Genomic DNA, 113,680 nt, shown 5'->3' on the forward strand with positions numbered 1-113,680 from the left:
GGGGGGCCGGCGGGGCCCCCCCCCCCCCCCCCGCGCGGGCCCCCCCCCCCCCCCCCCCCCCCCCCCCCCCCGCGCCCCCCCCGGGGGGGGGGGGGGGGGGCCCCCCCCCCCCCCCCCCGCCGCAGGTGGTCAGCTGCGCAGGCGCCACTGCTGGTTCGCGCCGCCGTGGCAGTCCCAGAGGATGATCTTCGTACCGTTCGCGGTGCCCCAGTTGGACGCGTCCAGGCAGCGTCCGGACTGCGCGCCGCTGATGGTGCCGCCCGCGTTGAGGTTCCACTGCTGACTGACGCCGCCCGTGCAGTCCCCGATGACCACGCGGGTGCCGTTCCCGCCCGCGCCGCCCTCGGCGTCCAGGCACTTGGTGCCGTACACCCGCAGCTGCCTGCCCGAGGTGTAGGCCCAGCGCTGCATGGTGCCGCCCCAGCAGTCGTACAGCTGCACCTGGGTGCCGTTCGTGGTGCTGCCGTTCGGCACGTCCAGGCAGCGCCCGGACTGGACGCCCACGATCTCGGTGGTCGAGCTGCCCGTGCCGCCCGGCGTACCGATGCTGCCGGGCGCGGCCTGCAGGGCTCCGTACCAGGCGGCGGCCATCTTGTCGTAGCCGGTGGCGGTGGGATGAATGCCGTCGATCAGGTCGGCGGTCGTCACGGCGCTGTGCATGTCGACGAGGTGGACGTGCCTGCCGGCGTTCACCTTGCTCTGCACGATGCCCGGAACGGCGGCGTTGAAGCTGCGCACGGCCGACTCCTGGCCACTGTTGGCCAACGGGATGAGCTGCGCCACGAACACCTCCGCGGCGGGGGCGGCGTTCGTGATGTGGTCGATCAGGGCGGACAGCCGGCTCGGTGCGGTGGAGACCTGGTAGTTCTGCAGGATGTCGTTGGTGCCGATGTGCAGCAGCACGGTACGCGGCTGGTAGGTGTTCAGCCAGCCGACGATGCTGGCGTCGACCTGGTCGATGCGCCAGCCCGGGTGGCCCTCGTGGTCGTGGTCGCCGAGGTTGCCGGGCCCGTTGTACTGGGACCCGACGAAGTCGGTGGTGTACCGGCCGTTGGCGAGGCGTTGCCACAGGCCGATGCGGTAGCCGCCCGGCACCTGGGTGCCCTCGGTGATGGAGTCGCCGAGCGGCATCACCCGTACCCCACCGTTGGATTCCGCGCCGGCCGGGCAGGCCTGGGCCACCAGGCCGGCGACCGCGACGGCCGTCGCGGCGCCCGCGGCGAGCCACCTTGTCGTTGTTCGCATGGCTGTTCCTCTCGGGAGGCCGCGCGCCAGGTGACGGGCACCGTGCGACTCCGCCACCTGACGAGCGGGATGGTTCGGACAGGTCACCCCTGCCCGATCGCTAACGCGAGCCGCTGCCGCAGGTGAGAGCCGGCGCCGATGGCGAGCCGCTCGCCAGGAAGCCGAAGACGGTCGACCCGCCGGCGGGCAGGGACCCGTTGAACTCCGCGTTGCGGACGGTCGCCGTGGAGCCGTTGGTGCTCAGGGTGCCGTTCCAGACCTGGCTGATGCTCTGGCCGTTGCCCAGGGCCCACTGCACGGTCCAGCCGTCGACAGCCGCGGCCCCGGCCGTCACGCTCACCTCGCCCTGGAAGCCACCGGACCACGCGGTGGTGGTGCGATAGCTCGCGGCGCAGGCACCGCCGCTCGGCGGCGGGCTGCTCGGCGGCGGGCTGCCGGCACCGGGAGTGAACTGCCAGTGGTTGACATTGAGCAGGTAGCCGCTGCCGCCGTTGAACCTGACGTACAGGTCGTGGGTGCCGGCGGCGGCCCCGCTGACCGGACACGTCGTGTCGGTCCAGACCTGCCAGCCACCGGTGCCGGTGACCCGGCAAGTGCCCACCAGGGGGCCGCCCACGCCGTCCAGGTGCAACTCGATGGTGCCGCTGCTACCGCCCGATGCCACCCGGGCCCGGTACGAGGCGGCGCCGGCGCCAAAGTTCACCCCACTGACCTTGAGGTAGTCCCCGTTCTCGATCCAGCCGATGTTCATCCCACCGTCGGTGCTCGGCTCGGTCTCCACCCCCGACTCCCAGGCGATCGTCTCCGCCTCCTGCCGGACGTACGGATCCACCGTCCCGACCTGCGGGGCGCCCCTGGTCGTCATGGTGATCGTCGGGATGGTGCCGTCCGCCCCGTAGGTGAACTTCTCCACCGCCACCGACCGGGTGAAACCACCGCCGCCCGGCAACGCTCCGTTGTGGTAGAAGAAGTACGACCCGCCCTTGAAGTCGATCACCCCGGGGTGGTTGGTGAAGCTGCTTCCCTGGGTCGGCATGATCGTCCCGCGGTACGTCCACGGTCCCAGCGGGCCCGGGGCGGTCGAGTAGGCGATGAACTCCGAACAGCACCTGGCCGCGAAGACCAGGTAGTACAGGCCGTTGCGCTTGTACACCCACGGCGCCTCCTCGAACAGCGTCGGCCGGTTCGCGTCGCCGGTCCGGGTGCCGAAACCGCTCATGGTCAACGGGATCTGGGTGGGGCTTCCCGAGTACGAGACCATGTCCTGGTTCAGCTTCACGTACCACAGGTGGGGGTTGCCCCAGTACAGATACGCCTGGCCGTCGTCGTCGATGAACACCGTCGGGTCGATCTCCCCGTTGCTCACCAGCGGACGCCCGATGGCGTCCCGGAACGGCCCGGTCGGGCTGTCGGCCACCGCCACCCCGATCCCCATCTGGCCGGTCGCGCGCACCGTCATCGGCACGTACCAGTAGAACCTGCCGTTGCGCTGGACCACCTGCCCCGCCCAGGCGTTGGCGCTGGCCCAGCTGAAGCTCGCGAGGCTGAGCGGTGCGCCGTGGTCGGTCCAGTTCACCATGTCGTCCGAGGACCAGACCCGCCACTCCTTCATCGTGAAGTAGGTCGAGTTGTCCTCGTCGTGCCCGGTGTAGAGGTACACGCGGCCGTTGTGGACCAGCGGTGCCGGGTCAGCCGTGTAGATCGTCTGGACGATCGGGTTGTCCGCGCGGGCGGTCGCCGGGACCATCCCCAGCAGCGCGAGGAGGCTCACGACCAGGGCCATCCCGCGCCTGGTCCGGCGGCTGCCCCGCGCCGGCGGGGTGGGCCCTGAGCGGTCACCGCTCACCGCGGCGGTTCCCGCCGCGACACGCGGGTCGCGCCGGCCGGTCATCGGAATCGACACTGACATGGTGGCGAACCTTTCGGACGGGTCGGACAGCTGACATCGGGCACTCGGATGCCGCGGGCGAGACACCTGCGGCCGCTTCGGGCCTGACCCGGCCGGCGGGAGGCCGGGCGCGTGGTCAGGGCGTCAGCCCCGGCTCCACTTCTGGTCGTTGCCGCCGGTGCAGGTGGCGAGGACGACCGGGGTGCTGTTGGCGGTCCCGCCACCGTTGGGAGCGAGGCAGATGCCGGACTGGACGCCGGTGACGGTGCCGTCGGTGTTGACGTTCCACTGCTGGTTGGCACCGCCGTTGCAGTCCCAGATGATCACCTTGGTGCCGGCTGTGGTCCCCTGGCCGTTCGCGTCCAGGCACTTGCCGCCGTACACCTGGAACTGCTTGCCGGAGGTGTAGGTCCACTGCTGGTTGGCGCCGCCGTTGCAGTCCCACAGCGTCACCTGCGTGCCGTTGGACTGCGACTGGTTGGGTACGTCCAGGCACCGGCCGGAGTTGGTGTTGCGGACCGGACTCGTGGTGTCGCCGGGGCCGGCCAGCACGGACAGGTTGTCGAATTGGGCGGTCTCTCCCTGGCTGGTGCCGAACCCGACCTGACCGGCACCGAAGGTGGGGTCGACGGCGGTGCCCACCGTCGTGCCGTCGATGCTGGCGGTGATGGTGCTGCCGGAGAACCCGAGGGCGAGGCTGTGCCAGCGGTTGGTGCCCGGCGCCGGGACGGTGCCGCTGCGCAGGGTGGCCAGTTGCCCGGCGGTGTTGTTGCGCAGGATCGACCAGGAACCGGTGTCGGTGATCCGCAGGAAGTAGGCGTTGTAGCGGCCGATGGGGTCCAGGTTCGTGGTGCCGACCCGGCCTTCGATCTGGACGTAACCGGACTTCTCGAGCATGGCGTCGGCGGAGACGGTGTAGTTGCCCCAGTTCAGGTTGCCACCGTAGGTCGCCGGGTCGGCGAGGGTCTTCCAGGTGATGGGGGCCTGCGGCGACATCTGGCGCAGGCACGTGCCGGAGCGGCCCGCGCCGCACGTGACGGTCTCGAAGGCGCCCTGCATGTCCTGCAGGTATCTCGGCATCCGGCCGGTGGCGTAGCTCTCGAAGTCGTCGCGGTACGGGAGGTCCAGCGAGCCTTGGCCGGGGCTGACGGCGCTGCCCTTGCCCTGTCCGGTGGTGGTGGTGACGGTGTAGAGGTAGCCGGGCTGGACGGTCAGCGAGAAGGCACCGCCCGACGGGGTGATGTCACCGGTGTGCACGAAGAAGTCGTTGGTGCTGTTCGAGTTCAGGTTGGTGGCCCACACGTGCACCTGGCCGGTGGAGAGGCCACCGGTGACGCTGACGTTGACCTGCTGGGCGCTGGTGGCGTCCATGGTCTCGATGACGGTGCTGTAGTCGGTGTTGTTCGTCGACTTCAGCGACACGTAGCTGCCGTTGGTGCGGTTGCCGCCGAGGTAGCCGGTGGACGAGTCCAGGTACTTCCAGCCCGGCGCGGTGAACTGGGTCGTGTGTGCCAGAGCCCAGGTGTTCTTGCCGACCGCGTACCAGCCCGACCACGGCTGGTTGGCGAGGACGAGCCCGACGGTGGCCCACGGGAGGTTCGGGGTGATCGCCGCGATCAGGTCCCAGTTGAGGTAGGCGACCATCCTCCCGTCGATGTAGCCGCGGTTGATGCCCCGGGCGAGCGGCTTGGCGCCGTCGTTGTAGTCCTGCGAGCCGCCCTCGCTGTTCCAGAGTGTCTTTCCCGTGCTGGTGGCGATCGGGGCCACCGAGCACGAGGTCTGCGCGCTGAGGTAGCCGCACGGGTAGTGGCCGCTGAGCACGTCGATGCTGTTGCGCAGGGTGGCGTTGCTCGCCACCGCGTTGGCCGGTCCCCAACTGCCGGGGTAGTCGTCACCGAAAATGATCTTCACGCCGCTGTACCCGTTGCTGTTCAACGCGGTGCGCAGGCTGATGGTCCAGTTCGCGTCGGTCTGCTTCTCGTTCTGCGCGGCGGTGAGGTAGTCGATGGTCAGGTTGTGCTGCCTGGCGCAGCCCAGCCAGTCCAGGTAGTAATTGATCATGTCCGATGACATGAAGGTGCCGTTGCCGATCCACCCCGGGGCGCCCCAGGGCAGGGCCGCCAAGGTGATGCGGGGGTTGCGAAGCCTGGCCTGCTCCATGATCCACCACTCGTAGCCGCGGTTGCAGTTGAGGTCGCCACGGACATGCTCGTGGCTCGGCTCGGAGCCGCTTGTCGAGTTGGTGTCCCCGCCCATCTCCACCTTGAGAATCTGCAGGGCGGCCCCGTAGCCGGGCTTGAACAGGTAGTCGAGGATCTGGCCGCGCTGCGGCTCCGGGTAGTCGATGAGCAGTCGACTGTTGCCGCCACCCCCGCTGACCGCTCCCACACCGTCGAACGTCTGCCCGCCGGAGGCACCGTTCAGGGTGATCGATGTCGCGGCCAGGGCCGGGCCGGCGGTCGCCGCCACCAGGCCGGCGGCGGCGAGAACCGCGGCGGCGAGCGCCGCCGTCAGCCGTGCACGACGGGACCGGACGGGCCCGCGATGAGAGACCAGCATGACGGCTCCTCGGATACGTAGCGCTCCGCGCGGGCGGAGCCTCACGAACGGATGACCGTCGATAGGAACGCTAACATCTCGGCCCGAAAGTCAGCCGACGGGCGCGCGTCGGAGCTCGTGACTCCTGGCGGCTCCAGCTGCCGATGAGGTGGCGGCGGTGGCGAACCCGCGCGGCAGATGTTATCGATAACATCGACGTATCTGATTAAAGCACAGTCACTGCGGCACCGGGAGCCCTTCGCCGCACCTGGCCGACGACCACACGGCCGGGGGGGGGGGGGGCGGCGGCCCCCCCCCCCCCCCCCGCCCCCCCCCCCCCGGGGGGGGGGGGGGCCCCCGCCCCCCCCCCCCCCCCCCGCTCCGGTTCCACCCGCTCCTGCGCCGGCTGAGCCCACTCGCGCGCGCCGTCGCCGCGAGCGTCAGGAACACCCGGACCTGCGCCACGCCACTAGCGCTGCAGCGTCAGCACACCCGGCCGGTACGGCAGGAGGCCGTAGTCGCCGCCGGAGCTCGGGGCACGCCCCTGGTAGAGCAGTTGGAGGTTGCAGGGGTCGATGGTCATGGTCTGGTCGGGGTTGCTGCGCACCAGGTCGCCGTGGCTGATGTCGTTCGTCCAGGTGGCGCCGCTGTTGGCCCTGCCGGCGAAGGGGTTGCTCTCGCTCGCGGCCTGCGGCGTCCAGGTGCCGCCCAGGCTGCTGGCCGTGAAGGAGCGGAAGTAGCGGCCCTGCGAGCCGATCGCCTCGACCAGCATCAGGTACTGGTTCTGGCCCTGGACCTTGTAGACCTGAACCCCTTCGAAGAGGTTGTTCGTCGAGTCGCTCATGATCACCGTGGACGACGCGCCGAAGTTGCCCGGGAAGTTCCCAATCGGCATGCTGGCGCGGTAGATCTTGCCGTTGTCCCCGGCGAAGAACAGGTACATGTTCGTGCTGTCACCGATGAGCGTCTGGTCGATGGGCCCCGTCCCGGAGCCCGAGATGCTTCCGGTGAAGAGCGTCTGCTGGGACGACCAGCCGTTCACGTTGGTGGGGTCGCTGGACGTGCGGTAGGAGAACGCGGTCCCGCCCCACTGGTAGGCGAGCACCCAGATGTTCTTCGGGGCGAAGTAGAACAGGGTCGGCGCGACAGCGGCGAAGGGCATCGCGTTCTGGCTGGCCGAACCCATGTCGGACCAGTTGGTGAACGGGCTGAAGTTCATCGAACCCCACGAGGTACCGGTGTCGTGCGTCGTGGCGTAGACGAGGTGCCGGCCGTTGTGCACGACGGTGGTGAAGTCCTTGAGCGAGACCCACCCCGATCGCGGGTTCGCCAGCGCGCCCGTCGACGACCAGCGGTACGTCGACGGCAGCGTGCACGAGCCGCCCGGCGGCGGCGTGGTGGGGTTGCCCCCGCCGTCGACCCGGACGAGCTGCCACTGCTGGTTGGCGCCGTTCCAGTCGTCGTACTGCACGATGCTGCCACCGTCTGCGGTCGAGGCGCCCTGCACCTCCACCACCCTGTTGCTGTTCCGGTTGATCAGTCGGACGTAGCCGCTGTCGGAGTCGGCCAGCCGGAACTGCTGGTTGGCCTGGTTGCCGTCGGTCCACTGCACGACGTTGGCGCCGTTGGCGGTCGACCAGTTGTAGACGTCCAGCACCTTGCCGGACAGCCGCGACCGCAACCGGTAGTAGCCGCCGCCCGAGTCCACGAACTGCCACTGCTGCTGGTTGCCGTTGTTCCGCGACCACTGCACGATCCGCGCACCGTCGTTCGTGGCCAGGTTGTAGACATCCAGAGCCTTGCCACTGTTGCGGTTGACCAACACGTACCACGCGCTCGTGTCGACCGTCGCGGCGGCGGCGGGCGTCGACACCGCCACCGCGGCGGCACCACCGACCACCACCGCCGTCACGGCGGCGGCGACCACCCGGGGCAGCCACCTGCGCCGCAGCGGCGGCGCGATCGACTGAGACCTGTCGAGGGCAGACATGATCCTCCTTCATTGACCAAGAGCCGAACGGTCCGCCTGGAATTGGGCGCACCGCGACGCATGGCCGGACCCCTGCGCCGGAAAGTGTTAGCGCTAACAGCCTGGACGCATGCCCCGACCAACGCCTGATCCAGGAAGTCGACGAACTGGGCTTGCCCGGTGAGCCACACGTGTCGCCGTCCTGTCCATCGACTGTGAGCGATAACATGCCGTTCGTCAAGTGGGGACGGTGGCCGGCCGGCACTCCGCTACGGTTCGGAGCCGCTGATTCTCGCGCCGTGCCCGAAATTTTCGGGCCAGCCCCCCGCAGCCACGGCCGCCGAACCATGGCGCACCGGAGATTTGGATCTTGATATGGATCATATACGCAGGTAGATGAGGCGGCGTCTCGCATGGACGCCTCACCTCGCCGCCGATGCCCTCCGGAACAGTTCCGGAAGATGTTGTTCCAACGGTGCCGTCGTGCCAGCATGGCCTGGATTGAAGCCCGTCTTTACCTGTCCGGGTTGTGCGATCGACCGACGGCCCTCGCCCGCATGCCGGGCGGCGACCACCACCCACGTGGGCCCGACGGCCGGGACGCGCGACCGAAGAGGAGGCAATCGTGGCAACCAGATCTCCCGTCCCCTCCGCCGGCTCATCGAGGAGTCGACTGCTGCGGATCCGGCTGCTGGCCAGCGGCGCCGTTGCCGCGGTCGCGGCAATGGGTGTGATGGTGGTGATGCCGGATGCGAACGCCGCGGCGAGCACCCTGGGTGCGGCCGCCGCGCAGTCCGGCCGGTACTTCGGCACGGCGATCGCGGCGGGCCGGCTCGGTGACTCGACCTACACCACCGTCGCCGGGCGCGAGTTCACCATGGTGACGGCCGAGAACGAGATGAAGCCGGACGCCACGGAACCCCAGCGAGGCCAGTTCACCTTCGGTTCCGGCGACCAGATCTACAACTGGGCGACCCAGCGCGGCATGAAGGTCCGCGGCCACACCCTGGCGTGGCACGCCCAGCAGCCGGGCTGGATGCAGAGCCTCGGCGGCAGCAGCCTGCGCCAGGCGATGATCGATCACATCAACGGCGTGATGGCCCACTACAAGGGCAAGCTCGCCTACTGGGACGTCGTCAACGAGGCCTTCAACGAGGACGGCAGCCGGCGGCAGTCCAATCTGCAGTCCACCGGAAACGACTGGATCGAGGTGGCGTTCCGCACCGCGCGCACCGCCGACCCCTCGACCAAGCTGTGCTACAACGACTACAACATCGAGAACTGGTCCTACGGCAAGACGCAGGGCGTCTACAACATGATCCGCGACTTCAAGTCCCGGGGCGTGCCGATCGACTGCGTGGGCCTGCAGACCCACTTCACCGGTGGCAGCTCGCTGCCAAGCAACTTCCAGACCACGCTGTCGAGCTTCGCCGCCCTCGGCGTGGACGTGGCCCTGACCGAGGTCGACGTCACCAACGCGTCGACCTCGCAGTACGCCGGGCTGACCCAGGCCTGCATGAACGTGCCGCGCTGCGTCGGCATCACCGTGTGGGGCGTCCGGGACAGCGACTCCTGGCGCTCCAGTGAGAACCCGCTGCTGTTCGACGGTGGCGGCAACAAGAAGGCCGCGTACACCTCGGTGCTCAACGCCCTCAACGCCGCCGGCCCCACCTCCTCGGCGACCCCGACCGGCGGCACCGGATCCCCGTCGCCGTCGGTCCCGCCGGGCGGGGCGAACCGGATCGTCGGCGCCCAGTCCGGCAGGTGCATCGACGTGCCGAACGCGTCGCAGAACAACGGCACCCGGGTGCAGCTCTACGACTGCAACGGCCAGGCCAACCAGGCATGGACGCTCACGTCCAGCAAGCAGCTGACCGTGTACGGCAGCAAGTGCCTGGACGCCGCGGGATCCGGCAACGGCTCGGCCGTGCAGATCTACAGCTGCAACGGGCAGGCCAACCAGCAGTGGAACGTCAACTCCAACGGCACCATCACCGGCGTGCAGTCCGGACGCTGCCTGGACGTGTGGGGCACCGGCAACGGCCAGCAGGTCCAGATCTACGACTGCAACGGGCAGGCCAACCAGCGGTTCAGCCTGAACTGACCCCGGGCGCCGATCGCGGTGTGGCGGCGGCACCCGCCGCCACACCGCACCGCCGCGGCGCGGTCGGGTCGAGAGCTGGTAGGCCCCTCCGTACGGGAGGGCGGGCGGGCGCCACGCCCGTCCCGACGGTGGTCAGCTACTCGAAGGTGAGCTGGTCGCTGCGCCGCGGCATCAGCGACAACGCGCCCAGGCCGAGGACCGCCAGCACGGCCAGCGCGATGAAGACGTGGTGTGTCGCCTGGTACAGCGACGCGCGGACGTAGTCGGCCACGGCCGGGTCGGCGGACCGGCTGTGCCCGCCCAGCACGAGGCTTGTGGCGTCCACGTGCTCGGGCAGCCGGGCGGCGATCGCCGCCGGCGGATGTGCGAAACGGTCGGCAAGGGTGGCGTTGGCGATCGCCCCGAAGACGGCGGCGCCGACCGCGCTGCCGAGGGATCGGCTGAACATGTTGGCGCCGGTGACCACGCCGCGGCGGTCCCAGCCGACCACGGACTGCACGGCGACCAGGGTCGGGCTGGCGGTCAGCCCGAGCCCGACACCGAGCACGAAGGCCGCCGCGGCGGCCGCCGGCACCGTCGAGTCCGGCCCGAGCAGCGTGGTCAGCGCCGCGCCGCCGACCACGAAGACGCCGCCGATGAGGGCCGTGTCACGGAAGCCGATCCGCAGGTAGACCCGTCCGGCGAGGCTGGCCGCCAGCGGCCAGCCGACCGACAACGCCGCGAGCGCGAACCCGGCCACCAGCGCGCTGGTGCCGAGCACGCCCTGGGCGTAGGTGGGCAGGTACGAACTCAGGCCGATGGTGAGCGCCCCGACGCACAGCGCGGTGAGACTGCCTCCGGCGAGCACCCGGCGGCCGAACACCCACAGCGGCAGCACCGGCTCGGCGGCGCGACGCTCCACGCCGACGAACGCGGCGAGCGCGACGACACCGGTCACGAGGATCGCCACGCTCTGGACGGACGCCCAGGGCCAGGCCACGCCACCCTGGAGGAGCCCGAGGATGAGGAGCCCGAATCCGACGGTGAGCAGGGCCGCGCCCGCGTAGTCCACCCGGTGCCTCGTGCGGGTGATCCGTTCGGTGAAGTGACGGGCGAGCGTCCACGCCGCCACCGCGCCGAGCGGCAGGTTGATGTAGAAGATCCACCGCCACGACAGGTACTCGGAGAAGACGCCACCGAGGGTCGGGCCCAGCACCGCGGAGATGCCCCAGACGCTGGCCAGGTAGCCCTGCACCCGCGCCCGCTCCGCCACGGTGTAGAGGTCGCCGACGATCGTCATGCTCATGGGCTGCACCGCGCCCGCCCCGATGCCCTGGACGGCGCGCGCGACGATCAGCGCGGGCATGCTCCACGCGACGCCGCACAGGATCGAGCCGAGCAGGAAGAGGGCGATGCCGACGAACATCACGGGCCGGCGTCCCAGCGAGTCGGCGAACTTGCCGTAGATCGGCACCGTGACCGCCTGGGTGAGCAGGTAGATCGAGAACAGCCACGGGAACTGCGAGAAGCCACCGAGGTCGCGCACGATCGACGGCACCGCGGTGGCGATGATCGTGGAGTCCAGCGCGACCAGGCCCGTGCTGAGCATGATCGCGGCGAGCACCGGGCCTCGATCGGAACGAAAGCCGACGCTCGTCACGGTCGGGTCACTGTCCGCCGGGCCGGAACCGCTGCCGGCCGCAGGTGTCGCCACCACGTACGCACTCCTCCGCTGGGCAGGTGGACCGCCGATGGTCAACGTATCGGGGCTCCTACGCCGTCCGGGCCGGGAGGCGCAGCTCTTCGAGATCCAGCTCACGTTCCAGGACGCGCAGCCCCTCGTCCGGCAGCCGGCCGGCGTCCCGCCAGCGCAACAGCTCCTCGCGCTGCGCATCGATCGCGGCCCGGCGGATGCGCAACGCCGCCTCGTACTGCGGTGAGACCGGCACCTCGGACACGGCGGCCGCCTGGAGCAGGTCGAGGCGGTCGCGGTAGCGGATCAGCCGGCTGTGCAGCTGCGCGCGCATCGACTCGACGGCGTCGGCGTACTCCGGTTCCTCGGCGGCGACCTCGGCGAGCCGGGCCAGGGCGGCCTCGACGGACGCCGACCGTGCTTCGTTCCGGACCCGGATCCGGTCCGCCTCGTCGGCGCGCAGGCCCAACGCGCGCACCAGCGGCGCGAACGTGAGCCCCTGACCGACCAGCGTCACGAGCACGACGACGAAGGCACAGAACAACAGCAGGTCCCGGTCCGGGAAGGGTGCTCCGCTGTCGGTCACCACCGGCAGGGTGAAGATCGCGGCGAGGCTGATGACGCCGCGCGTACCGGACCAGCTGAGCGCGACGACCTCACGGCCGGTCAGCCGCCGGGCGTGGCGTGCCTCCCGGACGGCGCGGCGGGCCGACCCGGCGCTGTCGTCGTCGTACTCGGCGGCGGCGCCGAGGCGGGTGTGCATCCAGCGGGGCAGCAACTCGTTCAGGACCAGCCACAACGGGCGCAGGAGCAGCACCACGCCGACCGAGACCGCCACCGCGATGACGATCGTGGCGGTGGTGTACTGCTGCAGCCCCTGCACGACCTTGGGCAACTGCTGGCCGATCAGGAGGAAGACGAACCCCTCGAGCAGGAAGTCGACAAGCCGCCACACCGCGCTCGTCTGGAGCCGGCTGGCGCCGGAGGCGAGCCGGGGCGTGTGGTGCCCGACGATCAGCCCGGCGACCACCACCGCGAGGACCCCCGAGACGTGCAGTTCCTCGCCGAGCAGGAAGGCCACGAACGGGGTGGCGAGCGAGACCGCGTTGGACAGCAGCGGATCCCTGGTCAACGGCCGCGCCAGGCGAACGCCCCACGCGACCGCGGCGCCGACCACGATCCCGCCGGCCGCCGCGACGACGAACTGTCCGGCGGCCGCGGCGAAGGAGAAGGTGCCGCTGACGGCCGCGGTCACCGCCACGGTGAGGATCGTCAACGCGGTGGCGTCGTTGAGCAGCCCCTCGCCCTGGATGATGGTGACCAGCTTCGGCGGCAGATTCACCCGCCGGCCCACCGCGAGCGCGGCCACCGGGTCGGGCGGCGCGACGGCCGCGCCGACCGCGACACCGGCGGCCAGGGTCGCTCCGGCGACGAACAGCTGGAACCCCACCCCGATGGCCAACGCGGTCACGAGCACCAGGACCACCGAGAGGCTGACCACGATGCGCAGGTTCCTGCGGATGGCCAGCAGCGACGAGTCGAGCGCCGCGCTGTAGAGCAGCGGTGGCAGGACGACGGTCAGCACGACGTGCGGGTCCAGCGTGATGTTGGGTCCCGGCAGCAGCGCGTAGAGGATGCCGATCAGCGTCAGGAGCGCCGCCGCGGGCAGGCCGGTGCGCGAGGCCAGCCACCGCACGACGACGATGACCGCGACGGCCGCCAGGACGAACAACAACAGGCTTTCGGGACTCACCCCCACATTCTCCCCCCGGCGACCTTCTTGCCCCGGCACCGGCGGACCGCGGGGTCAGACGGCGCGGCGGGAGCGGGTCAGGGCGAGGCAGCCGAGGACCGCCGCGATCAGGCCGACCGCCAGGGCCGCGAAGCCACCGACGATTCCGTAGCCGGTGCCGGGACCGCCCTCGGCGGCGGCCACCACCAGGCCGCCGGTGAGCATTCCGCTCAGCCCGGCCACCAGGGCGACGAGGGCTCCCCGCCGGCCGTCGCCCGTGCCGATCCGGCCGGCGGCGCGGGCCAGTGCCAGCCCGCCGACGATCACGCCGGCCAGCGCCACCAGCACGGCCGCGGTGCCCACGAGCCGCCCGGTGGTCAGGGTGTAGGGATCGACGGCCGACTGGGCCGAGACGTACGCGGCCGCCGGTGTGGCGGGCCCGAGCCCGCCGGGCACGGCAGCGACCAGGTGACGGGTGTCCATGGGGTGCTCCTTCTCCTCCGACGACCGGACAGGTCCGATCCTGTCCGCCGGGCCACCACCTGTCGTCCTGCCGACGCGGGCACTTCACGCTGCCGCGGGCGGCGCAGCCGGCTGCCACGGATGTCGCAGAACGCGGCACGGTACCGCGTCCGCGGTAGCCGGCCGATCGTCCGCGCGCACGAGTCGCCGGGGCGGACAGCCGGTTAGGGTGCGCGCATGGGCAGGGGACGGATCGGTGTCGGCGACTCGGTGGTCGCGGTGGGCGTGGCGGCGATCCTGCTGGTGACCGGCCTGTCCGGGCAGCGGTCCGCCACGAGCCTCGACCTGCCGGGGTACGCGCTGCTGGCGGCCGGCGGCCTGGCGCTGGTCGCGCGCCGCCGCGCTCCGGTTGCCGTGCTGGCCGTCACCGGGCTGTGCGCGGTAGGTCACCAGGCGGCCGGTTTCGACGTGCCGGCCGTCGCGTACCTGTTCGCCGTGTACGGCGCCGTGCGGGCGGGACACCGTGCCGTCACGGTGGCGGCGAGCGTGATCATGCTGGCCGCCCTCCCCCTCGCCGCGATGGCCTCCGGCCTGCACGACACGGGCGAGGCGTTCGCGCAGGCCCGAGGCGCACTGGAGCTGGCCTGGCTGATCGCCGCCGGAGCGGCCGGTGAGGCGCTGCGACAGGCCGAGCGGCGGGCGGACGAGGCCGAGCGCACGCGCGAGGAGACCGCGCGGCGCCGGGCCGACGAGGAGCGGCTGCACATCGCGCGGGAGCTGCACGATTCGCTCACCCACCAGATCTCCGTCATCAAGGTGCAGGCCGAGGTCGCCGTGCACCTCGCCCAGAAGCGGGGCGAGCAGGCGCCGGAGGCCCTCCTGGCGATCCGGGACGCCGGTCGCGAGGCGGCCCGGGAACTGCGCGCGACCCTGGAGGTGCTGCGCGACGACGACCGGAACCCGCCCCGTGGGCTCGACCAGGTTCCGGAACTCGTGCACCGGGCACGGATGACCGGCCTGGACGCGAAGCTGACGATCGAGGGACGCCGGAGCGACCTGCCGGCCGCGGTGGACCGGACCGCTTACCGGATCGTCCAGGAGTCGCTGACCAACGTCGCCCGTCACGCCGCCGCCGCCAGCGCCTCCGTCTGGATCGACTACCGGCCCGACGCCCTGCTCATCCGGGTCGAGGACGACGGCGCGACCATGGCGGACACCCCGCCGGCGCCCGGCGTCGGGCTGCTCGGGATGCGCGAACGGGTCACCGCCCTCGGCGGTCACCTGACGGCGGCGCCGCGCCGCGAGGGCGGCTTCACCGTCCAGGCCGAACTCCCCGTGGACCAGCTCTCGTGATCCGTGTCCTGCTGGTCGACGACCAGCCGCTCATCCGCAGTGGATTCCGCGCGCTCCTCGACATCGAGGACGACATCGAGGTGGTGGCGGAGGCCGCCGACGGCGGCGAGGCCGTGGCACTGGCCAGGGAGCACCTGCCCGACATCGCACTCATCGACATTCAGATGCCGGTCGTCGACGGCGTCGAGGCGACCCGGCGCATCGCCGCGGATCCGGCCCTGGCCGGGGTCCACGTCGTCATCCTCACCAACTACGGACTGGACGAGTACGTCTTCCACGCGCTGCGTGCCGGCGCGGCCGGATTCCTCGTCAAGGACATCCAGCCGGAGGACCTCCTGCACGCCGTGCGCGTCGCCGCCCGCGGTGACGCGCTGCTGGCACCGTCGATCACCCGCAAGCTGATCGACCGGTACGTCAGCCAACCACCGCGTAGCGGCTCCGACGCGGGACTGGACGAGCTGACCAACCGCGAGCGCGAGGCCGTCGCCCTGCTCGCGCGGGGCCTGTCCAACGACCAGATCGCCGACAGCATGGTGATCAGCCCGATGACCGCGAAGACCCACATCAACCGCGCCATGACCAAGCTCCATGCCCGCGACCGCGCCCAACTCGTGGTCCTCGCCTACGAGTCAGGCCTGGTGACCCCGCGCACCTCCTGACCGCCGGCCGGCGGCCGGGACGATCGCCGCCACGCCGTGTCGGGCCCGAGGACGGCCGTCATCGGCCGAGCCGTGCGGCCATCCGGCGACGCAACGGCGGCACCGCGCCGGTGATGCGCATCGCCGTGCGCACGGCGGCCCGGCCGAGGCGGCTGCTCGACCCGGCCTGGCGGGCGTTCCGCAGTGACTGCCGCACGGCGGCGAAGCCGTAGTCGAGCATCTGCCGCTCGTAGTCGTGCAATGCCGGCAGCAGGGCGGACGTGCCGGCGGCGACCTCGGTGAGCCGGCGACACAGCAGTTCGGCGTCGCGCAGTGCGGTGTTGGCGCCGATTCCGGCCATCGGCGTCATGTTGTGGATGGCATCGCCGAGGAGGGTCACCGACGTGGTCCGCCACGCGTCGACCGGCGTGGCGCTGCGAATCCGGATGGCGTTGACGGCCCCCGGGTCGGAGCCGGCGATCAGGTCCCGCAGGGCGGGGGCCCAGCCACCGGTCCGGGCCAGCACCAGTCGCCGGAGGTCCGCTCCGGGAAGTGACTCGACGCCGTCCGGGAAGGCGGTCGCCGCGTCGGAGTAGCCCCAGAGGACGAACGGCACGGCGTTGTCCAGCAGGAACTCCCGGGGCGTGTCCCGGTCGGGCACGATGACCCGCCGGTCGGGATGCCAGACGGCGGTGAACAGGGATCCCCGGTCCTTCGGGATCACCAGGTTCGCGTCGTGGGTCAGGACGCGGGGCAGGGTCGCGCCGTCGAGGCGGTGCTTGCCGGCGACCGCCACGATGCCCGTGTCGATCCGGCGCGCGTGCGGCAGCAGTTGACCGCGTACGCGCGAGTTCGCCCCGTCGGCGCCGACCAGCACGTCGGCGGTGGCGCTGCCGCCGTCCGCGAAGTGGGCGGTGACCCGGCCGTCAGCCGCTGTCTCGTAGTGCGTGAACTCCTTGCCCGGGCGGATCACGTCCTCCATGCCGGTGAGCAGCACCTCGCGGAGGCTGATCCGGCTCACGCCGTAGTGGCGTTCGTCGGGGCCGCCGCTGGGGGTGATCTCGTCGGCGGTGAGGCGCACGAGGTCGGTGAGCTGCTCCGTGGTGAACGCGAAGCCGCCGCCGTCGACCGAGACCGTGTCGAGGAACGCCTGCCAGTTCGCCGCCGGGAGGCAGGCACGCAACGCGTGGCTGCCGTGGGGGTTGATGTGGATGCGGTAGCCCTGCAGCCAGTCGGTGCGGGTCCGGTTGCGCTCGTAGACGGTCACCGCGACGCCGGCCCGGCGGAGGCCCTGAGCCAGGCACAGGCCGCCGATGCCACCGCCGATGATCATGACGTTGAGGTCGCTCATGACCTGATGGTCATTCGCGCGTGTCGGTTTGTCAAGCAGATGGTTGATTAAAGCATTCGTTCGAGTAACGCTGATACGATCACCGCATGCCACGGCGGTCCCCCAGCGGCGATCAACGACAGCGCGACGCCGAGCGCACGCGCGAGCGCATCCTCGAGGCGGCGCTCGTCGAGTTCGGCGAGCACGGCTTCGCGGGCGCCCGCACCAGCGCGATCGCCGCTCGCGCCGGGGTCAACCAGCAGCTGATCTCCTACTACTTCGCCGGCAAGGAAGGCCTCTACCAGGCCCTGCAGCAGCGCTGGCGGACCACCAGCGGCGCCCCGCAGCCTGATCGGCCGATGGCCGACGTGGTCGCGGGCTTCCTCCGGCTCGGCGCGACCCAGCGGTCCTGGGCGCGGCTGCTCGTCTGGGAGGGACTCGCCGACCCGGGGGCGACCACCGAGACCGAGGACGAGGCACAGGCCCACCGGTACTTCACGGCGATGGTCGACGACGTGCGCCGCCGGCAGCGGACCGGTGAGCTGTCCGCCGACCTCGACCCCGCGTACGTGGTGCTGACGTTCTTCGCGGCGGCCATGGCGCCGACCGTGCTGCCGCAGGTCGTCCGCCGGCTGACCGGCCTGGCGGCCGACTCGCCCGAGTTCCTCGACGCCTACGCGGCGCAGCTCGGCCGCATGCTCGGCCACCTGGCCGCGCCCACTCCCCCGCCCGACTGACCGGGCGCTCCGGGTCCCTGTCCCCTGGACGAGCGGCAGGCGGACCGCCCGGCCTGGGAGGTGACCGACCGGTCCGCGGCCCTTTCCTCTTCGTGCCGCTCTTCCTACTGTGATGGTCCACCGCCCCCCGGAGATCGTGGGAGTCACATGAGCATCCGCGTATACCGCAACGCCGCCATCCACACGGGCGACGACGGCAACCCGCTGGCCGAGGCCATGGCCGTGGACGGCGACCGCCTGCTGGCCGTCGGCTCGGAGGCGCGGGTGCGCGAGGAGGCGGGGCGTGGCGCGGAGCTGATCGACCTGGACGGCGCCGCGGTGCTCCCGGGGCTCTACGACGCCCACATCCACACCGCCCAGTACGCGCAGAGCCTCGGCGCCGTCGACCTGCGTGCGGTGCGTGGCCTGGACGAGGCGCTGGCGGCGGTGGCCGCGCACGCCGCCCGGCTGCAACCGGGCGCCTGGCTGTTCGGCGGCCGGTGGAACAGCAACGCCTGGGATCCGCCGGCGCAGCCGGACCGGTACGCGCTGGACTCGGTCTGCCCCGAGCTGCCGGTCGCGCTGCCCAGCGTGGACGGGCACACCGTCTGGGCCAACTCGGCAGCCCTGCGGCTGGCCGGTATCGACGCGAGCACTCCCGACCCGGTGGGCGGCGAGATCGTCCGGGACGCACGCGGGGAGCCGACCGGCATCCTCCGCGAGACGGCCTCCCACCCGCTGCGCGACCTCATGGTCTCCCCCGACCTGCGCGACCTGCTGAAGGCCGGGCAGGAGGAACTGCTCGCGGTCGGCCTGACCAGCGTGCACGACATCGACGGCGAGGACTGCCGGGCCGCCTATCTCGCGCTGCGCGACGCCGGCGAACTCAAGCTGCGCGTGCACAAGGCGATCCCGATGACCCACCTGGAGGCGGCGATCGCCGAGGGCCGCCGGACCGGGCAGGGCGACGACTGGATCCGTACCGGGCCCGTGAAGATCTTCAGCGACGGGGCGCTGGGGTCGCACACCTGCCACATGAGCAGGCCCTTCGCGGGCGAGCAGGGCAACGTGGGCATCGCGGTCACCCCGTACGAGGATCTGGTCGAGCTGGTCGGCAGGGCCGCGGGCGCCGGCATCGCGGTGGCCACGCACGCCATCGGCGACCGCGCCAACCGCCTGGTCATCGACGCCTACGAGGCCATCGGCCGCACACCGGGACTGCGGCACCGCATCGAGCACGCGCAGCACCTCCGGCCCGCCGACCTGGCCAGGATGGCCGCCCTGGGCATCGTCGCCTCGATGCAGCCGGTGCACTGCACCAGCGACATCGACCTGGTCGACGCCCTGCTGGCCGGTCACGATCTGGCCTCCTACGCCTGGCGCGGGATGCTCGACGCCGGCGTCGTGCTGGCGTTCGGCTCCGACGCCCCCGTCGAGAGTCCCGACCCCATCGCCGCGCTGTACGCCGCGGTCACCCGGGCCCGTCCCGACGGCACCCCCGGGGGCGGCTGGCAGCCCGAGCAGCGGCTGAGCATGTCCGAGGCCGTCCGCGCGCACACCCTGGGCGCTGCCCGCGCCGCCGGCGAGGACGACCGCAAGGGTGTCCTCGCCCCGGGTAGACTCGCCGACTTCATCGCGGTCGACACGGACCCCTACCGGGATACGCCGGCCGCGGTGCTGCGTACCAGGGTCATGTCGACCGTCGTGGGCGGCGAGATCCGCTGGCAGCGGACCGGAAGCCGCTGAGGCGGAAGCCCGGCCGGCGCTCCCGCCGGTCCGGCCGACGAGCGCGCCGACTGCCGAGCCCGTCGGCGTCATGCCTGCGACCATGGGCTGAATGACCCGGGTCGGCGTGCGCGCCGCCGACCCCGCCTGGGAGACCGTGATGACCGAGAGCGCCCGCCGACCGGCTCCGGCCGGGGCCAGCGGCGATGACGCGTGGCTGACCGAGGTGGCCCGCGCGGCCAGCGCCGACGCCGGCGGCGTACCGGTGGAGTTGCTCGGCGACTACCTCCGGCTGTTGACGGACGCGGCGGTGACCGGCCGCCGGCCACGCCGCGGCGAACTCGACGCGGTGGGGGCGCTCGGCCGACGCGCCGCCGAGCAGGGCGTGTCAGCGGGCCGGGCGGTCCGCCTCTACCTGTCCGCGGCACGGCGGCTCTGGCGACAGCTGCCGCACCTGGCCAGCGCCACCGACAGCGGGACGGTGCGCGCGGCGGCGGACGCCGTGCTCCACGTGGTCGACACGGCCGTGGCCACCCTCGCCGAGGGCTACGCGGCGGCCCGCCGGGACCTGGTCCGCCGGGAGGAGGCGCTACGCCGCGAACTCGTCGACGACCTGCTGCGTGGCGACTCCGACCTCGGCGGGTTGGTGGAGCGGGCCGAGCCGTTCGGGCTGGACCTGGCCCGGGTGCACCAGGTCGCGCTCGCCGCGCCGGGTCAGCGGCTGCCGGACACCGAGGCGGCGATCAGCGCGCTGGAGCGGGTCATCTTCGACCGGCTGGGTGACCGGGACGTGCTGGTGGCCACGAAGGAGGGACTGCTGGTCGTGATCGCCCCGGCGGACACGGTGACGCCCGACCGGGGTGGGGGCGACGGCGGGTCGGTGGCGGGTCTGGGGCGGCTCATGCACGGCGAGTTGGACCGCCTCGTGCGGGGCCGGCCGTGGCAGGTGGCGGTGGGCCGCCCGCACCCGGGCCTGTACGGCATCGCCCGCTCCTACGAGGAGGCCCGCGAGGCGCTGACCACGGCACGTCGACTGCACGCCGACACCTCGGTGATCGACGCCCACGACCTGCTCATCTACCGGGTCCTGCTGCGGGACCAGGCCGCGATGGTGGATCTCGTGCGGGCGGTGCTGACACCGCTGGGCGAGGCCCGGGGCGGCGCCGAGCCGCTGCTGGACACCCTCAACGAGTACTTCGCGTGCCGCGAGGTCGCCACGGAGGCGGCCCGCCGCCTGCACGTGTCCGTGCGCACCGTCACCTACCGGCTGAACCGGATCCGGGCGCTGAGCGGCTACGACCCCGCCGATCCCCGGGACCGGTTCACCCTGCACGCCGCCGTGCTCGGCGCGCGGGCGCTGGACTGGCCGCGCCGGCCGCTGCCCACGTAGCGGGTCAGGCCGGAACGGCGACCAGTTCCGGGAAGCCGAGCAGGGCGGCCAGCGCGCTGGCCTCACTGCGGGTCAGGGCGAGGCTGACCATGCCGTCGGGATCGTCCGGGTCGTCGTGGACGACGTCCCGGCGGTCGCCCACCTGATACTCCACGATGCCGATCCGGCGGCCTTCTCTGGTCGTGAAGGTGTGTCGTACTCCGATGCCGGGCAGCGTCGTGCGTTCGATGTTCACGAGGTGTGCTCCTTGCGGGACGGCTGCCCAGGGCCGGCCGGGAGCGGACCGGCGCTACGGCAACGCGGTGGACGGTCGAGCGGCTCGCCTGACGACCGGCGGCGCCCGGTCGGCCGACCAGGCCGGAACGCAGCCCGCGACGGCCCGGCTCAGCCGGACCACGATGCACATCCCGAACGCGCAGCCGGCGCGAACCGCCGCGACGACCACCGCCAGCACGGCCAGCATCGACAGCGCGAGCGGCCGCGCGACGCCGATGGGGTGCTGGTGGGTACGCATGTGGCCAACCATAGCCTTCGCGGGCCCTCGCTCCGGGGCGCTGTTCGGGAAGGCCTCCCGCAACTCCGGCCCGTCACCGGAGGTGGCGGCCGCCGGACGGTAAGCGACGGTGTTGTCCGGCGGCCGGCAATCAACCGGGCCTTTGTTGGCCGGTCACGCGCAATGCCAACCCCCTGCTTTCGGGCGACGCTGGAGGTCCGACGCGGTACCCGAGAAGCGAGGAGGCGGTGATGACGATGACGCGCACGCAGGTGGCTACGCCGCCGGCGTTCGCCGGTTGTCCGCCGCCGGCCCGGCGTGGACCGGCTCGGGTTCCCGGTTCGGCCGGCGGCGGCCCCGCCTCCGGGACCGGTCACGTCCCCCCCGCCGCCGGCGCACCGACGCCGCCCGTGAACCCCGCCGAGCCAGCCCCGTCGAGCGCACCAGCCTGACGGCCGGCGGCCCCGCCATCCACCCGTCGCCCCGTCCATCGGACGGCTGCGCATCTCCACGTAGAAGAGGTCGGTCATGTCCGGCAACGGCACCGCACTTCCCCTGTCCACGCACACCGGGCTGCTGGTCGGGCGCTCCCACACCCGCCCGGCGGTCCCCGTCCGCCCCGAGCCGGTCGCCGTGGACCTCGGCAGCGCCCAGCTGCGGATCTGGCTCGGATCCGGCGGGGTGTTGCGCACCCCCGCCGGCCAGGTCCTGCGGGCACCGGTCGTGCGGCGCGGACGGGTCGTCGACGGTCCGGCCTGCGCCACCGAACTGCGGCGGCTCCTGCGCGACCACCGCACCGCGGTGCCGGTGGGGGCGCTCGTCGTGGCCTGCCGCCCGGTACTCGGCACACCGGGCGACGAGGAAGCGACACGCCGGGTGCTCAATGCGGTGCTCGCGCCGTCCCGGGTGCTCTTCCTCGACAGCGTGCGCGCGGGCGCCATCGGCGCCGGCGCCGCCGCCGGCACCCTGCTGCTCGCCGACATCGGCGCCCAACTCACCGAGGTGGCCGTGCTGGAGCACGGCCGGGTGGTCGCCGCCCGGCGCGCCGAGGTCGGCACCCGCGACCTGAACCACGCGATCACCGCCGCCATGCTCGCCGACACCACGACCAGGCTGGTCCGCGAGCTGCGACAGGAGCCGGCCGTGCGGCCGCTCTTCCGCGCCTGTCTGGCCCGGGGCGTGGTCGTGGTCGGCGACGGAGCGACCCGACCCGACCTGACCGCCCGGCTGGTCGCCACGCTGGGCGCGACCGTGCACCGCGCCGCGTCACCCCGCACCGCCGCGCTGACCGGCGCCGGGATGGCCGCCGTCGCGGCCACCCGGCATCCCGCGAGCGCCTGAACGCCACCTGCTTCCGGAAAGGACCACGACCATGACGCACACCCTCGACGACCGCACCGAGATGCTGCGCGAGCTGCTGGAACGCCAGTTCGGCGAGCACACCGACCAGCTCACCGAACTCACCCTGCAGTCCCGGCAGCGTGACCACGGCGGCCACGATCCGGACACCCTGCGCCGGCTGATCGAGGTGGCCCAGCAGGGCATCGCCGACACCGCCCGCGCGCTGAAGCGGATGTCCGAAGGCGACTACGGCGTCTGCGAGCGCTGCGGCGAGGACATCCCGACGGCCCGGCTGGAGATCCTGCCCTCGGCCCGCTACTGCGTGCCGTGCCAGCAGCGGGGCTGACCCGTCGCGTCCGCCGGCGCCGGCGCACGACGTCGGTGCGGGTTCCGCCTGTCGCACAGGGATGAATGACATACGCTCGGCAGCGGTCGCCACGGCCGCGGGCCGCCTCCCGGCGGCCCGTCGTCCCGCCTGTGTGCGCCCGTCCGCGCCGCACGACCGTCGAAGGATGCGCTCATGACCAGCACCGGGGTCCCCGCCGCGATCCAGACGTTCATCGACGCCACCAACCGCGCCGACCCGGACGCCTTCGTCGCGGCGTTCACCGACGACGCGTATCTCAACGACTGGGGCCGCGAGTTCCACGGCCGCGACGGCGTGCGCTCCTGGGACCGCACCGACAACATCGGGGTGCAGTCGCACTTCGCGCTCGTCGGGATCGAGCCCGGCACCGATCCCGACAGCTACGTCGTCACCCTCACGGTCTCGGGCAACGGCTTCAACGGCACCGGCCCGATGGCCTTCCACCTCCGCGACGGCCTGATCGCGAGCCTCCGCATCAGCTGAGGCTCCTGCTGGTCGCCAGGCCGGCATGCTCGCTGACGACCGTGGTGCACGCCGCCGGCTCCGCTCGGCCGTGGACCTGCCAGGTACGAGCCGGGCGGAACTCAGTTCACCGGCGGCGCCCAGGTGGGGCGCCTGATCAGGCAGAACGGGTGGCCGGCGGGATCGGCGTACACATGGTCGCCGGGCAACCGCCGCGCGCCCAGCGCGAGCACCGCCTCGCCCGCCGCGTCCTGGTCGTCGACCATGACGTCGAGGTGCATCTGCTGCGGCACCGCCGGCTCGGGCCACGTCGGCGGCGTCAGGTAGGTGGCGCGCTGAAACGCCAGCCCGGACGCCGCCGTGCCGGCCGACACGACGACGAAGCCGTCGTCCGCGTAGGTGATCGGGTCGCCGAGGACCGCGCTCCAGAACCGCGCCTCGGTCATCGGATCCGGACAGTCGACGATCAGATGGTGGAGTCTGCCGACAGGCACAGCGCACCTCCCCTTCGTGGTCACGCCCCTACGGCCATCCGCCGCCGCGTCGAACCGGGTTGCTCAGACGTCGACGAGCAGGAGCCCGTCGTTGTTGAGGTTCACCTCGGGCGTGGTGGCGTCCGGAGCGTACGTCGTCACTGCCAGGGTCCGACGGCCGTCGAAACGAAGCTGCTGACCGGGCTCGAGGACGTGGCCCTCGGCGAGCATCCGGGCGAGGTGGTTGAGGATCCGTCCGGTGTCCTCGATCCGGTCGGCGGGAACACCCGCGATCAGATCCGGCCGGCCGGCTCTGTGGCACGAGCGGTCGCCGAGCAGGCGGCGCGCTCGGCAGGGCCGGCCCGATCGTCGCGGACGCCGGCCCGGGTTCACGCCGTGATGATCACATGTAGGTTGCGGGGTCCGTGGACGCCCTCGACCCGGTTGAGTTCGATGTCGCTCGTGGCGGACGGCCCGCTGATCCAGGTCAGCGGGCGGTGCGGGGTGATCCGGGCGAGGGCGTCCGGCACGGTGGCGACGACCTGGTGACTGCGCACCACGCACACGTGTACGTCGGGCAGCAGCGTGATGATCCGGCGGCCCTGGTCCGGGGCGCCGTCGAGCACGATGGTGCCGGTCTCGGCCACGGCCACGGCCGCCGCGGTGACCACCCCGGCGGCGGCGGCGACGCGTCCCGGCGGGAGGTCGTCGTCGGGCACCGCGCGCACGCCGGCGGGCAACCAGTGCGGGGGCAGGCCGGGTGGCACCACGACCTGCCGGCCGCCGAGCACCTCGTCGACGATCCGGGCCACGTCGGTGTCGGCGCACCGGTGCACGGTGGCCCGGTAGTCGGTGAGCCGGTCCACGAGCAGGTCGAGGTCGGTGGTGACGGCGCCGGCGGGCCGGTACGTCCGGGGCTCCTGCGCCGGCACCGGTCGGGGCTCGCCGAGGGCGGCACGCAGCCGGCCGAGGATGAGGTCCCGGGCGGTCACCGCTGCGCCCACCACTGGCGGAAGGTCTGCGGTGGCGGCTGCGGCAGGTCGCGGCTGGCGGTCCAGCCGGACAGCGGCGGCGGCAGGCCGCGCCCGCGCGGGCCGGCGAGCCGGCTCAGCCGCGCGGCGCGCTGCGCGGCCGCGTACAGCGCCGGGTGGTCCATGGTGTACGCGGCGGCGGCCATGGTCGCGGCCTCGCCCTTCGGGTGGGGGGCCTCGGCCCGCAGGTGCACCAGGATCGACGGAATGTCGATCATGACCGGGCAGGCGTCGTAGCAGGCGCCGCAGAGCGACGAGGCGTACGGCAGCGAGGCGTTGTCCGCCACCCCGGTGAGCTGCGGGGACAGCACCGCCCCGATCGGCCCCGGATACACCGACCCGTACGCGTGCCCGCCGGTGCGTTCGTACACCGGGCAGACGTTCAGGCAGGCCGAGCAGCGGATGCAGTGCAACGCCTGCCGGCCCACCTCGTCGGCGAGCACCGCGCTGCGCCCGTTGTCGAGCAGCACCAGGTGGAACGCCTGCGGGCCGTCGCCCGGCGTGACCCCGGTCCACATCGAGGTGTAGGGGTTCATCCGCTCCCCCGTCGACGCCCGGGGCAGCAACTGGAGGAACACCTCCAGGTCCCGCCAGGTGGGGATGACCTTCTCGATGCCCATCACGGTGATCAGGGTCTGCGGCAGGGTCAGGCACATCCGCCCGTTGCCCTCGGACTCGACGACCGCGAGGGTGCCGGTTTCGGCGACGGCGAAGTTCGCCCCGGACACGGCCACCCGCGTGCTCAGGAACGTCTCCCGCAGGTGCCGACGCGCGGCGGCGGCCAGTACCGCCGGCTCGTCGGTGAGCGCCGGATCGACCCCCGGCATCGCCCGCAGGAAGATCTCCCGGATCTCCGCCCGGTTGCGATGGATGGCCGGCACCAGGATGTGACTCGGCCGGTCGTCGCCGAGCTGCACGATCAGCTCGGCCAGGTCGGTCTCGACCGGTTCGATCCCGGCCGCCTCCAGCGCCTCGTTGAGGCCGATCTCCTGCGTCGCCATCGACTTGACCTTCATCACCCGGTCCGCGCCGGCCGCCCGGACCAGCTCGGTGACGATCCGGTTCGCCTCGACGGCGTCGGCCGCCCAGTGCACCGTGCCGCCGGCCGCGATGACCGCCGCCTCCAACTGCACCAGCAGCTCCGGCAGCCGGGCCATGGTGTCGGCCTTGATCGCCCGGCCGGCGGCGCGCAGCTCCGGCCAGTCCGGCACCTCACCGATCACCGCCCCCGACTTGCCGCGGATCGTCGTGGTGGCATGCCGCAGGTTCCGGCGGAGCTGGGCGTCACCCAGCGCCCGCCGGGCCGCCGCCGGGAACGGCTCGTCGCCGCGTAGGTGGCCCACCCCCGGCGGCGCGGTCGCCGGCATGCCGAGGAACGTGGTCCCCCGGCCGGTGGCGTCGGCGGGCCCGGGCGCGGCGGTCACCGGGCCACCCCCGCGACGTCCCGGCCGGCGCCGCGGGCGTCCGCCTCGGTGCTGGCCAGGATCTCCGCAAGGTGCACCGTCCGCACCCCGGCCCGCAGCCGGGACAGCCCGCCGCCGATGTGCATGAGGCAGGACGCGTCCCCGGCGGTGCACACGTCAGCCCTCGTGGCCAGCACGTGGCGCATCTTGTCCGCCAACATCGCCGTCGAGGTGTCCGCGTTCTTCACCGCGAACGTGCCGCCGAAGCCGCAGCACTGCTCCGCCTGCGGCAGCTCCACGAGCTCCAGACCGCGCACCGCGCGCAGCAGCCGCAGCGGCCGGTCCCCGACCCGGATCATCCGCAGCGAGTGACACGTCGGGTGGTACGTCACCCGGTGCGGGAAGTACGCCCCGACGTCGGTCACCCCGAGCACGTCCACCAGCAGTTCCGACAGCTCGTGCGTCCGCGCGGCCACCTCCTCCGCCCGGCTCGCCAGCCGCTCGTCACCGGCCCGGCGCGCCACCATCGCGTGCTGGTGCCGCACCGACCCCACACACGAGCCGGACGGCGCCACCACCACGTCGTACGGGGCGAACACCCGCACGTGCCGGCGGACCAGCCGCAACGCCTCGTCCGGGTAGCCGGTGTTGACGTGCATCTGCCCGCAGCACGTCTGGTCCTCGGGGAAGACCACCTCGTGGCCCAGCCGCTCCAGCAGCCGTACCGTCGCCTTGGCCGCCTCCGGGAAGAGGGTGTCGGCGAGGCAGGTCACGAACAGGGCGATCCGCATCCTCAGCCATCCGTCCGGTCGTCGGCGGGCCGCCGGGCCGCCTGGTCGCGTCGCGGCTCGGGTCGGGCGAGGTGCCGGGTCCCGCGCGGGGAGGGCCGTCGTGCCGGCCGGCCTCCGCCGGCCCGGCCGCGGTGCTCACCTCTCCACGGTCCGCCGCTTCGGGTGGCCCGTCCCGGGTCGCCGGTCCCGGTCACGGCACCATCCAGCTGAGGACCGGGGAGCCCTGGAGCGCGACCAGCACGCACATGAACAGCAGCAGCACGAGACTCCAGCCGAACACCTTCCGGAAGATCTCCCCCTCCCGGCCGGCCATGCCGACCGCGGCGGCGGCGATCGCCAGGTTCTGCGGGCTGATCATCTTGCCCAGCACCCCGCCGGACGAGTTGGCCGCGGCCAGCAGCAGCGGGTCCAGCCCGGCCCGGGCCGCCGTCTGCACCTGCAGCGCGCCGAACAGCGCGTTGGCGGAGGTGTCCGAGCCGGTCACCGCGACACCGATCCAGCCGAGGATCGCCGACAGGAAGACGAACGCCCCGCCGGCCGCGGCGAGGAACGCGCCGAGGGTGTTGGTCTGGCCGGACTGGTTCATCACGTATGCCAGGGCGAGCACCGCCATCACCGTGACGATCGCGTAGCGCAGCTCCACGTAGGTGCGGCCGTACGCGCGCAGCGCCCGGCCCGGCGAGACCCGCAGCACCAGCGCCGTCAGGATGCCGGCGAGGATCATGAGGGTGCCCGCCGCGGGCAGCCAGTTCAGGGTGAACGTCATCGAGGACAGCGGCTTGCCGTCGCCGCCCAGGATGTCCAGCCCCGGCCAGGGGAACTTCACCGTCCACGGCTCCTTCGCCAGGGCCGTCTTCACGGCGCCGAGGTTGGCGATGGAGAAGATCGCGATGATGATCAGGTAGGGCGCGTACGCCCGGGCGACCTCGGCCGGGGTGTCCGCGACCCGCCGGCCGCCCGCCGTGGCGGCGCGCGCCTGGTCGGTGGGTCGCGGCTCCAGGTCGTCGTCGCCGCGGTGCCGGTCGGCGGTAGCGGTCTCGTCGATGCGCGGAACACCCGGCGGGGTCTCCCCACCGGAACCGCCCAGTCCGGGGGCGGCGGTGCTGGTCGTGTCGGCGCGGGTGCCGGCGGCGGCGTGGACCGTGCCGGGGCCGGCCAGCTCCGCCTCGACCGCCCCGCGGGCTGCCGGCACGGTGGCGGCCGCCGGCTCGCGGCCGAGGTCGGCGGGGGTGACCGGGCGCCAGACGCGGACCAGCAGCACCACGGCGGCGGCCGAGACCAGCGCGGCGACGATGTCGGTCAGCGGCACCGAGATGTAGTTCGCCGCGACGAACTGTGCCAGGCCGAAGCTCACCCCGGCGACCAGCGCGGCCGGCCAGGTCTGGCGGATGCCGCGCCGCCCGTCGACGAGGGCCACCAGCATCAGCGGTACGACCACCGCGAGGATCGGGGTCTGCCGGCCGACCATCGCGCCGAGGGTGTCGACGGTGAGCCGGGGGTCGGGGTTCGCGCCGCTGCTGACGCTGGCCAGCGTGACGATCGGGGTGGCGAGCGCGCCGAAGGCCACCGGCGCGGTGTTGGCGAGCAGCGACACCGAGGCGGCGTGGATCGGGCGGAACCCGAGCGCCATCAGCATCACCACGGTGATCGCCACCGGCGTGCCGAAGCCCGCGAGGGCCTCCAGCAGCGCACCGAAGCAGAACGCGATGATGATGGCCTGGACTCGCATGTCCGGGCTGACCCGTTCGAAGGAGCGGCGCAGCACGTCGAAGTGCCCGCTCTCGACGGTGAGGTTGTAGACCCAGATCGCGTTGATGACGATCCAGAGGATCGGGAAGAAGCCGAAGGCGGCGCCCTCGGTGGCCGAGAGCACGGCCTGCCCGACCGGCATGGCGTAGACGGCGACGGCCACGATCAGGGCGACCACGAGGGAGATGACGCCGGCCAGCCAGGCCTTGACCTTCATGACGCCGAGCAGGACGAAGAGGGTGAGCAGGGGTAGGACCGCGAAGATGGCCGAGAGCGCGACGGAGTCACCGACGGGATCGGTGAGGACCTTGAACTGGTCGAACATGGGTCACCTCGACGCTATGGGGGACGGGGGTCAGCGGTGAGGGTGGATCCCGCCGTCAGGACGGGGCTCGCTGGTGCAGCAGGTCCTCGACCCCTCGTCCGCGGATCGAGGCGTCGAGGACCTGGGCGGTGTGTGCCAGCGCGATGTCGCCGCCGGCGCGGGTCACCGAGGCGGCGACCTGCATCAGGCAGCCGGGGTTGGCGGTGACGAGCAGCCGCGCCCCGGTGGCCAGTACGGTGCGGGCCTTGCGGTCGCCGAGTTCGGCGGCCGGCCCGGGCTGGAGGATGTTCCAGATGCCCGCCGAGCCGCAGCAGATCTCCGGATCGGCGATCTCCCGCAGCTCCAGCCCGGGGATGTCGCGCAGCAGCCGGCGGGGCTGCGCGCGGACCCCCTGGGCGTGGGCCAGGTGGCAGGCGTCGTGGTAGGCGACCGTCACCGGCAGCGGGTGCCGGGTGGCGACCGGACCGAGCTCGACGAGCACCTCGGAGAGGTCGCGGACCCTGCCGGCGAAGTCGGCGGCGAGCGCCGCGTACCGGGGGTCGTCCCGCAGCAGGTCGCCGTACTCCTTGAGGGTGGAGCCGCAGCCGGCCGCGTTGACCACGAAGTAGTCGATGCCGGCGGCGGCGAACGTGTCCACCATCCGGCGGGCGAAGCGGCGCGCCTCCTCCTCCCGTCCGTTGTGCACGCTCAGCGCCCCGCAGCAGCCCTGCCGGTCGGGCAGGATCACCACCTCGCAGCCCTCGGCGGCGAGCACCCGTGCGGTGGCGGCGTTCACCTCGGGGAAGAAGGCGCCCTGCACGCAGCCGGTGAGCATGCCGACCACGGCCCGCCGGGTGCCGACGGCGGCCACCCGCTGCGGCGGGCGGGTGGCCCGGCCCAGCCGGGGGGCCAGCGACTCCACCGCCGCCAGGGTGGGTGCCAGCCGGCGCAGCAGCCCGCTGCGGCGGACCAGCCTGGGCAGGCCGGTGGCCTGGTACGCGCGCAGCGGCCCGCGCAGCAGCCGCAGCCGCCTCCGGTACGGGAAGAGCGCGAAGATGGCCGCCCGCAGCGCCCGCTCCCGGGGTCCGCGGCGGTGCCGGCGTTCGACCTGCTGCCGGGTGGCCTCGATGAGCCGGTCGTACTGCACACCCGACGGGCAGGCGGTCACGCAGGACATGCAGCCGAGGCAGCGGTCGAAGTGGGTGACCATGGAGTCGGCGAGCGGCTCGCCCTCCAACCCCTGCTTCATCAGGTAGATCCGGCCGCGCGGCGAGTCCATCTCCTCGCCCCACAGCACATAGGTCGGGCAGGTGGGCAGGCAGAAGCCGCAGTGCACGCAGTCCGCGACGAGCTCGGCGGACGGCGGGTGGTGCTCGTCGAAGGCGCCGACGCCGGACGGCTGGGCGGCCGCGCCGAGCACGTCCCGGGGACCGCTGGCCGGCTGGCTTCCGCCGGGTGAGGTGACCGGGGTCGGGCCGGGCTGCTGGGGGATGCTCATCAGATCCCTCCCACGAATCGGCCGGGCGCCAGCCGGGCGTCCGGGTCGAAGCGCTGCTTGACCCGGCGCATCAGCTCCAGGCCGTGTACCGGTCCCCACAGGTCGACCCGGTCCCGCACGGGCGCGGGTGCGGTGAGCACCACCGTGTGCCCGCCGCCGGCGGCGGTCGCCGCCCGCAGCGCGTCCACCAGGGCGGCGACCCGCTCCGGGTCGGACGCGCCGGGCAGGCCGGCGTAGAGGACACCGACGCCGGCCGAACCGCGCAGCGCCAGCGGCAGGTCGTGCCGGTCGGCCGCGGCGCGGGCCTCGGTCAGCAGCCGGGGTACGCCGGAGAGCGCGGCGGTCAGCTTCAGGCCGACGTCCCCGTCCCGCCACGGGTAGCGCGCCCAGCCGTCGGGCGGCTGGTCGGCGTCGGTGGCGTCGGCGCCGAGCAGCCGGCGTGCCGCGGCGGCCCGGGCGGTCACCCCGGCCGGGGTGCCCTCCAGCAGCAGGGTGACCGTCGCCGGCCCGCCGGCCGGCGCGTCCACCTCCAGCGCGGTGGGTACGAGCTGGGCCGCCCGTACCGTGCCGGCCAGGCGTCCGGCCTCGGCCGGGTCGTCCACGGCGCGGGAGACGTAGGCGACGGCGGCGGGCAGCGGGTGCAGCCGGAACGCGCACTCGGTGATCAGCCCGAGCGTGCCGTACGCGCCGGTGACCAGCTTGCCCAGGTCGTAGCCGGCGACGTTCTTGACCACCTTGCCGCCGGCGTGCGCCACCACCCCGTCGGCGCGCACCAGGGTGACCCCGATGAGCAGGTCGCGGACCGTTCCGTAGAGCATCCGCCGCGGGCCGCTCGTGTTGGTGGCGACGGCGCCCCCGACGGTGCCGCCGGGCAGCGGCGCGTCGAGGGCGAGCTGCTGCCCGGCGCCGGCCAGGGTGGCCGGCAGCTCGTCGAGGCGGGTGCCGGCCCGGACCACGGTGATCAGGTCGCCGGCGGCGTGCTCGACCACCCCGGTCAGGGCGGTGGTGTCGAGGATCAGGTCGAGTCGACGGGGTGGACTCCCCCAGTCCTGCTTGGTGCCCCCGCCGCGGAACGCGACGGCCAGGTCGAGCGCGGCTGCCGCGCGCAGCAGGGCGGCGGCCTGGCCGGTGTCCCGGGGCGCGGCGACGTGGCGGGCCGCCACCCCGGCGACGGTGTCGTGCTCGCCGGCGGTGCGGACGACCGGGCCGTCGTCGGGGCGGGCCCCGGCGGCGGCGCGGAGCTGATCGAGGGTCCGGTCGGCGGGCATCAGAACACCTCCGCCAGGCCGGCCTCCTGCGCCGGGTGGACCCCCTTGCGTCGGCCCGGCACCTCGCCGCAGAGGCGGGGCGTCGGGAAGACCTTGCCGGGGTTGGCCAGCCCGTCCGGGTCGAACGCGCAGCGCAGCAGCTGCATCGTGTCCAGGTCGTCGTCGGTGAACATGCGGGGCATGTACTTCGCCTTGTCCATGCCCACGCCGTGCTCGCCGGTGATCGAGCCGCCGTGGGTGACGCAGAGGTCGAGGATCGCGCCGGAGACCTCCTCGGCGCGGACGGTCTCGCCGTCGACGGCGGCGTCGAAGAGGACCAGCGGGTGCAGGTTGCCGTCGCCGGCGTGGAAGACGTTCGCCACCCGGATGCCGCGCTCGGCGGAGAGCTCGCCGATGCGGCGCAGCACCTCCGACAGGGCGGTCCGCGGGATCACCCCGTCCTGGACGATGTAGTCCGGACTGATCCGGCCCACTGCGGCGAACGCGGACTTGCGCCCCTTCCAGAACAGCGCCCGCTCGGCGTCGTCGGCGGCGATCCGGATCTCGAACGCCCGGTTCTCCCGGCACAGGCGCTCCACCTGCGCGAACTGGGCGGCGACCTCCGGTTCCGGCCCGTCCAGCTCGACGATGAGCACCGCCCCGGCGCCGGCCGGGTAGCCGCAGTGCACCGCTGCCTCGGCCGCCTCGATGGCCAGGGCGTCCATCATCTCCACGGCCGCCGGCACCACCCCGGCCGCGATGATCGCCGAGGTCGCCGCGCCGGCCTGGTCGGTCGTCTCGAACGCGGCGAGCAGGGTGCGCACCGACTCGGGCAGCCGGGTCAGCCGGACGGTCACCTCGGTGGCGATGCCGAGCGTGCCCTCGGAACCGACGAACGCGCCGAGCAGGTCGTAGCCGGGGGCGTCGGGGGCGCGGCCGCCGAGGCGTACCCGGTCGCCGTCCGGGGTGACCAGCTCGACGCCGAGGACGTGGTTGGTGGTGAAGCCGTACTTCAGGCAGTGGGCGCCGCCCGAGTTCTCCGCCACGTTCCCGCCGATGGAGCAGATCTGCTGGCTGGACGGGTCCGGCGCGTAGTAGTAGCCGTGCGGGGTCGCGGCCCGGGTGACCGCCAGGTTGATCACGCCGGGCTGCACCACCGCGCGCTCGTCGTCCGGGGCGATCTCCAGGATGTCCCGCATCTGCGAGGCGACCACGAGGACGCCGTCGGCGCGGGGCAGGGCGCCGCCGGAGAGCCCGGTGCCGGAGCCGCGGGCCACGAACGGCGTACCCGCGGCCACGCAGGCCCGCACGACGGCGGCGCACTGCTCCGCGTCCGCCGGGAGCGCCACCAGCGCGGGGATCACCTTGTACTGGGCCAGCCCGTCGCACTCGTAGGTGCGCAGCTCCTGCCGGTCGCTGATCACCCGGTCGGCGCCGATGGCGGCCCGCAGGGCGGCGGCGAGAGCGTCGAGGTCCGTCGTGGTCGTGCTCATCGCCACCTCCGCGTCGTCGGCCGTCGGTCAGGGCATCCGTTCGTACGCGGGCACGGTCAGGAAATCGGCGAACTCGTCGACGACGGCGACCTCCAGGAACAGCGCCCGGGCGTCGGCGTAGTCACCCGGAGCACCGGGTAGTTTCCCGATCTCCTCGTCGGCGATCCGTTCGACCAGCTCCCGGGTGACCCGCTCACCGGTGTCGTCGAGGGTGACGTCGTTGTGCAGCCACTGCCACACCTGGCTGCGCGAGATCTCGGCGGTGGCCGCGTCCTCCATGAGGTTGTAGATGGCCACCGCGCCGGAGCCCCGCAGCCAGGTGGCCAGGTACTGCACGCCGACGCTCACCGCGTTGCGCAGCCCGCCCTCGGTGTGCTGCCCCGGGGTGGACCGGACGTCGAGCAGGTCGGCGGCGGTCACCCGGACCTCGTCGCGGGTGCGGTCGAGCTGGTTCGGCCGCTCGCCGAGGACCTGGTCGAAGACCTCCCGGCAGATCGGCACCAGGTCGGGGTGGGCGACCCAGGAGCCGTCGAACCCGTCGGTGGCCTCCCGCGTCTTGTCGTCCCGGACCTTCGCCAGCGCCGTCTCGTTGACCTGCGGGTCGCGGCGGCTGGGGATGAACGCGGCCATCCCGCCGATGGCGTGCGCCCCCCGCCGGTGGCAGGTCCGCACGAGCAGTTCGGTGTACGCGCGCATGAACGGCACGGTCATGGTCACCGAGTTCCGGTCGGGCAGCAGGAAGTCGGCGCCCCGGGTGCGGAACTTCTTGATCACGCTGAACATGTAGTCCCACCGGCCGGCGTTCAGCCCGGCGGAGTGCTCGCGTAGCTCGTAGAGGATCTCGTCCATCTCGAACGCGGCCGGGAACGTCTCGATCAGCACGGTGGCCCGGATGGTGCCGCGGGGGACGCCGAGGCGCTCCTGGGCGAGCAGGAAGACGTCGTTCCACAGTCGCGCCTCGAGGTGGCTCTCCATCTTGGGCAGGTAGAAGTAGGGGCCGGCGCCGCGGTCGAGCTGCCGGCGGGCGCAGTGGAAGAAGTAGAGGCCGAAGTCGACGAGGCTGCCGGAGGTGCGCTCGCCGTCGACCAGGATGTGCTTCTCGGTGAGGTGCCAGCCGCGCGGCCGGACCACGATGGTGGCCAGCTCACCGTCGTGCAGGGCGTACTGCTTGCCGTCGGGCGAGGTGAAGTCGAGCTTGCGGTCGATCGCGTCGCGCAGGTTGAGCTGGCCGGAGATGACGTTCTCCCAGAGCGGGGTGTTGGCGTCCTCGTGGTCGGCCAGCCACACCTTCGCCCCGGAGTTCAGCGCGTTGATGGTCATTTTGGCGTCCGTCGGGCCGGTGATCTCCACCCGGCGGTCGACCAGGCCCGGCGCGGGGTCGGCGACCCGCCAGTCGGACTCGCGGACCTCCCGGGTCTCGGGGAGGAAGTCGAACAGCGCGCCGCCGGCCAACTCGGCCTCGCGCCGCTTGCGCCGGTCGAGCAGCTCGCGGCGGCGGGCGTCGAAGGCGCGGTGCAGGTCGGCGAGGAAGCGCAACGCCTCGGGGGTGAGAATCTCGTCGTACCGGGGGTGCATCGGCCCGGTGACCTCGATGCCGTCAGGGTTGGCCATCGACTCGCTCCTCACCGTGATATGTGTCGCGATCTATCCGGTGGTGCTCCAGCCGACTGTAGTTCTCGCTGGTCATGGCCGCGAGTTGAGTGACGGCACAGTCGCCGGGAACGGTCGATCCACTGCGGCGAGCGGTGCCGGACCTGCGGTGAACGGCGAACGGTCGGGTCGGGGGCCGCCGCCATCCGCGTCGCGGGGCGCTCGCCGCGTCTGCGAAGCTGGCGATGATCGCACGTTCGGGGGGAGAGCCGACCATGACGACTGACCGACAGGACATCACTCATCTGCGGCGTTGCGTGGCGCTGGCCGCGGAAGCCCTGACGGAGGGCGACGACCCGTTCGGGTCGGTCCTGGTCGGCGCGAGCGGAGACGTGTTGGCGGAGGCCCGGAACCGGGAGACGTCCTCGGCGGACCCCACGGCGCATCCCGAGCTCGCCCTGGCGCAGTGGGCGGCCGGACACCTGCCGCCGCCGGCGCGGGCCGCCGCGACCGTCTACACCTCGGGCGAGCACTGCCCGATGTGCGCGGCCGCCCACGCGTGGGTCGGGCTCGGCCGTATCGTCTACGCCGCGTCGAGCTCGCAGCTCGCCGCCTGGCGGGCGGAGTGGGGCCTGCCGGCCGGGCCGGTGGCCGTGCTTCCCGTCACCACCGTCGCGCCGGGTGTCCCGGTTGCCGGCCCGGTCGCTCCACTCGACGAGGAGATGCGGCTCCTGCACGAACGCGCGGCGAACCGGCGCGTGGCGCAGTAGGGACCGTCACCAGCGGGTACGGATGTGCCAGCGGGTGCGGTACACCGGTTGGCCCCGATGTGGGATGAAGGCGATCGCCATCATCCCGGCGGTCATGACGGCGGCGACCGCGAGCAGCGGCAGTCCTCGCATCAGCGGCGCCGCCAGCGACAGGACGGCCACGCCGATGGGCAGCCGCCACGGCAGAGACCGGAACACCACCAGCGCGTACACGGAGCGGCCGGCGAGGAACACCAGCGGTCCGGCGGCCACGATGGCCAACTCGGTGGAGTTGACCTCGCCGACGGGGTCCCTGGCGACCAGGTCGCCACCGGCGGCGACCAGCACCACCCCGGCCACCATGACCAGATGCGCGTACGCCGCGACCAGCGCGATCCGGCCGGGGTCGGTGGCCTTGTCGATCCCGGTGGCGAGATGGTCGGCGACGTAGACGATGTAGATCCGCCACATCGTCACGGTCATGACGAAGAGCAGGACCACCCCGGCCGTCCGCAGGGACGCGAACGGAGCGTCACCATATTGCCTCGCCCCGACCAGGATGATCTCGCCCAGCGTCACGATGAACATCTGCCGGTAGCGTTCCGCAAGGTGCTCGCCGCCCACCCGCAGCTCCTCGGCGTTCGAACGGCCGAGCCGGGGCAGCGGATAACCGAAGAGGCCGACCGCGAAGTCCGCCGTGATCGCCACCGCCCAGACCACCAGCCGGGCCGAGCTTGGCAGGAACGCACCGACCAGCCAGAGCACGCCGGTCAGGCAGAACCAGATCAACACCCGCATCGGCCGCCTCTGCAGGGCGTGACCGCGCAGGGCGGTGACGAGGATGAGCCCGCGCCAGAGGTGCAGGCCCACGTACGCCCCGGCGAAGGCGATCCCGTCGGCCCCCTCGAACGCGCTGCTGATGGCGAGTGACATCAGCAGTCCGCCGAGCAGCACGCCGAGGACGATCCACTGGACTATCGGCAGCTTGGGGTCGTACCAGTCGGTGGTGTACGCGGTGACCGTCCAGACCCACCAGATCGCGGCGAGCAGGACCACCGTTTCCAGCGCGTGATTCCAGCCGAGGCTGCCGGTCAGCCGGTCGGTCAGCCGCATGAGCGCGACGATGAGGCCCAGGTCGAAGAGGAGCTCCAGGTAGGAGATCCGGCGGGGGCTCTCCTGATCGCGCAGGATCCACCCCGACCGCGCCCGTGCCACCGCCCCGTCTCTCCGGACAATCCCGACCAATTCGTACCATGTCCGGAGGGGTGGGTAAGGCGTTGCCGCACTATCCGGCCCGGGCCGCCGCGGTGGACGCACAGCCCGATCCGGAACATGGTCGATGCTCCGGCCCGAGCCCAGCGTGTCGGCCCATCGGACGACCGGTGGGATTCACAGGTGCAGGGCGGGCCGGTAGATGAGCTCCTGGGTGCGACCGTCGAGTGTCCGGCTCTCCAGCAGCTCCAGGTCGAAGTCGGCCGCCCCCTGGAAAACGGGTTCCGTCCCGGTCTGACCGCTGATCACCGGGAAGATGGTCACCTGGACGCGGTCGACCAGACCGGCGGCCATCAGCGCCCGATTCAACGACAGGCTGCCGTGCGAGCGCAAGGGCACCGCGGACTCCTCCTTGAGCCGGGCGACGACGTCGACGACGTCACCGCCCACGACGGTCGCGTCCGGCCAGTCGAGCGGTCCTTGCAGCGTGCTCGACACCACCGGCCTGCTCACCCCAGTAGCCGCCCCAGCTGCCGCTGTTGGTGCCGAAGCCATCGAGGCTGGAGAAGACGTCGAAGGTGTAGGTGGCGGTCATGATGTTCCCCTTGCGCGAGTGAGTTCCGTACGACGGGTCTGCAGGAAGGCGCGCTCGGTCTCGTTGGTGGCCAGCGCCACGGCCTGGTCGTAGGCGGCTCGGGCCTCCGCCTCGCGTCCGAGCCGGGCCAGCAGTTCGGCCCGGGTGGCGGGCAGCCGGTGGTAGGCCGGGAGGTCGATGTCCTCCAGCGCGGCGAGGGCCACCGCCGGCCCGTGCACCTCGGCGACGGCGACCGCACGGTTGAGCGCGACGACCGGGGTCGGCACGAGCGCGAGGAGCTGGTCGTACAGTGCCAGGACCTGCGGCCAGTCCGTGGCGGCGCCGTCGGTGTGCACCGCGCTGATCGCGGCCTGGATCTGGTACGGACCCGGCCGACCACGCCGCAGGCAACGGCGGACCAGGTCGTGGCCCTCGGCGATGAGCGCCCGGTCCCACAGTGACCGGTCCTGGTCGGTCAGCGGGACCAGTTCGCCGGTCGGGCCGAGCCGGGCCGGGCGGCGCGCCTCGGTCAGCAGCAGCAGGGCGAGCAGGCCGAGGACCTCGGGCTCGTCCGGCATCAACGCGGCCAGCTCCCGGGCGAGCCGGATCGCCTCGGTGCACAAGTCCGTTCTGATCAGCGGCCCGGCGGTGGACGCGTAGCCCTCGTTGAACATCAGGTAGAGCACGGTGAGCACGGGCGGCAGCCGGTCCGGCAGCTCGTGTTCGGCGGGAACCCGGTAGGGGATGCCGGCGTCGCGGATCTTCTTCTTGGCGCGCACGATCCGCTGGGCGACGGTCGCCTCCTGGATCAGGTAGGCCCGGGCGATCTCCGGTACGTCGAGACCGCCGAGCAGGCGGAGCGTGAGGGCGGTCCGCGCCTCCGGAGCGAGGGCCGGGTGGCAGCAGGTGAAGATGAGTCGCAGCTGGTCGTCTTTCACCGGTCCCACCTCCTGGGGCTCGTCCGGTTGGCGCAGCAGCAGGGCCTGGGCGTGCCGGGCCTCGCGGGTCGACTCCCGGCGAAGCCGGTCGACGGCCCGGTTGCGTGCGGCGGTCACGATCCAGGCGCCCGGGTTCGCCGGCGGGGACTGCCACTTCTGCAGCGCCGTGGCGAAGGCGTCCTGGACCGCCTCCTCGGCGAGGTCGAGGTCACCGAGGACGCGGGCCAGGGTGGCGACGCAGCGGCCGTACTCCGCCCGGTAGATGCTCGCCAGGTCCATGACCGTGACCGGCTCCCGTTCAGGCCTGGGACAGGTCGTCGAACGGGCGCACCTCGACCGGCCCGCACGCCGCCGCGCACTTCTCGGCCCAGGCCAGCGCCTCGTCCAGATCCGCACACTTGATGACCCAGAATCCGGCGATGTGCTCCTTCGTCTCGGCGAACGGCCCATCGCTCATGGTGGTGCTGCCGTTCTCGACCCGGACGACAGTGGCGCTGTCCGGCGACAGGAGCCCTCCCCCGAAGACCCAGGCACCCGCGGCCCGCAGTTCGTCGTTGATCCGATCGGTCTCCCTGAACACCGTCTGCATCTCCTCGTCGGACGGCGCCGGCGCGCCCTCGACGAAGTGCACGGACAGCAGATACTGCTTCATGACGCGATCCTCCGGTAGCTCGACGGTGGGACAGTGACAGGTCAGGCGGCCAGCCGGCGCGCGACGGCGGGGATCATGATCGCGGCCGCGACCAGGTGGGTGAGCATCAGCAGCACCTTGGTGGCCACCCCGGCGTCGGCGATCACGTCCGGCACCAGCGACAGGACCGTCAGCACCAGCGTCGTGCGGACGAACGTCCGCCGCGGGCGCCGGGCGAAACGGGACAGCAGCGCGGCGATGACCACGCCGATCAGCGAGAAGACAACGGTCAGCACGCCGAACCCCGCCACCGGGATCGGGGCGCCGGCCAGGTCGAGGCTGACCCCCGCCCCGTGGCCGGCGGCGGCGACGGCCATGGTGGCGGCGCTCGCGGCGACCGCGGCCACGACACCGGTCCGGATCAGCGCACCGAAGGTCGAGGCGGTGGCGTGGGTCGTGTTCACAGTGGTGGTCATCGTGCCCTCCAGTGGGTGTGTGGACCGGCTCGGTGCCGGGCTCTCACCAGGACGACGAAGAGAACCCACCCCAATCGACAGCACGCCCACATTTTCTTCGAAGAATTTCGCCTCCGGTGTTCACCGAGGTGGTTCCCGCGCACGACGGACGAGCCGACGACAAGCCGGTGACCCGCGGCACCGATGAGCCGCGCGGACCGTCCGAACCCAGCATGCGCGCGCAGCCGCCCGCCGCGCTGTTACGGCGCGCCCGGAGCCCGATCCGGGTCGGCGGCGTCAGCCGAGGGTGAACCGGAAGAACCGGGGACGGTAGTAGACGCCGGTCTTCCGGGTGAACGGGCCGTACGGCGAGCAGGACGTCCAGGCGTTGATCTGGCCGCTGAACGCCTGGGTGCTGTCCTGGCTGAGGAGCAGGGGGTGCCGCAGGCGCGGCCTGCGGCACTCCTGCGGTCAGCACGGCGGCGGCCTGCCGGCGGCGGCGCCGGCCCGAGCCGACGCGGGCCGCTACTTGCCGGACCAGGACCAGAGGTAGCTGAGGTCCATGATGTAGTACTGCTCCAGGTAGCCACCGGACGCCGAATGCGAGCCTGCCTCGGCCCAGTCGAAGTTGCACCTGACCCAGGTGCCGTAGCCGTGGTTGTTCCGGCAGAGGCGGTCGCTGACGCCGTTGGCAGAGCCGACGTAGCCGATCGCGGCGTAGCCGTCGGCCCTGCCATCCCTGACGTAGACGTAGTCGCCGTCGTAGTCCACGCAGACCGACGTGGATCCGTAACTCAGGCCCGCCGTCATGCACTGGCCTTCCACCAGCCCGGCCGCCACGCCGGTCTGGCAACTCGCATAGTCGTACTCGCACGTCTTGTAGTAGTTGTCTTCGGCCATGGCCGCGGCCGGCAGGGCGAACACAGCGACCAGGGCGGCCACCATCAGGACCGCGCCGCGCCGGAAAGCCCGGTTCAGCTTCTGGCGCAGCCGAACAATGGAAAGTCTCAAGAGGACGGTCCAATCTAGAGGGTCGGTGCCGCGTTATGCGATCACCGCACTCTATATACAGCGGATGGACGCGCCGTTCCACCGAATGATCACGAAGACTGCCCGCTGGAAAGCCTCAGCCGCCGGCCGGGGCGTCGGCGGCGGCGCGGAGGAAGGCGCGGACCAGAGGTGTCTCGCCGGCGCTGCGCCACACCGGCGCGTACCGCAGGACCGGTCCGTCGGTGATGGGCAGGAAGGTGATGTCCCGACGCAGCCGCGTGACGGCCGAGTACGACCCGATGGGGGAGACGACCTCGCCCCCGCTGATCGCCGCGAAGGCCTCCGCGAGGGTGGCCACGGGGGCTCCGGACCGGATCGGCCTCCCGGCCGGTGTCACGGACGGGGTGTGCCCCTCCCACACGTAGTCCGGGATGGGGCCGTCCGGATACACCACCGGATGGTCGCCGAGATCCTCCATCTCGACCCGGTCGCGGCCGGCCAGTGGATGACCGGGTGCGACGGCGAGCACCAGCGGCTCGGTGAACAACTCTGGCCCCACGACGAGGTCGGGCTCGCGGACCGGTAGCCAGAGCACCCCCACGTCCACGCGGCCGGACCGCAGCCCGCCGAACGGGTCGCTCGGGAGGATCTCGCGCAGGCGCAGCTCACACTGCGGATGCCGCTGCCGGAACAGGTCGAGAACGGCCCCGATCTCCTGGGCGTGCGCGTCGAACGTGCCGACGGTCAGCGTGCCGACCTGCCCGCGTGCGGCGGCGACAGCCTCGTCGATGCCGGCCATGATCTCGCGGTAGCCCGCGTCGAGCCGGGCACGAAGCTGCGCGCCGAGCGGGGTGAGCCGCACGCTGCGGCTGGTCCGCTCGAACAGGGCGCCGCCGATCCGGCGCTCCTGCTGCTTGATCGACTGGCTGACCCGCGCCTGCGACACCCGTAGGCGTTCGGCCGTACGGCCGAAGTGCAGCTCCGTGGCCAACGTCAGAAAGATCTCGATGTCGCGCAGCTCCACCCGGCCCCCTCCCCCGCACGCGACGCGTCCGCATCCCGCACGGCGTATGCGGCCCAGAAGTCTACGGTCGTGGCGGGGACGCGACCGCGGAGCCACGGAGCGGGCGCGATAACCACCGGCTTATCCGGCCATTCGATCTTTCGCATTGTTCGGCATCCGGGGGCCGGGCGATCGTGGTGGCCATGGAAGCACTGGTCGACGTCGCGGCGGTGCCGGGTCAGCCCCGGACCTCGCGCTGGCGGGCCCTGGCGGCACACGGGTCGGTGGTCGGTACCGCCGCCCTGTGGCCGATCAGCCCACTCGGGCTCGACGTCCTGCCGCCCAGCCACCCGGCCGCCGATCCGGGCGCGGCCGAGCTGCGACTGTACGTGGAGCCGGAGTGGCGGAGGCGGGGAGTCGGCTCGCGGCTCCTGACCGCGGTCCGGGAGCACGCCACCGAGCCGCGCCTGGTGCTGGACGTGGCCGCGGGCTCACCGGGCGAGGCGTTCTGCCTGCGGCACGGCTTCCGGTACACCCGGTCCCGGCGCCACGACCTGCTCACCTACTGTGACGTGCACCAGGCGTGGCTGGGTGAACTGGTCGACGCCGAGCCTCCCGGATACCGCCTGACCCACTGGACCGGCGACCTCGCCGACGCACCTGGGGTCGACGAGCTGCTCCGAAGCCCGAGCCGTCCCGGCAACGCCCTGCTGACCGCCGCCGACGCGGACGGTGACCTGGCGGCCTACGCACTGGCGGTCGTCGGCGCGCGCGCCACGCCCCGCGCCCACCAGTACGGACCGGCCGTGCTCCCCGGCCACCGCGGGCGGCCGCTGGGCCGCTGGGTCACCGCCGCCTTGATCCAGCGACTGCGCGAGGTCCACCCCCACGTCGCCGAGATCGAGGCGGTAGGCGCCGAGGACGACCGACGTCTGCTCGCCACACGCAGGCACCTCGGCTTCCGTCCCCTCCGGCGAACGCACCGCTACGAACTCGCCCTGTCCTGACCGCGGACACCGGGGACGCGCACCATCGGAATGAGGTTCGTCATGACCAGCCCGAGACCGTGGCTGCTCGCCGCCACCGCCCTGTGTACGCACGCCACCGGTCGACGACCGCTTCACGACCGATCGGATCTCGTGCAGGACCGGGTGGGCCGGCTCGTTCCTCGAACCACCCCACCGGTGTCCCGGTATCCGTGGAGGTGTCGCCGGGCGGCACCGGCCGGCGCCAGGGCCCCGCCGGGATACCTCGACGCGAGCGGACAGGGCCTCCGGGCGTGGACCCGGGGGCCGTCCCGCCACCGCCGACGGCGTCGGCGGCGGCGGCCCCTCAACCCCAGCCACCCGACCGAACAGCACCTCTTCGACCCGTACGGCGTGGACCGGCATGGTTCCGGTCGGCGACACGGCCCTGGCCGTCACCGACACCGGCGGCCCCGGTGTCGCGGTGGTCTACCTCAACGGCCAGTTCGCCACCCCAGGGGTACTGGCGGCGGGTCATCGCGGAACTGGGGACGGGGTGGCGGCGCATCACGAGCGGCCGGCCGGCCGTTGAGCATCGGGGTCTACGTCCCGGGGCTGATCACCGCGGGAGAGCAACTCCTGCTGGAGACCCTCTGACACCGGCCGCGCATCCACCGAGGGCCGCTGCCCAGCCGCAATCAGTGGATAGAGTCCGCGAAACGAGACGACCGATTTTCGCCAGCGCATTCGGACGTCGTCGGCCAGTCTGTTAAGCATGATCACGCGTTCGACATTGACCGACCTGGCCGTGCTGCAGGGCATGTACGCGGCCGAAACGAAGTACCTCGCCGCAGGCGGACCAGGCACCGCGGACTTCGGGCCCCTCGCACCGTTCTTTTCGCCGGACGTCGTGCTTCACCAGGCAACAAGCCTCCCGTACGGGGGCACCTGGCGGGGACATGAAGGTATGGAACGGTTCTTCCTCGCGATGAGCCAGACGTGGGACGTCTTCGAGATGGTCGAACAGCACTTTCTGGCCACCACCAGTCCACTCGTCGTACTGACCTACGTCCACGCACGCGCCCGAACCACCGGACGCGAACTCGATTTCCCGATCTTGCAGACGATCACCGTTGAGGGTGGGCGGATCACCGAGGTTCATCCTTTCTACTGGGACACCGCCGCAATCGCTGACGTCTGCACAGCACACCCGCCGAACGGCTCCTGAAACGTCTGCTCATGGCACCCCTTCATGTCACAGGCACCGCCGACACCAGGGGTTCAGATCACGTGGGCGCCGCGGTGGACCGTGTGTGGGATCTCCTGCTGAGGCCGGTGCCGGGGCGCCGGTCGAAGGGGTCCGCCTCATAGGCTGGTCGACGTGAACGGTTCGAACGCGCCTTCCTCGAGTGACCGGCGGCAGGCTGAGCTGCGTGAGTTTCTGCGGAGCCGGCGGGCCCGTCTGTCGCCGGGCGATGTCGGCCTGCCCGACGCCGGGCGCCGGCGGACTCCCGGGCTGCGGCGCGAGGAGGTCGCCGTGCTGGCCGGCGTGGGAGTGTCCTGGTACACGTGGCTGGAGCAGGGCCGCGACATCAAGGTGTCCGAGGACGTCCTCGACGCGGTCGGCCGCACGCTTCGCCTGGACCCGGTCGAGCGTGCCCACCTCTACCGGCTGGCCGGCCTCAACCCGCCGGAGGCGCGATCCGAGCCCTCGCTGCCGGCCTCGCCGGAACTGCTACGGCTGCTGGATGCCTGGGCACCGCGGCCGGGCTACATCCGCGACCGGCACTGGAACTTCGTGGCCGTCAACGACTCGGCCCGGTTGGTGTTCGGCTACGGCGACATCGACCACAACTGCCTCATCTCGTTCTTCACCAACGCCCGCTACCGGATCCGTCACCAGCATTGGGCCGAGACGGCACCGGCCGTGGCGGCCAGCTTCCGCGCCGACGCCGCCCGCCACCCGGACGACCCGGAGTTCGATCGGATCGCCGCGGAACTGGCCGCCGCGAGTCCGGAGTTCGCCGAGCTGTGGGATCGCCACGACGTGGGTGAGCACACGAACGCGGTGAAGGCCGTCGACCATCCCGACGCCGGGACGCTGGTCTTCGACGCCACACTGCTGCCGCTCCCGCAGCTGCCGGACCACAATTTGATCCTGCACAACCCGCGCCCGGGCACCGGCACCGACGCCCGGCTGGAACAGTTGATGCGCCAACGCAGCCTGGTGGTGACACACCCAGGATGAGCTGACTCTGTCTCGCCTCCCGCGGTTGCCGCACGATCGGCGCATGACCAACCAGGAGACGTTCATGAAAGCCGTCACCATCCCGGAGTTCGGCTCGGCCGAGGTCCTCCGCCTCGACGAGGTGCCCGTCCCGCAGCCGGGTCCGGGACAGGTGGCCATCGACGTGGCGTACGCGGGAGCCAACTTCGCCGAGGTCCTCTACCGGCGGGGCGTGGTGGACGTACCGTTGCCGTTCGTGCCCGGCATCGAGGTTTCCGGCCGGATCCGCGCCCTCGGCGCGGGCGTCGAGGATCTGTCGGTGGGCCAGCGGGTGGCCGCCCTGACGATCGTCGACAGCGGCGGTTATGCCGAGGTGGTGACCACATCGGCGGACCTGGTGGCCCCGCTCGACGACCTGGAGATCGACCTGGCCCTGGCCGCCGCGTTGCCTTCCAACAGCACCACCGCCTTCCTGGTGCTCGATCGGGTGGCCCGCATCGAGCCGGGCGAGACCGTCCTGGTTCACGCCGCGGCGGGTGGGGTGGGCAGTCAGCTCGGGCAGGCCGCCCGGCTGCTCGGTGCCGGACGGGTCGTCGGCACGGTCAGCAGCGACGCCAAGATTCCGGCGGCCAAAGCCTTCGGCTATGACGAAGTGATCGTGCGGGACCAACTCGCGACGGCGGGTGAGTTCGACGTCGTGGTCGACATGGTCGGAGGCCCGGCTCGGCACGCCAGCCTGGACCGGCTGGCCCCGATGGGACGCCTGGTGGTGATGGGGAACGCGTCCGGAGCCGAGGATGTCGGTATCCCGGCGAACCGGTTGTGGTTCACGAACAAGACGGTGTCCGGTTTCAACCTGGCCGCCTTCTCCGCCGCCTTCCCCGCCGAGGTGGGCCGTGTGCTGCGCCGCGCGGTGACGGCAGCGGCAACCGGTCGGCTACGGGTCGGGGTGGAGGTGCTGGCGCTGGACCGGGCCGCTGAGGCGCACCGCCGAATCGAATCCGGCGCTACCACCGGCAAGCTCGTGCTCCAGGTGGAGCGGCATGACTGACCGGTCATGGGCGTAGTGCCGGCTTACCGACCGTGCTCCCGACCGCCGGCTGGGCTCTCCGCACAGCGACCCAGCCGGGTCGGACCACCACCTCCGTCCCGCAAGAGTCCGTCAGCGAGATCCTCGGCCACCTCGCGGGGGTGAGTCAGGTGTGGGTGATGGCCCTGGCCTAAAGCATGCCGGATACGGACCGTGACGCCGGCCGTCCGCGACGGCTTTTGTGCCGGTCATCCACTTGCCGATGAACGCGCGCCTGGTCTTCAGCCCCTGGCCATGCGCTGGTGGTGCTCGGCAAGTTGCTTCAGGTTCAGCAACTGCCGTCGAGCCATGACCAGGTCGCCGACGGACAGCCCGAGCGCGGCCCAGCGGGTCGTCTGCATGACGACCTTGAGCAGCAAACGCGTCTTGTTCTGCTCCTCGGGCACGAGGACGTAGGACATGTAGGCACCCATGATGGTGCCCGTCAGCTGTTTGCCGGGGTCGACCGAGACGATCCTGCCCCGCTTCCGTCCGCCAGCAGTGGTGAATGCTTCTCCGACTTGAGGCTCGGGTAGGCCCACCAGCTGTCGAGGCGAGCGGTGGCCGAGGTTGTCGATCCAGTCATAGGAGTACGGCGCAAGCCTCACTTGGGCAACCCACGGCCACACCGCTTCGGCGGGCGCCTCAACCCCAACCCCCCGCCACGCCTGCAGGGCGGGTGAGGAGACGAAGTCGTCGCACGGATAGGACCGCAACATCTCACTGTTAGTCACGCCCCACCGGTTACCGATCATGCACCCATCTTCCACCGGGTCGGCGGCGCCCGGGCGTCCGGATCTGGCTCCCCTCTGTGTCAAGACACCGCCGGGAAGCTCACCGACTCGGCGCGCCCGAGCCGGGCAGCGGCCAGGACGTCCCGGACGAAACGGGTGCCGTGCGGGTGGTGCGCCGAACGTTTCGGCCCGCGAGGCGTGCGGCCTGGTAACGGCATCGCCCGACCATGTACCATCTGGTACATGAATTACGAAGAAAGCACGACGACCAGTGCCGGCCTGGACCGCGCATGGGCGGCCCTGGCGAACGTGACGGCGTATCCGAAATGGACGAAGTCCATGACAGCCGTCGAGCCGCTCGATGCTCCCGTGCTCGCGGTGGGCAACCGCTTCCGCATCCGACAGCCGGGCCTGCCACCGGGGGTGTGGCGGGTCAGCGACGTCCGCGAAGGCGAATCCTTCGAGTGGGAAGCGAAGAGCCCCGGTGTTCACACGCTCGGTTACCACCGGCTGAGGGCGAACCCGGACGGGACGACCACGATCACCCTCGGCATCCGGCAGAGTGGCGCCCTCGCCTGGCTGGTCGGGTTGTTCATCACCGGCAAGACCCGGCGGTACGTTCGGATGGAGGCGGCGGGGACCAAGGCGGCCGCCGAGGCGCAGGCGCCAGCAGACGAGGGTACGGCGTCCACCGGTGGGCGGTGACGCCCGCGATGCGCTGCTCGACCGGTGCGTAGATTTCCTGAAGCAGGGCGGGTTCAGCCAGCTCAGCCTGCGCGAGATCGCAGCGGGCACAGGCACGAGCCACCGTATGCTGATCTACCACTTCGGCAGCCGGGAAGGCCTGCTCGCCGAGGTCGTCCGGCGCATCGAGGCCGAGCAACGGCTCGCGCTCGCCTCGTTCGCGACCGAGGTCGACGACCCGGTCGAGGTGAACCGTTGGTTCTGGCGGCGGCTGGCTGATCCGGCACTGGCGCCGGCGGAGCGGCTCTTCTTCGAGATCTACTCGCAGGCGCTGTACGGGCGGTCGTGGACGGAGTCGTTCCGCGCGTCCGTCATTGCTGCGTGGGCCGGGCCTGTCGAAGAAATGTTCATCCAGCTCGGATTCGAGCCGGCCGACGCCCGTCAACGTGCCCGGCTCGGCCTCGCCGTGGCCCGCGGCCTGCTACTGGACCTGCTCATCACCGGCGACCGTGAACTGCTCGACGGTGTTGCTGAACTGTTCGCACAATTGGTGACCGCGCCTCCTTCGACCTGAAGCGGGTTCAGGGTCGAGATGGACGACGAGTGGCTCAGGTCGAGGGGCCGGCCTCACCGTGCTCGCCCGGAGCTGTCTCAGCAGGGGTGACAGGCGCGCCGCGTCACGGTTCGCCGCCGAGGCGGTCGGCCTGCTCCGCCGGAGAGCGGGGAGGGAACAGCCCGCAAGCAGGCTGTCGAACCGGTCGAAGGCCGCCCGAGTCGTGTCGCGCGGCCTTCGACCTAATCGCGTTTACGCCACCGGCATGTCCCGGCGGCGCAGCCCCACGAGTCCGGCTACGCCCTCAACATCTCCGGCAGCCGCGGCGACCCCTGGCTCGACTGCACGTCGGTGATCACGACAAGCGGCGACCTCTACCGATTCGACAGGACCTATAACAGGCTTCGACCAGCAACCGGCACCGGTGGTTTCTCCGAGTGTGCACGCGGGTGAGCTGCAAGTAGCGGCAGCCCTTGCCCGGCGCGGCCAAACGGTGCCCGCGCGCGGACGGTGTTCTGCCTGTCTCGCGGGCTTCCTGCCTGCGGTTCCCTCAGGGACAGGCGAGGTCGCCCTGCATCGGCCCGATCTGGACGCCATGGTGATGGCTCGAAGGGCCAGCGGTGGAAGGCCGTTGGCCCTTCGAGGTCAAGCTCCGTGGGCGCGCGATGCGATGCCCTTGGGTCGAGGCGGGAACGCGACCGTAGGCCGGTGGAGCTAGTTGGTCCGTTCGCCAGGGCGGTCGGCGAGCTTGAGCCAGACGGCGCCGGCAATGATGAGGGCGAGCCATCCGGCCTTGGCTGGGGTGAGGGTTTCGTTGAAGAACACGGGGCCTAGTAGTGCGGCTCCGGCAGCGCCGATTCCTGCCCACACGGCGTAGCCGATGCTGACTTCGATGCTGCGCAGAGCGAGGCTGAGGGCCCAGAGGGTGAGCAGGAAGAACACGACGGCTACGAGTGACCAGTGCCAGACGGTGAAACCGCGACTGCCACCGACTGACAGTGCGTAACCGACCTCGAAGGCTCCGGCCAGGAGCAGGGTGAGCCAAGCGGCGCGCGAGGAGTGCGGCGGTGTCGTCATGTGGCGTTCCTTTCATGGTGGGGTGGGTGGCGTCCTGTCGCCGGGTCAGGCGGCGCCGGTGAGCTGCAGACCTGCGACTCCGCCGATGACGAGGGCGATGCCGATGGCTTTGCGCCAGGTGAGTCGCTGTCCGAAGAGCAGCGCACCGAGCAAGGTGATGCCGATGCCGGCGAGCGAGGTCCACACGGCATAGCCGACCCCGACGTCGAAGGTGAGCAGCGCCCGGCTGAGGAAGTAGGTGCCCAGCCCGCCGGTGAGGAGCGTGGCGATGGTCCAGCCACGGTGTGCGAAGCCTTGGGCTTTGCCTGCACAGATCGCGACAGCGATCTCGAAGACGATCGCGATCGAGAGGTAGAGCCAGTGCATGGGTGTCCTTTCAGAGCATGGAGGTTTCGGTGCCCGGCACGGGGATGCCGCGCAGTTGCAGGTAGCTGGCGAACGGCTCGAGACGCTGGGGCACCGGTCGGTGCTCGGCCCGTTCGACCAGGGCTCTCTGGGCGGGGGTCAGCACGTCGAGACCGCCCCGGTAGTCGAAGCCCCAGGCTGCGGCGGTGTCCTGGTCGACCGCGTAGATGACGCGCGCGATGCCGTGGTCGGCGGCAAACCGGTAGCAGAAGGTGCAGGGTTCGCCGGTGGCCAACAGGGTCGCGCCGTGGAGAGCATCAGGGCCGTGGCTGGCCGTCATCGCACGCATCGCGACGACCTCGGCGTGTGCGGTCGGATCGCCGGTCTTTCGCACCTGGTTGACTCCAGGAGGAGAGACGGTTCCGTGAGTGGTGACGACAACGCCGACGAACGGGAGCCCGCCCTGCGCGACGTGGCGGCGGGAGTGGGCCACGGCCTCGGTGAGCAGCCTGGTAAGCGAGTCGTCGCCGCTCATGCCACGCCCCTGACGGCTTCTTCGTCGAGGGCGCGGGTGATCACGCTTTCGGTGGCCACACCCTCAATGCGTCGTCGCCCGACGACGATGGTGGGCACGACCGTGATCCGCATGGCCGTGGACTCGGCCAGAGCCTGCTGGTGCCGGCGCGCATAGGTGTCGTCGTCCAGCGCATCGAGGTAGCCGACGCGGTCCAGACCGACATCGACAGCGAGGTCGGCGAGGGTGTTCCGGTCGCCGATGTCGCGGTTCTCCCGGAAGAAGGCCGTCATCACTCGCCGGTGATAGGCGTGGGCTGCGCCGTGATCGGCGGCGTACTGAGCCCCTCGAAAGGCGGTGGCGGTGTAGGGCTGCGGTGAGATGCTCGGCAGCGTCATGGGCACGTGGTAGCGCTGCGCCATCGGGTAGACGGCCCGGGCCCAGATGTCCGGCAGGTATGCATCCTCAGGTCGCAACGTGGGCGTCGGATAGGGCCGGAGCTCGTGCGCGTGATGGACGACTTCGACATCGGCCCGGTCGGCGATGGCGCGCTTGATGAGCTCGTCGGCAATCAGACAGAACGGGCATACGTAGTCTGACCACAAATGAATCTGCATCATGGAGACCTCCTCGTGGGGCCGCATACGCTGTGGCGCGGCCCCACCAGGGTCGAACTTCACACCAGTGTCAGGTGCAACCCTTCGCAGGGAAGCTAGGGCAGGAGGCATCGTGCGCATCGGCGAACTCGCGCAGGCCACCGGCGTCAGTGCGCGATCCTTGCGCTACTACGAAGAGCAAGGCCTCATCCGGTCCACCCGCACCCCGGGAGGATGGCGAGACTTCGAGGCCGCCATGGTCGAGCGCGTCGTCATGATTCAGCATCTCCTGGCCGCGGGGCTGTGCAGCACCACCATCGGTGAGCTGCTGCCCTGTCTCGAGGCACCCCCCGAGGAGCGCACCGGGGTCATGGAGATGCTCCTGGCCCAGGAGGTCCAGAGGCTTGAGGCCGCTCGACGCGACATCGACCGCGAGCTCGAAGTGTTGCAGGCGCTGAGGCGAGACGTCAGCCTGTCCCCGACGACGTAGCGGCCCAGCCGGCGGCAGCGCATCCGCATCCTGATGTCGGGCGATATGCCAGGGCTGGCGCGGCGGGCGGGCTCGGTGGTGTGATGCCGTACGAGCCGAACCCGCGTGGTGCCGCACGGCGGCCAGGCAGCGGGCGGCGGCGCAGCCGGTGCCTGCGCGATGGCGATCCCGAATCCGCCGGGGCGAGGCTCCCGGTCGAGGCATCGGATCTTGGTGCTGGACGCCGTGACGGACTGGCGACGCCCGGACGTCGTCTTCGACGGCCGAGCCGAGATCGATCTAGGCGGGCGTGCCGTCGAGCCGTGGCACTTCGGGCCGGGCAACGGGCCCGGCGACACCGTGGTGCACGTGCCCGAGGCCAGGACCGCCTGGACGGGCGACCTCCTGTGCCACGCGGGTATCGCTCACATGCTCCTGCAGGGCGGCCCGCGGCCCTGTCTACGGACGCTGCGGGCCATGCGTCAAGCGCTGCACAATCTGGCCACGATCGTGCCCGAGCACGGCCCGATGTGCGACGCGGGCACCGCCATCGATGCGCTGTCGGTGTATTTGGGGCGGCTGTATCAGGACATCGGCCGCCAACGTCCAGAAGGGACGCTCGCTGGAGGAAACCGTACGCGCCTGCACCGATCCGTGGACGCAGTCATTGGATCCCGCACTGATCAGCGCGCTGTCGGCGTACCACCTGGCGGCGGTGAATCGAGCGAGCGATCGGTGACCCTGCCCGGCGGCGGCGCGTCGACATGAGCGCCAGCGGCGGGTTTGCCGCTCATTCGAGCGTTCTATTCGTCGACATCCGCGATCATGCGACGGACGCGATCAGGATACCGGTTGCGCCTTCGGCGGGCCGGGCAGATCGGGCATGCGGCGTCGGTCGAGCCAGATGGTGGCCAGGATGGGCGTAAGTCCGGTCCAGAACAATATCTGCGGCAGCGTACGCGTCGTCCAGGGAACCTGCGAGATCAGCAGGGCGCACAGCGTCGCCACGACAGCCTGAGCCAGCACGATCCGCGCCCAGGTGTGCCGCCGTACCAGCGACCGCACGTTCAACTGGACACCGGCACGCAGCCGGCGGTAACGCCGCCAGGCGCCGAACCCCCAGATGGCGGCCATCACGCTCAGCGTCCACAGTCGATTGAGCAGCGGCACCGGCAACTCGCGCGCCGGTTGCCCGTCGGTGACGAAGAGGTCGACCGTGACGGCTGCCGCCGCAAGGCAGATCAGGGCCAGCCACCGAGTCCCGCGCAGCAGGCGGTAGGTCGACCGGTCGAGTCCGCGCCGCAGCCCCGGAACGTCAGGAGCGACGGCGAGCGCGTCGGCGTACAACTGAGTTGCCTGCTGCGCGCCGACGCCGGGCCCGTGCGCCCGTTGCTCGGTGACCAGAAGCAGCGCTCGCTTGTTGGCCGGGTCGATGCGCAACACCTCGTGCAGCGCCCATTGGGCGGTGCCGACGTCGTCGGATGCGGTGGCCAGCCACAACGCCTCGTACCCGCGCACGCTCTCCGGGTCCAGCCGGATGGCCTCCCGAGCCTCCCGCACCGCCTCGGCCCGGCGGGCGGGCACATAGGCGAGAAGTTCGCCCAGGGCCGCGTGCACGGCGCAGTTGTGCGGGGCGAGCCGCAACGCCGTACGCAGGGACTGCTCTGCCTGGTTCCACCGCTGCGCCTTGTCCAGGTGGCTGGCCCCGCGGAGCACCCGGGCATGCATGACCAGAGCGTTCAGGTTCTCCGGGTCGCAGGCGAGGGCGTGCTCGAGCGCGGTCAGCGCCTGCCGGTGGTCACCGGCGCCGCGGTGGCATCGAGCCAGCTGGAAGAGGGCGTGCGAGTCGCCGGGCTCGTCGGCCAGACGCCGGGCCAGCAGCACGGTCGCCTCGTCGTACCGGCCGAGCTCGATCAGCGAATCGGCCTGTTCCACCGTCGCGTGCCAGCTCACAGCATGCGCCTCTTCTTCAGATAGGCGAGCAGGTCGTCGTACATGCCTGCCTCGTTGGCGTACATCGCCACGTTCCGGGCCGTGGCGAACCAGGGCTGCGTCGAGGGCGTGATGGCCTTCGCCGCGGCGAGCAGGTCGGACATCCCGATCATGCGGACCGTGCCGGTGCGCGCCGAGTCGAGCAGGGCCGACTCGGCCGCGCTTTCGCACAGGTGGGCCAGGTCGGCGCCGGACAGACCCTCGGTGACCTTGGCCAGCTTGGCCACGTCGATTCTCTCGATCGGCCGGTCCCGCAGGTGGTAGCGCAGGATCGCCTCGCGCGCCTCGGTGTCCGGCGGCAGCACCAGGATGGTGCGATCCAGGCGTCCCGGGCGGCGCAGTGCCACGTCGACATCCCAGGGCACGTTGGTGGCGGCCAGCACGAACACACCCTCGTTGGCGGGCGCGTCAACCCCGTCGAGCTCGGTGAGAAGCTGGTTGACGGTGTTGCGCATGCCGCTGTTGCCCGTCCGGCTGCGCTTGCCGCCGAGCGCGTCGAGCTCGTCGAGGAACACCACGCAGGGCGCCCGCCGGCGGGCCGCGGCGAACACTTCGTGCATGTTCCGTTCGGAGTTGCCGATCCACATGTCCAGGACGTCATTGATCGAGACCGAAAGGAAGCTCGCCCCGAGCTCACCGGCGACGGCCCGGGCGATGAAGGTCTTGCCACATCCGGGTGGGCCGTACAGCAGCAGTCCGCCTCGCAGGCTCTTGCCGTACAGGCGGCGCAGCTCGGGATTGCGCATCGGCGCCAGGAAGGCGGCCTCCAGCCGCTCCTTGACCTCCCGCATGCCACCGACGTCCGCGAGGCGCACCGCGCCGGGCTCGTTCACCTCCCACGCATCGGCGTCGCCCGGGTCTCCCGATCCGTCGGCGGCCAGCGGCGGCTCCACGAATCGGGGCGGCACCAGATCGCTGACCTGCTGTTCCGCCGCCCGCCAGTCGAATGCCGGCCCGGCAGCGCCGGGCTCGCCGGCGGCAGCGCCGGGCGGCGCGGCCTGCGCTTCGGAGCTCACGCCCATCGCGCGGGCCATCAGCCGGCGGGCGTCGGCGTCCGCCGGCGCCCGCTGCAGCGCGGCCGCGATCTCGGTCACCGCGGCTTCGTGCTCGCCGGATCCCAGCAAGAGTTCGGCCAGATGCAATCGCAACGGCACGTCGTCGGGCGCGGACCCGACCGCTGCCCGCAGACTTCGGATCAGAGGGGAATCAGGCACGAGGCACTCTCTCGATGGACTGAGGCGACCCACAACGGCGGGTCGGTACGCGCGCGAAACGCCTTCGGTCGCGGACGGCCTGGTCTCCGAGGGTCACCTTCCACGGGATCGTGAGGCCTTCGGAGGCAGTCGCGCACGTGGTGGCGGCGCCCTTGGCGCCGACGATGTTCTTCGGGCAGCTCACGGTGGTCTTGCCGGGCGCTTGCGCCGACTGCAGCGTCTTGCGGCGTGGTTCGTAGGCCGGGTCGCCGGACAGGGATGCGTTCGCGGCCGGTGACGAACCGGGCTCGACAGACGGTGTCATGTCCGGCTGGCCGAGCTCATGGGAGAGCGTGCAGGACTCGCCGCCGCGGGGGCCCCGGCCTTGTGCGTGTCGGACGCGGCGCCGTCGCCGACGCATCCCGCGGCAACCAGGCCGAGTGGCGCAAGTCCACCGAGCGCCATGATCGATCTTTTGCGCATGGCCCGTGATCCTATTCAATGCCCGCACATGGCGTTCGCCTCGCCGTGGCCCGCATTATCGCGGGCCGGTCCTCGACTGCACGAGGGACGACAGCGGATGCGGCCGGCGGCGCGGCTCGCACCCTTACGCACGGAAGGCGGGCGAACGGGCAATGACCAGTCAAGCAAGATCTGACCCCGGCCAGGCGCTCGCCCGCTGCCAGAAAGGCGCTACGCCTTCTGGTCGCGCTCCCTGATGGCGGCCTCCACGAGGGCCCGGGCGGCCCATGTCATGGCCTCCCGCTCAGCCTCGGGGTCGAGTCCGCGGACGTCACGCAGGGCTATCTGCGCCTCCCAACCGACCACCATGGTCAGCGCGGAGATGAGGCGTTGGTAGGCCGGCTCGCCCAGACTCTCGCGCAGCGGCTCGCAGGCCTTGTCCAGCCACTCGAGCCGCCGCTGGCTGCGTCGGGGGCCGATCGCCTCGGCGGCGCCGTCGGCGGGTCGGTCGACGGTCAGGCGGATCATGCGGCGCCCCAGGGGTAGCGATTGCGGCGAGTAGTTCAGCAACGTCTGGATGAGGGCGTCGACCCGCCCTGCCGCGTCGTCGGCGAGCGCGGGATCGGACAGCGCGGCCTCCACCGGCGGCTCATTGAGCGCGCCGGCCGTCGCGTCGACGAGCAGCTCGTCCAGGGCCGGGAAGTACATGTAGATGGTGCGCCGCGACACGTCGGCGGCAGCCGCGATCTCGTCGACGGACGGCGTCGATCCGAGCGTGCTGAGGCGTACGGCCGCATCGATGATCGCCTTGCGGGTACGGCGCCGCTGCGCCTCCCGACCACCGCTGCGGACCGGTCTTTCCGTCGTCATCGGCGATGCCGTCCCTCCCTGGAGCCTGTGTTCACGACCGCCTTGACGGCGATCGAAGCCGAGTATACCGTCATGCATTAGTTGCACGTAAGTGCAACGAGTGCACATGACGGCAGTCAGAGGGCTGTCGCCGTGAGCCCGCTCGCGGCTCCGCTCGCAAGGCGCGCAGCGCCGGGCGGCCCGGGCGGACATGCCCGAAGGTGGGAACAGGAGAATCAGGAGACGACCATGAGAGTGCTGGTAGCAGGAGCGACCGGAGCGATGGGCAGGCAGCTCGTACCGCGCCTGGTGGGCGCCGGGCACGAGGTCTTCGCCATGACGCGCAACGAGTCGAACAAGGCCGCCCTGTCCCAACTCGGCGCGGTGCCGGCCATTGCGGATGCGCTCGACCGCGGTCAGGTCGAGTCCGCCGTGCGCGAGGCGAAACCCGACGTGATCATCCACCAGCTGACCGCCATCGGGCACATCGACACACGCCACTTCGAGCGCAGCTTCGCCGCCACCGACCGGCTGCGCATTGAGGGCACCGACAACCTCCTGGCGGCGGGGCGCGCGGTGGGAGTGCGGCGGTTCGTGGCGCAGAGCAACGGCGCATTCACCTACGCGCGGACGGGTGGGCCGGTGAAGACCGAGCAGGACCCGCTCGACCCGTCGCCGGTCAGCCAGATGGCCCCGATGATCGCCGCGATCCGGCACCTGGAGAGCGCCGTGCTGGGCGCCGATTGGACCGAGGGGATCGTGCTTCGCTACGGCGCGTTCTACGGACCGGACACCTCGATGGCGCCGGGTTCCGCGCAGCTCGAGGCGATCCGCAAGGGCAAGTTTCCGATCGTCGGCGACGGCGGCGGCGTATGGTCGTTCGTCCACGTCGCCGACGCGGCGGAGGCGACGGTCGCGGCGGTCGACAGGGGCGCGCCCGGTGTCTACAACATCGTCGACGACGAGCCCGCCCCGGTCGCCGAGTGGCTGCCGGAACTGGCCCGCAAGCTCGGCGCCCGGAAGCCCATGCGGGTGCCGCGGTTCGTCGGGCGGCTGGCCGCCGGGGAGCCGGGCGTCGTGCTGATGACCTTCGCGGAGCGTCGAACGCCAAGGCCAAGCGCGAGCTGGGCTGGCGGCCGGCGCACCCGTCCTGGCGTCAGGGCCTCCAGGTGTCATGACTGCCGGCCGAAGCACACGCCGACGAGGCTGACGCAGTTCGGCGACGCCGGTGGCGGCATCGGTGGGCCTGGCGGGAAAGGCCCCCGATGCCGCCGGCGGTGTACGAGCCTCAGCTCGGTGAGGCGCGGTACAGCCGACAGGTGGCGAGGATGGTGAGCCGATGCAGGTTCTGGCACAGCGTCCACATCCCGGCCTGCGCGGTTTCGGCCGGAAGCTGGTACGCCGACAGCGCCCGCACCAGAGCCGGATCCAGCGCCTGCGCCCAGGGGTCGGTGCAGTCGCCCATGGTTCCCGCCAGCGATCGTCCTTGTTGGACGGCGGCGGCGACCCGCTCCAGGTACGCGGTGAGCGCGTCCACGGCGGCGGCCGCGTCACCCATCGGTCCGTGCCCGCCGACGATGGTCTCCAGGTCGCGCAGTGCCTGACGCAAGGCGCGCAGCGTCCGGAGGTAGGGTTGCGGGCCGCCGTCGAGCCGCTCCTTCTGACGGACAACCAAGGCTGCGGACGGTCGCTGGTGCGGGCGGAGCGTTCCTCAGCTCTGGCGAGGGTTGCCGTGGTCAACATCGTGTCCAGCGTCGCCGCGAGATTGTCGATCTCCTCCGGGGACAACGCGGACAGTGACTTCTCGCGCGTGTGCAGTATCCGTACGGCCGTCCGCCGACCATGTTGGGTCAGGACAACGGAGACAGCTCGTCCGTCCTGTGCTCCGACGCGCTCGACGAGGCCTTCGGCTTCGAGGCGGACTGTGCCCGAGTGGCAGCAACTTCGCACTGCTCGGCTCCAACAGCCCGAGACGATCAAGGCCGCTGACCTGTGTAATGCCAGGTCAACGGCCTTCTACGTGAGCACTTCGTTTGGTGTCCGAGGGGGGACTTGAACCCCCACGCCCTATACGGGCACTAGCACCTCAAGCTAGCGCGTCTGCCATTCCGCCACCCGGACCTGCACGTCCAGCCTACCCTGTCGGCCGAGGTGATCTGCTCACCGGTTCGGCCGCCCCGGTGGGCCGCACGGGGCATTACTGTACACGGCCCGGGTGGATCATGCACATCGCCGCCGCGCCCCGGGGTTTCCCCAGGTCAAGGCGCCACCACGGGCCCTCGGCACCGCTTCCCGGGACCGATCCCAGGGGCCGGGTAGCGAGGAACCGCCGATTCCGGGCAGCATTGCTCACGTGTCCCACCCCTCCCCGCTGACCGCCGCTCAACACCAGGCCCTCGCGTTGCGCTCCGCGGGTGACCTGGCGACCGCCCGCCGCCTGCTCGCCGACGCGATCGCGGCGGCCCGACCGGCGTACGGGGAGGACCACCCCGACGTACTGGCCACCGGCCACCTGCTCGCCCGCCTGCACCGCGAGGCCGACGATCCCGCCGCCGCCCGGCGGGTGCTCGAGGAGGCGTACGCGGCCGGTGAGCGCCGCCGCGGCGACGCCGACCCGCTGATGCTCGCGCTCAGCTTCGACCTCGCCGGGGTGGCGGAGGAACTCGGCAACCGGCACGAGGCCCGCCGCAACTACACCCGCGTGGCCACCGCCGGGCCCGCCGTGCTCGGTCCGGACCACCCCGCGGTACGCGCAGCCCACCAGTACCTCGCCGGCTCCGCCGCCGCTCCCGTCCCGCCCGGCCCGCCTCCCGGCGGCTCCGCCGCCGCTGCCGGCCCGCAACCCGATCCGGGGGCGCTGTCCGGGCCGACCATGTCGCTGCCGGCCATGCCCCGGCCGTACCCGCCGCAGTCCGCCCCGCCCCGGCCCGGCGCTCCTGCCGTGCCCGGTCCCGTCCCGCCGGTGCCTGGCGCCGAATGGGCGCCGCAGCCGGGCCCGGCCGGGCCGGCCCCGTGGGCACCCCCCGCCCCCGGTCCGGCGACGCACCTACCGCCACCGCCGCCGATCCCGCCCACGCCGCCCGGCACCGCGGCCGCCTCGACCCCGCTGCCGCCACCCCCGGTCATTCCCGCGCCGATGTCCGCTCCCCCGATCCCGACCTCCGGGCCCGGAGGGCCTGCCGGCGGCGCGTCGAGTGGCTGGGTGGCCACGGAGGCGACGGCGCGGTTCCCCGCACCACCCGTCACCGGTCCGGCCCCGGCCGTCCCGCCGGCGCCGGTCGCTGCCGTGCCGCCGGCCCCCGGGGTCACCCCGGTGGTGCCCCGGCCCCCGGTCGTCCCGCCGCCGGTCTCCGCCCCGCCGGCGCCGGATCCGCTTCCGGCCGCCCCGCACGTCACGCCGCACGCGCCCACCTCGGCACCGCCCGCCCCGCCGGTGTCGGGGCCGCCCGCCGCGCACCTGGCGCCGCACGCGCCCAGCACCGGGCCGCACGCACCCAGCTCCGCACCGCCCGTCCCGCCGGCGCCCGGGCCGGTTCCGCCCGCCCCACACACGCCCAGCCCGGCACCACCCATCCCGCCGGTCTCGGCGCCGCCCGCGCAGATCCCGCCGGTCGCACCGCGTCCGGCGCCGCCCGGGTTGCCGTCGGCCTCCACGTACGGCCCGGTGCCCCCGGTCGCGCCGGCGCCGCCCACGCCGCCGGTCGCGGCCGCACCACAGGCCGTCCCGGCGTCAGTCCCGCTGCCACCGGCGCCGGTGATTCCGCTGCCGGCCCGACCCGTCTCGACCCCGCCGGCGCCCGGCCCGGCGCCGGTCGCGCCGGTCTCCGGCGTGCCCGGACCGTCGGTTCCGCCCGCCGGGGCAGTTCCGCCGGCTCCGCGGATTCCGGCTCCGACCTCCGCCCCGCCCGCGTCGGGTCTGCTTCCTCCGCCTCCGCCCATCCCGGTTTCCGCCCCACCGGCACCCACCGCGCCGGACCCGGCACCCACCTCGACCCCGCCGGCGGCGGCTGTCCCGCCACATCAGACGCCCGGCCAGCCGGCCGCCAGGGGAAGCGAGCCCGGCGGGGACGACCGCACCGGCATGCCCGCGGCACCGGCGCCCGGGTGGGACAAGCCGACCATCCAGGTCCAGCAGATCGGCCCGCTGCTCCGGGAGGAGGCCGAGCGGACCGCCGCCTCGCCTCCCGGTGCGAGCGCTCCGGTGAGCAGCCCGCCCGTCAGCGCGCCCCCGGCGGGCAACTTGCCCCCCAGCGCTCCCCCGGCGGCCCACTCGCCCGTCAGTGCCCCCTCGGCAGGCAACTCGCCCGTGAGCGCGCCTCCGGTGGCTGCGCCAGCCCCGCCACCCGCCGCTCCCGTGACCGCGTCCCCGGTGAGCGGTCCGCCGGCCCAGCCACCCACCGCCGGGGCGGCGCTCGCCGGGCCATCCGTCGACGAACGAGCGGCGATGTCGCCGGTCAGCGGCGTGCCCCTCGCACCGCAACCCGTCAGCGGACCGCCGACCAGCCGTGCGCCCCTTCCGGCGCCCGGCGATGGTTCCGCGTCGCCGCTCCAGGGAAGCGCCGTGCCGCCCCCGCCCCCGCCGGTCAGCGCTCCCCCGGCCGTCGGCGGACCGGGTACGCCCTTCGCCACCCCGCCGGGCGGCAACCCGCCGTTCAGCGCACCACCCGGCAGCGGCCCGCCCTTCAACGGTCCACCCGCCAGCAGCCCGCCGTTCAGCGCACCATCCCCCAGCGGCCCGCCCTTCATCGCACCACCCGCCAGCGGCCCGCCCTTCAACGGTCCACCCGCCAGCAGCCCGCCCTTCAACGGTCCACCCGCCAGCGGCCCGCCCTTCAACGGTCCGGCCGCCAGCGGTCCGCCGCTCAGCGCACCCGCCAGCGGCCCGCCGGGAAGCGCGCCACCACCGCCCGGTTACCCGGTCAGTGGCCCGCCCGGCTATCCGCCGCCGGTCAGCGGGCCACCCGCCGCGGCACCGGTCAGCGCCTCGCCCGTGCCGCCGTGGAGCATGACCGCGCCACCGTGGAGCAGCGCCGCCCCGCCGCAGGCTCTCGACCGGTCCGACGACCCTCGTCCCGAGCCGGCTGTGGACGAGCCCGGCACGGTGGATCCGGATCTCGCGCCGGAGAGCGGGGACGGGGCACCCGCACCGCTGCCGGTCTACGACGGGTTGCTGGACTTTCCCGAGTCGCAGCAGCCGGCTCCGGAGCCGTACCCGAGCCAGGGCGCCTGGCCGGCGGTGCCGCCGGCGTTCCACCAGCCGGCCGCGTACCCGGTGGCGGAGGAGCCGGAGGCGCGCGGCCGCAACCGGACGGTGGTGGCCCTGGTGGCGGGCATCGTGGTGGTCGTGGTGGCGGCCGCCGTGGGCGTGGGCGCGGTGCTGCTCAACCGTGACCCGGCGCTGCCGCCCGCGCCGGCACCGACGGCGGCGAAGCCGAAGGTGAGCGGTCCACCGCCGGGTGAGCTGCGCTTGCAGGACGACACCACGACGATCACGGTGACCTGGACGGATCCGACAGGCGGCGGTGTGCCGTTCGTGGTGGCCGGCGGGCGGGCCGGGCAGAAGTTGGGGGTGATGGCCACGGTGGACGCGGGGCAGACCCGCTACACGGTGAACGGGTTGAGTCCGAAGCTGGACTACTGCTTCACGGTGCTGGCCGTCTACTCGACCGACACCTACGCCACCTCGGGTCAGGTGTGCACCGACCGGGAGGGCGGCACGACGCCCAACTGAGCGGCGGTCACGACACGCTCGGTGTCCACAGGGGGACGGTGCGGGTTTCACCGGCCCCGGCCGGCCCCTATGATGGCTCCCGGCTCTGGGGAGGGTCGACCGCGCGTGCCGCCCTCCCCCACCGACGCGGGGAGGCATCCGCCAGTGACCACCATCGAGAGCGTCACGAGCACCGGGCCGGAGACGGCCCGCCCCCGGTCCCGGATGCGGGGCGGGCTGGTGACCATCGGCACCGTGGCGGCGCTGCTGGCCGCCATGGGGTTGACCGTGCTCGGGCTGGGTGCCGCCGACAACGCGGTGGCCAACTACGACGCGTCGTCCTGGTTGTGGAGCACCAGCCGCAGCGAGCTGGCCCGGGTCAACGGGGTGACCGCCCGGGTGGACACCCGGATGGAGGTGCCTGGCGGGCGCCGGCACCAGATGCAGGTCGCGCAGACCGACCGGCTGCTGATCCTGCGTGACCTGAACACCGGCCAGGTCAGCTCGCTGGACCTGGCCACCCTCCAGATCACCGCGACCACGCCGACCGCGCCGGGCCTCGGGGTGAGCGTCGCGCTGCACGAGGACGCGGCGTTCGTCGTCGACGCGGTGCAGGGCATCGTCCGGCAGCTCGACCCGCGGTCGCTGACGCCGGTGGGCGAGCCGGTGCGGTACCCGCCGGGCATCACCGGCGGCGCGTTCGACGGCGTCGGCAAGCTGTGGATCGCGGTGCCGAGCGAGGGCACCGTCTCGGCGGTCACCGCCGCCGAGCTGCCCGCCACCCCGGGCGCCGCGCCGCCCGCCGGGCTCAGCCCCAAGCGGGTCGAGACGTACGAGGTGGCGGAGCCGGCCCACGAGCTGGTGGTGTCCACGCTGGACGAGGGTGTGGCGGTGCTCGACCGCACCTCCGCCTCGCTGGTCACGGTCCGGGCCGGGCAGACGCAGCGGGCGAACCTGACGATGACCGCCCCGGGCAGCCTGCCGACGCGCACGACGGGCCCGCAGGTGCCGGTCACGGTGAGCGGGGAGCGGAAGGTGCATGTGGTCCGCGACGCCGCCGAGGTGCAGCGGTTCACGGTGCCCGGCGCGGGCGGGGAGCTGAGCCCGGCGGTGGCCTGGGCGGGCCGGTTCTACTGCGCCGACGAGACCACCGGCACGGTCTACTCGTTCGACGCGAACGGGCAGCTGGTCGACACCATCAAGGGCTCGGGCCGGCCGGGGCCGATGGAGCTGGAGGTCCGCGAGAACCACTTGTTCATCAACCCGCCGAACTCGTCGACCGCGCAGGTGGTGGACGACCGGAACCAGGTGCGTGAGGTCAACAAGTACGCCAACGACGTGCTCGGTGGCGATCCGCCGCCGGCGCCCCCGCCGCCGCCCCCGCCGAAGAAGCCCAAGGTGGGCAAGCCGGGGGCGCCGCGCGCGGTGACCGCCGCCGCGGGGAACGCGTCGGCGCGGGTGAGCTGGCAGCCGGCCGCGTCCAACGGGGCCGAGATCACCCGGTACGTGGTGGAGGGCGCCGGCCAGCGCCACGAGGTCGGTGCGAACCAGCGTGCCCTGGAGATCACCGGGCTGACCAACGGCGAGACGTACACGTTCTCGGTGCACGCGGTGAACGCGAAGGGCGACGGGCCGGCTCGGAAGAGCAACCCGGTCACGCCGACCGCCGCCGTGCCGGACCCGCCGGCCAGCGTCACGGCCGAGGCCCGAACGGACGGCACGGTGCTGGTGAGGTGGCCGGCGGCCAACGGCCAGGGCAACACGGTCACGAAGTACGCGGTGACCGCCAGCTCGGCCGGCGCGACCGCCCCGGCCGGCGAGTCGCCCAAGACCGAGCTGGTCGTCCCGGCCGGTCAGCTGGAGTACGGCACGCAGTACGCCTTCACCGTGATCGCGGTGAGCGACAGGGGCGCCGGGTCCAAGGCGTCGCCGGTGAGCAACACGGTGGTGCCGTTCACCGTGCCGAAGGCGCCGACCGAGCTGCAGGCGTCCACGGTGGCCGACCAGCCGGGCACCATCGCGGTGCAGTGGGCGCCGGCGGTGGAGAACGGCCGCCCGGTGACGAAGTACGTGGTGGAGGCCGCCGGGAAGACCACCGAGGTGACCGACGTGCGGACCACGATCGGCGGGCTCGGCGACGGACAGAACGTCACGGTCACGGTGAAGGCGGTCAACGAGGCGGGCCCGGGCCCGGAGGCCAGCACGACGGCCCGCACGGTGGCCGCGCCCCGGGTCACGATGACCGGCTCGTCGGCCGACGCCACCTCGGTGACGGTGAACTTCACCGTCGACGCGGGCGGTGGGCGGGCGACCTGCTCGGCGGCCACCGGCGGCAAGACGGCCAGCGGGAGCTGCTCCAGCCTGCGGGTGACCGGCCTGACGCCGGGCACCGCCTACACGGTGACGGTGACCGCGTCCAACGCGGCCGGCAAGGGCACCGGCAGCCGGGCGCAGAGCACCGACGCGCTCTACGGGATCGCGACCTGCAACAACGGTCCGGACGGCGACCAGCGCACGTACTGCAACGCCGAGGTGGACGGCCGCAACGGCAACGAGATCTTCTCGGTGGCGGAGCAGCTCAACAGCAAGCAGGTCGGGTGGGCGAAGCCCGGCACCCGGTTGAAGGCGTACTGCAAGAAGCAGGGTGAGAACGTCGACGCCTGGATCTACAACAACCAGAAGCAGAGCACCTGGTGGGTGCAGGTCGAGTACTCGGGCAGGAACTACATCCCGTGGGCCTGGCTGAACCTGGAGGGTGGCGACAACATCAACCTCCTGCCCACCTGCTGACCGCGCCGCACCGAGGAGCACCACGCACGTGAACACCCACGAACCGCTCACCCAGCCGGAGGTGCAGGGCTTCGCCGCCCTGGCCGCCCGGCTGGCCGAGAACGTCAACGCGGTCGTGCTGGGCAAGCCGCAGGTGGTCCGGCTGGCGCTGACCGCCCTCTTCGCCCAGGGGCACGTGCTGCTGGAGGACGTGCCCGGGGTGGGCAAGACCACCCTGGCCCGGGCGGTCGCGGCGACCGTCAAGGGCCAGTGGCGGCGCATCCAGTTCACCCCGGACCTGCTCCCCTCGGACGTGTCCGGTGTGACGATCTTCAACCAGGCCAGCCGGGGCTTCGAGTTCCACCCGGGGCCGGTCTTCGCCAACATCGTGATCGCCGACGAGATCAACCGGGCGTCGCCGAAGACCCAGTCGGCGCTGCTGGAGGTGCTGGAGGAGCGCACGGTCACCGTGGACGGCGTACGCCACCCGGTGCCGCAGCCGTTCCTCATGGTGGCCACGCAGAACCCGGTGGAGATGGACGGCACCTACCGGCTGCCCGAGGCCCAGCTTGACCGGTTCCTGGTGAAGCTGTCCGTCGGCTACCCGGACGAGGCGGTCGAGGTGGAGGTGCTGCGCGGCGCCACCCTGCGCTCCCCCGACTCGCTGACGGCGGTCACCGACACGGCCACCGTCGGGGAGATGGTGAAGATGGCCCGGCGGGTGCACATCGCCGAGCCGCTCTACGCGTACGCGGTGCGGCTGGCCGCGGCGACCCGCACCCACCCGCAGGTGCGGGTCGGGGTCAGCCCCCGGGGCGTGATCGCGCTGACCCGGGCGGCGTGCGCGTACGCGCTGATCGACGGGCGGGGCTGGATCATGCCGGAGGACCTGAAGACCCTCGTCGAGCCGGTATTCGCGCACCGGCTGCTGCTCACCCCGGACGCGCAGGTGCGCGGGGTGACCCCCGCTGACGTGCTGCGCCAGGCGGTCGCCTCGGTGCCGGTGCCGCTGCCGTCGGGCCAGCCCGCCCCGGTCCACGGCTGATCGGTGGGGATCACCGCCCGGGGTGTCGGGCTGCTCGTCGCCGCCGTCGTGCTGCTGGGGGTCGGCTTCCGGTACGCGTACCCGGAGCTGACCGTGCTCGGCGCGGCGGCCGGTGTCGCGGTCGGGTATGCCCTGGTGACGGCCGCCTGGCGCCCGCGCCTGACCGTCGAGCGGGTGGCCGACCCGGACCGGGTGGCCCGGGGTGAGCCGGCGGCCATGGTGCTGACCGTGCGCAACACGGGCCGGCTGCGGGCGGCGAACCTGGTGGCCGAGGACCGGTGCGGCGGCCGGCTGGTGCCGGTGCCGCTGCTGCGGCTGCGTCCGGGTCGGGACACCGAGGTGCGCTACCCGGTGCCGACCCACCGCCGGGGGGTGGTGCCGGTCGGGCCGCTGCGGGTGACCCGCCGGGACCCGCTCGGGCTGGTGGCGCTGGCCCGCGCGTACGGGGATCCGGTGCCGGTCTGGGTGCATCCGCGCATCCATCCGCTGTCGGCGGTGCCGACCGGGGCCGGCCGCAGCCTGGACGGGCGCACCGACAGCGTGCCGCACGGCTCGATCACGTTCGACTCGCTGCGGGAGTACGTGGTCGGTGACGAGCTGCGCCGGGTGCACTGGCGGACCAGCGCCAAGGTGGGCGAGCTGATGGTGCGGGAGAACGTGGACACCAGCCTGCCCCGCCTCGTGGTGGTGCTGGACAACCGGGCGGTCGCCCACCCGGCCCGGGACGCCGGGGTGGCCGAGTCGTTCGAGTCGGCGTGCGAGGCGGCGGCGTCGGTGGTGGCCGCCGCGACGCGGGAGGACCTGCCGGTGAGCCTGCTGCTGGTCGCGCCCGCCGCCGACGAGCCGGCCGGACGCACCGACCGCTCCCGGTCGCCGCGCCGCGGCGGACGCGCCGAGCCCGAGGCCTCGCGCGACGGCTCCGGGCCGCCGCGCGGCGGACACGCCGGACTGGAGGCGCCGCGCGGCCCGCTGGACCGGCTCGCCGCGGCGGAGCTGGCCGACGGCGGGGAGGACGTGCTGCGCACCGCGCTGGGCCGGCTGCGGCAGGACCGGCTCGGCGACACGCTGGTCTTCCTCACCGGGCCGGGCGCCCGCGGCGACCTGGGGCACGTCGGCGCGCTGCGCCGCGCGTACCCGTCGGTGGTGGTCGGGCTGTTCGGGGCGGCGGAGCCGACGGCGGCCGGCGCGGCGGGCCTGGTGGTGGTGGACGCGGCCGACGGCGCCGAGTTCGCCGCCGAGTGGGACGGGATCCGCCGGTGGTGACCGTGACCCCGCCGCGCCCGGTCGACGCGCCGGGCGGGCCGGCCGGTGGCGGTCCGGGTCCGGTGGCGCGGGTGCTGCGGGCCGTGCCGGTGCCGCTGGCGCTGATCGTCATGATCGCCCTTTCCGGTGTGGTGCTCGGCCGGGTCTACGCGGACCCGCTGCTGACCCGCCTGACGGCCGGCGCGGCGGTCGGCTCGGTGCTGGTGAGCGTGGCCGCCCGGCGGCTGCCGTCCTGGCTGGTGGCGCCGCTGTCGGTGGCCGCCCTGGCCGGCTGGGCGCTGCTGTCGCTGCGGCTGGCGGCCGCCCACGCGGCGCTGCCCGGCGGCCTCGGCGAGGTGGCGGCGGACGCCGCGCGCAACGCCATCCCCCGGCTGCTCACCGCGATGATCCCGGTGGAGCCGGCCCCGGACACCGTGCTGGTCCCGGTGGTGGCCGCCTGGCTGGCCGGGCTGGCCGCCGCCGAGGTGGCGCTGCGGGCCGGCCGGGTGCTGCTCGGCTACCTGCCGCCGGTGCTGCTCTACGCCGGCGCGCTGTACGTGGTCGGGCCGAACGCGGGCCCGGCGGTCGGGCCGACGGTGCTGTTCGCGGCGGTCGCCGCCGTCGGCCTGGCGGTGCCCGGCGGGCGGGCCGACCCGACCGGCGCGGACCCGGCGGCCGGCCTGGCGCCCGCCGTACGCACGGCCGTGCGGCTGCGGCTGCTCGCGGCGAGCGCGGCCGGGGTGGCCGTGGTGGTGGCCCTCGCCGCGCTGGTCGCCCCGGTGGTGGCCGGCCGGGTGGACGACCGGCCGGTCGACCCGCGCCGCTACGTCGAGCCGCCGCAGGTGGAGTCGCTGGACGAGAACCCGCTGATCCGGATCTCCGGGTGGGCGCTGAACCCCGACCAGAAGCTGCTCGACGTGCGCACCGAGGCGGGCGCGACGGACGCCGGGCCGCCGCGGATCCGGCTGGCGGTGCTCAGCGACTACGACGGGGTGACCTGGCGGGTGGGCGCGACCTACCGCAACGCCGGGCGGATCCTGCCGGCCACCGAGCCGGCGGCCGGCACCGACACCGAGCCGGTACGCCAGGAGGTCACCGTGGCCGACCTGACCGGGAAGCTGCTGCCCGCCGTGCCGACCCCGCGCGAGGTGACCGGCGCACGGGTGGCGTACGACCCGGCGACCGGCACACTGATCCGCCCGGAGGGGCTGGCCCAGGGGCTGCGGTACACGGTCGACTCGGTGCGGGAACGCCCGGACCTGAACCTGGTCGGCACGGCGAACGTGCCGGCCGGCGACGCGGTGGCCCGGGTGCTGCGGGTCGCCGACGGGGCCCCGGAGCAGATGCGCCGGCTGGCCACCCAGCTCGCCGAGGAGAACGGCGCCCCGTACGCCCGGGCCACCGCGATCGCGGACTTCCTGGCCGAGCACTACCGGGTGACCGCGGACGCGCCGAGCGGGCACGCGTACCCGAACCTGGCGTTCTTCCTCTTTGGCCCGCGCAACGGCGGCGGGCAGCGCGGCACGTCCGAGCAGTTCGCGGCGTCGTTCGCGGTGCTGGGCCGGCTGGCCGGCCTGCCCACCCGGGTGGTGGTCGGCTTCGAGCCGAAGGCCGACGGCCCGGTCCGGGCGGCGGACGCGTACGCCTGGCCGGAGGTGCTGTTCGAGGGCGTCGGGTGGGTGCCGTTCGACCCGATGCCGCGCCCGGACGAGGAACCGCGCCCGGTGGAGGAGGACTTCCGGCCGAAGCCGGAGGACCCGCCCCCGTCGGAGGTCCCCGCGCCGACCGGGGAACCGACGCCGACGCCGCCCGCGGCGGCGGCCCCCGACCGGCCTGGCGGGAAGGCCGGACCGGGCACGCCGGTGCTGGTCGGCGGCAGCGTCGGCGGCCTGGTGCTGCTGTTCGGGGCGCTGCTGCTGACCCTGGCCACGCTGCGCCGCAACCTGACCCGGGGCCGGCTGGCGCAGGGCGACCCGGGCCGCCGGATCGCGGGCGCCTGGCGGGAGGTGACCGACGCGCTGCGGCTGGCCGGCCATCCGGTCGGCGCCGACCTGTCCGCCGCGGAGGTCGCCGAGCGGGCTCACCGCACCCTCGCCGAGGCCCGCGCCGCCGGGACGCGGCCGGACCCCGCCCCACCGCCGCACGGCTCGCCGGCCCAGACCCGGTCACCGCGCGCGCCCTGGCCGGCGCCGGCCGGCGCGACGGACGCAGACCTGCCGGGCGCGGTGGGCGCCGACCTGCCGGGCGGCGGGGTGGGCGAACTGGCCGGCCTGCTCAACCAGGTGGCCTTCGCTCCCGGCACCGCCACCCCCGCCCAGGCCGATCGGGCGGCGGCGGTCGCCACGGCGTACGTGGCCGCCCTCCGCGCCGCGCGCCGCCGCTGGCGCCGCCTCCTGTGGACCGTCCATCCCGGCCCCCTGCGCTGGCGTCGCTGACCGCGAGATCCCCGTGGGCGGCGAACGCGAGGGCCGGCGGGCTGGTGCCGGGCGCTTAGCGTGAAGGCATGGCCGTCGGGATGTGGGTGGCGCTGTCCCTGGTAGGCGTCGGGCTGGCGGTCACCGCCGGTTGGCGGTGGCGCGCGCGGTCCCGGCGCGAGCCGACCCGGGCGGAGCGGTTGGCGGCGGCCCGGAAGGCCGCGCACGGCCTGCGCCGTGCGGGTCCCCGGCCGCACCGGGACACCGTCGAGCGGGGCGCCGCCCCCGGCGACCGCTACTCCGCGGCGATCCTGGAGAACAGCGTGTACGGCGACGCCGCCGACCACGGCGGCGGGAGCGGCTCCTACTGATCGGCGGCGCGCAGCTTGCGGACGAGTTTGCGCAGGCCGGCCTGCCAGCCGTCGGGGTCCTCGGCGCGGCGGCGGGCGTAGTTGGCGACCTCCGGGTGCGGCAGGATGAGGAACCTTTCCTCGGCCAGCCCGGCGATGGCGGCGCCGGCCACCTGGTCGGGGCTGAGGATCGCGCCGGAGGCGGCGATCACGCGGGCGCCCAGGCGGCCCTCGGCCAGGCCGCCGGCGAGCATCCGGGTGTCCACGCCCTGCGGGCAGAGCGCGCTGACCCGGACGCCTGCGTCCCGGTAGGTGATGGCGAGCCACTCGGCGAGGCCGACCGCCGCGTGCTTCGTCGCCGTGTAGGGGGCGTCGCCCACCGCGGTCAGCACACCCGCCGCCGAGCAGGTGAAGAGGAGGTAGCCCTGGCCGCGGCGGAGCATCGCCGGCAGCGCGGCGCGTGCGCTGTGCACGTGCCCCAGGACGTTGACCCGCCAGGCGCGCTCCCAGTCGGCGTCGGGCGCGTCCACTCCCCCGCCGGTGGCCACCCCGGCGTTGGCGCAGAACAGGTCGATCGGGCCGTGCCGGCGCTCGGTCTCGTCGACCAGTGCCCGTACCCGCGCCTCGTCGGTGACGTCGAGCCCCCACACCGTGCGCCGCCGGCCCGATGCTCCCGGCCACCGCGCGCGCCGCCTCGGCGTCGAGGTCGGCCAGGACGACGGCGGCGGCGCCCTCGGCGACGAACCGGCGGCCGAGCGCCGCCCCGATGCCACCCGCCCCGCCGGTGATCACGGCCACCCGGTCGGTGAGGTTCATGAACGTCCCTTCCCGCCGGTCGGGCCGAGCCGGGGCAGCAGATCGACCCAGGCGGCCGCGCCGCCGGCGGCCAGTTCGGGGGTGGGCAGCAGCGCAAGGACGGGCACGTCCACGCCCTGGTCGGCGTACCGGCGGGCCCGGGCGACGCACTCCTCGGGCGAGCCGTGCAGGACCAGCGCGTCGACCACCTCGTCCGGCACCGCCGCCGAGGCGCCCCGCCGGTCCCCGGCGGCCCACGCCTCCCACATCGGGCCGAGGCTGTCCTGCCGCCCCAGCCAGCGGTGGAAGGCCGCGTACGCCGGCACGGTCAGGTAGCCGGCGATCAGCCGGCGGCCCAGCGCCCGCGCGTACGTGGCGTCCTCGGTGGGGCAGACGAAGATCCGGGCGGCGACCTCGAAGCCGGGGCGGCGTTCGCCCAGCTCGGCCAGGGCGGTCGGCACGTCGTCGGCGGCCAGCCAGTTGAGGATCACCCCGTCGGCCTCGGCGGCGGCGAGCCGCAGCATGCCGGGGCGCAGCGCGGCCAGCAGCACGGGCGGCGGCACGGCCGGCGGGCGTTCCAGGGTGAACCGCCGGACGGCGAAGGTGTCGTACGCCTCGTCGACGGTCTCCCCGCGCAGCGCGGCGCGCAGGAAGCGCAGCACGTCCCGGGTCCGCTGGAACGGCTCGTCGAAGCGCACCGCGTTCCAGTCCTCCACGAGCACCGGCGAGGAGGCGCCGATGCCCAGCGCGAAGCGCCCCGGAGCGGCCTCGGCGAGGGCGGCGGCGCTCATCGCGAGCAACCCGGGCCCCCGGGTGAAGACCGGGGCGATCGCGGTGCCCAACCGCAGCCGCGGTTGCCAGGCGGCGGCGAGCGCCAGCGGGGTGAACGCGTCGGTGCCGCCGACCTCGGACGACCAGACGTCGGTGAAGCCGGCCCGGTCGAGCGCCGCGTAGACCGCGGCGTGGTCGGCGAGCGTGACGCCGGCCAGCGGCACCGTCATGCCCCATCGATTCGTCACCCGTCGATCGTGCCCGGTCGCCGCCGCCCGGAGCAAGATCCCGACCGGCCCTCCCCATCGCGGCGGGTTGCCGACCGGGGCGATCCGCGCGATAGGCGGTGCCACGCCGGCAAAGGGTGCTACGACTGCCAGGTGAGGTGGACCGAGCGCGGGAGGCCGCGGTGAAGACTCCCGAGCCGGACGCGCTGCGCCCGCCGAGGGCCGGACCGAACCGGGCCACGTTCCTGGAACTCTTCTTCGACCTGGTGTTCGTCTTCGCGCTGACCCGGATCTCCGCCCGCGCCTTCGAGGACCTGGCGCTGGAGGGTGGCAAGACGCACTGGACGGCGGTGACCGGGGGTGGCAAGACGCTGCTGCTGCTCCTCGCGCTCTGGGCGGTGTGGCAGGGCACGGCGTGGACCACCAGCCGCTACGACCCGTACCACATCTGGCTGCAGATCATCGTGGTCACCGCGCTGGTGTGCAGCATGGCGATGGGGGTCGCCATCCCCCGCGCGTTCACCTCCACCGGGCTGGCCTTCGCCGCCGCCTACGTGGTGGCCCAGGTCAGCCGGCCGGCGATCCTGCTGGTCATGCTCCGCCGGCACCAGCACCGCCGGCTGAAGCGGCGCATGCTGATCACCTTCGGCGCGACCGGGGTGCTCTGGCTGGCCGGCGCGCTGCTGCCCACCGACGCGCGGGTGACGCTCTGGGCGCTGGCGCTCCTGCTGGAATACCTGGCCTCCCGGTTCGGCTGGCCGGTGCCCGGGCTGGGCCGGTCAACCGTCTCCCGCTGGGACATCCACGGCGAGCACCTGGCCGAGCGCTACCAGCAGTTCTTCCTGGTCGCGCTCGGCGAGACGATCCTCATCGCCGGGCTGGCGTACAGCCGGGCGCCGGACGACGCCGCCCGCACCGCCGCCTTCGCGGCCGCCCTGCTCACCACGGTGCTGCTCTGGCGGATCTACGTGCAACGGGCCGGGCGGATCCTCGGCGAGGCGGTGACCCGGGCCGCGCACCCGGCCAGCATCGGCCGCTCCGCCGCGGACACCCACCTGGTGATGGTGGTCGGCGTGGTGGCCACCGCGATCGGCTACGAGCTGGTCAACGAGCACCCGACCGGCCACAACCAGGTCGGCTGGCTCGCCATGATCCTCGGCGGTCCGGCGATCTTCCTGCTCGGACGGGCCCGCTTCGAGTACGAGGTGTTCGGCCGGGTGTCCCCGTCGCGCTGGGTGGCCGTCCTCGTGCTGGTGCTGCTCATGCCGCTGCTCAAGCCGGCATGGTCGCTGACCGGGGCCGTCGCCACCCCGCTGGTCGCGGCGATCGCCGCCCCGCTCGTGCTGCTCGGGGTGGCGGTGGCCGACGCCCGCCGCGCCTGGGGCCGGCCGCCGGAGGAGGCCGCCCCGCCGTTCTGACGTGACCGATCGGGCCCGCCCGCGCGCCCGCCCCGGCGCTACCATCCGCGGGTGACGTTCTCCATCGTGGCCCGTTCCGCCGACGGGCTCCTGCACGGCATCGCCGTGGCCAGCAAGTTCCTCGCCGCCGGGGCGCTGGTGCCGGCCGCCGAGGCCGAGGTCGGCGCGATCGCCAGTCAGGCCCACGCCAACCTGGCGTTCCGGCCGCAAGGGCTGGCCATGCTGCGCACCGGGGTCCCCGCCGCGGACGTGGTGGCCGGCCTGATCGCCGCCGACCCGGGCCGGGACGACCGGCAGCTCGGCGTGGTGGGGGCGAAGGGCGACGGCGCCACGTGGACCGGGCCGCGCTGCCACCCCTGGGCGGGCGGCCAGTCCGGTGACGGCTGGGCGGCACAGGGCAACATCCTGGCCGGCCCGGAGGTCGTCGACGCGCTCCGCGACACCTGGCTCGGCCGGGCCGACCTGCCGTTCCCGCAGCGGCTGCTGGCCGCCCTCGCCGCCGGCGACCGGGCCGGCGGCGACCGGCGGGGCCGGCAGAGCGCCGCCCTGTTCGTGGTGCAGCGGCACGGCGGCTACGCCGGCACCGGCGACGAGCTGGTCGACCTGCGGGTCGACGACCACCGCGATCCGGTCGGCGAGCTGGCGCGCCTGCTCGACATCCACACGCTGCTCTTCGGCAAGCCCGACCCGGCCACCCTGCTCGACCTCACCGGGCCGGTCGCCGACGAGGTCGCGGCGCTGCTGGCCGCCGCCGGCCACCCGGTCGGGCCCGCCGGGGTGGAGGAGGCGCTCGACGCCTGGGCCGGCGTCGAGAACCTGGAGGAGCGCATCGTTCCCGGCCGGATCGACCCCGTCGTCCTGGACCACCTGCGCCGCACCGCGGCGCCGGCCGCCGGCGGCTGACCGCCGCCGGTCAGCCGCCGAAGGAGAGCCAGCGCCAGCCGGTCCGGTCCAGCACGGCCCGCTCCGCGCCGGTGAGCGGCACCCGGCCGGTGGCCTTCCGGACCAGGGTGAGCGCGTCCCAACCGAGTTCGGCGGGCGCGGGCCGCGACCCGGAGCCGTCGCCGGCCAGCAGGTCGGCCACCACGGCCGCCGCGGTCGGCGTCAGCCACGGCCGCCGGTCCAGCGCGTCGGCCAGGTCCAGGCCGTGCACCGCGACCTCCACCACCCGGGTACGGAGGAACTCCGTCAACGCCATGGCGTCGCCGTGCCGGGTGCGGACCAGCCGCCCCGGCGGCTCGGCGGCCACCGCCGCGTCGGCGGCCCGCCAGGCCCGCGCGAAGCCCTCCGCCACCTCGGGTACGCCGGGCAGCTCCCGCGCCTCCCGCCGGGCGCCGTCGATCCGGTCGCGGTCGACCTCCGGCGTGAACTTGGCCGCCCCGAAGTAGCCGGCGGCGTCCACCTCGGCGCGCTCCGGGGCGGGCGCGGCGAGCATGCCGACCAGCCGACCGGCGCCGGTGCGCACGTGCGCGAGCAGGTCCCGGACCGCCCAGGGCGGGCAGGGTGTGGGCCGGTCCAGGTCCGCCGCATCGAGGTCGCACAGCACCCCTTCCAGCCGTGCGCACTCGTCGCGGAACGCCGCCCGTACCGTGTCCATCCGCCCGCCCGTCTCCTCGGTGACCCCCGGGGGTGCCGACCGGATTATTCGCCCGCCACCCGGTGCGGTTTTCCCCACCCCGGCCCGCTGTGGTCGACCTCCCGGAGTCGGCGGCCGACCTCATGGTGCGGGCCGCGGTGCGTTCCTAGCGTCGTGGGCATGATCTTTTTGTGGAACGCGACGGGTGCCGGCTGGGCTCAGGAGGCCGATCCGCCGGGCGGCCTGGTGGGGTTGGTGACCGATCTGGTGGAGCGACTCGGTGCGCCCGGGGCCGGCCTGGCGGTCGCGTTGGAGAACCTGTTCCCGCCGATCCCGAGCGAGGTCATCCTGCCGCTGGCGGGCTTCACCGCCAGTCAGGGACGGATGAACCTGGTCGCCGCGATCGTCTGGACCACGATCGGCTCGGTGGTGGGCGCGGTGGCGCTGTACGCCGTCGGCGTGGGGCTCGGACGGGACCGGGTTCGCGCGATCGCGGCGCGGCTGCCGCTGATCAAGCTGAGCGACATCGACCGGACGGAGGCGTGGTTCGCCCGGCACGGGGTGAAGACCGTCTTCCTCGGGCGGATGATTCCGATCTTCCGAAGCCTGATCTCGATTCCGGCCGGGGTGGAGCGGATGCCGTTCGGCACGTTCCTGCTCTACACCACGCTGGGCAGCCTGGTCTGGAACACCGTGTTCGTGATGGCCGGTTACGTGCTCGGGGAGAACTGGCGTGCCGTGGAGCCGTACGTGGGGACGTTCCAGAACGTGATCATCGCGGTCTGTGCCCTAGCCGTGGGGTTCTTCGTGGTGTCGCGGCTGCTCGGGACGCGGCGGAGGCGTCCGGCCGCCGACGACGGGTCGGCGGCGGGCACGCCCGGGCCGTACCGGTCGGACGCGCGTGTCGCCGCACACCGGCACCCCGGGGCGGATCGCCCCGCCGACGCGGCACGGGGCACCCTGTACGGCACGCCCCGCCGGCCGGAGGCAGGTTGACCGGCGGCGGGAGGATCGGTGGCCGGCCGCGGACGAGCGGACGGCCGGAACGTCACGAGCTGGGGAGGGACGGCCTGGTGGCAGAGCGCGCGGGGCACGGCCGATCGTGGGTCGGCACCGCGGTCCGGTGGAGCCGGCCCCTGGCGGGCGTGGCGCTCGGCGTCCTCACCGCCGCGGCAGAGGTGCTGTTCCTGCTCCTCGCCGGGCTCGCCGTGGCCGCGGTCGCACCGGTCCCGGCGGCCCGGCGCCACCTCGGCGCCGCCACCCTCCGGTACGCCCGGCGCGTCGCCGAATGGGAGCGGCACCGCCTCGCGATCGTCGCCTCGGAACCGCCTCCGCCACTGGTGGCGGTGAGCGGGCCGCGCGTGCTCGGCTATCTCGCCGCCCGTCTCCTGCCGGCGGCGCTCGGCCTGCTCACCGGCGGCCTGCTCGCCGTCGGCGTGGTCCTCGCCGGCATCGTGGTGCGCTCGTTCCTCGCGGGCACCCTGACCGCGGTCGATCTCCTGCTCCAGGCGTTCATCGGTGCCGCCCTGCTGCTGCTGGACCTGCAGGCGACGGTGAGCGTGGCGACGCTGGACCGGCGGTTGGCGCGCCGGCTGCTGGAGGCCACCAGCCGCGAGGCGCTGCGGCTGCGGATCAGTGAGCTGACCGTCAGCCGGGCCGGCGTGGTGGCCGCCGTCGACGTCGAGCGCCAGCGCATCGAACGCGACCTGCACGACGGGCTGCAGCAACACCTCGTCGCACTCGGCATGCTGCTCGGGCGGGCGCGCCGCAGCCGGGACCCCGACCGGGCGCGCGAACTCCTCGTGCAGGCCCACGAGGACACCCAACGCGCCATCGACGAGCTGCGGGAGGTGGCCTGGCGGGTCTACCCCTCGGCGCTCGACCACACCACGCTGGACGAGGTGCTGGGCATGGTGGCGCAACGGTCGGCGATCCCCGTCCGGATCAGCTACGACGTGCCCGTCCGGCCGGCCCGGCCGATCGAGACCGTGCTCTATTTCGTGGCCAGCGAGGCGATCACCAACAGCACCAAACACGCGGGGGCTACCCTGATCACCATCGAGATCACGACCCGGGGCACGGGAATCGAGATGCGGGTGCGCGACGACGGCGTCGGCGGCGCCGACCCGCACGGCAGCGGCCTCCAGGGGCTCGCGCGCCGGGTCACCGCGCTGGACGGGCGGTTCGACCTGCACAGCCCACCCGGCGGACCCACGACGATCCGGGTCGAGGTGCCATGCGCGTAGTGCTCGCCGAGGATTCCACCCTGCTCCGCGAGGGGCTGGTCCGCCTCCTCGCCGACGAGGGACACCAGGTGGTCGCCGCCACCGCGGACGCCGAGCAGCTCGTCACCGCGGTCGAGCGGCACCGTCCCGACGTCGTCGTCACCGACGTCCGGATGCCGCCCACCAACACCGACGACGGGCTCCGGGCGGCGCTGGAGATCCGCCGCCGCTGGCCGGACACCGCCGTGCTTGTCCTCTCCCAGTACGTCGAGCGGCGCTACGCGGCGAAACTCCTCGCCGACCGGTCCGAAGGCGTCGGTTACGTCCTGAAGGACCGCGTCGCCCAGGTCGAGGACTTCCTCGACGCGCTCGACCGCGTCGCCGCCGGCTCCACCGCCCTCGACCCCGAGGTGGTCCGGCAGCTCATCTCCGCGACCCGCCACACCGACCCGCTCAGCCGCCTCACCCCGCGGGAGCGCGACGTGCTGCACCACATGGCGCAGGGGCACACCAACGCGGCCATCGCCGCGCGGCTGCACGTCTCACAGAGCGCGATCGAGAAGCACGTCAACACCATCTTCGACAAGCTCGACCTCAGCCACACCACCGGCTACAGCCGCCGGATCCTCGCGATCCTGCGCTACCTCGGCTCCTAGCGGGCGGGGGGTGCAAGCGTTGTCACAGGCGGAAAGAAGGGTGATCGGTCCGGAGTTGTACAGATTCGTGACCGACGTCGTCCCGCAGTCCCGGCTGCTCGACATCCGGCGGATCTTCGTCGAGCCGGAGGCCGCCGTGCTGCCGCGCGGCCAGCAGGTGCTGGCCCGGTTCCCCGACGCCGAGCGCATCGAGATCGACAGCCACACCCGCATCCCGGAGCTGTACGGCGACGAGACGAACGTGGCCCGCTGGGTGCGGATCAAGACCGAGACGCTCGTGCTGGGCGTGAAGAAGTCGCTCACCGCCCGGCCGAACGGTCGCTCCAGCGACTTCATCGCCCCGTCCACCGCCAACGGCTGCGCCATGGCGTGCGCCTACTGTTACGTCCCCCGGCGCAAGGGCTACAGCAACCCCGTCACGGTCTTCGCCAACATCGAGCGGATCACCGGTTACCTGTCCCGGCACGTCGCCCGGCAGGGGCCCAAGGACACCCCGAACCAGTGCGACCCGCACGCGTGGGTGTACGACATCGGCGAGAACTCCGACTGCTCGCTGGACGCCCGGATCAGCGACAACGTCCGGGACCTGGTCACCTGCTTCCGCGACCTGCCCAACGCGAAGGCCAGCTTCGCCACCAAGCACGTCAACCGCGATCTGCTCGACTGGGACCCGCGCGGACGGACCCGGATCCGGTTCTCGCTGATGCCCGCCCGGGACGCCAAGCTGCTCGACATCCGCACCTCACCGGTCGCCGAGCGGATCGCCGCGATCGACGACTTCGTGGCCGCCGGCTACGAGGTGCACGTGAACTTCAGCCCCGTGGTGGTGCGTGACGGCTGGCTCGAGGACTGGGCGGAGCTGCTCGACCAGCTCGACGCCGGCATCGGGCCCGACGCCAGGAGGCAGCTCGCCGCCGAGGTCGTCTTCCTTACCCACAACGACCGGCTGCACGAGGTCAACCTGGGCTGGCATCCGAAGGCCGAGGAGGTGCTCTGGCGCCCGGATCTCCAACAGCCCAAGCGCTCGCAGACCGGCGGCTGGAACGTGCGCTACCGGACCGGACACAAGGGCCGCTACGTCACCGCGTTGACCGACCTGATCACGGCCCGCGTCCCGTACTGCCGGATCCGGTACGCGTTCTGACCGGAAGTCCGGATCGCCGCACCCCGCGGTTTCGCGGCCGACCCGCCGGGTACGCGCCGGTGGACGAGGAGAGGGGGCGCCGAATGGCCGGCATCATGCTGCGCAGCACCGCGTTCACCGACCACGACCTGCTGCCCGGGCGGTTCGCCAAGGACGGCGACAACGTGTCACCGCCGTTGCAGTGGTCGGACGTGCCGGACTCCACGGAGGAGCTGGTCCTGCTCGTCGAGGACCCGGACGCGGGCAAGGAGCCGTTCCTGCACTGGCTGGTCACCGGGATCTCCCCGCAGACCGGCGAGGTGCCCGAGGGCGGCGTGCCGTCGGGCGGCCGGGAGTGGCCGAACAGCTTCGGCGAGACCGGCTGGAGCGGGCCGCTGCCGCCGCGGGGCGAGGAGGCGCACCGCTACTTCTTCCGCCTCTACGCCTTGAACCGGCCGCTGGACCTGTCCGGCGCGCCGCAGGCCACCGAGGTGCACCGCGCGCTGAAGGGCCGGGAGATCGCCAGCGGCACCACGATCGGGACCTACTACCGCTGACCCGCTCCGGGGACCGGCCAGCGATCCCGGCCGGTCAGCCCTTCCAGCGGGGCACGAGGCGGTGCACCACCGCCAGGACCAGCGCGGCCACCACGGCGACCGTGCCGGCGATGCCTGCCGCGCTGCCCGCGTACCCGATGAAGAGCGCGCGGCGGGTGAGCTCCTCGACGGGCGTGGTGGAGCGGTCGACCAGCCAGGACAGGGCGAGCGCCGACACGACCAGGGCGAGGGCGCCGGCGAGGCCGAGCACGACGGCGGCGACCCGGTGGGCGTCGGCCGGGGACACCACGGCCTGTTCCCGCTGGAAGAACAGGAGCACCAGGCCGGCGACCGCGGCCCAGGCGCCCACGACGAGGAACGCGGCGACGGCGTCGCTGGGCCGGTGCCAGCCGGCCGAGAGGGTGGCCACCCCGGCGGCGGCCGCGTAGCCGGCGCCGAGGAACGCGCCGGCCACCCGCAGCTTCGGCGGCAGCACCAGGATCAGCGCGACCGCCACGGACGCGGCCACGGCGGTGTGTCCGCTGGGCAGGCTGTTGCCGGCCGCGGCCCGTTCCGGGTCGATGCCGAAGTCGGGGCGGTCGAGGTAGCGCTTGAGCAGTTGGGTGCTGACGTTGGCGCCGGCGATGAGCAGGGTGGCGGTGACGGCGAGCGCCTTGCGGCCGCGGATCAGCGCGATGAAACCGATCATGGCGGTGGCGGCCAGCAGGGACACCACCGACATGGCGTTGAGGATGCGGTCGACTGGGCCGTCGATGCGCTCCTGGCCGATGCGGTTGCCGGTCAGCGCGACGGTGTCGATCCACTGGCCGAGTTCGGTGTGCACGGCGAAGCGCCACACCACCAGGAACGCGGCCGTCTGGGCCAGGGCCAGTACGACCAACCAGACCGCCGTCCAACCCCTCGCCGTCTCGCGCACCCGGACAACTTAACGGTCGGCCGGGTCCGGCGCTCGTCGGAGCCCCGGGGCGGTCGGCGTAGGTTGAGGGCGCGACGGGAGGAGGTGGCGCGTGACCAGCACGCCGGAGCCGGGGCGGCCGTCCGGGGAGCCGCCGGAGTCGCTGGCCGATCTGCTGGGCGGCCGGCGCGGGGCGGTGGACGCGACGGTGCCGCCGGTGGCCTTCGCCATCGGCTGGCTCGCCGCCGGGCTGTGGGGCGGGGTGGTGGCCGCGGTGCTCGCCGGCACCGCCGTGGCGGCCTGGCGCTGGCGGCGTGGGGACCGGCCGCGGTCGGTGCTGATCGGGTTGCTCGCCGTCTGCGTGGCCGCGCTGGTCGCGCTGCGGACCGGGCGGGCCACCGACTTCTTCCTGCTGCAGCTGGTCTCCAACGCGGCGAGCGCGCTGGCCTGGATGGTCAGCATCGTGGTGCGCTGGCCGCTCCTCGGTGTGCTGGTCGGCGTGGCGCTGGGCCAGCGCGGCCGCTGGCGGCGCGACCCGGCGCTGCTGCGGGCGTACGGGCGGGGCAGCTGGGTCTGGGCCGCGACCTACCTGCTGCGGCTGGCGGTGTTCGTGCCGCTGTGGCTCGGCGGGCAGGTGGTCGCGCTGGTGGTGGCACGGGTGGCGCTCACCTGGCCGCTGGTCGCGGCGGCGCTGGCGGTGAGCTGGCTGGTGATCCGGCGGTCGCTCCCCGCGGATCACCCGGGGCTTCGACATCCGGTCACGCCGTCCGATGCGGACGCCGCCAGGGCGAATTAAAAGAGAGGCCGCCACGGGGGGAGCGGCCTCTCCGGTGAAACACGTTACTCCGTCCACGCCTGCGGCGTGATCCCGTGGAGCGCCGATTTTCCCGGGCTTTTTCGCGGCAAGTTCGTCTCCGGGCGGTTCGGTGGGCCGGTCCGTCCGCTGCGTCGACCGGACGGCCGGCCCACCCGGCCTGACCGTGGGAATCAGGCCGCCCGCCGACCGGGCCGCTCCGTTCCCCCTTCGGCCCGGTCGGCCCCCTGCGCGGGCGGGCGGCGCCCGCCCGCGCAGGGGTGGTCACCTCACCCCGCCGGGAAGTAGGTGCCGTAGTCGGCGTACGCCATGGCGACGTCCGCCTGGGCCCAGAACCGGTGGTAGGTGAAGACCGGCTCCGCGCCGCCGTTGAGGTACGCCTGCACCTTCGGCCAGTCCGGGTCGTTCTTGTAGAACGAGCGGATGTCCAGGAAGCTCTTGCCGGCGGCGATGGCGTCGCCGTTGGGCATCTTCCCGGTCCAGCCGGAGGGGATGTAGAGACCCTGGCCGTCGGCCGCGGTGTAGACGTCGTCGAAGCGCTTGTAGTCGCCGCGCTTCTCCGGCATCGAGACGCCCTTGCTGTCGGCGGCGGCCGACAGCGCGTCCAGCAGGCCCTTGGCCGTCGTCTTGGCCGCGGCGTTGCCGGACTTGGCCGCGTACGCGATGAGGGTCCGGGCGTAGGCGGCGGCGACGCCGACGTCCTGGCCCTTCACCGTCACCTCGACGTGCAGGTTGGTGTTCGCCTGCGGGTTGGCCGGGTCCCAGTTGTTCGGCTGGCCGGTCCACTTCATGTCCGAGGGGATCGACCAGTTGGTGCCCAGCGTGGTGTTGGCGATGGCCCACGGCACCCACTTGTCCAGCAGCGCCTTGGCCTTGGCGTTGCCGGTCTGCAGGTACAGCTCGGCGATGCGCTGCATCGACCAGGCCTGCATGCCGAACCACTGGTTCGACGGCGGGTCGTTGTAGACCGGGTCGACGTCGTAGAACATGCCGTAGAAGGTGGCGGTGCCGGCCGGCGGCTGGGCGTAGCTGCCGTCCCAGCTGTTGGTGGCGCCGCCGGCGATGCCGCCCTCGGCGGACTGGAGCCAGGTGTAGAACTCCAGCTGCCGGTCGAAGCTCTTCTGCCAGTCCGCGGTCGCGGTCGCCGACTTGGGCTTGAGCTCCGGCACGTTGGTCAGCGCCCAGGCCGCCAGGGGGTTCTGGTAGCCGAAGTGGTTGTGGCTGGAGCCGATCCGCCACGACCAGTTCTGCGACGTGTCGTACGCGCCACCCCAGGCGTAGTACCAGGAGAGCAGGTAGTGCGCCGAGTCGCGGCCGCTGCCGGCCGGGCAGGTGGACGCGCCGACGCAGTTGCCGATCTTCTTGAAGTACTTGTCGAACAGGGCGTAGCGCAGGTAGTCGCCCATCTTGGCGGCCTTCGCCACGGTGGCCGCGACGTCGGCCTCCTTGCCCTGCGCCTTGGCCCAGGTCAGCGCCCAGTACGCGGCCTGCACCGCACGAGCGTCGGCGTCCGGGGCGTTGGTGTACTTCCACTGCTTGGCCGGGGCGGCCGACTCCTTGACGAACAGGTCGAGGTAGCCGTACTGGCCGCCGTGCTTGAAGGTGTCGCAGGACGGCTGCGGCACGGTCTCCCAGACCGACTCCTGGGTGCCGCGCTGGAAGGTGTTGATGTAGGCCGGGCGGGTGGTGCCGTCGCCGCAGCGGCCGTAGCCGTAGGTGTTGTCGACGTCCAGCAGCCAGTGCATGCCGTAGATGTCGCCGGTGCCGTAGGTGGTCTGGAGCTCGGAGCGGAGCGGGTCCTGGCCGACCGGGACGTTGGGCTCCAGCGCCGACGGGTACTGGCTGGGCAGGTTGTGCTCGGCGGCGTACTGGGGGGTGCCTGGGGCGCCGGCGGTGGGCTGGTCGGCGTGCGACGGGATGATGTACTTCTCCATCACCGTCCACGCGTTGTTGAACGGGGCCCAGTTCTGGGTGACCCGGCCGTACTGCGCCTCCAGCCAGAGCCAGAAGCTGAACGCCTCCGAGGTGGTCTCGTGGCCGTGGTCGGGCGCCTCGACGATGAGCGTCTCGACCGAGTGGTACGGCACGCCCTCGGGGCTGAAGTACCCCGAGTTCTTGATCTTGCCGTACTGGTCGAGGAACTTCTTGATGTAGGCGTTGTCCCCGCCCGGGGTGTCGTTGTCGATCTCGGTGGCCGTGACCGCGACGGGGGCGAAGCCGGTGGCCGAGGCGGTGATCGTGGCCGCGCCGCCGGTGGTGTCGGCGTCCTCGGCGGCCGCGACGGTGGCGCTGACCCCGGTGTTCCAGTTGCTCGGGGTCAGGGTCAGCGTCGTGGGCGACACGGTCACGTCGCTGTCGCCGGTGACGGCGAGGGTCACCGGGACGTTGGCGGTCGGGGCAGCGCTGAGGGTGAACTTCACGGACGAGGTGCCGCCCTCGTTGACGCTGACCGCCGACGGGGTGGCCACCAGCACCGGGCCGGAGGCCGGGTTGACGGTGAACGACTTCTCGGCGACCCCGATGCCGTTGGCGTTGTCGTAGGCCTTGGCCTGCACGGTGTAGCTGCCCGCCGGCAGGTCCTCGAGGGTGTAGCCGTAGGGGGCGCTGGTGTCGGTGTTGACGAGCAGGCCGTTGCGGTAGAACTCGACCTTGCTGATCGTGCCGTCCGGATCGCTGGCGGTGGCCGTCAGCGGCACGTCGGCGGGCGCCTCGAAGGGCCCGGACGGCACGCCGAGCGAGACCGTCGGCGGCTGGTTGGCCGGGGTGCCGTTGCAGGTGACGCCGTTGAGGGTGAACGCGGTCGGCTTCGGGTTGCTGCCCGAGTAGGCGCCGTTGAAGCCGATGGTGGTGGAGGCGCCCGTGCCGAGGCTGCCGTTCCACGACTCGTTGGTGGCGGTCACCTCGCTGCCGGACTGGCTCCACTTGGCCGACCAGCCCTGGGTCACCTTCTGGGTGCTGTTCGGGAAGGCGAACTTCAGCGTCCAACTGGTGAGCGCGTCACCCAGGTTCTTGATGGTCACGTTGGCGGTGAAGCCCGTGCCCCAGTCGTTCGTCGCATAGGTGACGTCGCAGGCGGGTGCGGCCTGCGCGGCACCCGCCGGCAGGGCCACCCCGCCGATGGCGAGGGCGGTGGCGGCGACCATCGCCGTCCGGCGACGTCTGGCCATGAGTCTCATGTGCGCGGTGTCTCCTCGGACCGGGCCGGGACACGGGGTCCCGGCGGGGCGCCTCCACGCGTCGACGTGGCGTACGCGGGGGGACGGAGGCGCCCGGAAAGGTGGTCGACCCGGCCGTGCCGGGGAATTCGGACGCCGCACCGGTGTGAACCGGGTGCCCTCGGCGGCCCGCACTCGCGAGCTGGCTCCGCGTGGTGGTGGAAGTGTGCCATGGAAGCGCTCCCACCACAACGGGCAGGGCAGACACCCACGTCGATGTTTCGATCTCGTTTTGGGGCTTTCACAAAGCCGTGACGGGCGTTACAGTCGCAAGCATCGCCGATGGGAGCGCTTCCATCGACGGAGATGCAAGTAAGAGATCGTCGGGCACCCTGAGTGCCCGGCGCGCCAGCCCCACGGCTGACGGCGGGCCAGCCCGGACGCCGCCGTCAGCCATCACCCACCGACATGGAGGGAGGTGGAACCAGAGCCACTCGCGTGGCCCGGCTCCCGCGCGACACGCACGACCGGACGCCAATTCCACTCGTGCGTGTGTGCATCACAGGTGGGGACGGGGGTTGCCCTCCCCCGTCCCCACACTAAACCCCCGTTGTCGACGGGAAAAGAGGCCGACGGGACAGGCGCGACGCGCCGCCCGGACGGCCTTCTTCGCTATCCGCCCCGCCCCATCGCCGCTCGCCCCTCCGCCGCCCGAGCGACACCCCACCCCTGCACACCTCCGGCCGCCCGCCGGCCGGGCCGCGCCTCTGCCGCGGTCCGCCCTCGGGGCGCCGCCGGCAGCCCCTGGCCTATGCTGGGAGCGCTCCCGGCCTCTCAGGGCGGCCAGTCACTTCGAGGAGAACGCCCATGTCGCTACTCACCAGACGGCGCCTGCTCCGCCGTGCCGCCCTCTCCGCGACCGCCGTCGGCGCGGCCCGGACCGGGCTGGCCGGCGCCGCCGCCGCGGGCGCCGCCGCGTCCGCGACCGCCGTCGCCGGCTGCGACGGCACGCCCGAGCCCGAGGGCGACGCGGACCCCGACGGCGGGCTGCGCTTCCCGCCCGGCTTCGGCTGGGGCGCGGCCACCTCCGCCTACCAGATCGAGGGGGCCGCCAAGGAGGACGGGCGCGGCGAATCCGTCTGGGACACCTTCAGCCACACCCCGGGCCGCACCCGCAACGGCGACACCGGCGACATCGCGGCCGACCACTACCACCGGTACGCCCAGGACCTCGACCTGATGCGCGACCTCGGGCTGCGCAGCTACCGGTTCTCCATCTCCTGGCCCCGGATCCAGGCCGACGGGTCCGGACGGCCCAACCAGCGGGGCCTGGACTTCTACCGACGGCTCGTGGACGGCCTGCACGAGCGGGACATCGCGCCGATGGCCACCCTGTTCCACTGGGACCTCCCCCAGGCCCTCCAGGACGCCGGCGGCTGGGAGAACCGGGACACCGCCGAGCGCTTCGCCGACTACGCCGACGCGGTGTTCCGCGCGCTCGGCGACCGGGTGCCGGTCTGGCTGACCATCAACGAGCCGAAGACCGTGGTGCAGAACGGCTACCTCTGGGGGCACCACGCGCCCGGCCTGCGGGACCCGGCAGCGGCGTACCTGGTGGCCCACCACCTCCAGCTCGGCCACGGTCTCGCCGTCCGCGCGCTGCGCGCCACCGGCGGACAGGGGCGGATCGGCCCGGCGCTCAACCTGCACCCCTGCTACCCCGCCGACGAGACCGCCGAGGCGGCCGCCGCGACCCGGCTGTACGACGGCTACGAGAACCGGCTCTACCTCGACTCGATCTTCACGGGCGCGTACCCGGAGGACGTGCTGGCCGACCTCGGCGCGGACAGCCGGATGGTCCGCGGCGTGCGCGACGGCGACCTGAAGATCATCTCCAGCCCGGTCGACCTCCTGGCCGTGCAGTACTACACGCCGATCTACGTCACCGGCCAGGGCGACACGGTCCGCCGGTGGCCGACGTCGGAGGCGGAGTGGCAGCAGATCTACCCCGAGGGGATGTACGACATCCTGACCCGGGTCACCCGCGACTACGGCCGGGTGCCGATCACCATCACCGAGAACGGCCTGCCCTGCCCGGACACCCTCGCCGCGGACGGCACCGTCGACGACACCGCCCGGATCGACTTCCTCCGCGACCACTTCGCGGCCGCCCACCGCGCGATCCGCGACGGGGTGCCGCTGGAGAGCTACCATGTCTGGTCGCTGCTGGACAACTTCGAGTGGAACGAGGGGTACGAGCAGCGCTGGGGCCTGGTCTACGTCGACTACCCGACCCAGCGCCGGGTGCTCAAGCGCAGCGCCCACTGGTACCGCGACGTGATCCGCCGCAACGGGCTCTAGGCGGGGCGGCCCGGCCGGCGCGACACCGGCCGGGCCCGCACCCGCCCCGGCTCAGCGGGGCAGCGCCTGCTGGAGTTCCGCCCGCAGCGCCGGGGTGAGCATCTCGCCGGCCTGCTTGGCCAGCCGCGCCATCTCGTAGCCGACCACGCCGATGTCGGCATCGGCCCCGGCCAGCGTGGCCAGGATCGAGCCGTCCCGGATCTGCATGACCAGGAAGTAGCCCCGGCCCATCTCGACAACGGTCTGCTTCACGACGTCGCCGTCGAACATCTGGGCCGCGCCGGCGGTGATGCTCATCAGGCCCGAGGTCACCGCCGCGAGCTTGTCCGCGTGGTCGCGGGGCAGGTGCGCGGAGATCGCCACGAGCAGCCCGTCGGTGGAGACCACAACCGCGTGCGCCACCCCCGGCACCCGCTCCGCGAACGCGTTCACCAGCCAGCTCAGGTCCCGTGCCTCCTGGCTCAACGTCGTCACTGTCGAACTCCCCCTTCATCGCGCGGCAGGTACATCTCGGTGGTCTCCTCGGCCTCCGCCCGCCGCACCCCGCTGTAGTAGCGCGAGAGCATGCCGCCGACCGCCTCCGGGTCCGGCTCCGCACGCCCGGAACGGTTCGCGGCGGCGGGCTGGGCGACCGCGGAGAGCTGGGCCATCGGTACGCGTACCGGCAGGCCCCGCTCGTTCGTGCCTCCGGTGACCGGCGTCGTGGCGGGCGGCGGTGTCACACCGAGCACCGCGGCCGACGGGCCCTGGCGGCTGAACCAGCCACCGCCGGCCGGCGACCCGGCCGCCGGGGCGAGCACGTCCTCGGCCCGGCCCGGCACCGGCCGCGGCGTGGGCACGGGCGCGCCGGGCCCCGCGGCGGGACGGCCCGGCTGCGCCGCCTCCGTGGCGGACGGCGACGCGCCGAGCGGAAGCCCGGTCAGCGGCGACACCGGCAGCTCCGCCGGTGGCACCGGCGGGCGGCGTCCCGCCACCGGCAGCTCCGCGGTCGGCGTGCCGAGCCGGCCGGCGCCGGGCGTGAGCCGGGACGCGGCGGCCACCTGACTGGTCAGCATCCGTGGCGCGGCCGGCTGGTCCAGCCCCGGTGCGGGCGCCGCCGCCAGCAGCTCGGCCGGGATCCGGACCCGGGCGACCAGGCCCTCGTGACCGCCCCGCAGCCGCACCCGCACGCCGTGCCGGGCACCCAGGTGGCTCACCACGAACAGGCCCATCCGCTCGGAGGCGGCCACGTCGGCCGCCGGCGGCTCGGCCAGGACCGCGTTCGCCTCGGCCAGCGCGGCCGGGCTCATCCCGAGCCCCTGGTCGACGATCTCCACGAACGCGCCCGGGCCGTCCGCGCCGGCGACGACCCGCACCACGGTGTCCGGCCGCGAGAAGGCGGTGGCGTTCTCCAGCAACTCGGCGAAGAGGTGCACGAGGTCGCCCACCGCGTGCCCGACGACGTGCAGGTCGGAGCGGGAGTCGTGGCGCACCCGCTGGTACTGCTCGATCTCCGCGCTGGCCGCGAGCAGCACCGCGCCGAGGCCGACCGGCCGGTTCCAGCGCCGGCTGGACTCGGTGCCGGCGAGCACGAGCAGGCTCTCGTCGTTGCGGCGCATCCGGGCGGCGAGGTGGTCGAGCTTGAACAGGTTCTCCAGCTGGTCCGGGTCGCTCTCCTCGCGTTCCAGCTCGTCGAGGAGTTCGAGCTGCCGCTCGACCAGCACCTGGCTGCGCCGCGCCAGGTTCACGAACATGGCGTTGACGTTGCGCCGCATCATCGCCTGCTCGACCGCGACGTCGACGGCGCTGCGGTGCACCGCCACGAACGCCTCGGCCAGCTCGCCGATCTCGTCCTGCGAGTCGACCACGGCCGGCGGCACGTCGATCGCGGCCACCGGGCGGTCCACGGACCGCAGCCGGTCCAGGGTGTGCGGCAGCTCCACCTGGGCGATCCGCAGCGCCTGGCCGCGCAGCTGCCGGATCGAACGGGCCACCGACCGGCCGACCAGCAACGAGATCAGCACGGCCACCAGAAGCACGCCGACGATGCCGCCGACCACCAGCAGGGTGTCCCGCAACTGCCGGGCGCTGGCGTCGTCGGCCTGGCGTACGGCGTCGTCGAGGACGCCGGCCTCCAGCTGCCGGAGCAGCTCCTGCCGCTGCTCGCTGGCCGCCCACCACTGCGTCGCCGGCAGCACCGCCGGTTCGGCGGCACCGGTGGGCAAGGTCTGCTCCTCCAGCCGGGCGGCCGAGACGAACGCCGCATCCACCGACGTCTCGTCGTAGCGGCGGACCTGGTCGGCGGTCGCGGCGACCCGGAACGCCCCCAGCGCGGTGAGCTGCTGGGCGCGCAGGTCGGTCAACGAGACCTGGTCGTCCACCTCGTAGCGGCCGGCGCGGGCGGCGGCGTACAGCTCGGCCCGGATCCGCGAGGACAGCTCCTTGACCCGGGAGAGCTGCACGTACCGCAGCACGGCGTTGGTCAGCGCGCGCTGGTCGTCGCCGGGCGACGGCTCGGCCAGCAGGTTGAGCAGGGCGGCGATGGCCCGGTGGTAGTTGCTCAGCACGGTGTCGCTGGACAGCACCGCGGGAGGCACGGCGGCGCGGATGTAGACGACCTGGTCGTAGGCCTCCAGCACCTCGGAGTAGGCCACCCGCCAGGCGGCGTCGGCGTCGGCGAGGGGTTCGGCCGCGGCGCGCAGGTCGGCCATCGCCCGGTCGGAGGCGTCCTGGAGCGGCTTGAGCGCGGCGACCGCCGCGTCCCGGTCGGCGCTGCCGCCGGACCGGCGCAGCGCGGCCAGCTCCCCCGCCGAGCGGTCCCGCTCCTGCTGGAGCCGGTCCACCGCGGTGCTGATCTGCCGGCCGATGCCGACCTGCTGGGCGAAGTCGCTCAGCGCGGTGGTCTGCCCGACCAGCCCGCGCATCTGCACCCCGGCGAGCACCAGGAACGCCACCGAGGGCAGCACCAGCACGGTGGCGAGCTTCGTGCCCATCCGCCAGTCCCGCAACCGGAAGCGCGAGCGCCGCCGGCGATGCGGCGCCACCCGGTCCTCGGACGGGCTCCGGCGCGGCTGCGGCGCCACGCCGCGAGCCGGGTCGGGACCTGCGCCCACGCTCTCCTCCTCGGTCCCCCTCGGCTCCACCGGGACGGGGAGCGGAAGTCCATCCAACCAGGCCGGCGGGCGGTGTCAAACGCTACGGCGGGCCGCACGAGCAAAGGTCAGCGCGGTGGGCGGGCGGCTACGGTGTTCGGCTCGTCCCGGTCGTCCGTCCGGCCGATGCCGCCCACCCCCGCCGCCTCGGCGATCCGGCCGAGCGCCACCAGCGCGGCCCCGGTCGCGCCGATCTCCGGGTTGCGCTGGTGCCGCACCGGCCGAGGGGCCAGCGCGTCGACGAACGCCGCCCGCCACCAGGGCGAGGCGGCCATCGCGCCCCCGCCGAGGACCACCTCGGCCGGTTCGCCCACGCCGGCCTCCAGCAGGGCGAGGTCGTCGGCCATCAGCCGGCACAGCTCGGTCATCAGGACGGCGAGGATGTCGACCGCCGTGGTGCCGAAGCTCAGGCCGCGCAGTTCCCCGGAGCCGGCCGGGGCCAGGCCGGGCGGCCGGTCCCCGCCCAACCGCGGGTTGGCCCGCAGGGTCAGGTTCGCGCCGGCCCGGCCCAGCGCCGCCTCCAGTTCGGCGCCGGACGGCAGCCGCAGCTCGCGGGCCGCCCACGCGAACAGGTTCCCTCCGCTGGAGTACGCCGCGCCGGTCACCACGTACTCGTGGTCGACCCGGTAGCGCCAGAGCTCCTCGGGCAGGGGCGGCAGCGGCGCACCGGCCGGCAGGGCCTGGACGAGGCGTACGGCGGCGGACGTGCCGACGGTGACCGCGGCCCGGGAGGCGTCGACGCAGCCGGAGCCCACGTTGGACGCCGCGCCGTCGCCGACGGGGGCGGCCCAGCGGGCGTCGGCGAGCTGCGGCCAGCGCTGGGCGTGCTCGGCCCGGAGCCGGCCGCGCCACCGCTGCGGGGCCAGTGCCGGAAGCTCCTCGGGGCGTACGCCGGCCAGCTCGCAGGCTTCGGCGTCCCACTCCAGCAGGCGCAGGTCGAGCAGCCCGGTGCCGGAGGCCATCGACACGGACATCGGCGCCTCGTCGAGCAGCTCGCCGAGGGCGTACTCGACGAGCCCGCCGAAGCGGGCGACCGGGCTGCCGCAGTGCTCCCGCACCCAGGGCAGCCGCATGGTCCAGTAGCAGCGGTGCCACCAGGCGCCGGTGCGGTGGTGGAAGGCGTCCGGATCGGCCGGGCCGACGGCGCCGGCGACGGGCTCCGGCCGGGTGTCCATCCAGGTGAGCACCGGGCCCAGGGGGGTGCCGTCGGGGCCGAGCGGCAGCACCGAGTGCCACTGCGCCGAGGTGGCGACCAGCTCGACGTCCCGCAGGTGCCCGCCGGCGGCCAGCTCGTCCAGGCACTCCGCGAGGCAGGCCAGGTAGCGGGGCCCGTCCAGGACGCCGCTGCCGTCGTCCCCGGTCACCAGGTGCACCTTGCGGCGGGCCAGCGCGCCGGGGCGCGGTACGGCGTCCGCGTCCAGCACGAGCCCGCGCACCGAGGAGGTGCCCAGGTCCAGAGCGAGAATGTCCATCGCGGGTCAACCTACCCGCCGGGAGCGGCGGCGAAGCCAAGATCGGCCGGGCCGGGCGCCGCGACCGGGTTCCCCGGGCACCGCCGCTCGCGTACAGTGATCGTCATGCTCGCGCACCTGACCTGCTGGTGGCCCGCCGACCCGGCGGCCCACCCCCGCGCGTAGCTTCCCCACGCGGCCGCCCGACGAGGCGGCCGCCGGTCTCTCCCCGGCATCCCGGGTCGCCCCCGCCGGCGGCCTCCGGCCCACCGAGGAGACCCGATGACCCGCCCGCACGACCCGCTCGCCGCCGTCGCGGCGGGCCGCGACCCCGGCCCGTTCGCGCTCGTCCGCCGCGAGGGCGCCGACCACGTCGACCTGTTCACCGGTCCGGTACGCACGGCCGACCGGCTCGCCGACCTCCCGCTGCCCGACGGCGGCCCCGGCCCGCGCACCCTGGCCCTGGTCCCCTACCGGCAGATCGCCGAGCGCGGCTTCGCCTGCGTGGACGACGGCCTGCCGCTGGAGTTCCTGCTGGTCGCCGAACACCGGCGGCTCCCGCTCGACGCGGTGCTGGCGGTCCTGCCCGAGGCGCCGGTGGTGACCCGCGACGCCGCGTTCGACATCTCCGACGCGGAGTACGCGGACACCGTGGGCCGGGTGCTCCGCGACGAGATCGGCCGGGGCGAGGGCGCCAACTTCGTCATCCACCGCACCCTGCGGGCCACCGTCGAGGGCGCGCCGCTGGTGGCCGCCCTGGCGGCGCTGCGCCGGCTGCTGCTGCGCGAGCGGGGCGCGTACTGGACGTTCGTGGTGCACACGGGCAGCCGCACCCTGGTCGGGGCGAGCCCGGAGCGGCACGTCAGCGTGGACGACGGCCTGGTCATGATGAACCCGATCAGCGGCACGTTCCGGCACACCGGCGCGGCGGCGGACCGGGACGCCCTGCTGCGCTTCCTCCACGACCCCAAGGAGGTCGAGGAGCTGTACATGGTGCTCGACGAGGAGCTGAAGATGATGGCCACCGTCGCCGAGCACGGCGGTCAGGTGGTCGGGCCGTACCTGAAGGAGATGGCGCACCTCGCGCACACCGAGTACCTGCTGGCCGGGCGGGGCTCGCTGGACGTCCGGGAGGTGCTGCGGGAGACCATGTTCGCCCCCACGGTCACCGGCAGCCCGATGGAGAACGCCTGCCGGGTGATCGCCCGGCACGAGCGGACCGGCCGGCGGTACTACGCCGGCGTGCTCGCCCTGCTCGGCCGCGACGAGCAGGGCCGGCAGACCCTCGACGCCCCGATCCTCATCCGCACCGCCGAGCTCTCCCCCGACGGCGAGCTGCGGGTGCCGGTCGGTGCGACCCTGGTCCGGCATTCCACGGCCGAGAACGAGGTGGCCGAGACGCACGCCAAGGCGGCCGGCGTGCTGGCTGCGCTGGGCCTCGGCCCGGACGCCCCGGCCCGCGGCGCCGGGCCCGCGCCGCGGTACGCCGACGACCCGGAGGTGCGCGCCGCGCTGGCCGCCCGCAACATCCCGCTGGCCCGGTTCTGGCTGGACCAGCGCGTGCCGGGGGCCACCGCGCTGCCGGGCCTGGCCGGCCGTCGCGCGTTGATCGTGGACGGTGAGGACACCTTCACCGGGATGCTCGCCCACCAGCTCGGCGCGCTCGGTCTCGCGGTGACCCGCCGGGACTGGCACGACGCCGGCCCGATCGACGGGTACGACCTCGTGGTGGTCGGCCCCGGCCCGGGCGACCCGGACGACCTCGCCGAGCCGAAGATGGCGAGCATGCGGGCGCTGCTGGCGGAGCTGCTCGCGGCCGGCCGGCCGACCCTGGCGGTCTGCCTCGGCCACCAGTTGCTCGCCGGGCTGCTCGGGCTGCCGCTGCACCGCCGCGACGCCCCGTACCAGGGGCTGCCGCGCGACGTGCCGGTGTTCGGCGCGACCCGCCGCGTCGGCTTCTACTCGAGCTTCACCGCCCGGGCCGGCGCCGACCGGGTCGCCACCGCGTACGGCGCGGTGGAGCTGTCCCGGGACCCGGCGGACGGGGCGGTGCACGCGCTGCGCGGGCCGGGCTTCGCCGGGGTGCAGTTCCACCCGGAGTCGGTCCTCAGCCGGGACGGCATGGCGGTCCTGGCGGACCTGCTCGGGCATCTGCTCGCCCATCCCGCGCTGACCGGGCATGGACCGGCCGATCGGGGGTAGGGCGAGGGGCGACCGGTGGTCCGGACGGGTCGAGAGCCCCCGTCCGGTCACCGGTCACCTCGTGCCGAGGGTCAGCCGGCCAGGCCCTTCTTGAGCGCGGCGCCCATCTGCACCGCCCGCTTGGCGGTCAACGCGGTGGCGCCGAGGGCCATGTGGTCCGGGGCGATCTCGCCGTTGTTGCTGGTGTGGGAGGCGCCGTACGGGTTGCCGGCGACGAACTGGCTGGGGTCGGTGTAGCCGGGGGTGACCACGACGCCGCCCCAGTGGTAGAAGATCGTGTACAGCGACAGCAGCGTCGCCTCCTGACCGCCGTGCGAGGTGGCGGTCGAGGTGAAGCCGCTGTAGACCTTGTTCGCCAGCGCGCCCTGCGCCCAGAGCGGGCCGGTGGTGTCGATGAACTGCTTGAGCTGGGCGGCGATCATGCCGTAGCGGGTGGGCGAACCCATGATCACGACGTCGGCCCAGGAGAGGTCGTCCGGCTGCGCCTCCATCACGTCCTGGGTTTCCAGGCGGTGCGCCTGCCAGCCCGAGTTGGAGCGGATCGCCTCGTCCGGCGCCAGCTCACGTACCTTGCGCAGGCGTACCTCGCCTCCGGCCTCCCCGGCGGCCTCGGCCGCCGCCTGCGCCATCTGGTAGGTGATGCCGGTCGCGCTGTAATAGATCACCGCGACCTTGACCTGGCCATCCATCAGACGTTTCCTCCTCGGTGTCGGGTCAGCTCCGGCGACTACCCGGTGGTTACGCCGGCAAACGGCGGGCGCGGGCGGCGGCGATCCGCGCGGCCCTGCTCCCGCGGCACCACCCACTGAGCCGAGTCGATACCTTGCCGGGGCTCAAGATTTGCGCAAGTTCCGATGGAAACCGCTTCCCCGGGCCGGGCCGGCCGAGGATCCTGGTCCCACCGGTGCCGGCGTACCGCCGCCGCCCCGCACCGGGAGCCTGAACGGGGGATCGCGCTCCGCCGGCAACGGGGCTGGCGTAGCGCGATCAGGGGTGTTCCCGGGCTCAGTCGTTGAGCTTGTCCCGCAGGTCGGTCACCCGCTTCTCCAGCCGGTCCACCGCCTGCTCGTTGTTGATGAACGTGCTGATGCCGGCGGCGAGGGCCAACCCGATCAGCACCGCCAGGATGCTGAGCACCAGGCCCCCGATGGCCACCCCGCGGCCGGTGACGCCGGGCCGTCGGCTCATCCGCAGCCCGAAGATGCCCAGGATGATGCCGATGATCCCGAGCAGCAGCCCCACCGACGCCAGGATCGCGGTGAGCACGCTGAGCAGGCCCGCCACGCCGAAGACCAGCGCAAAGGTGGCCGCGGCGCTGGTCTTCGCCCCGCCGGACGGGCCCGCCGGTCGGGCGGTGGTGGCCCGCCCGGCCCCCCGGGCCGGTTCACTGGACGCTGTCATCACCCACACCTCGCATTCCTCGCATCGATTTCCCGACGCCGCATCCCCGCTCCGGCCGCACTCATTCCTCGCAATCCGGGTCGTCACGGGCACCACTGCCCCTCCTCCTCCTATTCGTCCCGGTTCGGGGGAATGCCGGGACCTCCGCCGGGAACCCGGGTGCCGACCCACGAGAGGAAGGACGAACCATGCGACTCACGGAGCAGCAGGTCCGCTCGCTGTACGGGCAGGACGTCCAGGACCGCTCGGGCGCGAAGATCGGCAGCGTGGGCCAGGTCTGGGCCGATCCCAGCGGCGAGGCGACCTGGGTCAGCGTGAAGACCGGGGTGATGGGCCACCACGAGTCGATGGCTCCGCTGCAGGCGGCCCGGATGCAGCAGGACGGGCGGCTTCAGGTGCCGTACGACAAGGCGACCGTGCGCAGCGCTCCCAGCGTGGAGACCGGCACCGACCAGCCGCTCGGCGCCGACCAGCTCACCCAGCTCTACCGGCACTACCAGCTCGGGGAGCAGGCCGCCCAGCCGCCGCAGCGGATGCCGGGCGCGCCGGAGGTTGTCCGGTCCGAGGAGCGTCTGCGGGTCGGCACCGAGAGCGAGCCGGCGGGCGCCGCGCGGCTGAGCAAGCGCGTGGTCACCGAGAACGTGCAGACCAGCGTGCCGGTCGAGCACGACGAGGTGACAGTCGTCCACGAGCCGATCAGCGAGGCCGACCGCGACGCGGCACGGGCCGGCATCGGCGAGGAGCAGCGCGAGATGGAGCTGCGCGCCGAGCACCCGGTGGTCGGCAAGGAGCAGGTCCCGGTCGAGCGGGTCCGGCTGACCAAGGACGAGGTCGTCGAGGAGCAGCCGGTCAACGCGCAGGTCCGCCGGGAGCTGGTGGACGCCGACGTGCCGGAGCGGGCACGCCGCAAGGGCTGAGTCAGCGGCATCCCGGGCGGGTGGGCGACGGCCCACCCGCCCGGTCGTGCGTACGCCGGGAACGTCGCACCGCCGACCTATGCTGGCCGTCCACCCGACGACGAGGAGCCGGCACGTGACCGTACGCCTCACCCGCGCCGAGGCGCTGGCGCTGCGGATGACCGGCCTGCTGCTGCGCCCGCACCCGGCCGCGCGCCCGGACAGCGTGGCCGAGGTGGTCGAGTGGTTCGGCGCCATGCAGGCGCAGGACGCGGCGAGCGGGCTGTGGTCCCTCGGCGTGCGCCTGCCCGGCCGGACCCAGGACGACGTGTGCGCGGCGCTGGAGCGGCGCGAGGCGCTGCGCACCTGGCCCATGCGGGGCACGGTGCACCTGGTGCCGCCCCGCGACGCGCGCTGGATGCTGGAGGTGACCGGTGTCCGGGCGCTGTCCGGCGTGGCCGGCCGGTGGGCGCAGCTCGGCCTTGCCGGGACCGACGCGGACCGCGCCGCCGAGGTGCTGGGTGCGGCCCTCGCGGGCGGGGGCCGGCTCAGCCGGGCCGAGTGCCTGGCCACGCTGCGCGCCGCCGGCCTCGACACCACCGGCCAGCGCGGCTACCACATGCTCTGGTACGCGAGCCAGCGCGGCGTCACCTGCATCGCCCCGCACGTGGGCACCGAACAGACGTTCGTGCTGCTGGACGAGTGGGCGCCGGATCCGCGCCGCCCCGAGCGCGACGAGGCGCTCGGCCTGATCGCCCACCGCTACGTCCGCGGCCACGGGCCGGTGACCCGGCACGAGCTGGCCCGGTGGACCGGCCTCACGGTCACCGACGCCGCCCGGGGCATCGCGGCGGCCGGCGAGGCGCTCGCCCCGGTGGAGGTGGACGGCGTGCCGGCCGTGGTCGACGCCGCCCTGCTCGACGCGCCCCGGGCGCCGGTCGACGACGTGCACACCCTGCCCGGCTTCGACGAGTACCTGCTGGGCTACAAGGACCGCTCGCTCATGCTCGATCCGGCGCACGCGAACGCCGTCGTCCCCGGCAACAACGGGATCTTCCAGGCCACGGTGGTGCGGGGCGGCCGGACGGTCGGCACCTGGAAGCGGACCGTGGGCAGGCGGGCGGTCACCGTGGCCGTGCGGCAGCTGACGCCGTTCGACGACGCGCTGCGGGCCCGCGTCGAGTCGGCGCTCGCCGGCTACGCCGCCTTCCTCGGGTTGCCGTTGCGGCTGACCTGGTAGCGGCACGGCCGGGCCGGTGGACCCTTCGCCCACCGGCCCGGGTGCCGGCTCAGTCGGCCAGCGCGCCGGCCGCCCGCCCCTCGTGCAGGGTGAGGTTCCGCCCGGTGGACGGGTCGAACAGGTGGATCTTCTCCAGGTTGAACCAGACCCGCCGCGGCTCGCCCTCCCGCACCGGCGACTCGGCCGACAGCCGGGTGACCAGGCTCGACCCCGTCCCGGTGAAGTCCGCCGCGCCCGCGTCGGCGGCCAGTTCCTCCAGCTCGGCGGCGCTGGCCCGCTCCCCCTCGACGGTGAAGTAGACGTACTTGTCCGAGCCCATCGACTCGACGATGTCGACAGGCGCCTCGAACTCCAGGCCCCGGCGGCGGCTCTCGTCGTCGATCAGCGCGGCGTCCTCGAAGTGCTCGGGACGGATGCCGAGGATCAGCTCGCGCGGGGCGTCGGCGCCGTCGAGCTGCCGGCGTACCCGGTCCCCGATCGGCACGTCACCCAGCGCCGTACGCAGGTGCCCGTCCTCGACGGCGGCGTGCAGGAAGTTCATCGACGGGGAGCCGATGAACCCGGCCACGAAGAGGTTGCGGGGGTGGTCGTACAGCTCCTGCGGCGGGCCGACCTGCTGCACCGCGCCACCCCGCATGATCACCACGCGGTCGCCGAGGGTCATGGCCTCGGTCTGGTCGTGGGTCACGTAGACGGTGGTCGTGCCGAGCTGCTTCTGCAGCCGGGACACCACGGTGCGCATCTGCACCCGCAGCTTCGCGTCCAGGTTGGACAGCGGCTCGTCCATGAGGAATGCCTTCGGCTGCCGGACGATCGCCCGTCCCATGGCCACCCGCTGCCGCTGCCCGCCGGAGAGGTTGGCCGGCTTCCGGTCCAGCAGCGGGGTCAGCTCCAGGACCTTCGCCGCCTCATCCACCTTCTGGTGGATGGTCTCCTTGTCGAGCTTCGCCAGCCGCAGCGGGAAGGCCATGTTCTCCCGCACGGTCATGTTCGGGTAGAGGGCGTAGGACTGGAAGACCATGGCGATGTCCCGGTCCCGGGGCGCCTTGTCGTTGACCCGCTCCCCCGCGATGCGCAGCTCACCGGAGCTGATGTCCTCCAACCCGGCGATCATGTTCAGCGTGGTGGACTTCCCGCAGCCGGACGGACCGACCAGGATCACGAACTCGCCGTCGGCGATCTCCAGATCGACGTCCTGCACCGCGGTCGTCCCGTCCGGGAACCGCTTGCTCACCTTGTCCAGCACGATGTCGGCCATGACAACACCACCTATCCCTTGACTGCGCCGGAGGTCAGACCGGAGACGATGCGGCGCTGGAAGAAGAGCACGAACAGGACGATCGGAATGGTGATCACCACGGCGGCGGCGCAGATCGCCCCGGTGGGGTCCTCGAACTGCGACTCGCCGGTGAAGAACTGCAGGGCCACCGGGACCGTGCGCGACCGCTCGGTCGAGGTGAGCGTGATGGCGAAGAGGAAGTCGTTCCAGCAGAAGATGAAGACCAGGATGGCCGTGGTGAACAGCCCCGGCGCGGCCAGCGGGGCGATCACCCGCCGGAACGCCTGGCCCTGGGTGGCGCCGTCCATCTTCGCCGCCTTCTCGAGGTCCCACGGGATCTGCTTGAAGAACGCCGAGAGCGTGTAGATCGCCAGCGGCAGGGCGAACGTGATGTACGGCAGGATCAGCCCCGGCCAGGTGTCGAAGAGCCCGAGCTGGCGCTCGATCTCGAACAGCGGCGACACCAGCGACACCTGCGGGAACATGGCGATCAGCAGGGACACCCCGACCAGCAGCTTCTTGCCGGGGAAGTCCAGCCGCGAGATCGCGTACGCGGCCATCGCGCCCAGCACCACGGCGATCAGGGTGGCGATCAGCGCGATGCCGATCGAGTTGACCAGGGCCCGGACGAACTGGTCGGTGTCAAAGATCGTCCGGTAGTTGTCCAGCGTCCACTCCCGGGGCCAGAACTTCCCGTCGGTGAGGGTGGCCGGGGTCTTGAACGACAGCGAGGCGATCCAGAGCACCGGGACCAGCGCGAAGACGACCACGACGAGGTCCAGCAGGCCCCAGCGCACCTTCGCCCGTGGGGTGGTTTCGACTGCCATCTCAGCGCCTCTCCCCGTCGTCGCTGCCCGGGGCAGCGGTCCCGAACAGCTTCACGAACACGAACGCGATGATCGCCACGGTGAGGAAGATCAGCACCGACATGGTGGAGCCGATGCCGAGGTTCAACCCCCGGATCAGGTTGTTGTAGGCGAGCATCGACACCGACGAGGTCTCGTTGCCGCCGGCGGTGAGCACGAAGATGTTGTCGAACACCCGGAACGCGTCCAGGGTGCGGAACAGCAGGGCGACCAGGATGGCCGGCTTCATCACCGGCAGCATCACCTTGGTGAACCGCTGCCAGGCCGTCGCGCCGTCGGTGGAGGCGGCCTTGAGCAGGTCCTCCGGCACCAGCGCCAGCCCCGCCATGAGCAGCAGCGCCATGAACGGGGTGGTTTTCCAGATCTCGGCCAGCATGATGATCGCCAGCGAGCTGGCCCGCTCGGTCAGCGGGGCGCTGCCGTCGAACAGGTTGGCCAGGTAGCCGGTGCCGGGCGTCCAGGCGTACCGCCAGGAGAAGGCCGCGACCACCGTGACGATGCCGTACGGGATCAGCGCCGCGGTGCGGACGATGCCCCGGCCGACGAGCGTCCGGTGCATGATCAGCGCCAGCCCCATGCCGAGCACCAGCTCGACCACCACGGTCACCACGGTGATCAGGACGGTCACCCCGAACGCCGTCCACCAGAACTGGTTGGTCAGCACGGTGACGTAGTTCTCCAGCCCGACGAACTCGCGCTCGTCGGGGAACCGCAGGTCGAAGCGCTGCAGCGACAACCAGACCGAGTAGAGGATCGGGTAGGCGGTGACCAGCACCATGACCAGCGCGGCCGGCGCGCAGAGCAGCCAGCCGAGGCGCCGCTCGGCGCGCTTGTTCTCGCTCAGCGGCGGCTTCGCCCGGCGGCGGGCGGCCCGCTGGGCGGGCACGGCGGCGTGCCGGCCGGCGGAACGCTCGGCGTCCGCCGCGACGTCCGCGCCGGCGGGCGTGGCGTTGACGCTCACGGTGCCACCTTCCTTCGCGACTGCGGGGCTCGCAGGACCGGCTCACTCCTCGCGCTCACGGCAGAACCCCCTTCGACTCGAGCGCGTCCGCGATGGCGTCGCGCAGCTCGTCGGCGGTCTGCTCGGGCCGGATCGCCGACGGCGGCGACAGGATCGCCGACATGACCGTGGAGATGCTCTGGTACGCCGGGGTCAGCGGCCGGACCGCCGGCTCCTTCAGCTCCTCCAGGATGGTCTCCTTCATCGGGTACGCCTTGTCCATCTCCGGGTCGGCGTAGACCGCCTCGATGGTGGGCGGCACGCCGTCGTTGACCGCGGAGAACTTCTGGTGCTCGGCGTTGCGGATGCACTTCGCCACCTCGAAGGACTCGGCCGGGTGCTTCGAGTAGGTGCTGACCGCCATGTTGACCCCGCCGATGGTGACCTTGCTCGGCGTGTTCGCGTCGATGCCCGGCACCCGCGCCCACTTGACCTTCTTCGCCAGGTCCGGGTTGGCCTCCTGCATGGCCGGATACACGAACGGCCAGTTGACCTCGAAGGCGCCCGCGCCGGACTGGAACTCCAGCCGGACCGGATCCTCGGTGGCGTTGGTGAACGACGGCGAGGTCACGCCCGAGGTGGCGAACTTCTTGAGCTGGTCGAGCGCCCGCACCGCGCCCTCGTCCATCGCGGCCTTCTTGCCGTCGTCACTGAGGATCTTCCCGCCCGCGCTCTCGGCCAGGGTGTTGTAGAGGACGACCAGGCCCTCGTACTGGGCGCCCATGGTGAGCACCTGGTACGGCTTGCCCTGCTGCTTGAGCTGCTGGGCGGCGGAGATCATCTCGTCCCAGGTCTTCGGCGGCTCCTGGACCAGGTCGCTGCGGTACCAGAGGAGCTGCACGTTGGTGTTCTTGGGCGCGGCGTAGAGCTTGTCCTCGTAGCGGGCGGTGTCCAGCGGGCCGGCGAGGGTGCCCTGCTCCACCTCGGCCCTGTCCTGGCCGGTCCACTCCCGGATCCACTCGGCGCTGGCGAACTCCTGGGTCCAGGTGACGTCGAGGCCGAGCACGTCCATCCCGGTGTCCTGCGCCGCGAGCCGCCGCACCATCTGCACCCGCTGCTCGTCGGCCTGCCGCGGGAGCACCCGGTAGACGATCCGGTAGCGGCCCTGGGCCTGGGCGTTGCAGTCGTCGACGACCTTCTGCAGGTTCTGCTCGGGCGGGTAGTACAGGTTGATGGTGGGCGTGCCGCCCGCACCGCCCGATCCGCAGGCGGCCAGCGGGGCCACCAACGCGAGTGCGGCGGCTGCCGCCGCCGCACGCCGGGCCGGCCGCCGCCGTGGGGCCGTGTCGGGGTCTGCCGTCATCGCCCTCCCCCTTTCTTCGGCGAAGAACCGGGGAGTCACCCGTGCCCCGGCGCACGGCGAGACGGTCGGGGCGCCGGTGGATCGCCTGGCGCCCGGGACGTTTCGTGGGCCAGACAGTGCCCTGGCTGCGACGCTGCGAAACCTGACGGTCACGAGACGGGTACGACAGCCGCCGTTGTGGGGCGGATCACCGGCCGCGGCGATCCCGTCGCCGTCGGGTCCGGGCGGCATGATGGCCGGATGATCGCGCGCTTCAAGGACCTCTGCATGGACGCGGCCGACGCCCACCGGCTCGGCGGCTTCTGGGCCGGCATCCTCGACGGGGAGCTGGTCGACACGGGCGACGGCGACGCCCGGATCGATCCCCGCGGCGCCGCGTCCGGCGCCGAGTCGATCTGGGTCAACACGGTGCCCGAGCCCCGCACCGGCAAGACGCGGGTCCACCTCGACCTGCGGCTGGCCGATCCGGGGCCGGCCGCGCTGCTGGCGGCCGGCGCGCGCCTGGTCCGTGAGCCGGACGCGGAGATCAGCTGGTGGGTGCTGGCCGACCCCGAGGGCAACCAGTTCTGCGCGTTCGCGCCGCGCGAGGGCGCCCGGCCGGGCGTGTTCGAGCTGGTCGTGGACAGGCCGACCCGGCGGCCCAGGCCGCCTGGTGGGCGCGGGCGGTCGGCGGCCGGGTGGAGACCGCCGCCGAGGGCGCCGCGTCGGTTGTCGGCGCCGCGGGCTTCCCCTGGGATCACTGGGTCTTCGACCCGGTGCCGGAGCGCAAGCGGGTGAAGAACCGGGTGCACTGGGACGTGGTGCTGACCGGCGCCGAGGTCACGCCGCTGATCGCGGCCGGGGCGACCCTGCTGCGCGAGCCCACCCCGGCGACGCGGTGGTGGGTGCTGGCCGACCCGGAGGGGAACGAGTTCTGCGCCTTCCCGGCCCGTCCCACTCCGTGAGCGGCGAGCTACCCGGCGTGCGGCCTCGTGGACTAGCGTTTCGGTAGCTCCGCAGCCAGCGCGTCGCCGTCGAAGTCGATACGCCTCCGGCCGACCCCCAGCCCGTCCGATCGGTTGGTTCTCGCGCGAACTCCCTTCTGCGGTACCACCGGTTGGGCAGGATTCCCACGAGGAGGTGCCGTCGTGCAGGACACCCGCGCTCTCGCCCTGACGTTCGAGGTGAGCGGCCTGCCCCCGGTCAAGACCGAGGCCCTGTCCATCTTCGCCGCCGGGCACCGGCAGGCGGCGAGGGTCCGCGCCCTGCTCCAGGCCGCCTGCACGGCGGCCCAGCGCACGGGGTGGACCCCGCTCACCGGTCCGGTCGAGGTGGACGTCACCTTGCGCTGCCCGCCGGGGCACCGCACCTCCGACGCCAGCACGCTGGTGGGCGGGGTCTGCGCGGTGCTCCAGGACAAGAAGCGGGTGGCGAACATCGGCCTGGCCCACCTCGGGGTGCTGGTCGACGTCGCCCTCTGGTCGGACGACCGGCAGATCCGCCGGCTGTCCTACGTCGAGGAGCCCGCCGAGGACTTCTCGTACCAGGTCCGGGTGGCGGCCGTACCGACGATGGTTTGACCGACGACGGCGGTGGGGTACCGCGGTCGCCGACGAAGGGAGCGCCGATGCCGGAGCCACATGTCACGCTCGACCCGAGCGGGCTCGATCCTGTGCAGCAGAAGCTGCGCGGCCCGTTGGAGGAACAGCTGACCTCGGCTTTGCAGGCGGCCGCCGACCGGGTCCGCGCCGACTACGCGGGTGAGCCCGTGGAGGAGGTCTGCCGCCGGCTGCTCGACGAGACCCGCGCCGGGCTGCACCCGGACATCGCCGCCGGGTTCAACCCGGACATGGACGAGTTCTGCCGGGTCGCCGTGGCGATCGTGCGCGGCGAAGTCGGCTGACGCACGGGCACCCGGCCACGCCGGCCGGCCGTCCGGTCGGCGCGGCCGGTCCGCACGGCCGGTCAGCCGCGTCGCACGTCGACCGCCACGACGTGGGTGCCGTCGGTGCGGGTGGCCTCGCCCAGCCGCACCGGCAGCGTCCCGCCGGCCGGGGGCCGGAGCCCGAGCCCGAAACTGAGATGGCCCTCGAAGTCGCCGGCCGCGGCCCAGCCGCGCAGGGTCGGGTAGCCGATCCGTGCCGGCGGCAGGGCGGCGGTGCCGGCGCCGCGGGCGTCGTGCGCCTGCGCCGGGTCGAACCGCACCGACAGGTACGCCGTGCCGGGCAGTTCGACGGGCGCGCCGCGGCCCTCCGTCGACACCTGCGTGACGTAGCCGACCTGGTAGGACGGCGTCGGGCCGCGGAAGGCGAAGGTGATCCGGCTGAACCCCTCGGTCGGATGGTCGCCGACCCGCACCTCGACCAGGACCGGCAGCGGCTCCCCGGGCGCCGGCGTGACCGGCACCCGGACCTGGTGCGTCACCCGGGCGGGCGTGCCGGGCACCGCCCAGTCGTAGGTCACCCGCCAGGCGCCCTCGACGGACGCCGCGCTGCTGGGCGTGGGCGGGGTGGCGGCGGGCGTGGTCGCGGCGGCGGTGGTGCCGGCGGCCGGTGCCGGCGCGGTTGTGGGGGCCGCGCCGTCGTGGTCGGTCGCCGTGCAGGCCGCCGCGAGCAGCACGACCAGGCCGGCGAGCAGTGGTACGCGCTGACGTGTCATGGCTCAGTGTCGCGCCGGGCGGCCCCCGTCCACCAGAGCCGTTCGTCCGCCCGGCCGGCGGGGTCCTCGGCGGTCAGCCGGTGAGGGCGAGCGACTTCACGACGACCAGCGCGACGAGCAGCACGGCGACCGCCGTGGCGACGGCCACCTGCACGGCGGTCCGCCGCCCGGCCGGGGCGTACGCGAACCCGAGGCCGACCAGGCCGCCGGCCAGCAGGCCGCCGAGGTGCCCCTCCCAGGAGGTCCAGCCGGCGGAGAGCACCATCCAGATCACGAACGGGACGAGCACCCGTTGCGGCTCGATCGGATGGTGGTGCAGCCGCCGGGCGAGCACCACGTAGCAGCCGGCCAGGCCGTAGACCGCGCCGGAGGCGCCGACCGCCGCCTGGCCCGGGGAGACCAGGAAGCCCAGGACCCCGCCGCCCAGCGCGGAGAGCAGGTAGACGGCCAGGTACCGGGCGTGCCCCAGCCGGTCCTCGACCACCCGGCCGAGCAGCCACAGCCACCACAGGTTGAACGCGATGTGCAGGAAGCCGAGGGCGCCCTGGGTGGGCAGCAGGTGCAGGAACGACGAGGTGAGGAGGCGGTACCACTCGCCGTGCGCGATCCCGACCGGCTCGTACCCGGGGCGGGCCACGCCGTCGTCGACGTAACGCTGGCCGGCGTCGTCGACCAGCCCGGTGCCCAGGCTGTCGAACCGGTCGAGCACGGCCGGGTGGACCAGCTCGACCAGGTACGCCAGCACGATGAGGGCGATCAGCGCGTACGTCACCAGCGGGCGGGTGACCGGCCGGCCGCCGAAGACCGTCCGGGCCTGGCGGACGGTGCGGTTGTCCGCCCGGACGCACTCCGGGCAGCGGTGGCCGACCGGCGCCTCGCGCATGCAGTCGGGGCAGATGTGGCGGTCGCAGCGGCTGCAGCGCAGCAGCGTCTCCCGCTTGGGGTGCCGGTAGCAGGTGCTGGCGGCGTTCTCGGCGGGCGGCTGGCCGGTGCTGGTCATGTCCATGCGGATGCGGTCCTGGCTGGTGGGGGGGGCGGGCGGGAAGGTGCCGCCGCCGGATCCTCGCACGGAGTCGGCCGGCGCACCGCCCCGGTCCGGTCGGTCCGCACGGGTGGTGGGGGTGGCCGGACGGGTCAGGACCGGGTCCGCAACTCCCCGGTCCTGACCCCAGCCGTCCGGCGTGGTAGCGGTCTTCGCCGTCTGCAGCACGGCGGGCGTGGCACGCCGCCAACGCCGGGCTCAATACGGCGAGCCGGCCCGCCTGCACTCAGCTCCACGGTGCCCAACTACCGGACTTCGGCGCGCCCCCGACTCACCCCGAAGAGGCGTGGGCGCGGGCTCAGGTTAGGCAGGTTCTCGCAGGTGGAACAAGGTCGGGCGGGCCCGGGAGAATGTGATTGATACCAACGTTGAAATACGGCATGTCGGCGTAACAGGGTCAGCCGGACCAGCGCTGTTGGTTTTCGAGGCGAGGGCTGCGCGCCACGTCGGGCGGCGGCCCGGTCAGGGCCCCGGCCGCGGCCGCTCCGGCGATCAGCGCGACCGCCGCGAGGTGCAGCAGGCGCACCCCCGCCGGCGCCGGGACGGTGGCCGCGGGCAGGCCCGGCAGCAGGATCGTCCCGAGTCCGGTGACCGCGAGGGCCACCCCCCAGAACATCCCCGGCCGGGTTGGCGGCGCCGGCGGGCGGACCCCGTCGAAGATCTCGCCCCGCCGGGCGGCGCGCACCGCCAGGACGGCGACCAGCAGCCCGCCGCCGCCGGTGCCGATCACGTCCGCCACCTGCCACCAGTACAGCCCGGTCAGGGTGTGGAAGTCGGCGACGCCGAGCAGGCGCGGCCACCGGCCGCTGTGGGTGACGCGGTCCCAGGCGACGTGGCTGAACGCGCCGATCAGCGCCGAGCAGACGGTGACCTGCCAGGGGTGCCGGACGCCGGCCAGCGCGGCATGGTCGGGCCAGCCGAACAGCCGCTGGCCGGGCAGGTGCACGGCGATCCCGGCGATCACCCGGCGGACGATCCAGGCGTAGGCGAGGGCCACCGGCAGGCACCACCAGAGCAGCCCGCCGAGGGTGTGCGTCCGCAGCCCGAGGGCGAGTCCGGTGCCGGTGAACAGGTAGCCGACGTCCGGCGCGACCGCGCCGGTGGCCAGCGCCACCCCGTCGAACCAGTGTGGCCGCCAGAGCTTCAGCGGCAGCACCGGCGCCAGGTGCGAGGGGAAGGTCAGCGGCACGCCTGGGACGTTACCCGCCGGATCAGAAGTGCCGGACCAGGTCGGGGAAGGCGGCCAGCCGGATCACCCCGGGGTCGGTCGGGTCCAGCTCGTCGTGTTCCAGCACCCAGGTGTTCTCGTTGGGGATGAAGACCGCGTTCAGGCCGGCGGCCCGGGCGGGCAGGATGTCCGAGCGCGGGGAGTTGCCGACCATCCAGGCGGCCGCCGGGTCGAAGGCGTGTTCCCGGGCCAGCCAGCGGTAGGTGTCGACGTCCTTCTCCGGCACGATGTGCGCGGCACGGAAGTGGTGCAGCAGGCCGCAGGCGTCGAGCTTGCGCTGCTGCTCCTCGCGCTCCCCCTTGGTGAGCAGCAGCAGCTCGTGCCGGGTGGCCAGGTCGTCGAGGGTCTCCGCCACGCCGGGCATCAGCTCGACCTGGTGACCGACCAGCGCCGCCGCCAGGTCGTCGATCTCGGCCCGCTCCCGGTCGGTCGCCGGGCGCGCGCGCAGCTTCTCCAGGCACTCCCCGAGGCTGCGCAGGAAGACCTTGCTGCCGTAGCCGTGCGCCACCGCGTTGGCCCGCTCGATGTCGTCGAGCACCGTCCGGATCTCCGTCCGGTCCAGCGTCGGGTGGTCCAGCCAGGTGAGGAAGTCGTCGATCACCCGCTCGAAGACGACGTTGTTCTCCCAGAGCGTGTCGTCGGCGTCGAAGACCAGCACCGCGGCCTCCCGGCGCTGTGGCATCGCGTACTCCTTCCGTGTGGCGGACCGGGACACGGTACTGCCTCCGGGTGGCCCCGGCAGCCGGGTTTCCGGCGCGCCGGGCGGGCCCGGTATCGACCGACAAGATCATCCCAAGCCGGACGGACGGACCGTCCGGACTGGCCGAACGCCGAGCGACCAGCGGCGGGAACCCGACTGCGCCGGACCGGGTCGGGGCGGCATGCTTCGGCGATGACGACCTCACGCGATCAGCCCCGCGCGACCCCGGCCCGGCGCCGGCGTCGCCGGAGGGCGGCCACCGCCGTCGTGGCCGCGCTCGCCGCCGCGGGCGGCGCGCTCCCCCCGTCCCCGGCCCTCGCGGTCAACGCCACACACCCCACAGTGGTCGGCGCCAACCCGGCGGACTGGACGCCGCACGCGCTCGACGGGACCGTGTACCGGATCCTCCAGATCGGCAACCGGGTCTACCTGGCCGGCTCGTTCACGAAGGTCCGCAACGCCGGGCAGACCGCCCAGCTGGCGATGCCGCGGCTGGTGGCCTTCGACGCCACCACCGGCCGGATCGACACCACGTTCCGGCCCGTGGTCAACGGCACGGTCAAGGCGCTCGCCGCCGCGCCCGACGGCCGCTCGCTCTACCTCGGTGGCGCGTTCACGACGGTCAACGGCGTGTCCGCACCGCGGGTGGCCCGGGTCGACGCGGCCACCGGCGCCCGGGTCGCCGGCTTCGCTCCGGCCGCGCTCAACAACCAGGTCAACGACATGCGGCTGGTCGGCAACCGCCTGATCCTCGGCGGGGCGTTCCAGACCGTCGGCGGGGTGACCCGGCGCGCTCTGGCCGCGTTGAACGCCACCACGGGCGCCGCCGACGCCTCGGTGAACCTGCGGATCGAGGGGCCCCGGAAGACCTCCAGCGGCGCCACCGCGCCGGTCAAGATCGAAGCGCTGGACGTGTCCGCGGACGGCGGGCGGCTCGTCTTCGTGGGCAACTTCAGTTCCGTCGCCGGCGCGGCGCGCCACCAGCTCGCGGTGGCGAACCTGACCGCCACGGGCGCCACCCTGTCCGGCTGGTCGACCGACCGCTACCAGCCGCAGTGCGCCAAGACGATGCCCACCTACCTGCGGGGGGTCGACATCTCCGCGGACGGCACCTGGTTCGTGGCGGTCACCACCGGCGCCGCGTTCCCGGGCACGCTCTGCGACGCGGCGTCCCGCTTCGAGTTCGGCACGGAGACCGGCGGCAAGCAGCCGACCTGGGTGAACTACACCGGCGGTGACACCCTGCTCTCGGTGGCGATCACCGGCGCGGCGGTCTACGTCGGCGGGCACCAGCGCTGGCTGGACAACCCTCTCGGGCGCGACTCGGCCGGCCCGGGCGCGGTGTCCCGGCCCGGGATCGGCGCGATCCACCCGACCACCGGCAAGGCGCTCGCCTGGAACCCGACCAAGGACCGGGGCGTCGGCACCGCCGAGCTGTACGCCACCGACCGGGGCCTGTGGGTCGGCAGCGACACCGTCACGGTGGCCGGCGAGTACCACGCCCGGGTGGCGTTCCTCCCGCTGCCCTGAGGCCGGGGGCGCGGCGCTCGCCGCCGCGCCCCCGGTCAGCGGCGCAGGGTGAGGATCAGGTCGGCGACCAGGGCGGTCCACCCGGTCTGGTGCCAGGCGCCCAGGCCGGCGCCGTTGTCGCCGTGGAAGTATTCCGGGAAGCAGATCAGGTCCCGCCAGTCCGGGTGGGTCTGGAAGAGCTGGGCCGCGCCGTAGATCGGCCGCCGGCCCCAGCCGTCGCGGGTGAACAGCGAGATGAGCCGCGCCGACAGGTCGTCGGCGATCTCGTCGAGGGTGCGCTTCACCCCGGAGCGGGTCGGATATTCCACCTGGAGGTCGTCGCCGAAGAAGGCGGCGTAGTCGCGCAGCGCGCTGATCAGCAGGAAGTTGGTCGGCATCCAGATCGGGCCGCGCCAGTTGGAGTTGCCGCCGAACAGGCCGCTCGTCGACTCGGCCGGCTCGTAGCCGACGCTGAACTCCTGGCCGCCGAGGGTGACCGTGAACGGCTTGTCCAGGTGGGCGCGGGAGAGCGTGCGCAGCCCGTACTCGGAGAGGAACTCGTCGGTGTCGAGCATCCGGGCGAGCAGGCGCACCACCTGGTCGGGGCCGACCATGGACAGCAGCCGCTGCTGCCGGCCGTCCGGGCCGAGCCGGCGGGCGCCGACCACCTCGGCGTACTCGGGGCGGTTGGTGAGGAACCAGCGCAGCCGTGCGCCCAGTTCGGGCAGCCGGCGCAGGGTGCGCGCGGTGAGCCGGGTGACCGCCGCGAGGGGCAGCAGCCCCACCACCGAGCGGACCTTCAGCGGCACCTTCGTGCCGTCGGCCTGCCGCAGCACGTCGTAGAAGAACGCGTCCTCGTCGTCCCAGAGCCCCTGGTCGTACGCGGCCGCCGCGATGTACGCGAAGTGCTCGAAGAACTTCGTCGCGGTGTCCACGTACGCGCGGTCGTGCTCCGCCAGCACGACGGCCATGTCGAGCAGGTTGAGCGCGTACATGGCCATCCAGCCGGTGCCGTCGGACTGCTCCAGCACGCCGGCCACCGGCAGCGCGGCGGAGCGGTCGAACGGGCCGACGTTGTCCAGCCCGAGGAAGCCGCCCTCGAAGACGTTGTTGCCGCCGGTGTCCTTCCGGTTGACCCACCAGGTGAAGTTGAGCAGCAGCTTGTGCATCACCCGGGCCAGGAACTCGTGGTCGCGGGATCCGTCGATCTCGAACACCTTGAGCGCCGCCCAGGCGTGCACCGGCGGGTTCACGTCGCCGAACGCCCACTCGTACGCCGGGATCTGCCCGTTCGGGTGCAGGTACCACTCGCGGAGCAGGAGCAGCAGCTGATCCTTGGCGAAGCCCGGGTCGACCCGGGCGATCGTGACGCAGTGGAAGGCCAGGTCCCAGGCGGCGTACCAGGGGTATTCCCACGGGTCCGGCATGGAGATCACGTCGAAGCTGTTCATGTGCCACCAGGCGCTGTTGCGCCCGTGCCGGCGGCCGGCCGGCGGCGGCGTGGAGCCCGGATCGCCCTCCAGCCACCGCTTCACGTCGAAGTGGTAGAACTGCTTGCCCCACATCAGCCCGGCGATGGCCTGCCGGGCGACCAGCGCCTCGTCGGCCGTCGCGGCGGCCGGGATGACGCTGTCGAAGAACCGGTTCGCCTCGGCGCGCCGCGCCCAGAGCACCGTGTCGAACCCGTCGCCCAGGTCGGCCGGGGGCGGCGGGTCGCCCGCCGGGGGCGGTGCGGTGCGGGTCAGCCGCAGCCGGATCTGCCGCTGCCCGCCGGCCGGCACGTCCAGCACGTAGTGCAGCGCCCCCTTGGTGCCCTCCCGGTCCGGGTTGACGGTGGCCGCGCCGGTGACCACGTGGTCGTTGATCCCGTCCTTCGGGTACGCCGACCGCCCGGGCAGCCCCCACAGCCGCTCGGCGTTGGTGTCGTTGTCACAGAGCAGCGGTGTGGGCGCGCCGTCGCCCTCCAGCAGGAGCTGGCCGAGCACCCAGTGCTCCCCCACCAGCCGGGAGCCCGCACCGGTCAGCTTCGGCACCCGGTCGCCGCCGGGCAGCCCCCAGGCCCAGGTGTTGCGGAACCAGAGGGTGGGCAGCACGTGCAGGGTCTCGTCGGTGTCCCCCCGGTTGGCCACCGTGATCAGCACGCACAGGTCGGTCGGGGACGCCTTGGCGTAGTCGACGGTGACCGCCCAGTACCGGTCGTCGTCGAAGATCCCCGTGTCGACCAGCTCGTATTCCGTGTCGTCCCGGCCGCGCAGCGCGTTGACGGCGACCAGCTCGTCGTAGGGGAAGGCGGCCTGCGGGTAGTGGTAGCGCCAGCGCATCCACGAGTGGGTGGGCGTGGAGTCCTCGTACCACCAGTACTCCTTCACGTCCTCGCCGTGGTTGCCGCCGTCGCCGCCGAGGCCGAACATCCGCTCCTTGAGGATCGGGTCCCGCCCGTTCCACAGGGCGAGGGCGAAGCAGAACGTCTGCCGGTCGTCGCAGACGCCCGCCATGCCGTCCTCGTTCCACCGGTAGGCTCGGGACCGCGCGTGATCGTGGGGGAAGTAGTCCCAGGCCGTGCCGTGTTCGCTGTAGTCCTCCCGTACCGTCCCCCACGCCCGCTCGGACAGATAGGGACCCCATGCGCGCCAGTCCTGCTCCCCGGCGTCGGCCTGGGCGAGCCGGTGCCGCTCGGGGTCGGGGGTCGCGGAGTTCGGACGGTCGGTGATCACCTGCACATCTTCGACGCCGCCGGGGTACTTGACCACAGGGGCCATTGTCGTCGTGGCGGGTGACACCCCGCCGGTGGTGGAGGAAAGTTGATCGAGATTCGCTTCGGTCCGCAGGTCTGCGGGGAGCTGTCCGCCTCGTCGACGCGGGAGTGGCTGGTCACCGACGGGCGGGGCGGCTACGCCATGGGCACGGTCGCCGGGCTGCGCACCCGGCGCTACCACGGGCTGCTCGTGGTGGCCGGGGAGACGCCGGCCGCCCGCAGGGTCGGCCTGGTCAGTCTCGACCCGGCGGTGACCCTGCCGTCCGGGCGGCAGGTGCGGCTCGGCGCGCACGAGTGGGCCTCGGGTGTGGTCGACCCGCGCGGCTTCGAGCTGCTGGAACGCTTCGACCTCACCGACGGGGTGCCCCGCTGGCGCTGGCGGGTCGGCGACGCGGTGATCGAGCGGGAGATCGCCATGGCGTACGGCCGGTCCTGCGTGGCGGTGGTCCACCGGCTGGTGTCCGGCGGCCCGGTCCGGCTGGACCTGGCGGCGGCGTGCACCTGGCGCGACGCGCACGGCGAGCGGCGGGCCGACGGCCCGACCCCGCGGCTGGAGGAGGTGGCCGGCGGCGCCGTGGTGGAGGGCGCGTACCGGCTGGCCGGGCCGGGCTGGACCCCCGAGGGGCAGTGGTGGCTCGGCGTACGCCACCGGGAGGAGGCGGCGCGCGGGCTGCACCCCGACGAGGACCTCTGGTACGCGGGCCGGTTCTCCGGCGCCCTCGACGAGCCGGGCGCCGAGGTGTCCGTGCTGGCCTGGGCGGACGACCTGGCCGAGGAGCCCCCGCCGGCCACCGCGCTGGTCGAGGCGGCCCGGCGGCGCCACCGTGCCGTGGTGGCCGCGGCGAAGCCGGACGACGACGTCGACGCGACCCTCGCGCTGGCCGCCGACGCCTTCGTGGTGCACACCGCCACCGGCCCGGACGTGGTGGCCGGCTATCCCTGGTTCGGGGCCTGGTCGCGGGACACGATGACCTCCTACGAGGGGCTCTTCCTCCGCACCAACCGCAGCGACGAGGGTCGGGAGCTGCTGCGGTCGTACGCGGCCACGCTGTCGGAGGGGATGCTCGCCAACACCGCCGACACCGGGCGGGTGGAGCACAACACCGTCGACGCGACGCTGTGGTTCCTGCACGCGGTGCACCGGCACGTCACCGTCACCGGCGACACCGACCTCGCCGTGGAGCTGCTGCCCGCGCTGGAGGGCGTGGTGGCCGCGCACGTGGCGGGCACCCGCTACGGCATCGGCGTCGACCCGGCCGACGGGCTGCTCACCCAGGGCGGGCCGCCGGACGTCGCGCTCACCTGGATGGACGCCCGCGTCTACGGGGTGCCGGTCACCCCGCGCACCGGTAAGCCGGTGGAGGTCAACGCGCTCTGGGTGAACGGGCTGGCCGGCCTCGCCGAGCTGGCCGAGCTGACCGGCCGGGACGCCGGCCCGCTCCGGGCGCACCACGCCCGGGCGGCCGCCGCGTTCCGGGAACGCTTCCCCACGCCGGCCGGCTGGCTGCACGACGTGGTCGACGCGCCGGCGCCCGCGTACCCGCTCGGCGGGGCGCCGCACCACGACGACGACCTGCTCCGCCCCAACCAGCTGCTCGCCTGGTCGCTGCCGAACGCGCCCCTCGAACCGGACGAGGCCACCCTGCGCCGGGTCACCGAGGGGCTGTTCACCCCGCTCGGGCCGCGCAGCCTCTCGCCCGACTCCCCCGGCTTCGTGGGCCGGCACCGGGGCGGCCCGGCCGAGCGGGACTCCGGCTACCACCAGGGCACGGTCTGGCCCTGGCTGGTCGGGCCGTTCGTCGACGCGTACCGCCGGGCCGGCCTGCCCGTCGACGACCTGCTGGTGGGGCTGGAGGGGCACCTGACCGAGTACGGCCTGGGCTCGGTGAGCGAGACCGCCGACGGGCTGGCCCCGCACGCCGCCACGGGCTGCCCGTTCCAGGCGTGGTCGGTGGCCGAGCTGCTGCGCGTCCGGCGCCTTCGCGGCTGACGCGTTACAGACCGGCAACCGGCGCGTCGCCGCTGGTTATCGAGCGCTGGGCAGGATGGGCTGCGACCCCACGACGCGCCCGACGCGGTGCGCTCGGGCGGGTGCGGGGACCACAACTCAAAGGGGGCCGCATGTCCGCTGACGCCGACGTGATCGACATCCAGCCCGCCCGGCGCCAGCGGGTGCTGATCCTCTCCTGGGAGTACCCACCCGTGCTCGTCGGTGGCCTCGGCCGCCACGTGCACGCGCTCTCCGTCGCCCTGGCCGCCGCCGGCCACGAGGTCACCGTCGTCACCCGGCACGCCGAGGGCGTTCCCCTGGAGGAGTACGCCGACGGCGTGCGCGTCCTGCGGGCCGCCGAGGACCCGGTCCGGTTCCCGCTGGCCACCGGTTCGCTGCTGGCCTGGACCATGGCCTTCAACCACACCCTCACCCGGGTGGCGCTGCGCGCCGCCGAGTCCGGCGACTACGACGTCGTCCACGCCCACGACTGGCTGGTCGCGCACACCGCCGTCACGCTGGCCGAGCACCTGGACCTGCCGCTGGTCACCACCATCCACGCCACCGAGGCCGGCCGGCACCAGGGCTGGCTGCCCGAGGAGATGAACCGCACCATCCACGGCGTCGAGCACTGGCTGAGCAACGCCTCCACCCGGGTGATCGCCTGCTCCGGCTACATGCGCGACCAGGTGGGGTGGCTGTTCGACGTCCCGGGCGGGCGGATCGACGTGGTCCCCAACGGGGTGGACGACCGGGCCTGGCACGCCCGCCCCCGGGCTGTGTCCGCCGCCCGCGCCCGGTTCGCCGCCGACGGCCCGCTGGTCGGGTACGCCGGCCGGCTGGTGTACGAGAAGGGCGTGCAGCACCTGGTGCACGCCGTGCCGTACCTGCGGGACCGGCACCCCGGCCTGCGGGTGGTGATCGCCGGCGACGGCCCGTACCGGGACGAGCTGGTCGACCAGGCGCACCGGCTGCACCTCGCCGAGACGGTCCGGTTCGCCGGTTTCCTGGACGCCACCCAGCTCCCGGCCGTCCTGGCGGCCACCGACGCGACGGTGGTCCCCAGCCTCTACGAGCCGTTCGGCATGATCGCCCTGGAGGCGGCCGCCGCGGGCGCGCCCCTCGCGGTGGCGGAGACCGGCGGCCTGGCCGAGATCGTCGAGCCCGGGGTGACCGGGGTGACCTTCCCGCACGGCGACCCGGACGCGCTGGCCGGCGCGGTCGACCGGCTGCTCGGCGACGAGGTCTTCGCCCGCCGGGTGGCCCGCCGGGCCCGCACCGTGGTCGCCGAACGCTACGCCTGGTCCGCCATCGCCGCCCGGACCGCCGGCAGTTACGCCTCCGCCCGCCGGGAACACGGCGCGTTCCAGGCCCGCCGGGCGTCGGCGCTGCTGGCCGGTGGTCGCCCCGCCATCGCCATTCCGGAGGGGAATCTGCTGGCCGGCGCGGCGAGCTGAGCGCGCCGCCCCGCAGGGGATAGGTGTTGTCCGATCCGTTGGCTATTGTGGACATCGACCAGCGGTGAGGAGTGCGGTGCAGCAGGTAATGATCGCCGGCCGGTACCGCCTGCTCGACCTGGTCGGCCGCGGCGGGATGGGTCGGGTCTGGCGGGCCCGGGACGAGATGCTGCACCGCGAGGTGGCGGTGAAGCAGGTGGTGCCG

101 protein-coding genes, 1 tRNA gene and 2 pseudogenes (1 of these 104 cut by a window edge) are annotated in these 113,680 nt (G+C 73.3%); 47 read left to right on the forward strand and 57 right to left on the reverse strand.

The annotated features are described in order from the left end of the window. Positions 1–129 precede the first annotated feature (129 nt). From ACZ6PY_RS05155 to ACZ6PY_RS05170, 4 genes are all read right to left on the reverse strand, one after another. Positions 130–1,245 (reverse strand): ricin-type beta-trefoil lectin domain protein, encoded by a 1,116-nt coding sequence (locus ACZ6PY_RS05155; RefSeq protein ID WP_466069437.1) that lies wholly within the window; start codon positions 1,243–1,245, stop codon positions 130–132. 100 nt (positions 1,246–1,345) lie between these two features. After that, positions 1,346–3,028 carry a family 43 glycosylhydrolase gene (locus tag ACZ6PY_RS05160; RefSeq protein WP_466069439.1) on the reverse strand — a complete coding sequence of 561 codons (1,683 nt, stop codon included), beginning with the start codon at positions 3,026–3,028 and terminating at the stop codon, positions 1,346–1,348. Between the two features lie 249 nt (positions 3,029–3,277). After that, positions 3,278–5,692 carry a ricin-type beta-trefoil lectin domain protein gene (locus tag ACZ6PY_RS05165; protein WP_466069441.1) on the reverse strand — a complete coding sequence of 805 codons (2,415 nt, stop codon included), beginning with the start codon at positions 5,690–5,692 and terminating at the stop codon, positions 3,278–3,280. Positions 5,693–6,140: 448 nt separating this feature from the next. Further along, entirely contained in the window at positions 6,141–7,661 is a 1,521-nt protein-coding gene (locus ACZ6PY_RS05170) for a non-reducing end alpha-L-arabinofuranosidase family hydrolase (RefSeq protein ID WP_466069443.1), read from the reverse strand. A gap of 703 nt (positions 7,662–8,364) precedes the next feature. Between ACZ6PY_RS05170 and ACZ6PY_RS05175 the strand changes: the two genes are divergently transcribed. Continuing rightward, a complete protein-coding gene (locus tag ACZ6PY_RS05175; protein ID WP_466070736.1) occupies positions 8,365–9,744 on the forward strand; it encodes an endo-1,4-beta-xylanase in 1,380 nt (459 codons plus the stop codon). Between the two features lie 136 nt (positions 9,745–9,880). Here ACZ6PY_RS05175 and ACZ6PY_RS05180 read toward each other — a convergent pair whose 3' ends face one another. The 3 genes from ACZ6PY_RS05180 to ACZ6PY_RS05190 form a co-directional block, all read right to left on the reverse strand. Next, positions 9,881–11,347: an MDR family MFS transporter gene (locus ACZ6PY_RS05180; protein WP_466069444.1), complete on the reverse strand. Its 1,467-nt coding sequence runs from the start codon at positions 11,345–11,347 to the stop codon at positions 9,881–9,883. Positions 11,348–11,495: 148 nt separating this feature from the next. Next, positions 11,496–13,169 carry a Na+/H+ antiporter gene (locus ACZ6PY_RS05185; protein ID WP_466069445.1) on the reverse strand — a complete coding sequence of 558 codons (1,674 nt, stop codon included), beginning with the start codon at positions 13,167–13,169 and terminating at the stop codon, positions 11,496–11,498. A gap of 54 nt (positions 13,170–13,223) precedes the next feature. Continuing rightward, a complete protein-coding gene (locus ACZ6PY_RS05190; RefSeq protein ID WP_466069447.1) occupies positions 13,224–13,631 on the reverse strand; it encodes a DUF6223 family protein in 408 nt (135 codons plus the stop codon). Positions 13,632–13,847: 216 nt separating this feature from the next. Here ACZ6PY_RS05190 and ACZ6PY_RS05195 point away from each other — a divergent pair, with 216 nt between their 5' ends. Next, on the forward strand, positions 13,848–14,963 hold the full coding sequence (locus ACZ6PY_RS05195) for a sensor histidine kinase (protein WP_466069448.1): 1,116 nt from the start codon (positions 13,848–13,850) through the stop codon (positions 14,961–14,963). Next, positions 14,960–15,622, forward strand: coding sequence for a response regulator (locus ACZ6PY_RS05200; RefSeq protein ID WP_466069450.1), 663 nt, complete (start codon positions 14,960–14,962; stop codon positions 15,620–15,622). The genes ACZ6PY_RS05195 and ACZ6PY_RS05200 overlap by 4 nt, the downstream gene beginning before the upstream one ends. 58 nt (positions 15,623–15,680) lie before the next feature. Here the strand turns inward: ACZ6PY_RS05200 and ACZ6PY_RS05205 are convergent, their stop codons facing one another. Beyond that, complete coding sequence (locus ACZ6PY_RS05205) at positions 15,681–16,952, reverse strand: FAD-dependent oxidoreductase (RefSeq protein ID WP_466069452.1); 1,272 nt, start codon at positions 16,950–16,952, stop codon at positions 15,681–15,683. Between the two features lie 86 nt (positions 16,953–17,038). Here ACZ6PY_RS05205 and ACZ6PY_RS05210 point away from each other — a divergent pair, with 86 nt between their 5' ends. From ACZ6PY_RS05210 to ACZ6PY_RS05220, 3 genes are all read left to right on the forward strand, one after another. Then, entirely contained in the window at positions 17,039–17,668 is a 630-nt protein-coding gene (locus ACZ6PY_RS05210) for a TetR/AcrR family transcriptional regulator (RefSeq protein WP_466069454.1), read from the forward strand. 147 nt (positions 17,669–17,815) lie between these two features. After that, positions 17,816–19,393 (forward strand): amidohydrolase, encoded by a 1,578-nt coding sequence (locus tag ACZ6PY_RS05215; protein WP_466069456.1) that lies wholly within the window; start codon positions 17,816–17,818, stop codon positions 19,391–19,393. Positions 19,394–19,484: 91 nt separating this feature from the next. Further along, positions 19,485–20,762, forward strand: coding sequence for a PucR family transcriptional regulator (locus ACZ6PY_RS05220; protein ID WP_466069458.1), 1,278 nt, complete (start codon positions 19,485–19,487; stop codon positions 20,760–20,762). A gap of 4 nt (positions 20,763–20,766) precedes the next feature. Here the strand turns inward: ACZ6PY_RS05220 and ACZ6PY_RS05225 are convergent, their stop codons facing one another. After that, positions 20,767–20,997, reverse strand: a complete 231-nt coding sequence (locus ACZ6PY_RS05225; protein ID WP_262286384.1) for a cation:proton antiporter regulatory subunit — start codon at positions 20,995–20,997, stop codon at positions 20,767–20,769. 54 nt (positions 20,998–21,051) lie between these two features. Continuing rightward, entirely contained in the window at positions 21,052–21,276 is a 225-nt protein-coding gene (locus ACZ6PY_RS05230) for a hypothetical protein (protein WP_466069460.1), read from the reverse strand. Positions 21,277–21,783: 507 nt separating this feature from the next. Between ACZ6PY_RS05230 and ACZ6PY_RS05235 the strand changes: the two genes are divergently transcribed. The 3 genes from ACZ6PY_RS05235 (at position 21,784) to ACZ6PY_RS05245 (ending at position 23,446) form a co-directional block, all read left to right on the forward strand. Then, entirely contained in the window at positions 21,784–22,596 is an 813-nt protein-coding gene (locus tag ACZ6PY_RS05235) for a rod shape-determining protein (protein ID WP_466069461.1), read from the forward strand. Positions 22,597–22,627: 31 nt separating this feature from the next. Further along, positions 22,628–22,942 carry a TraR/DksA family transcriptional regulator gene (locus ACZ6PY_RS05240; RefSeq protein ID WP_466069463.1) on the forward strand — a complete coding sequence of 105 codons (315 nt, stop codon included), beginning with the start codon at positions 22,628–22,630 and terminating at the stop codon, positions 22,940–22,942. 174 nt (positions 22,943–23,116) lie between these two features. Then, positions 23,117–23,446, forward strand: coding sequence for a nuclear transport factor 2 family protein (locus tag ACZ6PY_RS05245; RefSeq protein WP_466069465.1), 330 nt, complete (start codon positions 23,117–23,119; stop codon positions 23,444–23,446). Positions 23,447–23,547: 101 nt separating this feature from the next. Here ACZ6PY_RS05245 and ACZ6PY_RS05250 read toward each other — a convergent pair whose 3' ends face one another. The 10 genes from ACZ6PY_RS05250 to aceB all read right to left on the reverse strand — a co-directional run bounded on the left by ACZ6PY_RS05250 (position 23,548) and on the right by aceB (position 35,025). Further along, positions 23,548–23,919 (reverse strand): VOC family protein, encoded by a 372-nt coding sequence (locus tag ACZ6PY_RS05250; protein WP_466069466.1) that lies wholly within the window; start codon positions 23,917–23,919, stop codon positions 23,548–23,550. 63 nt (positions 23,920–23,982) lie between these two features. After that, entirely contained in the window at positions 23,983–24,291 is a 309-nt protein-coding gene (locus tag ACZ6PY_RS05255) for a hypothetical protein (RefSeq protein ID WP_466069468.1), read from the reverse strand. Beyond that, entirely contained in the window at positions 24,288–24,890 is a 603-nt protein-coding gene (locus tag ACZ6PY_RS05260; protein WP_466069470.1) for a LutC/YkgG family protein, read from the reverse strand. The genes ACZ6PY_RS05255 and ACZ6PY_RS05260 overlap by 4 nt, the downstream gene beginning before the upstream one ends. Further along, on the reverse strand, positions 24,887–26,296 hold the full coding sequence (locus tag ACZ6PY_RS05265; RefSeq protein ID WP_466070738.1) for a lactate utilization protein B: 1,410 nt from the start codon (positions 26,294–26,296) through the stop codon (positions 24,887–24,889). Before ACZ6PY_RS05265 ends, ACZ6PY_RS05260 begins: the two co-directional genes overlap by 4 nt. A gap of 53 nt (positions 26,297–26,349) precedes the next feature. After that, the gene (locus ACZ6PY_RS05270; RefSeq protein ID WP_466069472.1) at positions 26,350–27,123 is read right to left on the reverse strand and encodes a (Fe-S)-binding protein; all 774 of its coding nucleotides are present in this window, start codon (positions 27,121–27,123) and stop codon (positions 26,350–26,352) included. 190 nt (positions 27,124–27,313) lie between these two features. After that, entirely contained in the window at positions 27,314–29,197 is a 1,884-nt protein-coding gene (locus tag ACZ6PY_RS05275; protein ID WP_466069474.1) for an L-lactate permease, read from the reverse strand. A gap of 55 nt (positions 29,198–29,252) precedes the next feature. After that, complete coding sequence (locus ACZ6PY_RS05280) at positions 29,253–30,674, reverse strand: (Fe-S)-binding protein (RefSeq protein ID WP_466069476.1); 1,422 nt, start codon at positions 30,672–30,674, stop codon at positions 29,253–29,255. Next, positions 30,674–31,942 carry an FAD-binding oxidoreductase gene (locus ACZ6PY_RS05285; protein ID WP_466069478.1) on the reverse strand — a complete coding sequence of 423 codons (1,269 nt, stop codon included), beginning with the start codon at positions 31,940–31,942 and terminating at the stop codon, positions 30,674–30,676. The genes ACZ6PY_RS05280 and ACZ6PY_RS05285 overlap by 1 nt, the downstream gene beginning before the upstream one ends. Continuing rightward, positions 31,942–33,414 (reverse strand): FAD-linked oxidase C-terminal domain-containing protein, encoded by a 1,473-nt coding sequence (locus ACZ6PY_RS05290; RefSeq protein ID WP_466069480.1) that lies wholly within the window; start codon positions 33,412–33,414, stop codon positions 31,942–31,944. Before ACZ6PY_RS05290 ends, ACZ6PY_RS05285 begins: the two co-directional genes overlap by 1 nt. 27 nt (positions 33,415–33,441) lie before the next feature. Further along, a complete protein-coding gene (gene aceB, locus ACZ6PY_RS05295; RefSeq protein WP_466069482.1) occupies positions 33,442–35,025 on the reverse strand; it encodes a malate synthase A in 1,584 nt (527 codons plus the stop codon). 254 nt (positions 35,026–35,279) lie between these two features. On the opposite strand from aceB, the gene ACZ6PY_RS05300 reads away from it, so the two are divergent. Continuing rightward, entirely contained in the window at positions 35,280–35,774 is a 495-nt protein-coding gene (locus ACZ6PY_RS05300) for a nucleoside deaminase (RefSeq protein ID WP_466069484.1), read from the forward strand. A 6-nt stretch (positions 35,775–35,780) separates the two neighbouring features. On the opposite strand, the gene ACZ6PY_RS05305 is transcribed toward ACZ6PY_RS05300, so the two are convergent. The 6 genes from ACZ6PY_RS05305 to ACZ6PY_RS05330 form a co-directional block, all read right to left on the reverse strand. Further along, positions 35,781–36,968 carry a low temperature requirement protein A gene (locus ACZ6PY_RS05305; protein WP_466069486.1) on the reverse strand — a complete coding sequence of 396 codons (1,188 nt, stop codon included), beginning with the start codon at positions 36,966–36,968 and terminating at the stop codon, positions 35,781–35,783. A 174-nt stretch (positions 36,969–37,142) separates the two neighbouring features. After that, positions 37,143–37,415, reverse strand: coding sequence for a dihydrofolate reductase family protein (locus tag ACZ6PY_RS05310; RefSeq protein WP_466069488.1), 273 nt, complete (start codon positions 37,413–37,415; stop codon positions 37,143–37,145). Continuing rightward, positions 37,405–37,560 carry a hypothetical protein gene (locus ACZ6PY_RS05315; protein WP_466069490.1) on the reverse strand — a complete coding sequence of 52 codons (156 nt, stop codon included), beginning with the start codon at positions 37,558–37,560 and terminating at the stop codon, positions 37,405–37,407. The genes ACZ6PY_RS05310 and ACZ6PY_RS05315 overlap by 11 nt, the downstream gene beginning before the upstream one ends. Next, positions 37,557–38,756, reverse strand: a complete 1,200-nt coding sequence (locus ACZ6PY_RS05320; RefSeq protein ID WP_466069492.1) for an RNA polymerase sigma factor — start codon at positions 38,754–38,756, stop codon at positions 37,557–37,559. Before ACZ6PY_RS05320 ends, ACZ6PY_RS05315 begins: the two co-directional genes overlap by 4 nt. Before the next feature lie 19 nt (positions 38,757–38,775). Beyond that, positions 38,776–39,129 (reverse strand): YciI family protein, encoded by a 354-nt coding sequence (locus tag ACZ6PY_RS05325; protein ID WP_466069494.1) that lies wholly within the window; start codon positions 39,127–39,129, stop codon positions 38,776–38,778. Between the two features lie 41 nt (positions 39,130–39,170). Further along, positions 39,171–39,584 (reverse strand): DUF6069 family protein, encoded by a 414-nt coding sequence (locus ACZ6PY_RS05330; protein WP_466069495.1) that lies wholly within the window; start codon positions 39,582–39,584, stop codon positions 39,171–39,173. A 116-nt stretch (positions 39,585–39,700) separates the two neighbouring features. On the opposite strand from ACZ6PY_RS05330, the gene ACZ6PY_RS05335 reads away from it, so the two are divergent. Further along, a complete protein-coding gene (locus ACZ6PY_RS05335; protein ID WP_466069497.1) occupies positions 39,701–39,874 on the forward strand; it encodes a hypothetical protein in 174 nt (57 codons plus the stop codon). Between the two features lie 214 nt (positions 39,875–40,088). Here ACZ6PY_RS05335 and ACZ6PY_RS05340 read toward each other — a convergent pair whose 3' ends face one another. Together ACZ6PY_RS05340 and ACZ6PY_RS05345 are read right to left on the reverse strand one after the other, a co-directional pair. Next, positions 40,089–40,574 (reverse strand): hypothetical protein, encoded by a 486-nt coding sequence (locus ACZ6PY_RS05340; protein WP_466069499.1) that lies wholly within the window; start codon positions 40,572–40,574, stop codon positions 40,089–40,091. Between the two features lie 115 nt (positions 40,575–40,689). Then, entirely contained in the window at positions 40,690–41,577 is an 888-nt protein-coding gene (locus ACZ6PY_RS05345) for a LysR family transcriptional regulator (RefSeq protein ID WP_466069501.1), read from the reverse strand. Positions 41,578–41,759: 182 nt separating this feature from the next. Here ACZ6PY_RS05345 and ACZ6PY_RS05350 point away from each other — a divergent pair, with 182 nt between their 5' ends. The 4 genes from ACZ6PY_RS05350 to ACZ6PY_RS05365 all read left to right on the forward strand — a co-directional run bounded on the left by ACZ6PY_RS05350 (position 41,760) and on the right by ACZ6PY_RS05365 (position 45,799). Then, complete coding sequence (locus ACZ6PY_RS05350) at positions 41,760–42,563, forward strand: GNAT family N-acetyltransferase (protein WP_466069503.1); 804 nt, start codon at positions 41,760–41,762, stop codon at positions 42,561–42,563. 733 nt (positions 42,564–43,296) lie between these two features. Further along, a complete protein-coding gene (locus ACZ6PY_RS05355; RefSeq protein ID WP_466069505.1) occupies positions 43,297–43,749 on the forward strand; it encodes a nuclear transport factor 2 family protein in 453 nt (150 codons plus the stop codon). A gap of 153 nt (positions 43,750–43,902) precedes the next feature. Then, positions 43,903–44,769, forward strand: a complete 867-nt coding sequence (locus ACZ6PY_RS05360) for a helix-turn-helix transcriptional regulator (protein WP_466069507.1) — start codon at positions 43,903–43,905, stop codon at positions 44,767–44,769. Positions 44,770–44,812: 43 nt separating this feature from the next. Next, complete coding sequence (locus tag ACZ6PY_RS05365; RefSeq protein ID WP_466069509.1) at positions 44,813–45,799, forward strand: quinone oxidoreductase family protein; 987 nt, start codon at positions 44,813–44,815, stop codon at positions 45,797–45,799. A 260-nt stretch (positions 45,800–46,059) separates the two neighbouring features. Here the strand turns inward: ACZ6PY_RS05365 and ACZ6PY_RS05370 are convergent, their stop codons facing one another. Then, the gene (locus ACZ6PY_RS05370) at positions 46,060–46,572 is read right to left on the reverse strand and encodes a polyketide cyclase (protein ID WP_466069510.1); all 513 of its coding nucleotides are present in this window, start codon (positions 46,570–46,572) and stop codon (positions 46,060–46,062) included. A gap of 222 nt (positions 46,573–46,794) precedes the next feature. On the opposite strand from ACZ6PY_RS05370, the gene ACZ6PY_RS05375 reads away from it, so the two are divergent. Both ACZ6PY_RS05375 and ACZ6PY_RS05380 read left to right on the forward strand, forming a co-directional pair. Next, positions 46,795–47,256, forward strand: a complete 462-nt coding sequence (locus tag ACZ6PY_RS05375; protein WP_466069512.1) for an SRPBCC family protein — start codon at positions 46,795–46,797, stop codon at positions 47,254–47,256. Further along, the gene (locus tag ACZ6PY_RS05380; protein WP_466069514.1) at positions 47,246–47,809 is read left to right on the forward strand and encodes a TetR/AcrR family transcriptional regulator; all 564 of its coding nucleotides are present in this window, start codon (positions 47,246–47,248) and stop codon (positions 47,807–47,809) included. The genes ACZ6PY_RS05375 and ACZ6PY_RS05380 overlap by 11 nt, the downstream gene beginning before the upstream one ends. 693 nt (positions 47,810–48,502) lie before the next feature. Here ACZ6PY_RS05380 and ACZ6PY_RS05385 read toward each other — a convergent pair. From ACZ6PY_RS05385 to ACZ6PY_RS05400, 4 genes are read right to left on the reverse strand one after another with little or no spacing between them, the layout of a single operon-like run. Beyond that, positions 48,503–48,865, reverse strand: a complete 363-nt coding sequence (locus tag ACZ6PY_RS05385) for a DMT family transporter (protein WP_449851731.1) — start codon at positions 48,863–48,865, stop codon at positions 48,503–48,505. A gap of 45 nt (positions 48,866–48,910) precedes the next feature. Next, positions 48,911–49,231: a DMT family transporter gene (locus ACZ6PY_RS05390; protein ID WP_425189802.1), complete on the reverse strand. Its 321-nt coding sequence runs from the start codon at positions 49,229–49,231 to the stop codon at positions 48,911–48,913. Positions 49,232–49,241: 10 nt separating this feature from the next. Then, complete coding sequence (locus ACZ6PY_RS05395) at positions 49,242–49,745, reverse strand: nucleoside deaminase (protein ID WP_466069517.1); 504 nt, start codon at positions 49,743–49,745, stop codon at positions 49,242–49,244. Then, a complete protein-coding gene (locus ACZ6PY_RS05400; RefSeq protein ID WP_466069519.1) occupies positions 49,742–50,344 on the reverse strand; it encodes a DsbA family oxidoreductase in 603 nt (200 codons plus the stop codon). The genes ACZ6PY_RS05395 and ACZ6PY_RS05400 overlap by 4 nt, the downstream gene beginning before the upstream one ends. Positions 50,345–50,453: 109 nt before the next feature. On the opposite strand from ACZ6PY_RS05400, the gene ACZ6PY_RS05405 reads away from it, so the two are divergent. After that, positions 50,454–50,810 carry a MerR family transcriptional regulator gene (locus ACZ6PY_RS05405; RefSeq protein ID WP_466069521.1) on the forward strand — a complete coding sequence of 119 codons (357 nt, stop codon included), beginning with the start codon at positions 50,454–50,456 and terminating at the stop codon, positions 50,808–50,810. 213 nt (positions 50,811–51,023) lie between these two features. Then, positions 51,024–51,557, forward strand: a complete 534-nt coding sequence (locus ACZ6PY_RS05410; RefSeq protein ID WP_466070740.1) for an MBL fold metallo-hydrolase — start codon at positions 51,024–51,026, stop codon at positions 51,555–51,557. Positions 51,558–51,629: 72 nt separating this feature from the next. Here the strand turns inward: ACZ6PY_RS05410 and ACZ6PY_RS05415 are convergent, their stop codons facing one another. From ACZ6PY_RS05415 to ACZ6PY_RS05425, 3 genes are all read right to left on the reverse strand, one after another. Beyond that, positions 51,630–52,742, reverse strand: a complete 1,113-nt coding sequence (locus ACZ6PY_RS05415; RefSeq protein WP_466069523.1) for a tetratricopeptide repeat protein — start codon at positions 52,740–52,742, stop codon at positions 51,630–51,632. Next, positions 52,739–53,995, reverse strand: a complete 1,257-nt coding sequence (locus tag ACZ6PY_RS05420) for an ATP-binding protein (RefSeq protein ID WP_466069525.1) — start codon at positions 53,993–53,995, stop codon at positions 52,739–52,741. Before ACZ6PY_RS05420 ends, ACZ6PY_RS05415 begins: the two co-directional genes overlap by 4 nt. Before the next feature lie 672 nt (positions 53,996–54,667). After that, on the reverse strand, positions 54,668–55,306 hold the full coding sequence (locus tag ACZ6PY_RS05425) for a TetR/AcrR family transcriptional regulator (RefSeq protein WP_466069527.1): 639 nt from the start codon (positions 55,304–55,306) through the stop codon (positions 54,668–54,670). Positions 55,307–55,534: 228 nt separating this feature from the next. Here ACZ6PY_RS05425 and ACZ6PY_RS05430 point away from each other — a divergent pair, with 228 nt between their 5' ends. Further along, the gene (locus ACZ6PY_RS05430; RefSeq protein WP_466069529.1) at positions 55,535–56,620 is read left to right on the forward strand and encodes an NAD-dependent epimerase/dehydratase family protein; all 1,086 of its coding nucleotides are present in this window, start codon (positions 55,535–55,537) and stop codon (positions 56,618–56,620) included. Here the strand turns inward: ACZ6PY_RS05430 and ACZ6PY_RS05435 are convergent. Both ACZ6PY_RS05435 and ACZ6PY_RS05440 read right to left on the reverse strand, forming a co-directional pair. Next, the gene (locus ACZ6PY_RS05435) at positions 56,574–56,960 is read right to left on the reverse strand and encodes a hypothetical protein (protein ID WP_466069530.1); all 387 of its coding nucleotides are present in this window, start codon (positions 56,958–56,960) and stop codon (positions 56,574–56,576) included. The genes ACZ6PY_RS05430 and ACZ6PY_RS05435 overlap by 47 nt on opposite strands. A gap of 359 nt (positions 56,961–57,319) precedes the next feature. After that, positions 57,320–57,406 (reverse strand) — tRNA-Leu (locus tag ACZ6PY_RS05440). A 232-nt stretch (positions 57,407–57,638) separates the two neighbouring features. Between ACZ6PY_RS05440 and ACZ6PY_RS05445 the strand changes: the two are divergent. From ACZ6PY_RS05445 to ACZ6PY_RS05475, 7 genes and pseudogenes are all read left to right on the forward strand, one after another. Continuing rightward, positions 57,639–58,097, forward strand: a pseudogene (locus ACZ6PY_RS05445) (tetratricopeptide repeat protein); the annotation flags it as partial. Positions 58,098–59,846: 1,749 nt separating this feature from the next. Further along, positions 59,847–61,016, forward strand: a complete 1,170-nt coding sequence (locus ACZ6PY_RS05450) for a fibronectin type III domain-containing protein (RefSeq protein ID WP_466070809.1) — start codon at positions 59,847–59,849, stop codon at positions 61,014–61,016. Positions 61,017–61,220: 204 nt separating this feature from the next. Next, positions 61,221–63,785: a fibronectin type III domain-containing protein gene (locus ACZ6PY_RS05455; protein ID WP_466070742.1), complete on the forward strand. Its 2,565-nt coding sequence runs from the start codon at positions 61,221–61,223 to the stop codon at positions 63,783–63,785. A gap of 28 nt (positions 63,786–63,813) precedes the next feature. After that, the gene (locus ACZ6PY_RS05460) at positions 63,814–64,809 is read left to right on the forward strand and encodes an AAA family ATPase (protein ID WP_466069532.1); all 996 of its coding nucleotides are present in this window, start codon (positions 63,814–63,816) and stop codon (positions 64,807–64,809) included. 3 nt (positions 64,810–64,812) lie between these two features. After that, positions 64,813–66,072 (forward strand): DUF58 domain-containing protein, encoded by a 1,260-nt coding sequence (locus ACZ6PY_RS05465; protein ID WP_466069533.1) that lies wholly within the window; start codon positions 64,813–64,815, stop codon positions 66,070–66,072. Next, complete coding sequence (locus ACZ6PY_RS05470; RefSeq protein ID WP_466069535.1) at positions 66,048–68,486, forward strand: transglutaminase TgpA family protein; 2,439 nt, start codon at positions 66,048–66,050, stop codon at positions 68,484–68,486. The genes ACZ6PY_RS05465 and ACZ6PY_RS05470 overlap by 25 nt, the downstream gene beginning before the upstream one ends. A 68-nt stretch (positions 68,487–68,554) precedes the next feature. Continuing rightward, positions 68,555–68,836: a hypothetical protein gene (locus ACZ6PY_RS05475; RefSeq protein WP_466069537.1), complete on the forward strand. Its 282-nt coding sequence runs from the start codon at positions 68,555–68,557 to the stop codon at positions 68,834–68,836. Here ACZ6PY_RS05475 and ACZ6PY_RS05480 read toward each other — a convergent pair. Further along, positions 68,830–69,631: pseudogene (locus ACZ6PY_RS05480) on the reverse strand (SDR family oxidoreductase). The gene ACZ6PY_RS05475 and the pseudogene ACZ6PY_RS05480 overlap by 7 nt on opposite strands. After that, positions 69,628–70,611 (reverse strand): LLM class F420-dependent oxidoreductase, encoded by a 984-nt coding sequence (locus tag ACZ6PY_RS05485; RefSeq protein WP_466070744.1) that lies wholly within the window; start codon positions 70,609–70,611, stop codon positions 69,628–69,630. Before ACZ6PY_RS05485 ends, ACZ6PY_RS05480 begins: the two are co-directional and overlap by 4 nt. A gap of 179 nt (positions 70,612–70,790) precedes the next feature. On the opposite strand from ACZ6PY_RS05485, the gene ACZ6PY_RS05490 reads away from it, so the two are divergent. Both ACZ6PY_RS05490 and ACZ6PY_RS05495 read left to right on the forward strand, forming a co-directional pair. Beyond that, positions 70,791–72,026, forward strand: a complete 1,236-nt coding sequence (locus tag ACZ6PY_RS05490; protein ID WP_466069539.1) for a low temperature requirement protein A — start codon at positions 70,791–70,793, stop codon at positions 72,024–72,026. 51 nt (positions 72,027–72,077) lie between these two features. Further along, a complete protein-coding gene (locus tag ACZ6PY_RS05495) occupies positions 72,078–72,929 on the forward strand; it encodes a DUF1028 domain-containing protein (protein ID WP_466069541.1) in 852 nt (283 codons plus the stop codon). Positions 72,930–72,939: 10 nt separating this feature from the next. On the opposite strand, the gene ACZ6PY_RS05500 is transcribed toward ACZ6PY_RS05495, so the two are convergent. Next, a complete protein-coding gene (locus ACZ6PY_RS05500; protein WP_466069543.1) occupies positions 72,940–73,623 on the reverse strand; it encodes a maleylpyruvate isomerase N-terminal domain-containing protein in 684 nt (227 codons plus the stop codon). A gap of 159 nt (positions 73,624–73,782) precedes the next feature. On the opposite strand from ACZ6PY_RS05500, the gene ACZ6PY_RS05505 reads away from it, so the two are divergent. From ACZ6PY_RS05505 to ACZ6PY_RS05525, 5 genes are all read left to right on the forward strand, one after another. After that, positions 73,783–74,598 carry a DedA family protein gene (locus ACZ6PY_RS05505; RefSeq protein WP_466069545.1) on the forward strand — a complete coding sequence of 272 codons (816 nt, stop codon included), beginning with the start codon at positions 73,783–73,785 and terminating at the stop codon, positions 74,596–74,598. Between the two features lie 77 nt (positions 74,599–74,675). Next, a complete protein-coding gene (locus tag ACZ6PY_RS05510) occupies positions 74,676–75,848 on the forward strand; it encodes a sensor histidine kinase (protein ID WP_466069547.1) in 1,173 nt (390 codons plus the stop codon). Continuing rightward, positions 75,839–76,483, forward strand: a complete 645-nt coding sequence (locus tag ACZ6PY_RS05515; protein WP_466069549.1) for a response regulator — start codon at positions 75,839–75,841, stop codon at positions 76,481–76,483. The genes ACZ6PY_RS05510 and ACZ6PY_RS05515 overlap by 10 nt, the downstream gene beginning before the upstream one ends. Before the next feature lie 67 nt (positions 76,484–76,550). Continuing rightward, positions 76,551–77,627, forward strand: a complete 1,077-nt coding sequence (locus ACZ6PY_RS05520) for a spore photoproduct lyase family protein (RefSeq protein WP_466069551.1) — start codon at positions 76,551–76,553, stop codon at positions 77,625–77,627. Positions 77,628–77,710: 83 nt separating this feature from the next. Further along, complete coding sequence (locus ACZ6PY_RS05525) at positions 77,711–78,163, forward strand: YbhB/YbcL family Raf kinase inhibitor-like protein (RefSeq protein ID WP_466069553.1); 453 nt, start codon at positions 77,711–77,713, stop codon at positions 78,161–78,163. A 34-nt stretch (positions 78,164–78,197) separates the two neighbouring features. On the opposite strand, the gene ACZ6PY_RS05530 is transcribed toward ACZ6PY_RS05525, so the two are convergent. After that, positions 78,198–79,079 (reverse strand): phosphatase PAP2 family protein, encoded by an 882-nt coding sequence (locus ACZ6PY_RS05530; RefSeq protein ID WP_466069555.1) that lies wholly within the window; start codon positions 79,077–79,079, stop codon positions 78,198–78,200. Positions 79,080–79,170: 91 nt separating this feature from the next. On the opposite strand from ACZ6PY_RS05530, the gene ACZ6PY_RS05535 reads away from it, so the two are divergent. Continuing rightward, a complete protein-coding gene (locus ACZ6PY_RS05535) occupies positions 79,171–79,854 on the forward strand; it encodes a DUF3159 domain-containing protein (RefSeq protein WP_466069557.1) in 684 nt (227 codons plus the stop codon). A 287-nt stretch (positions 79,855–80,141) separates the two neighbouring features. Here the strand turns inward: ACZ6PY_RS05535 and ACZ6PY_RS05540 are convergent, their stop codons facing one another. Continuing rightward, entirely contained in the window at positions 80,142–83,039 is a 2,898-nt protein-coding gene (locus tag ACZ6PY_RS05540; RefSeq protein ID WP_466070746.1) for a glycoside hydrolase family 48 protein, read from the reverse strand. 855 nt (positions 83,040–83,894) lie between these two features. Here ACZ6PY_RS05540 and ACZ6PY_RS05545 point away from each other — a divergent pair. Further along, the gene (locus ACZ6PY_RS05545; RefSeq protein ID WP_466069558.1) at positions 83,895–85,388 is read left to right on the forward strand and encodes a GH1 family beta-glucosidase; all 1,494 of its coding nucleotides are present in this window, start codon (positions 83,895–83,897) and stop codon (positions 85,386–85,388) included. Positions 85,389–85,439: 51 nt separating this feature from the next. Here ACZ6PY_RS05545 and ACZ6PY_RS05550 read toward each other — a convergent pair whose 3' ends face one another. From ACZ6PY_RS05550 to ACZ6PY_RS05560, 3 genes are all read right to left on the reverse strand, one after another. Then, positions 85,440–85,862 (reverse strand): roadblock/LC7 domain-containing protein, encoded by a 423-nt coding sequence (locus ACZ6PY_RS05550; protein ID WP_091259471.1) that lies wholly within the window; start codon positions 85,860–85,862, stop codon positions 85,440–85,442. Then, positions 85,859–88,480: a sensor histidine kinase gene (locus ACZ6PY_RS05555; protein ID WP_466069560.1), complete on the reverse strand. Its 2,622-nt coding sequence runs from the start codon at positions 88,478–88,480 to the stop codon at positions 85,859–85,861. The genes ACZ6PY_RS05550 and ACZ6PY_RS05555 overlap by 4 nt, the downstream gene beginning before the upstream one ends. Positions 88,481–88,587: 107 nt before the next feature. Then, positions 88,588–89,991 (reverse strand): FGGY family carbohydrate kinase, encoded by a 1,404-nt coding sequence (locus ACZ6PY_RS05560; protein ID WP_466069562.1) that lies wholly within the window; start codon positions 89,989–89,991, stop codon positions 88,588–88,590. Positions 89,992–90,252: 261 nt separating this feature from the next. Here ACZ6PY_RS05560 and ACZ6PY_RS05565 point away from each other — a divergent pair, with 261 nt between their 5' ends. Beyond that, positions 90,253–92,172, forward strand: coding sequence for a chorismate-binding protein (locus ACZ6PY_RS05565; RefSeq protein ID WP_466069564.1), 1,920 nt, complete (start codon positions 90,253–90,255; stop codon positions 92,170–92,172). A 71-nt stretch (positions 92,173–92,243) separates the two neighbouring features. Here ACZ6PY_RS05565 and wrbA read toward each other — a convergent pair whose 3' ends face one another. Together wrbA and ACZ6PY_RS05575 are read right to left on the reverse strand one after the other, a co-directional pair. Next, positions 92,244–92,861 (reverse strand): NAD(P)H:quinone oxidoreductase, encoded by a 618-nt coding sequence (wrbA, locus tag ACZ6PY_RS05570; RefSeq protein ID WP_466069566.1) that lies wholly within the window; start codon positions 92,859–92,861, stop codon positions 92,244–92,246. A 316-nt stretch (positions 92,862–93,177) separates the two neighbouring features. Continuing rightward, positions 93,178–93,573, reverse strand: coding sequence for a hypothetical protein (locus ACZ6PY_RS05575; RefSeq protein WP_313719501.1), 396 nt, complete (start codon positions 93,571–93,573; stop codon positions 93,178–93,180). A gap of 188 nt (positions 93,574–93,761) precedes the next feature. Here ACZ6PY_RS05575 and ACZ6PY_RS05580 point away from each other — a divergent pair, with 188 nt between their 5' ends. Further along, positions 93,762–94,490 carry a YsnF/AvaK domain-containing protein gene (locus ACZ6PY_RS05580; RefSeq protein WP_466069568.1) on the forward strand — a complete coding sequence of 243 codons (729 nt, stop codon included), beginning with the start codon at positions 93,762–93,764 and terminating at the stop codon, positions 94,488–94,490. Between the two features lie 115 nt (positions 94,491–94,605). Beyond that, positions 94,606–95,709 carry a winged helix DNA-binding domain-containing protein gene (locus tag ACZ6PY_RS05585; protein ID WP_466069569.1) on the forward strand — a complete coding sequence of 368 codons (1,104 nt, stop codon included), beginning with the start codon at positions 94,606–94,608 and terminating at the stop codon, positions 95,707–95,709. Positions 95,710–95,758: 49 nt separating this feature from the next. Here ACZ6PY_RS05585 and ACZ6PY_RS05590 read toward each other — a convergent pair whose 3' ends face one another. From ACZ6PY_RS05590 to ACZ6PY_RS05605, 4 genes are read right to left on the reverse strand one after another with little or no spacing between them, the layout of a single operon-like run. Then, the gene (locus ACZ6PY_RS05590) at positions 95,759–96,967 is read right to left on the reverse strand and encodes an ABC transporter ATP-binding protein (protein ID WP_466069571.1); all 1,209 of its coding nucleotides are present in this window, start codon (positions 96,965–96,967) and stop codon (positions 95,759–95,761) included. An 11-nt stretch (positions 96,968–96,978) separates the two neighbouring features. Then, complete coding sequence (locus ACZ6PY_RS05595; protein ID WP_466069573.1) at positions 96,979–97,815, reverse strand: carbohydrate ABC transporter permease; 837 nt, start codon at positions 97,813–97,815, stop codon at positions 96,979–96,981. Position 97,816: 1 nt separating this feature from the next. Next, positions 97,817–98,815 carry a carbohydrate ABC transporter permease gene (locus ACZ6PY_RS05600; protein WP_466069575.1) on the reverse strand — a complete coding sequence of 333 codons (999 nt, stop codon included), beginning with the start codon at positions 98,813–98,815 and terminating at the stop codon, positions 97,817–97,819. 55 nt (positions 98,816–98,870) lie between these two features. Then, positions 98,871–100,157: an ABC transporter substrate-binding protein gene (locus tag ACZ6PY_RS05605; protein ID WP_466069576.1), complete on the reverse strand. Its 1,287-nt coding sequence runs from the start codon at positions 100,155–100,157 to the stop codon at positions 98,871–98,873. A 240-nt stretch (positions 100,158–100,397) separates the two neighbouring features. Between ACZ6PY_RS05605 and ACZ6PY_RS05610 the strand changes: the two genes are divergently transcribed. The 4 genes from ACZ6PY_RS05610 (at position 100,398) to ACZ6PY_RS05625 (ending at position 102,039) form a co-directional block, all read left to right on the forward strand. Next, complete coding sequence (locus ACZ6PY_RS05610) at positions 100,398–100,934, forward strand: VOC family protein (protein ID WP_466069578.1); 537 nt, start codon at positions 100,398–100,400, stop codon at positions 100,932–100,934. Next, complete coding sequence (locus ACZ6PY_RS05615) at positions 100,835–101,101, forward strand: VOC family protein (protein ID WP_466069580.1); 267 nt, start codon at positions 100,835–100,837, stop codon at positions 101,099–101,101. Before ACZ6PY_RS05610 ends, ACZ6PY_RS05615 begins: the two co-directional genes overlap by 100 nt. 183 nt (positions 101,102–101,284) lie before the next feature. Further along, entirely contained in the window at positions 101,285–101,716 is a 432-nt protein-coding gene (locus tag ACZ6PY_RS05620; protein ID WP_466069582.1) for a RusA family crossover junction endodeoxyribonuclease, read from the forward strand. 47 nt (positions 101,717–101,763) lie between these two features. Further along, positions 101,764–102,039, forward strand: a complete 276-nt coding sequence (locus ACZ6PY_RS05625; RefSeq protein WP_262285994.1) for a hypothetical protein — start codon at positions 101,764–101,766, stop codon at positions 102,037–102,039. A gap of 62 nt (positions 102,040–102,101) precedes the next feature. On the opposite strand, the gene ACZ6PY_RS05630 is transcribed toward ACZ6PY_RS05625, so the two are convergent. The 4 genes from ACZ6PY_RS05630 to ACZ6PY_RS05645 all read right to left on the reverse strand — a co-directional run bounded on the left by ACZ6PY_RS05630 (position 102,102) and on the right by ACZ6PY_RS05645 (position 105,746). Then, a complete protein-coding gene (locus ACZ6PY_RS05630; RefSeq protein ID WP_466069584.1) occupies positions 102,102–102,794 on the reverse strand; it encodes an AMIN-like domain-containing (lipo)protein in 693 nt (230 codons plus the stop codon). A 73-nt stretch (positions 102,795–102,867) separates the two neighbouring features. Then, the gene (locus ACZ6PY_RS05635; RefSeq protein ID WP_466069586.1) at positions 102,868–103,800 is read right to left on the reverse strand and encodes a rhomboid family intramembrane serine protease; all 933 of its coding nucleotides are present in this window, start codon (positions 103,798–103,800) and stop codon (positions 102,868–102,870) included. Between the two features lie 433 nt (positions 103,801–104,233). After that, on the reverse strand, positions 104,234–105,025 hold the full coding sequence (locus ACZ6PY_RS05640; protein WP_466069588.1) for a DUF4184 family protein: 792 nt from the start codon (positions 105,023–105,025) through the stop codon (positions 104,234–104,236). Positions 105,026–105,047: 22 nt separating this feature from the next. After that, positions 105,048–105,746, reverse strand: coding sequence for an HAD family hydrolase (locus ACZ6PY_RS05645; RefSeq protein WP_466069590.1), 699 nt, complete (start codon positions 105,744–105,746; stop codon positions 105,048–105,050). 210 nt (positions 105,747–105,956) lie between these two features. On the opposite strand from ACZ6PY_RS05645, the gene ACZ6PY_RS05650 reads away from it, so the two are divergent. Then, positions 105,957–107,294: a hypothetical protein gene (locus ACZ6PY_RS05650; RefSeq protein WP_466069592.1), complete on the forward strand. Its 1,338-nt coding sequence runs from the start codon at positions 105,957–105,959 to the stop codon at positions 107,292–107,294. Positions 107,295–107,329: 35 nt separating this feature from the next. Here the strand turns inward: ACZ6PY_RS05650 and ACZ6PY_RS05655 are convergent, their stop codons facing one another. After that, positions 107,330–110,032, reverse strand: a complete 2,703-nt coding sequence (locus tag ACZ6PY_RS05655) for an MGH1-like glycoside hydrolase domain-containing protein (RefSeq protein ID WP_466069594.1) — start codon at positions 110,030–110,032, stop codon at positions 107,330–107,332. A 42-nt stretch (positions 110,033–110,074) separates the two neighbouring features. Here ACZ6PY_RS05655 and ACZ6PY_RS05660 point away from each other — a divergent pair, with 42 nt between their 5' ends. From ACZ6PY_RS05660 to ACZ6PY_RS05670, 3 genes are all read left to right on the forward strand, one after another. Further along, complete coding sequence (locus ACZ6PY_RS05660) at positions 110,075–112,018, forward strand: amylo-alpha-1,6-glucosidase (protein WP_466069596.1); 1,944 nt, start codon at positions 110,075–110,077, stop codon at positions 112,016–112,018. Between the two features lie 131 nt (positions 112,019–112,149). Next, the gene (locus tag ACZ6PY_RS05665) at positions 112,150–113,475 is read left to right on the forward strand and encodes a glycosyltransferase family 4 protein (protein ID WP_466069598.1); all 1,326 of its coding nucleotides are present in this window, start codon (positions 112,150–112,152) and stop codon (positions 113,473–113,475) included. Positions 113,476–113,551: 76 nt separating this feature from the next. Further along, positions 113,552–113,680 carry the beginning of a serine/threonine-protein kinase gene (locus ACZ6PY_RS05670; RefSeq protein WP_466069600.1) on the forward strand. It continues 2,049 nt past the right edge of the window, so the window shows 129 of its 2,178 coding nt (coding positions 1–129); it begins with the start codon at positions 113,552–113,554; the stop codon falls past the right edge of the window.

The organism is Micromonospora sp. NPDC048907 (assembly GCF_055586885.1).

Excerpts from the sequence above, each read along its gene's own strand:
- ACZ6PY_RS05580 (WP_466069568.1), top strand. The coding sequence starts at position 93,762 with ATGCGACTCACGGAGCAGCAGGTCCGCTCGCTGTACGGGCAGGACGTC.
- ACZ6PY_RS05425 (WP_466069527.1), bottom strand. The coding sequence starts at position 55,306 with ATGACGACGGAAAGACCGGTCCGCAGCGGTGGTCGGGAGGCGCAGCGG.
- ACZ6PY_RS05385 (WP_449851731.1), bottom strand. The coding sequence starts at position 48,865 with ATGACGACACCGCCGCACTCCTCGCGCGCCGCTTGGCTCACCCTGCTC.
- ACZ6PY_RS05625 (WP_262285994.1), top strand. The coding sequence starts at position 101,764 with ATGCCGGAGCCACATGTCACGCTCGACCCGAGCGGGCTCGATCCTGTG.
- ACZ6PY_RS05610 (WP_466069578.1), top strand. The coding sequence starts at position 100,398 with ATGATCGCGCGCTTCAAGGACCTCTGCATGGACGCGGCCGACGCCCAC.
- ACZ6PY_RS05645 (WP_466069590.1), bottom strand. The coding sequence starts at position 105,746 with ATGCCACAGCGCCGGGAGGCCGCGGTGCTGGTCTTCGACGCCGACGAC.
- ACZ6PY_RS05235 (WP_466069461.1), top strand. The coding sequence starts at position 21,784 with ATGTCCGGCAACGGCACCGCACTTCCCCTGTCCACGCACACCGGGCTG.
- ACZ6PY_RS05280 (WP_466069476.1), bottom strand. The coding sequence starts at position 30,674 with ATGAGCATCCCCCAGCAGCCCGGCCCGACCCCGGTCACCTCACCCGGC.
- ACZ6PY_RS05215 (WP_466069456.1), top strand. The coding sequence starts at position 17,816 with ATGAGCATCCGCGTATACCGCAACGCCGCCATCCACACGGGCGACGAC.
- ACZ6PY_RS05630 (WP_466069584.1), bottom strand. The coding sequence starts at position 102,794 with ATGACACGTCAGCGCGTACCACTGCTCGCCGGCCTGGTCGTGCTGCTC.
- ACZ6PY_RS05455 (WP_466070742.1), top strand. The coding sequence starts at position 61,221 with ATGCGGGGCGGGCTGGTGACCATCGGCACCGTGGCGGCGCTGCTGGCC.
- ACZ6PY_RS05540 (WP_466070746.1), bottom strand. The coding sequence starts at position 83,039 with ATGGCCAGACGTCGCCGGACGGCGATGGTCGCCGCCACCGCCCTCGCC.
- ACZ6PY_RS05270 (WP_466069472.1), bottom strand. The coding sequence starts at position 27,123 with ATGCGGATCGCCCTGTTCGTGACCTGCCTCGCCGACACCCTCTTCCCG.
- ACZ6PY_RS05475 (WP_466069537.1), top strand. The coding sequence starts at position 68,555 with ATGGCCGTCGGGATGTGGGTGGCGCTGTCCCTGGTAGGCGTCGGGCTG.
- ACZ6PY_RS05655 (WP_466069594.1), bottom strand. The coding sequence starts at position 110,032 with ATGGCCCCTGTGGTCAAGTACCCCGGCGGCGTCGAAGATGTGCAGGTG.
- ACZ6PY_RS05315 (WP_466069490.1), bottom strand. The coding sequence starts at position 37,560 with ATGACCGCCACCTACACCTTCGACGTCTTCTCCAGCCTCGATGGCTTC.
- ACZ6PY_RS05430 (WP_466069529.1), top strand. The coding sequence starts at position 55,535 with ATGAGAGTGCTGGTAGCAGGAGCGACCGGAGCGATGGGCAGGCAGCTC.
- ACZ6PY_RS05195 (WP_466069448.1), top strand. The coding sequence starts at position 13,848 with ATGGGCAGGGGACGGATCGGTGTCGGCGACTCGGTGGTCGCGGTGGGC.
- ACZ6PY_RS05190 (WP_466069447.1), bottom strand. The coding sequence starts at position 13,631 with ATGGACACCCGTCACCTGGTCGCTGCCGTGCCCGGCGGGCTCGGGCCC.
- wrbA (WP_466069566.1), bottom strand. The coding sequence starts at position 92,861 with ATGGATGGCCAGGTCAAGGTCGCGGTGATCTATTACAGCGCGACCGGC.
- ACZ6PY_RS05155 (WP_466069437.1), bottom strand. The coding sequence starts at position 1,245 with ATGCGAACAACGACAAGGTGGCTCGCCGCGGGCGCCGCGACGGCCGTC.
- ACZ6PY_RS05400 (WP_466069519.1), bottom strand. The coding sequence starts at position 50,344 with ATGATGCAGATTCATTTGTGGTCAGACTACGTATGCCCGTTCTGTCTG.
- ACZ6PY_RS05330 (WP_466069495.1), bottom strand. The coding sequence starts at position 39,584 with ATGACCACCACTGTGAACACGACCCACGCCACCGCCTCGACCTTCGGT.
- ACZ6PY_RS05500 (WP_466069543.1), bottom strand. The coding sequence starts at position 73,623 with ATGGACACGGTACGGGCGGCGTTCCGCGACGAGTGCGCACGGCTGGAA.
- ACZ6PY_RS05240 (WP_466069463.1), top strand. The coding sequence starts at position 22,628 with ATGACGCACACCCTCGACGACCGCACCGAGATGCTGCGCGAGCTGCTG.
- ACZ6PY_RS05595 (WP_466069573.1), bottom strand. The coding sequence starts at position 97,815 with ATGGCAGTCGAAACCACCCCACGGGCGAAGGTGCGCTGGGGCCTGCTG.
- ACZ6PY_RS05650 (WP_466069592.1), top strand. The coding sequence starts at position 105,957 with ATGACGACCTCACGCGATCAGCCCCGCGCGACCCCGGCCCGGCGCCGG.
- ACZ6PY_RS05170 (WP_466069443.1), bottom strand. The coding sequence starts at position 7,661 with ATGTCTGCCCTCGACAGGTCTCAGTCGATCGCGCCGCCGCTGCGGCGC.
- ACZ6PY_RS05275 (WP_466069474.1), bottom strand. The coding sequence starts at position 29,197 with ATGTTCGACCAGTTCAAGGTCCTCACCGATCCCGTCGGTGACTCCGTC.
- ACZ6PY_RS05395 (WP_466069517.1), bottom strand. The coding sequence starts at position 49,745 with ATGAGCGGCGACGACTCGCTTACCAGGCTGCTCACCGAGGCCGTGGCC.
- ACZ6PY_RS05565 (WP_466069564.1), top strand. The coding sequence starts at position 90,253 with ATGACCCGCCCGCACGACCCGCTCGCCGCCGTCGCGGCGGGCCGCGAC.
- ACZ6PY_RS05575 (WP_313719501.1), bottom strand. The coding sequence starts at position 93,573 with ATGACAGCGTCCAGTGAACCGGCCCGGGGGGCCGGGCGGGCCACCACC.
- ACZ6PY_RS05210 (WP_466069454.1), top strand. The coding sequence starts at position 17,039 with ATGCCACGGCGGTCCCCCAGCGGCGATCAACGACAGCGCGACGCCGAG.
- ACZ6PY_RS05165 (WP_466069441.1), bottom strand. The coding sequence starts at position 5,692 with ATGCTGGTCTCTCATCGCGGGCCCGTCCGGTCCCGTCGTGCACGGCTG.
- ACZ6PY_RS05320 (WP_466069492.1), bottom strand. The coding sequence starts at position 38,756 with ATGGACCTGGCGAGCATCTACCGGGCGGAGTACGGCCGCTGCGTCGCC.
- ACZ6PY_RS05220 (WP_466069458.1), top strand. The coding sequence starts at position 19,485 with ATGACCCGGGTCGGCGTGCGCGCCGCCGACCCCGCCTGGGAGACCGTG.
- ACZ6PY_RS05590 (WP_466069571.1), bottom strand. The coding sequence starts at position 96,967 with ATGGCCGACATCGTGCTGGACAAGGTGAGCAAGCGGTTCCCGGACGGG.
- ACZ6PY_RS05325 (WP_466069494.1), bottom strand. The coding sequence starts at position 39,129 with ATGAAGCAGTATCTGCTGTCCGTGCACTTCGTCGAGGGCGCGCCGGCG.
- ACZ6PY_RS05635 (WP_466069586.1), bottom strand. The coding sequence starts at position 103,800 with ATGGACATGACCAGCACCGGCCAGCCGCCCGCCGAGAACGCCGCCAGC.
- ACZ6PY_RS05350 (WP_466069503.1), top strand. The coding sequence starts at position 41,760 with ATGGAAGCACTGGTCGACGTCGCGGCGGTGCCGGGTCAGCCCCGGACC.
- aceB (WP_466069482.1), bottom strand. The coding sequence starts at position 35,025 with ATGGCCAACCCTGACGGCATCGAGGTCACCGGGCCGATGCACCCCCGG.
- ACZ6PY_RS05560 (WP_466069562.1), bottom strand. The coding sequence starts at position 89,991 with ATGGACATTCTCGCTCTGGACCTGGGCACCTCCTCGGTGCGCGGGCTC.
- ACZ6PY_RS05375 (WP_466069512.1), top strand. The coding sequence starts at position 46,795 with ATGAATTACGAAGAAAGCACGACGACCAGTGCCGGCCTGGACCGCGCA.
- ACZ6PY_RS05245 (WP_466069465.1), top strand. The coding sequence starts at position 23,117 with ATGACCAGCACCGGGGTCCCCGCCGCGATCCAGACGTTCATCGACGCC.
- ACZ6PY_RS05485 (WP_466070744.1), bottom strand. The coding sequence starts at position 70,611 with ATGACGGTGCCGCTGGCCGGCGTCACGCTCGCCGACCACGCCGCGGTC.
- ACZ6PY_RS05265 (WP_466070738.1), bottom strand. The coding sequence starts at position 26,296 with ATGCCGGCGACCGCGCCGCCGGGGGTGGGCCACCTACGCGGCGACGAG.
- ACZ6PY_RS05505 (WP_466069545.1), top strand. The coding sequence starts at position 73,783 with ATGATCTTTTTGTGGAACGCGACGGGTGCCGGCTGGGCTCAGGAGGCC.
- ACZ6PY_RS05605 (WP_466069576.1), bottom strand. The coding sequence starts at position 100,157 with ATGACGGCAGACCCCGACACGGCCCCACGGCGGCGGCCGGCCCGGCGT.
- ACZ6PY_RS05665 (WP_466069598.1), top strand. The coding sequence starts at position 112,150 with ATGTCCGCTGACGCCGACGTGATCGACATCCAGCCCGCCCGGCGCCAG.
- ACZ6PY_RS05370 (WP_466069510.1), bottom strand. The coding sequence starts at position 46,572 with ATGATCGGTAACCGGTGGGGCGTGACTAACAGTGAGATGTTGCGGTCC.
- ACZ6PY_RS05175 (WP_466070736.1), top strand. The coding sequence starts at position 8,365 with ATGGGTGTGATGGTGGTGATGCCGGATGCGAACGCCGCGGCGAGCACC.
- ACZ6PY_RS05365 (WP_466069509.1), top strand. The coding sequence starts at position 44,813 with ATGACCAACCAGGAGACGTTCATGAAAGCCGTCACCATCCCGGAGTTC.
- ACZ6PY_RS05515 (WP_466069549.1), top strand. The coding sequence starts at position 75,839 with ATGCGCGTAGTGCTCGCCGAGGATTCCACCCTGCTCCGCGAGGGGCTG.
- ACZ6PY_RS05390 (WP_425189802.1), bottom strand. The coding sequence starts at position 49,231 with ATGCACTGGCTCTACCTCTCGATCGCGATCGTCTTCGAGATCGCTGTC.
- ACZ6PY_RS05230 (WP_466069460.1), bottom strand. The coding sequence starts at position 21,276 with ATGCGTACCCACCAGCACCCCATCGGCGTCGCGCGGCCGCTCGCGCTG.
- ACZ6PY_RS05525 (WP_466069553.1), top strand. The coding sequence starts at position 77,711 with ATGGCCGGCATCATGCTGCGCAGCACCGCGTTCACCGACCACGACCTG.
- ACZ6PY_RS05355 (WP_466069505.1), top strand. The coding sequence starts at position 43,297 with ATGATCACGCGTTCGACATTGACCGACCTGGCCGTGCTGCAGGGCATG.
- ACZ6PY_RS05160 (WP_466069439.1), bottom strand. The coding sequence starts at position 3,028 with ATGGCCCTGGTCGTGAGCCTCCTCGCGCTGCTGGGGATGGTCCCGGCG.
- ACZ6PY_RS05285 (WP_466069478.1), bottom strand. The coding sequence starts at position 31,942 with ATGCCCGCCGACCGGACCCTCGATCAGCTCCGCGCCGCCGCCGGGGCC.
- ACZ6PY_RS05205 (WP_466069452.1), bottom strand. The coding sequence starts at position 16,952 with ATGAGCGACCTCAACGTCATGATCATCGGCGGTGGCATCGGCGGCCTG.
- ACZ6PY_RS05290 (WP_466069480.1), bottom strand. The coding sequence starts at position 33,414 with ATGAGCACGACCACGACGGACCTCGACGCTCTCGCCGCCGCCCTGCGG.
- ACZ6PY_RS05300 (WP_466069484.1), top strand. The coding sequence starts at position 35,280 with ATGACGACTGACCGACAGGACATCACTCATCTGCGGCGTTGCGTGGCG.
- ACZ6PY_RS05545 (WP_466069558.1), top strand. The coding sequence starts at position 83,895 with ATGTCGCTACTCACCAGACGGCGCCTGCTCCGCCGTGCCGCCCTCTCC.